The following is a 110,344-nucleotide window of genomic DNA, read 5'->3' as shown; positions in this document are numbered from 1 at the left end:
GCGCCGTCCACCGCCGCGGCGTCGTACAGGTCCTGCGGGATCTGCTTGAGGCCGGCCAGGAAGATGATCATCGGCGACCCGAACTGCCACACCGCCAGGCTGACCAGGGTGTAGAGCGCGGTATCCGGGTTGGAGATCCAGCTCGGCCCGTCGATGCCGAACCACAGCAGCACATGGTTGATCAGCCCGTCATAGCTGAAGATCTGCCGCCACATGATAGCGACGGCCACGCTGCCGCCCAGCAGCGAGGGCAGGTAGTAGACGGCGCGATAGATCCCGAGCCCGGCGATGCCCCGGTTCAGCATCACCGCCACGGCCAGGGCGAAGGCCAGCTTCAGCGGCACCGACAGGAACACGTAGCTGAAGGTGACCTTGACCGCCTGCAGGTACCGTGGGTCCTCGAACAGCAGCCGCTGGTAATTGTGCAGCCCGGCCCAGGCCGGCGGGTTGAACAGGTCGTAGCTGGTGAAGGACAGGTACAGCGACGCCAGGATCGGCCCCAGCGTCAGGCACAGGGCGCCGACGATCCACGGCGCCAGGAACAGGAAGGCGGCGCCGTTCTGCTCCGCCGTGGTGCCGACGCCCCGCCGCCTCACAGCCGCGCCTTGGCTTCGCCGATGAACTGGTCCGCGGCCTGCTGCGGCGTCATCTTGCCGAAGGCCACAGCCTCATTGGCGCGGCGCAGCATGCCCGACATCCCGGTCACACCCGGATAGCGCGGCGGCGCCGGGTTCTGCTGCAGCAGGTCGATATAGGCGAGGATCTTGCGGTCGGCGTCGGTGCCCTCCTTCGCCAGCGCGGCCCGCCCGGACTTCGAGGCCGGCACCATGCCGCTGCCGCGGTAGTACAGCTCGATCCCCGCCGGCTCGAAATGCATGAAGTGGATGATGTCGATCATCCGGTCCTTGTGCGGCGACTTCGACCAGAGGCCTGTGGAGTTGCCGGCATAGGTGTAGTGGCGCTGCTCCAGCGTCCCGCCCTGGAAGCCGTTCGGCAGCATGTGCAGCGCCAGTTCGTCCTCGGTCAGTGCCTGCAGCCCGGTGAAGTTGTCGGTCAGCGACGGGAACATCGCGGTGCGGCCGGAGATCAGGCCGGTCAGGGCCAGGTCGTCGCCGGTTGCCAGCGCCTGCACCTCGCCGGGCGGGACGCCGCCGGCCTCGCGCAGCCGGGCCCAATAGGCGAACCATTCGGCCATGTCCTCGCGGCCGAAGCCGAACTGCCGCTCCGGCGTGAACATCGACTTGCCGCGGCTGCGCAGGAAGATGTCGCAGGGGATGTAGTTCGCCCCCGCATCCTCCAGCCCCCAGAAGCGCGGGCCCTTCTCCTTGCTGATCGCGACCGCCGTCTCGGCCATCTGCTCCCAGGTCCACATCTGGTCGGGCAGGGGCACGCCCGACTCCTCGAACACGCCGGGCTTGAGCGTGATCGCCGGGGCGATGCAATCGTTCGGCACGGCGTAGAGCTGGCCCTTCAGCGTGCCGGCCTTGATTGCGCCGTCGACATAGTCGGACAGGTCGAGCGGCTTCGGGATCCACGGGTTCAGCGGCGTCAGCACCCCGCGCCGGGCATATTCGCCCAGAAGATCGACATTGACGCTGAACATGTCGGGCGCGTTGCCGCCTGCGGCCTCGGTCGCCAGCTTGTCGGTGAAGGCGCTGAAGCTGGTGAATTCCGGGACGATCTCGACCCCCGGATTGCGGTCGGTATAGGCCTGCAGCGTCGCCAGCGTCTGCTTCAGCTGCTCCTGCGACTCCACATAGCCGCCAAAGCGGATGCGGGCCGGGGCCTGGGCGAACGCGCGGGGGGCAAGGCCCGCCAGGGCCATTCCTCCCAGCAGCGCACCGCCGTGCCGCAGGGCGTCGCGTCGATTGAGTCTCCTGGACATGTCGGGTCCTCCCCTGAGCGGCGGGGCGCTTGCCGCGCCCTCGCCATGACCGGCTCGTTGATGCTCGGTTGGTGCAACGTAACACCAACATCGCCGAGTGAGTCAACACGGAGACTTTTCGCAGCTTTCACCTGATCCGCTGATCGGCCGTTTGACAGCGGCGCCGGGCCGGCGCTATTCGTGATAAAACGTTGTACTGAACGGGTAGGCTCAAGGGATCGTGGCGAGCATTCTCGACGTGGCGCGGGCGGCGGGCGTCTCGGCCAGCACGGTGTCGAACGTGCTGAACGGCCGGCACGACCGCATGCAGGCCGAGACAAAGGCACGGGTGCTGCGGGCGATCGAGGAGCTCGGCTACACCCCCAACGCGCTGGCCCAGCAGTTCAAGTCCGGCCGAAACCGGACCATCGGGCTGATCGTGCCCTCGGTCGCCAACCCGTTCTGGGGCGCGCTGGCGCACAAGGTCGAGCGCGCGGCCACCGCCCTCGGCTACAAGGTGCTGTTCTGCAATGCCGAGCGCGACCCGCAGCTCGAGGCCCGCTATGCCGAGACGCTGCTGGCCTCGGGCGTGCGCGGCGTCATCTTCAGCTCCTCGCCGCTGTCCTTCGACCACATCGCCCATCTGACCCGCCGCGGCCTGGTGGTCGCCGCCTTCGACCGCAAGGGCCAGGGGGCGGAGGAGGTGGTGGCCTGCAGCGTCAGCGTCGACAACGAGCTCGGCGCCCGGCTGGCCGGGCAGCACCTGATCGGCATCGGCCACCGCCGCATCGGCTTCCTCTCGGGTCCGATCCGGACCGCGAGCCGGGTGGGCCGGCTCGAGGGGCTGCGGGCGGCGATGGCGAAGGCGGGGCTCGCGCTCGACCCCGGCCTGGTCTGGCAGGGCGCCGGCATCGGCGGCTACGGCGACACCGAGGGGCCGGAGCTCGGCCGCATCGGCATCCGCGAGCTGCTCAGCCGCGACGACCCGCCGAGCGCGGTGCTGACGGTCAACGACATGTATGCGATGGGCGCCTATGCCGGCGCCCGAGACCTCGGCGCCTCGATCCCCGGCGACCTCTCGATCGTCGGCTTCGACGACATCGATCTGGCGGCGATCGCGCATCCGGCGCTGACCACGGTGCGCCAGCCGCTGGCCCCGATGGCGGAGGCGGCGGTCGGGGCGCTGATCCGGGTGCTTGAAGGCACCGATGCGGGGCAGGAGGCGCATGTCAGCGCCATGCCGCAGCTGATCGTGCGGGCCTCGACGGCGCCGCCGAAGCAAGGAGTCCGATGATGGCGGGTGTGCTTTCCGGCCGGACGATCCTGGTCGCCGGCGCCGGCAGCGGCATGGGCCGGGCGACGGCGCTGGCCACGGCGCGGGAGGGCGGCTCGCTGCTGCTGCTCGGCCGCGACCGGGCGCGGCTGGACGCCGTGGCGGCGGAGATCCGCAATATTGCGCCGGACCGACCGGCCGCCGTGGTCGCGGCGGATGCCACCGATGCGGCCGCGCTGGACGTGGCGTTAGCGCCGCATGCCGGGGCCATCGACATCGCGGTCAACTCGGTCGGCACCAACATCGTCCGCCGGGCCTTCGGCGAGCTGACGCCGGACATCTGGGCCGGCATGGTCGACGTCAACCTCAACGCCGCCTTCAACCTGACCCGTGCCGTCGTGCCCGGCATGCGCCGCCGCAAGCAGGGGCTGATCATCCACATCTCCTCGGTCGCGGCGCGCAAGCCCGACCGTTCCGGCGCCGCCTATCAGGCGGCCAAGGCCGGGGTGCTGGCGCTGTCCCATGCGGTGATGGAGGAGGAGCGGGAGAACGGCCTGCGCCTGACCGTGATCCTGCCCGGCATGACCGACACGCCGCTGCTCGACAAGCGCCCGGTGCCGGTGCCGCCGGAGGCGCGCCGGGCGGCGCTGCAGCCGGAGGATGTCGCCGCCGCCTGCCTGTTCGTCATGGCGCTGCCGCCGCGCGCCCATGTCGCCGAGATCGTGCTGCAGCCGAGCCGGAGCTGACGGCAGAGAAACAAACCGGAGGGAGCGGATCGCCGATGTCGACAGGACCGGGACAACAGCCGGTGGTGGCTCTGCTGCTGACGCCGGAGATGCGGGCGCAGATGATCCCGCCCGAGGCGGAGGAGAGGCTCGCGGCCGCCGCCACGGTACGGGCGCCAGGGCCGGGCGAGCTGACCGCGGACAATCTGCCCCGGCTGCTCGACGGCGCCGTCGCGGCGCTGACCGGCTGGGGCACGCCGCCGATCGGCGACGAAGTGCTGGCGGCCCGGCCGGGCCTCGCGCTGGTGGCCCATTCCGCCGGCAGCGTCCGCCGCCTGGTGCCCGCCGCGGCGATCGAGAGCGGCCGGATCCAGGTCTCTCATGCCGCGGTGAACATCGCGGAATCGGTGGCCGAGTTCGTGATCGCCCAATGCCTGTCGATCCTGCGCGAGCCGCACCGGCACGACTCCGGGATGAAGGCTGGTGAGGACTGGTTCGAGCTGCGCCGGCGCTGTCTCGGCCGGCTCTTGGGGGCGCAGACGGTCGGCATCGTCGGCGCCGGCTATGTCGGCCGGCTGGTGATCCGGCTGTTCAGGGCCTTCGGCGCCCGCATCCTGGTCTCCGACCCTTATCTTTCAGCCGAAAAGGCGGCGGAGCTCGGGGTCGAGCGCGCCGGCCTCGACGATCTGCTGGGCGCCTCGGACATCGTCTCGCTGCACGCGCCGGCGCTGCCGGAGACGCGGCACATGATCGGCGCGGCCCAGCTCGCCCGGCTGCGCGACGGCTGCCTGTTCATCAACACCGCCCGCTCGGCGCTGATCGACGAGGCGGCGCTGCTGGCCGCCCTGCGCACCGGCCGCTTCACCGCGGCGCTCGACGTCTTCGACCAGGAGCCGCTGCCAGCCGATAGCCCGTTCCGCGGCCTGCCGAATGTCGTGCTGTCGCCGCATGCCGCCGGCCACAGCGCGGATTCGCACCGGCGGCAGGGGGCGACCACGGTCGACGAGATCTGCCGCTTCCTGGCCGGAGAGCCGCTGCGCCACCGGGTAACGCCGGCGATGCTCGCGACGATGGCGTAACGCTGGCAGACCCATGAAAAGAGCCGTCATTGCGAGCGCAGCGAAGCAATCCAGGGCCGTTTGGCGTGGCCCCTGGATTGCTTCGTCGGCTTCGCCTCCTCGCAATGACGGTTCAGGCATGGACATGCCGTGTCTCGGCCTCACTGCCGCCCACCGAAAGGATCTTCCATGAGCTTCCAGGACAAGGTCGTGCTCGTCACCGGCGGTGCCTCCGGTATCGGCGGGGCGACGACCCGCGCCTTCGCCCAGGCCGGCGCCAGGGTCGCCTTCACCTACACCACCAGCCGGGACGAGGCGGCGGCACTGTCGGCGGAGCTGTCGAAGGACGGCACGAAGGCCCTGGCGCTGCAGGCCGACCTGACCCGGCCGGAGGAGGTGGCGGAGGTCTTCGCCCGGACGGAGCGGGAGCTCGGGCCGCTCGACGTCCTCTTCGCCAATGCCGGCGGCCTGCTGCAGCGCAGCCGCTGCGTCGACACGCCGCTCGACCTCTGGCACCGGGCGATCGCGGTCAACCTGACCAGCACCTTCCTGTGCTGCCAGGCGGCGCTGCGCTCGATGGAGCCGCGCCGCACAGGCGCTATCGTCACCATGTCGTCGCTGGCCGCCTCCGACGGCGGCGGCCCCGGCGCCTCGCACTACGCCGCGACCAAGGGGGCGGTTGCGACCTACACCCGCGCCCTGGCCAAGGAGGTCGGACCGCTCGGCATCCGGGTGAACGGTGTCGCCCCCGGGCTGATCGGCACCCGCTTCCACGACGTCTTCAATACCCCGCAGGGCCGGGCCGCAGTGGTGGAGCGGACGCCCCTGCGCCGCGAGGGCACGCCGGAGGATGTGGCCGAGGCGGTGCTGTACCTGGCCTCGGACCGAGCTTCCTTCCTCGCCGGCGAGATCCTGCAGATCAATGGCGGGCTCGGGTTCTGACGCGAAGATCAGCCGAGGCGCCGGGACAGCAGCCTCCGGCCGTCCCACGCGAAGCCGAAGCGGGAATAGAAGCGTTCCAGCCCGTGCCGGGCTTCGCCGTCCGGGGTGACCATCACGAAGACCTCCGAACAGCCCATCACCGTGCATTTGGCGGTGGCCGCGGCGATCAGGGCGGCCGCGATACCCTTTCGCCGCGCGGTCGGCAGGACATACAGATCGCCGATCTCGCCGAGGCGGCCGCCCTCCACATAGATCATGGTCGTGACGGTGACGACGCCGACCGCCGTCCCGTCGAGCCGGGCGAGCCCGACCCAGTGATGCGGGTCCACGATCATATCCCGGACGCTGCGGGCGATCACGGAGTCGGATGTGGCGAATCCCTCCTCGCGAAAGAAGCGCGCCAGCAGGGCGACGGCCAGATCGGCCGTGCCGCCGTCGACGTCGACGATCTGGAGCGGACGAGTCTTCATCGAACCATGATGCCGGTTCCGCCCGTCCGCCGGAAGCCAAGCGCCTCCGGGCAGCGTCTGGTTCGGCCTGCCTCGATGTGCGGACCGGATCCGGCCGATTGACCCGGGAGCGGGATGCCGCTATCGTTCCTGATAATACGTATTATCGCGGCGAGGCGATGTCGGGAGGAGGCGTGCGGCTGACGCAGCGGGATATCGCACGGCTGGCGGGGGTCAGCCAGGCGACGGTATCGCTGGTGCTGAACTGGCGCGGCGACGGTTCGGCGCGGATTCCGGATCAGACGCGAGAGCGGGTGATGCAGGTGATCCGCGCAACCGGCTATGTCGCCGATCCGGCGGCGCGGCAACTGGTCGGGCGGCGCAACCATCTGCTCGGCGTCTTCACCTACGAGCCGGTCTTCCCGACATTGCAGGCCGATTTCTACACCCCCTTCATGCTCGGCATCGAAGGGGCGGCGGAGCGGTTCGGCTACGACCTGCTGCTGTTCACCAGCGCGCCGGTGGCCGACGGGCGCCGCCGGATCTTCCACGAGAACAACCGGCTGCGCCTGGCCGATGGCTGCATCCTGCTGGGCCGCACGCTGGATCGGGACGAGCTGGCCCGGCTGGTCGCCGATCGTTACCCCTTCGTCGCCGTCGGCCGCCGCGACGATGCCGGCGGGCCGGTTCCCTATGTCGGCGCCGACTATGTCGCCGCCACCGCGGCGCTGGTGCGGCAGGCCGTGGCGTTCGGCCACCGCCGCCTGGCCTTCGTCGGCCCCGCCGGCGGCGCCGAATCCTCCGACGACCGCTGGGCCGGCTTCCGCTTTGCGGTCGAGGAGACGGAGGTGGACTGGGTACATGAGCCCGGCGAGGGCCGCGATCCCGGCGAGATCGTGGACGGGCTGCTGCATGCCGGTGCCACCTGCGCCCTGATCGAGGACCAGGCCGACGCCGTGGTGCTGGAGCGGACAGCCCGCGACCGCGGCGTGGCGGTGCCGGACGGCCTGTCGCTGATCGCGCTGGGCAACCCGACGCGGCCGGTCGCGACCGATGTCGACTTCACCTGCTTCCGCATCCCGCGCGAGGAGATGGGACGGCAGGCGGTCGAGATCCTGACCCTGGTGATGAACGGCGAGGAGGAGGGGCGGCAGCGGCTGCTGCCCTGCGAGCTGGCCGAGGGGCAGACCCTGGGCCCGGCACCCGGCAAGCGGAAGGGACGGCGGGCATGACCCTGGAATTCGATGCGGATGTACTGGTGGTGGGGGGCGGCCTGGGCGGCGTCGCTGCGGCAGCGGCGTCGCTCAGGTCCGGCTGCTCGGTGATCCTGACCGAGGAATACGATTGGCTGGGGGGCCAGCTGACCAGCCAGGCGGTGCCGCCCGACGAGCATTCCTGGGTCGAGCGCTTCGGCGTCACTGCCAGCTATCGGGCGCTGCGCGACGGCATCCGCGATTACTACCGCCGCCACTACCCGCTGACCGAGCGGTCGCGCGCCTGGCGCGACCTGAACCCGGGCGCCGGCTGGGTCAGCCGATTGTGCCACGAGCCGCGGGTGGGCCTGGCGGTGATCGAGGCGATGCTGGCGCCCTGGCGCGGCTCCGGCCGTCTCAAGGTGCTGCAGCCCTATCGGCCGGTGGCGGCCGATGTCGAGGGCGACCGGGTGCGCGCGGTCCGCCTGGCGCATCGTGACGGCGGGCCGGACATCGTCGCCCGCGGCCGCTATGTGCTGGACGCGACCGAGACCGGCGCCCTCCTGCCGCTGACCGGCACCGAATACGTCACCGGCTTCGAATCCCGGGCCGAGACGGGGGAGCCCAGCGCGCCGGAGACCGCCCAGCCGCTGAACATGCAGGCGGTGTCGATCTGCTTCGCCATCGACCATGTCGACGGCAGCCACGTCATCGACCGGCCGGCGAACTACGCCTTCTGGCGCGACTACCGGCCGTCTTTCTGGGGCGGGCCGCTGCTCGGCTGGCGGTCGCCGCATCCGCGCACGCTGGAGTTCGTCGAGCGCAGCTTCACCCCGAACCCGGGCGACGACCCGCTGGCGGTGAACGCCGACCAGCGGCTGAACCCGGGCGACGGCAACCTCTGGACCTTCCGGCGCATCGCTGCCCGCCGCAACTTCACCGACGGCGCCTATGCCAGCGACATCACCCTCGTGAACTGGCCGATGATCGACTATTTCGAGGGGCCGGTGTTCGAGGTGCCGCAGGAGGAGGCGCAGCGCCACCTCAAGGGTGCCGAGGAGCTGTCGCGCTGCGTCCTCTACTGGCTGCAGACCGAGGCGCCGCGGCCGGACGGCGGCGCCGGCTTCCCGGGCCTGCGGCTGCGCAGCGACGTCACCGGCACGCTCGACGGCCTGGCCCAGGCGCCCTACATCCGCGAATCCCGCCGCATCCGCGCCGAGACCACGGTGGTGGAGCAGGACCTGTCCCTGGCGGTTCGCGGCGCCCGGGGCGCGGTGCGCTACCCGGATTCCGTCGGCGTCGGCATGTACCGGATCGACCTGCATCCCTCGACCGGCGGCGACAACTACATCGATGTCGGCAGCTGCCCGTTCGAGATCCCGCTCGGCGCCCTGCTGCCGCGGCGGATGGAGAATCTGCTGCCGGCCGGCAAGGCGATCGGCACCACCCACATCACCAATGGCTGCTACCGCCTGCATCCGGTGGAATGGAACATCGGCGAGGTGGCGGGCCATCTCGCCGCCTGGTGCCTGCGGCACGACCTGCCGCCGCGCGCGGTGCGGGCACGACCGGACCGGCTGGCCGCCTTCCAGGCCCGGCTGGAAGGGCAGGGGGTGGAACTGCGCTGGCCGGAGGTCGCCGGCTACTGACCCGACCGAACGAAGACACAAGGGGAGGACGTTATGAGGCTCAGACAGCGCATCTTCGCCATGGCCGCGGCCGGCCTCCTCGCTGCCGCGGTCGGCGCCCCGGCCCAGGCGGAGGGCATCGCGCTCAGGATGACGGTCTGGACCGGCAACAAGGCGCATCTGCAGCTGCTGGACGACATCGCCGCCGCGTACCGCAAGGATCATCCGGAGGTGGCGTCGATCACCTTCGAGACGCTGCCCTTCGACGGCTACACCACGGCGCTGACCACGCAGATCGCCGGCGGCAACGCCCCGGACCTGGCCTGGATCTTCGAGAATTCGGCGCCGGACTTCGTCTCCTCCGGCGTCCTCCTACCGCTGCAGGACATCCTGCGCGCGACGCCCGGCTACGGCTATGACGACCTGCTGCCCAGCGCCACCGCGCTGTGGCGGCAGGACGACGTGCTCTACGCCTATCCGTTCTCGACCTCGCCCTTCGGCGTCTTCGTCAATCTCGACCTGCTGAAGCAGGCCGGGGTGAAGGCGCCGGCGGAGCGGATCGCGGCGGGGGAGTGGAGCTGGGACAGCGCCATCGCCGACGCGGCCGCCGTCCATGCCAAGACCGGCAAGGCCGGGCTGGTGGTCCGCGACTTCGACTACAAGCTGTGGGACAATCTGGCCACCGTCTGGAACGGCTGGGGCGCCGCACCCTGGAGCGCGGATGGCAAGGCCTGCGGCTTCGACCAGCCGCAGATGGCGGAGGCGATGCGCTTTCTGCACAAGGCGGTGTTCACCGATCAGGCGATGCCGGGTCCAGGCGCGCCGGCCGATTTCTTCGCCGGCGACGCCGCCATGACCATCACCCAGATCAGCCGGGCGGCGCTTTTGAAGGACGGCGCCTTCGCCTGGGACCTGGTGCCGCTGCCGAAGGGGCCGGCCGGCGAATATGCGGTGATCGGCCAGGCCGGCATCGGCGTGTTCAAGGCGGGGCCGAACGCGGAAACCGCCGCGGACTTCCTGGCTTTCCTGACCAATCCGGAGAATTCGGCGAAGCTGGCGCAGTTCTTCCCACCGCCGCGCAAGAGCCAGCTCGTCGTCGATCTCCTGGCCAAGGCCAATCCGATGCTGAAGCCGGGGCAGATCGAGGCGGTTGTGGTGCGCGGGATCGAGATCGGGGCGGTGAAGCCCAGCCACACCGGCAACGCCCAGATCGCCCAGGTGGTGCGGGCCGGGCTGGACGCCCTGTGGCAGCCCGACGCCGATGTCGACGCCGCGCTGAAGGCGGTCTGCGGCCGCATCCGGCCGCTGCTGGCGCGCTGACGATGGCGGCACGGACCTCCACGATGGCGGCCGGGACGGCCCAGCCGGTGGAGGCCGCCCCCCGGACGCCGTTCTGGACCCTGCGGCGCCGCGACGCCCTGGCCGGCTATCTCTTCGTCGCGCCGCAGCTCGCCGGCGTCGCGCTGTTCGTGCTGATGCCGCTGGCGCTGGTGGTCTGGTACAGCCTGCACGAGTGGAACGTGCTGGCCGGCAGCTTCGACTACACCGGCGACGCCAACTACCGGCTGCTGCTGGAGGATCCGGAGCTGCCGGGCGTTCTGCGCGCCACCGCCCTGTTCTCGGTCGGGCTGGTGGCGATGAATCTCAGCCTGGCGCTGCTGCTGGCGGTGCTGCTGAACCAGCGGCTGCGCGGCATGACATTGTTCCGGGCGCTGTTCTTCTCGCCGGTGGTGGTGTCGCTGGTGGCCTGGACCATCGTCTGGGGCTTCCTCCTGCAGCAGGACGGCGGCATCAACGGCATCCTGGCCGTGTTCGGCATCACCGGCCCCAACTGGCTGCGCGGCGAGACCACGGCGATGCTGTCGGTGATCGTGGTCCAGGTGTTCAAGAATGTCGGGCTGAACATGGTGCTGTTCCTGGCGGCGCTGCAGACCGTGCCGCAGGACCTGTACGAGGCGGCGCGGATCGAGGGTGCCGGCCGCTTCGCCCGGTTCCGCCGCATCACCTTGCCGCTCATCAGCCCGACCATCCTTCTGACCTCGATCATCACCATCGTCGGCTCGCTGCAGGTCTTCGCCCAGATCGCGGTGCTGACCCAGGGCGGGCCGGGCATCTCGACCACCGTGCTGGTCTATTACCTGTACCAGCAGGCCTTCCAGTTCCACGCCTTCGGCTACGGCTCGGCGCTCGCGGTGCTGCTGTTCCTGATCGTCGCGGTGCTGACCCTGGCGCAATGGCAGCTGCGCCGCCGGTGGGTGTTCCATGAGGGCTGAGCTCACCCCCCGCGCGCGCCTGGCCGTCTATGGCCTGATGTGCGTGCTGGCCATCCCCTTCGTCTTTCCGACCTGGTGGATGGTCACCTCGTCCTTCAAGCCGGTGCAGGAGATCTTCGCCTTCCCGCCGGCGCTGCTGCCGCGGCGCTTCGACCTCGAGGCCTACCGCCAGGTGTTCGAGCTGCAGCCTTTCGCCCTGCAGTACTGGAACAGCCTCTACATCGCCGCGGTGGTCACGCTCGGCACCATGGCGGTGGCCTCACTGGGCGGCTACGCCTTCGCCCGCATCCGCTTCCCGGGCCAGAACCTGGTGTTCATGGTCGTGCTGCTGGCCCTCCTGGTGCCCAGCGAGGTGACGATCGTGCCGCTGTTCCGCTTCTTCCTCTGGCTCGGCCTGGTCAACACCCACTGGCCCTTGATCCTGGTGCCGATCCTGGGCGCGCCCTGCGTGCTCGCGACCTTCATCATGCGCCAGTTCTTCATCACTTTGCCGCCGGAGCTGGAGGAGGCGGGGCGGATCGACGGGCTGGGCCGCTTCGGCCTGTTCTGGCGCATCGCGCTGCCGCTGGCCCGCCCGGCGCTCGGCGCCGTCGCCATCTTCACCTTCCTGCACAGCTGGAACCTGTATCTCGAGCCGATCGTCTTCCTCTCCTCGACCGAGAAGTTCACGCTGCCGCAGGCCCTGACCCAGTATGTCGACGCCTATGGCGGGCCGATGTGGAACGTGCAGCTGGCGGCGGTGACGTTGACGGCGGTGCCGGTGCTGATCGTCTTCATCCTCGCCCAGCGCCAGTTCATCGAGGGGTTGGCGCATACTGGCCTCAAGGGCTGAATCTCCACCCGGCGATCAGGACCCCGTCGCCATCAGATGCTCGGGCCGGATCGGCAGTTCGCGAATCCGTACGCCGGTGGCGTGTGACACGGCATTGGCGATCGCCGCGCCGATGCCGATGGCGCCCAGCTCGCCGATGCCGCGGGCGCCGAGCGGGCTGGCATGCGGGTCGGGCGCCTCGATGAAGGCGACGTCGATCTCGCCCACATCGGCGTTCACCGGGACGAGATAGCCGGCCAGGTTCTTCGACAGGAACCGCCCGAGGCGGGGATCCATCTCCGACCGCTCCAGCAGCGCCTGGCCGATCCCCCAGATGATGCCGCCGGTCATCTGGCTGCGCGCGGTCCTGGGATTGAGGATCCGGCCGGCGTCATAGACGCCGACGACGCGGCTGACTCTCGGGATCGGGATGTCGCGGTCGACCCGCACCTCGGCGAACACCGCGCCGAAGCTGAAGATCGGCGGCGTCGTCTCGTCATCGGCCGGCGACCACTCGCCCTCGGCCGACAGCCGCTCGACGCCGAGCCGCGCCAGCGCGCCGGCATAGCCCTCCGGTCCGTTGGCGCCGGCCTCGACCAGCTTCTCCTTCAGCGCCGCGGCGGCGGCCTGCACGGCGGAGCCGACGCTCATCGAGGTGGAGGAGCCGCCGGTGAAGGTGGTCCGCGGCAGCGTCGTGTCGGCGATCGCCAGATCCACCCGCTCGACCGCCACGCCGAGCGCGTCGGCGGCGATCTGGCGGAGGATCGTGCTCAGCCCCTGGCCGACATCGTGCGTGGCGGTCTCGACCAGCACCCGGCCGTCGCGGTCGATGCCGGTCCGGGCCGTGGCCGGGAAGCGGAACGCCCGCAGCACCGCGGTCGCCATGCCCCAGCCGACGAGATCCCGCCCGTCGCGCATCGACCGCGGCGTCGCCAACCGGCCGGACCAGCCGAACCGGCGCGCCCCTTCCGCGTAGCATTCCCTGAGCCGCTTGGAGGAGAAGGGGCGCCCATCGGCCGGATAGGCCTCGGCATAGTTCCGGAGCCGGAGCTCGAGCGGGTCGAGGCCGAGGCGGCCGGCGAGCTCGTCCATGGCGATCTCGACCGGGACCAAGCCGACGCCGCCGAAGGGCGAGCGCATGGCCGACGGGCTGGCGCGGTCCAGCCGCCGGCGGCGGTGGCTGATCCGGAAGCTCGGCGTGGCGTAGAGCGCGGGCGTGTCCCAGCCCGCCGCCTCGATGTAGTGGCCGATATGGGAGCCTGCAGCGACGACGTCGTGATGAAGGCCGGTCAAGGCGCCGTCGGTCCGGGCGCTCAAGGCCACCGTCTGGCGGGTCGCCGATTGGTAGCCCCAGGCGGTGTAGGACTGGGCCCGGGTCAGCACCAGCTTCACCGGGCGTCCCAGCTCCCGCGCCGCCATCGCCGCGAGCAGCTGGTGCGGCAGGCCCCAGAGCTTGGCGCCGAAGCTGCCGCCGATGAAGTCGTTCCGCACCCGCACGCGCTCCGGGTCGAGCCCGAGCGCCTGGGCCAGGGCCTCGCGCTCCTCCGCCACGCCCTGGGTCGAATCATGCACGGTGAGCTGCCCGTCCTGCCACACCGCCAGGATCGCCCCCGGCTCGATCGGGTTGTGGTGCCGGTCGGCCGTGACATAGACGGCCTCGATCGCGGCATCGGCCTCGCGCCGGGCGGCCGCCAGGTCGCCCCAGGCGGTGTCGAGCGGCAGGCCGAAGAACTCGGGGACCGGCTCGGCCCGATCCGGGTCCGCGAGGAAGTCCGCCTCGAACGGCTCCCCGTCATAGGAGACGTGGACGAGGCGCGCGGCTTCCGTCGCCTGCTCCGGCGTCCCGGCGACCACCAGCGCCACCGGCTGTCCCTCGTACAGGACGCGGTCGCCCTGCAGCGGCGGCAGGTTGTCCTCCGCCAGCACCGCGGTCACCTGGCCGAAGCGCGGCGCGTTCTCGTGGGTGAAGATGCGGATCACGCCGGCCGCAGCCGATGCCTGGTCGAGATCGATCTTCGCGATGCGCGCCTTCGGCCGCGTCGCCGGCACGATCACGGCGTGGACCGCGCCTGCGACCGGCATGTCGGCGGCGTAGCGCGCCGCGCCGGTGACCTTCGCCGGGCCGTCCCGGCGGCTGACCGCCTGCCCGATTCCGCCGATCATGCCATGCCTCCCGAGATCTGCAGCGCCCGGATGACGGCGCGTTTGGCCAGTTCCATCTTGAAGCCGTTGCTGCGCTGCGGCCGCGCCTCGGCGAAGCCGGCATCCAGGGCGCGCCGCAGCGCCGGCTCGTCCGCCAGAGCCACGCCCCGCAGCGCTGTCTCGGTCTCCCCGAGCCGCCACGGCTTTGCCGCGACACCGCCGAGCGCAGTCCGGGCCTCGCGGATCACGCCGCCGTCGAGGTCGAGCCCGACCGCCGCCGAGACCAGCGCGAATTCGTAGGACGCGCGCTCGCGCAGCTTGAGGTAATGCGACCGCCGCGCGGCGGCGGAGGCGGGGACCCCGATCGCGGTGATCAGCTCGCCGGGCTCCAGCGCGGTCTCGCGGACCGAGGCGTGGTCGGGCAGGCGGTGGAACTCCGCGACCGGAATGGCACGCGGCCCGTCGGGCCCGTCGACATGCACCACGGCGTCGAGCGCAGCCAGCGCCACCGCCACGTCCGACGGATGGGTCGCAATGCAGTGTTCGGTCCAGCCGAAGATCGCGGCCGACCGGTCCTCGCCCGCCAGCGCCGCGCAGCCGCTGCCCGGCCGGCGCCGGTTGCAGGGCAGCTCGACCTCGGCCCGGAAATAGGGGCAGCGGGTGCGCTGCATCAGGTTGCCGCCGATCGAGGCCATGGTGCGGATCTGGGCCGAGGCACTCTGCTGCAGCGCCTGCGAGACGGCCGGCCAGTCGCGCCGGATCGCCGGATGCTCGGCCACGTCGCTCATCCGGGCCAGCGCCCCGATCCTGAGGCCGCGATCGTCGGTTGTGACGCCATCGAGGCCGGGCAGGGCGTTCAGGTCGACCAGGCGCCGCGGCGCGGCGATGCCGTCCTTCATCCAGTTCAGCAGCTCGGTGCCGCCGGCGATCACCGCCGTATCCGGCGCGGCCGCGGCGCCGATGGCTTGCGCCAGGGTCGCCACGCGCTCATAGGCGAAGCTCTGCATCGGTCAGGCTCCGGTCGCGGCCGCCGCGGCCCGCACCGCGGCGACGATCTGCGGATAGGCGGCGCAGCGGCAGAGATTGCCACTCATGAACTCACGGATCTCGTCGTCCAAGCCGGCATGGCCCTCGCGGATGCAGGCGACCGCCGACATGATCTGCCCTGGTGTGCAGAAGCCGCACTGGAAGGCGTCTTGCTCGATGAAGGCCGCTTGCACCGGATGCAGCCGGTCGCCCTCGGCCAGCCCCTCGATCGTGGTGATCTCGCGGCCCTCGGCCATGACGGCGAGCGTCAGGCAGGACAGCGCCCGGCGGCCGTCGATATGCACGGTGCAGGCGCCGCATTCGCCGCGGTCGCAGCCCTTCTTGCTCCCGGTCAGGCCGAGACGGTCGCGGAGCGCGTCGAGCAGCGTGACCCGAGGATCGATCCGGAGGCGGCGGGTGCGGCCGTTGACCCGCAGGGTCACCTCCGTCGCCGCGTCCCTGGGAGATTCGATGGTGTTGGGTTCGGCGTCCATATGTCTCGCCCTTCCTGCTGCGCCCGAGGCCGGGTTCGGCTCGCTCGGTCGCTTTGAAGGTATGGGCTGCTTGATTTTCCTCAAGTACCTACTTAAAAGTCAGGTACTTACCCCATGGTAAGAATTGTGGAGTTCGTGATATGAGGGTGTCACACCAGCGGCCTTTGAGATCGACTCTTCGGTCTCTTCCCCGTCATGGCGAGGCGCGGAGCGCCGTGGCCATCCAGGGGCCTGTGCCGCTGGATGGCCGCGCCCCTTCGGGGCTCGCCATGACGGGTCAACGTTTCGGGCAGCTGGTATCATGAGAGGAGAGCAGCCCTACAGCTGCGGCCTTGGGCCCGCCCTGGAGGTCATCGGCGGCAAGTGGAAGGCGCTGATCCTGTGGGAGATCCAGGCCGAGCCCCGCCGGTTCGGGGAGCTGAAGCGCCTGGTGCCGGGCATCAGCGAGAAGATGCTGATCCAGCAGCTGCGCGAGATGGAGGCGGACGGCCTCGTCCATCGCGAGGTCTTCCACGAGGTGCCGCCACGGGTGGAGTATTCGGTAACCGCGCTCGGCACCTCGCTCAACCAGGCGCTGGGCCCGCTCGCCGATTGGGGCGAGAAGCACGCGGAGCGGGTCGCGGCCCGGCGGGAACCGCGCGGCGCCGCGCCGGAACCGGTGTCATAGCGACTTGGCCGGCCGCTAGTCCTTTGGGATCAGCGTTCGGCGGCCAGCCTTTCGCGGATGTGGTCCGGTCCGCCGGCCATCCTGCGGGCGAAGGGCCGGTCGGGATCGACGACGCGCCAGAAGGGCGCGCTGCCGTCCTGGCTGATGCGCACCAGGTGCCGCTGCGTGGTCACCGGGCAGCAGGCATCAGCGCCGTATCTCGCCGCGAGCGCGCGCCTCAGCTCGGCCAGGTCCGAAAGCTGGCCAGGCCGCGCGGCGCGGAGCGCGTCGGCAATCATGCTCTCGCTCGGGATCAGCATGTTCTGAGTCAGGTCCTTGCCTTTGCGACGTGTCTTGATCACCGGCCGTTCGTCCATGGCTCACCTCCAGACATGATCTCGTCTGAGGACGATTCGGACCGTCGCGACCCGACAAGCCCGGAACAATTTCTGCCACGGGGCGGTGGTCACGGGCCGAAGATCAGGTTCGGCACGAACAGCACCGCCGAGGGCAGGAAGATGAGCAGCAGCGTGACCAGCGACACGGCGGCGAACAACGGCAGGGATTCGCGCGCGTACTCGCCGATCGGGATCCTGAGGATCGAGCACACCGCGTACATCGCGGCGCCGACCGGCGGGGTGAAGTTGCCGATGGTGGCGGCGACGATGAAGACCAGACCGAAATGCACCGGGTCGCCGCCGAGATCGCGGATCAGCGGCAGGAAGATCGGCGTCAGCATGATGATCAGCACCGTGGCGTCGATGAAGAAGCCGGCCACCAGCAGCATCAGGACGATCAGGATCATCACGAGTTCGAGATCGTCGGTCAGGCCGAGGATCGCGGTCGACACCGTGTCCGGCACCCGCTCCAGCACGATGCCGTAGCTGAAGATCGCCGACAGCGCGATCAGGAACACCACCGCGCCGACATCGGCGAGGCTGCCCTCCAGCGCCTCGAGGAAGCTCTGCCGCCCCAGCTTGCGGTAGATCAGCAGGCCTACGACCATGGCGTAGACCACGGCGAAGGCGCCGATCTCCGACGGGGTGAAGATGCCGAGGCGCAGCCCCAGCAGCAGGAACACCGGGAACAGCAGCGCCCAGATGCCTCCGCGCAGGGCCGTCACGACTTCCGTGGCCGTGGGCCGCGCCGCGCGTTCCGGCGGATAGCCGCGCCGCCGTGCCGTCAGCGAGATCGTCGCCGCCAGCGCCGCCCACAGCAGGAAGGCGGGGACGAAGCCGGCGGCAAACAGGCGGCCGATCGAGACCTGGCCGATGGTGCCGTAGATGATCATGCCGATGCCGGGTGGGATGATCGGCGTCAGCAGCGACCCGAAGGACAGCACGCCGGCGGCGAAGCCCCGCGACAGGCCGCGCTTCAGCATCTCCCGCCCCAGCATGCGCGCCTGCATCGCGGCGTCGGCGATGGCCGAGCCGGAGACGCCGCCCATCAGCGCCGCCAGCGCGATCGACACCTGGGCCAGGCCGCCGCGCAGCCGGCCGGTCAGCACCGCGGCGAGGTTGAGCAGCTGTTCCGTGATCCCGGACTTGTTGAGGAAATTGCCGGCGACGATGAACAGCGGCACGGCCAGCAGCGCGAAGTTCTGCGTCTGCGAGACGGTGAGCTGGATCGGGATGGTGTAGGGCAGCTCCGGATGCTGCAGGAAGAACAGCGCGCCGGAGATGCCGATGGCAAACGCCATCGGCATGCCCATCAACATCAGGATCACGAAGGCGATGGCGACGATCAGCACGGCGCCGCCTCAAGCCGTCGGCGCCGGCTGCCGCTCGGCCGCCGGGGCGCCACGATGGAGCTGCTTCAGCTTGAGCACCGTGGTGAGGAGCAGCAGCATCGCCCCGACCGGCAGGCTCATCGTCACCCAGGAATAGCTGACCTCCGGAATGCCCTGGAAGCTGCGGAAGCGGCTGATCCAGGCCAGCCGCAGGCCGGCGCCGATCACATAGATCAGGAAGGCGGCGATGATGGCGAGGTTGGAATAGGCGAGGATCCGGCGGGCGGCCTCCGGCAGGCGCGCGGTCAGGATCTCGATCGACATCAGGTCGCCCTTGCGCCAGGCGATGTCGGCGCACAGGAAGCAGGCCCAGGCGAAGAGGCAGGTGGCGAGGTCGGTGGTCCAGTTCAGCGGGTGATGCGCCATGCGCGCGACGCCGCCGAGGAAGATCAGCCCGACCATCAGCACCAGGCAGGTCGCAGCGACCACGGCCTCCGCCCTGCACAGGATCGAATAGACCTTCGCCACGACCCGCCTCCGCCGGTTCACGCCGGCCGTCACTTCTTGCCGATCTCCTGGTGGACCTTCTGCTTCGCCTCGACCAGGCCGAGGGTCTGGTAGGCCTGCTCGCCGGCCTTGCGGAAGGCGGCCAGGTCGACATCCTCGACGATGGTCATGCCGCGCTCGCGCAGCTGCTGCTTGATCTGCTGTTCCTGGGCGATGATCTTCGCCGAGGTCTCCTGCCCGGCGCGCCGGCACTCCTCGACCAGCGCGGTCTGGTACTCCGGCGGCAGGCTGTCGAAGAACTCGGCGCTGACCACCTCGAAATTCACCAGCAGGATGTGCTTGGTCTCGCTGGCGGTGTTCAGCACCTCGTAGAAGCGGCCGCCCGGGATGTTGCTGTAGACCAGCTCGACCCCGTCGATCGCGCGCTGCTGCAGGCCGGGATACATGTCGCCGAACGCCATGGCGACCGGTGAGGCGCCGAGCGCGCGGATCGATTCCTGCCAGATCGGCGCCGGCGGCGTGCGGATGCGCTGCCCGCTCAGATCCTCCGGCTTCCGCACCGGCGCGTTGGTGAAGAAGTTGCGGTAGCCCTGCACCCAGTCGAAGCACACCACCTTCAGCCCGTGCTGCTTCGCCAGCTCCTCCTGCCAGTCGATGACGGTCGGGGCGGCGGCGAGCTTGCCGACCTCCTCCAGCGTCTCGACGAAATAGGGGCCGTTGATCACGGCGATGCCGGGGACATAGGTGCCCAGCCGGGCGGCGTCGGTGTTCTGGCCGACATTGGCGCCCTGGCGCATCTGCTCGATGATGTCCTCCTCGACGCCGAGCTGGGCGGAGTGGAAGACCTCGATCTTCAGGCCGCCCTTGGTGCGCTCCTCGACGCGCTGGGCCCAGGCCAGGAAGCCCTCGTGATAGGGCTCGCCCGGCGCCAGCACATGGTTGAAGCGCAGCGTATAGCTCTCCTGCGCGCCGGCCGGCGCCATGGCCAGCGCCACGAGGCCGAGCGTGACGCAGACCGGCCGGACCATCCTCCCCCAGATCGTCATCTGTCCCTCCTTTGCGTTTGTCTCCTTGCCGCTCACAGCGTCTGCCCGCCATCGACGACGAGGACGGTTCCGGTGGTGAAGGCGGACTCGTCGTTCGCCAGATAGACCGCGGCGGCGGCCATTTCCGCCGGATCGCCCAGCCGGCCCATCGGCTGGCGGGCGATGAATTGCCGGCGTGCCGCCTCCGGGTCGGGGGCGACGGCGATCCGCTCCTCCAGCGACGGCGTGTGCGTGGTGCCGGGGCACAGCGCATTGCAGCGCACGCCATGGGCGATGACGTCGCGCGCCACCGCCTTGGTCAGGCCGATCACCGCCGCCTTGCTGGCGCCATAGGCGGCGCGGCCGGGCACGCCGGACAGGCTGGAGGCGACCGAGGCGACGTTGATGATCGCACCGCGGCGCCGCTCCAGCATCGCCGGCAGCGCCGCCCGGATGGTGCGGAACATCGAAGTGATGTTCTGGTCCAGGCTCCGCGCCCAGTCGGCCTCGCTGCAGTCGAGGATGGTGCCGCTGTGCACCCAGCCGGCACCGTTGAACAGAATGTCGAAGGGGCCTTCCGCCGCGATCATCCGCTCGACCGCGGGACCGTCGGTCACGTCCAGCCCGACCGGCCTGATCGCAGGGGCGAGGACAGGGAGATCTTCCATCTTGGCCGGGGTGCGGCTCGCCGCCACCACCGCGGCGCCCTCGCGGGCGAAGGCCAGCGCCACCGCCCGGCCGATGCCCTGGCCCGCCCCGGTCACGAACGCACGCTTGCCGTCGAGCCGGCCCATGGCGCCTCCCTTCGTGCGAACGGACATGCCGCTCCGCTCTCGCTGCACCTGTCGTGTGTCTTGTGTATACTTTAGCCATGCGCAGACGGATGACAACCTCCGGCGTCGAACCGCGGCTGCACGAGCGCGCCTTCGCCGTCCTGGCGGCACGGATCGGCGAGGGCAGCCTGCCGCCCGGCACCCGGCTCCTGGAATCGCATCTCGCCGGCAGCTTCGGCATCAGCCGCGCCCCGGCGCGGCAGGCGCTGGCGCGGCTGGAGGCGGAGGGGCTGGTCGAACGGGCCGAGGGCCACGGCTATGTCGTCCGTGGCCGGGCCGGAACCGCGCCGGCCGGGCAGGGGGAGGCCAGGGCGATCGAGCCGCTGCGCCTGACCGCGGCGGCGAGCTGGGAGCGCATCTACCGCGAGGTCGAGGCCGCGGTGGTGGCGCGCACCCCCTTTGCCGGCTGGCGTGTGGTCGAGGCCGAGATGGCGCGGCATTACGGCGTCAGCCGTACGGTCGCACGCGACGTCATCGCCCGGCTGCATCAGCGCGGCGTGATCCGCAAGGACGACCGGTCGCGCTGGTATGCGCCGGCCCTGACCCGCGACTATGTGGCGGAGCTGTACGAGATGCGCTGGGTGCTGGAGCCGGCCGCGCTTCTGAACGCCATGCCGGCGGTGCCGCCGGGCTTCGTCGCCGTGATGCGCCGGCATCTGGAGGAGGCGATCGCCCGGGCCGAGGATCTCGACGGCGCGGCGCTCGACGCGCTGGAGGCCGAGATGCATGTGCAGCTCCTCGGCCATTGCGGCAACCGCACGATGATGGAGGCCCTGCGGCTCTACCAGTCGCTGCTGATCGCCCACAGCTTCCTCTACCGCTGGGGCCCGCGGCTCTACCCGACCGAACCCTTCCTGCCCGAGCACATGGCGGTGGTCGAGCGCCTCGAAGCCGGGCGCGTGGCCGAGGCGGCCAGGGCGCTCGAACACCACCTCCGGGCATCGCTCGACCGCGCCGTGGCGCGGATCGACGTCGTCTCGCGGCAGTTCAGGCCCGACCCACTGCCCTATCTGGAGCCGTACGGAGCGGGCGGGTGAGACTCGAGACAGCAGCCCGGAACACGTGGAATACCGGGCGCGTTGGCAACGGGGAGCGGTGGTGGCGATGGCGCGGATCTATCTGGATTGCGACGGCGTGCTGGCGGATTTCGACCGCGGCGCCGCGGCGGTCCTCGGCATGCCTCCTCGGGTCTATGAGAGGCGGTTCGGCTTGGCCCGGTTCTGGCAGGCGCTGGCGCGGGCTCCGGATTTCTTCGCCAATCTCGAGCTGATGCCGGATGCGATGGAGCTGTACGACGCCGTGCGGCACCTCGATCCCGTCATCCTGACCGGCCTGCCGCACGGGGCATGGGCGGAGCCGCAGAAGCGCCGCTGGGCCGCGCGATACTTCCCGGGCGTGAAGGTCATCACCACCACGGCGGCGCTGAAGTGCGAGCACTGCCATCCGGGCGATGCGCTGGTCGACGACCGGGACAAGTACCGGCATCTGTGGGAGCGGACCGGCGGCGTGTTCATCCACCACCGCAGCGCGGCGGACTCGATCGCGAAGCTGAGGCAGGCCGGCTTCCTGTAGGAACCGGGGGCCGGCCTGCCGCCGTTGACCGGGTATGGCGAAGGAACCCGACAAGAGCGCCGGCTGGACGGCGGAGCAGGCCTGGGACGCCCTCGGGCGGATCCGCGTGGTGGTCGAGGCCAGCATCCCGCCCCGCCTGATCGGCAGCGGCGACGGGCCGGAGCCGACCCTCGACCGCGAGGTGCTGGCCCTGGTCCAGGCGATCCGCCTGATGGGCGCGCATATGCCCGACCAGCTCGACGAGGCGGTGCTGGCGGAGGCCCGCGCCTGGGGCGCGGATTCCAACGAAAGCGGCACCGCCACGGTCGACGATAGCGCCGACCCCAGCCCCGGTACGCGCGGGCTGCCGTAGCGGCGTCAGCCCCGCTCCTCGAAAGGCGCGCGGAAGCTCGGCAGCCGGTCCGCGGCGGCGGGCAGGGGCGGGAAGGGCTTGTGCGGCTCGGCCTGATACCAGAAGGCGGTGCTTGTCACCTCGTCGTCGCGCCGGTTGGCGTGGCCGCGCTCGATGGTGACGCGGATCGAGCGCTTGAACACCACCGGATCTTCGATGTGGAAGCGGTACAGCGTCACCGGCTCCTGCCAGTTCGGGCCGCCGCCAGCGATGATGCCGTGATAGGGGGCCGAGTATTCCTGGTTCGGGCACCAGGCGGTGTTGAAGTAGTCCTCGGTGCCGGTGCCGTGCAGCGTCGGCGGCCAGGCGTCGTTGGCGCCCGGCGTGCTCTCCGGCCGGTCGGCGATCACCGGCTGCGGCGGCTCCGCCGCGATCTGCCGCTTGCGGCCGGCATCCGGGACCGAGATCCCCGGCTCGCCGTCGACGAAGATCATGTCGTCGCCCTCGCCGTACCAGTCCCAGTTCGGCGACCGGCGCAGCGAATAGACGCTCAGCAGGCAGCCGACATAATGGCCGTGGCCGGCGGCGTCGAGGATGACGTGGTTCTTCGCCCCGTCGGTGTTGACCCCGCCGAACAGCACCTCCTCGTTGCTGAGCCCGGCCTCGTCGAAGGGCTGCGGCACCGCCCGGCGCCACTCGGCGTGGAAGCGGCCGAGGCCGTCCTCCAGCGCATCGTGCAGCTCGAGGTCGATGTAGTAGTAGAACAGCAGCTCGTGCTCGGCCTCGTTGGTCACGGCGAAGCGCATATGGCTGGCGAAGGGCATCGGGAAGTAGCAGTTGAAGCCGCGGCCGTCCTGCGGGCTCATCTGCAGCGGCAGGCTGGCGAAGTTGCGGGTCTGGGCGTGGCCCATGCCGAAGAAGTCGCCGAGCGGGCATTCGATGCTGGGCGCGGCCTCGCCGTCCCACCAGGCGCGCAGCACGATCTTGCGCAGCGCGTGCCGGCTGGCGCAGTTGATGGTGACCCAGATGTGGGTGACGATGCCGGCGCCCGAGACCTCGGCGATCGTCACCGTCTCGCCCGGAGCGATGTGCAGCCGGTCGTCGTTGCCGCCGGTGCGGTCCCAGCTGGAGAAGCGGCGGGTCCTGGCCTGGCGCAGCTTGGCGAGGCCGCGCAGCGGCGACAATCCGGCATTGCTCTGCATGAGGCTTCCTCTCGTCTCGGTGGCTATTTCAGGCCGCCGGTCTTGATCGATTCCACGATCTGCCGCTGGAACAGCACGAACAGTAGCAGGGTCGGCAGCGCCACCACGGTGGAGGCGGCCATGATGTAGTTCCAGGAGGCCGAGTACTGGGCCTGGAAGCTGGCGACCGCGACCTGCACCACCCACAGCTTCGGGTCGGTGGTGATGGTCAGGGGCCACAGGAAGGCGTTCCAGTTGGCCAGGAAGAAGAAGATCGCCAGCGCCGCCAGGATCGGCCGCGACAGCGGCAGCACGATGCTCCAATAGACCCGCCAGTAGCCGGCGCCGTCGATGAAGGCGGCCTCTTCCAGCTCGCGCGGCACGTTCAGGTAGAATTGGCGCAGCAGGAATATGCCGAAGGCGTTGAAGATCGCCGGCACGATCAGCCCGGCATAGGAGTTCACGAGGCCGAGCTGCCGCACCAGGATGAACAGCGGCACGATGATCACCGGCAGCGAGATCAGGAAGGTCGAGAACATGCCGAGGAAGATCGCCTCCCGTCCCGGGAAGCGGAGCCGGGCGAGCGCATAGCCGGCCATGGAGTGGAACAGCAGCGCGATCACCGTCACCGACCCGGCGACCACCAGCGTGTTCAAGAGGAACCGCAGGAAATCGACCTCGACGAAGACATAGAGGAAGTTCTCCAGCGTCGGCCGCGACGGAATCAGCCCGGGGTCGAAGATCTCGTCCGGCCCCTTGAACGCGATCGAGACCATCCATAGCAGCGGCGCCACGGACGTCAGCGCCAGCAGGGCGGAGGCCAGGAACCAGATCGTCCCGGCCGGGCGGAAGGAGCGGGCAGGGAGGGCGGTGGCGTCAGTCATAGTCGAAGCGCCCGCCGCGCGTGACCAGGAACAGGAGAGCGGTGAAGCCCAGCAGGATCAGGACCAGCACCGAGGCCATCGCCGCGGCATAGCCGTATTCGCCGAACTGGAAGGCCTGCTCGTAGATGTAGTAGATCGCCAGCGAGGTGGAGTTGGCCGGGCCGCCCTTGGTCATGACATAGACCAGGTCGAAGGTCTGGGCCCCGGCGACGGCGGCGACCGTCGACACCAGCAGCACGAAGAAGCTGGTCGGCCGCAGCAGCGGCAGGGTGATGTAGAGGAAGGACGCGACCGGCCCGGCGCCGTCGATCCGTGCCGCCTCGTGATACTCGCGCGGGATGTCCTGCAGCCCGGACAGGAAGATCAGCATGTAATAGCCCATCAGGAACCAGACGCTGACGCCGACGATGGCGAACAGCGCCAGCTCCGGGTCGCCGAGCCAGGACAGGCCGCCGAGACCGAGCGCGGCGGAGAGGCGGCTGATCACGCCGATCTTGTCGATCAGCAGCACCTGCCAGATCAGCCCGACCACGACCAGGCTGACCATGTGCGGCAGGAAGAACATCGTCCGGAACAGGCCGGAGAAGCGGCTGCGCCGATGCACCAGCAGGGCGAGGCCGAGCCCGGTGACGTACAGGCTGGGCACCAGCAGCACGACATAGAGCAGGGTGACCTTCAGGCTCTCCAGGAACAGCGGGTCGGCCAGCATGCGCCGGTAGTTGGCGAAGCCGACGAAGCGGTAGCCGCCGAAGCCGGTGACGCCGAAGAAGCCGAGGCTGAGCGACAGCAGCATCGGCCCGCCGACGAAGACCAGCAGGCCGAGCGCATCGGGCAGCACGAAGAGATAGCCCGCGATCCACTCCCGATGCCGGGCGGACAGGCGGCGGCGCCTCGGCACCACAGCCGTCCGATCCTCGCGAACCGCTGTTCCCGGCGCCACGCTCATAGGATCGACGCGCCGTCGTAGCCGGCCAGGAAGCTGTCGATCTGCTGCGCCGCCATCTCGGCCCGCCTGCCCGGATCCTCGCCGTTCAGCTGGCACGCCTGGATGGCGTCGGAGATCGCCTTGTACACCTGCGGCGGCACGCGCGGCTCGCCGCGGGCGGTCGGGAACACCTGCTCGGCGAAGGTCTTCATCGCGCCGCTGCCATAGGCCTGGGCCGCCTCGGCCTGCTGGAAGGCGGATTTGCGCGGCGGCATGTCGCTCTTGGCCTTGGTGCACCAGTCGACGACGCGCCGTACCGACCCGGCGTCCATCGACCCCAGCGCCCAGGCGCAGAACTTGCCCGCCGCCTCGGGGTTGCGGCCATTGGCGTTGGCGACGAAGGCCCAGCCGCCGGCCACGGTGCGGTCCTGGCCGCCTGGCGGCACCGGCAGCTTGAACACGCCGTACTCGAAATTCGGGTCGGCGTTGCGCAGGGCGGCGATGCCCCAGATGCCGACATTCTGCATGGCGCAGTAGCCGGAGCCGAGATTGGCGGCGATGTCGTTGGCGCCGTAGCCCAGCGGCTTGCGCGGGGCGACGCTCTGGGCGATCGCGTCCTGCCAGAATTTGAGAGCGGCGCGGGCGGCGTCGGAGTTGAAGCCGCTCTTGCCGTCCTTCCCGACGATCTCGCCGCCCCCCTGCCACAGGAACGGATACCAGGTGAAGTTCTGGTAGTAGCCGGGGTTGGTCTCGAACAGGATGCCGAAGCGCCGGTCGGTGGTCAGCTTCTTCGCCACCTCCAGCAGCTGGTCCCAGGTCTTCGGGATGTCGGCCTCGCCGAGGCCGGCCTCCTTGAAGGCCTTGACGCTGTAGTAGATCGCCATCGGCTCGACCTCCATCGGCAGGCCGTACAGGCCCTTGTCGACCAGCCGGGTGGCGATGGCGGTGTCGTAATAGTCGGCGCGGGCCTCCGCCGCGACGTAGGGGGCGAGATTCAGAAGGGCGCCGCCATTGTGGTAGCGCAGGAAGTCGCCCGGGCTGATCAGGAAGATGTCGGGCCCCTCGCCGGCAGCGAAGGCGGTCTGCAGCTTGGTGCCGTTGATGTATTGCGAGGTCGGGATGTATTCCAGCTCGACCTTGACTTCCTGCAGGTCGTTCCAGGCCTTGACCGTGTCCTGGAACCACTGCACCTGGCCGGGCACCGGCCCGCCGGGTGCGTAGAACTGCCAGAACTTCAGCGGCCCCTCCTGCGCCCGCGCGCGGGAGAGGTAAGGCATCGGCAGCAGGCTGCCGCCGAGGACGGCGGTCCCGGCGGCCAGGATCGTCCGGCGGCCGAGCGGCGCGGGGCCCTCGCCGTGTCCGGACACACGGGTGCCGTTGCGGTTGGTCATGGCGGTCCTCCCCTTGTCGCGACGCGTCGTGGCGTCAGCCTGACCGGGCGGCTGAAACCTTTCAGCCAGCCTGGCGAATCTGATGATGTCGCAGCCAAGCGGAGCCGACCGGTGGCCCGGAATTCGGCTGCCGCCTTGTTGTTGAAACGTTTCAGAAAGGCTATCATCCGATCCGCGGCTTGGCAACGGCTTCGGGGATCATGGCGACATTGCGGGACGTGGCGAACCGGGCCGGGGTCTCAATCGGCTCGGTCTCCGCGGTGATCAACCGGACGGCGCCGGTTAGCACGGCGCTGCGCCAGCGGGTGATGGATGCGATCGAGGAGCTGGGCTATGCCCCGGATGGGGTGGCGCGCAGCCTGAAGACCGGCCGCACCCGCACCATCGGCCTCATCATCCCGGACATCACCAACCCGCTCTTCGCCGCGCTGGCCAGCGCGATCGAGCGGGCCTGCGACGCCGCCGGCTACGCGCTGGTGCTGTGCGCCACCGCCGACGACCCGGAGAAGGAGCTGCGGCATCTGCGGCTGATGCGCACCCAGCGCGCCGACGGGCTGATCCTGGTGCTGAGCGGGGTCGAGCCCGGCGATGCCGGGGCGATCCGGCGCCTCGTCGCCGTGCCGGCGGTGCTGGTCGACCGCACGCTGCGAGGGCTGGCCGATTTCGATTCGGTGACGCTCGACAACCGCGTCGCGGCGCGCATGGCGGTCGAATACCTGATCCGCAGCGGCCACCGCCGCATCGGCATCGTCACCGGCCGGCCGGGGATCTCGATCTCGACCGAGCGTTTCGAGGGTTATCGCGAGGCGCTGGCCGAGGCGGGGATCGGCTTCACCGAGGACCTCGCCGCCTGCGGCGACTTCCGCATCGAAGCCGCGATCGAAGCGACGGTGGCGCTGCTGCACCGCCGGCCGCGGCCGACCGCGATCTTCTCGACCAGCAACCTGACCACGATCGGGGTGATGCGGGCGATCGCCGAACAGGGTTTCCGCTGCCCGCAGGACGTCTCGGTCGCTGCCATCGACGATTTCGAATGGGCCACCGCCTTCTCGCCGCGGCTGACCGCGGTGGTGCAGCCGGTGCAGGCGATCGGCGCCCGGGCGGTGGACTGCCTCTTGGCCCGCCTCGGCGGCACGCCGCCGGCCGAGCCGGCGCATCATGTGTTCGCGCCGCAGCTCGTGGTGCGGGACTCCTGCCGGGTGATCGGCTGACCGGCGTTTCAGCGCCTGGGCATGGTGACGTCGGGCGCGAGGCGCGTCTGCGCGGCCAGGCGGATCGGCGCATTGGCGGCGCCGAAGCCGGCATAGTCCCGGCGCTGCACGATTTCGAAGAAGAAGCGGTCGGCGAAGCTGGTCGTGTAGAGCTGGAAGAATTCGCCGCCATTGTCGCGGTCGTACAGGATGCCGGTGCCGCGCAGCCGGCCGACCAGCTGCGGCTCCAGCCCGAAGCGGGCTTCGATGTCGTCGTAGTAATTGGCCGGGATCGGCAGGAACGTCACGCCGCCCTGCCGCATGCGAGCGGCGGCGGCGAAGATGTCGTCGGTCTCCAGCGCGATGTGCTGGATGCCGGAGCCGAAGAACTCCGACAGGAAGCGCGCCGACAGGGTGCGCTGGCTCTGCGAGGCGTTCAGCACGATCCGCAGCGTGCCCTCGGCGTTCTGCACCACCTGGCTGCGGACCAGCCCGGCCGGGTCCGGGATCTCCAGCTCCGGCGTCTTCGCAAGATCGAAGATCGAGCTGTAGAACAGCAGCCAGGAGAGCATCTCGTCATACTGCATCGACTGCGACAGGTGGTCGATGCGCGAGAGGCCGCCTTCCGGCGCCGCGCCGTCCTCGACCGGGAGGAAGTCGATCTCCCGCCATCGCGCCAGGTCGCTGCCGGGGTCGTCGAGATAGATCAGGCTGCCGCCGACGCCGCGGATCGCCGGGATCTCCAGCTCGCCCGGGCCCACCGCTTGGCGGAAGCCCGTCGCCAGCAGGGCCTGGGCCCGTGCGGTTGCTGCCCTGGCATCATCGACCCTGAGGCAGATGGCGCAGGCGGCGGGGCCGTGCATGATATAGGCGGCATGGGCATAGCCCTCCTTCTCGCGGTTGACGAGGAGGTTGATCCCACCCTGCGACCATAGGGTCACGTCCTTCGACCGGTGCCGGCCGCGCCGGGCGAAGCCGAGACCGGCGAACAGCGCCTCCAGCTCGATCGCGGCGGCCTCGTCGACGGCGAATTCGACGAACTCGACGCCCAGGCACCGGGCGCGCTCCGGCAGCAGCGGCCGGGTCCGCTCGGCGGCGGGCTTGCGCCGCTCCAGCGTGTCGGCCAGCTGCAGCAGCGAGCGGCGGCCGTCGATCGCGACCGACCGCGCCGACCCGGCCCGAAAATGGTCGTTGAAGATCTCCAGCGAGTAGACGCCGTCATAGCCGGTCGCCGCCACCGCCTCGGTGAAGGCGGTCACCGGCAGGTCGCCCTGGCCCGGCAGGTTGCGGAAATGCCGGCTCCAGGACAGAAGGTCCATCTCCAGCCGCGGCGCATCGGCCAGCTGCACCAGGAAGATCCTGTCGGCCGGGATGGCGCGGATGCTGTCCGGATCGATGCCGCGCGCGAGGGTGTGGAAGCTGTCGAGGATCAGCCCGATGTTCGGGTGGTCGGCGCGGCGCACGATCTCCCAGGCGTCGCGGTGGTCGTTGACGTGCCGGCCCCAGGCCAGCGCCTCGAAACCGACTTTGAGGCCGTGCTTCGCCGCCCGCTCGCCCAGCTCGCGGAAATCCGCCGCGGCGCGGTCGATGCCGCCCAGCGCCGCCGGCGAGATGTTGGAGCAGACGAGCAGCAGCTCGGCGCCCAGCTCGCCCATCAGGTCGAATTTCCGCTCGGCCCGGTCGAACACGCGGGTGCGCTGCGGCTCGGGCATGCCCTCGAAGTCGCGGAAGGGCTGGAAGGTGGTCACGACAAGGCCGGCGTCGCGCACCATGCGGCCGACCTCGCGTGGGGTCGCGTCGAAGGACAGGAAGTCGTTCTCGAAGATCTCGACGCCGTCGAAGCCGGCGGCGGCGATGGCCTCCAGCTTGTCGCGCAGGTCGCCGCTCAGGGATACGGTCGCGATCGACGTCTTCATCGGACAGACCTCCCGGCGCGGATCATTTCTTCCGCAGCTTGTCCAACTCGGCCTGCAGCAGCGCCACGGTGTCCGCGCCGATCTTGGGGCGGAACTCCTCGACCACCGGCGCGGTGGCGGCGCGCAGCTTCGCCACCTCCTCGGGCGGCAGCTCGGTGACCTCCATGCCGTTGGCGCGGATCTCGTCCAGCGCCTTGGAATCCGCCTCGCGCGACACCTGGCGCTGATAGTCCCGCGCCTCGGTCGCGGCCGACTGCAGCACCGCCCGCTCCTCGTCGTTCAGCTTGTCCCAGAACGTCTTGCTGACCAGGACGATCTGCGGGTTGTACTGGTGGCGGGTCAGGGTCAGGTATTTCTGCACCTCGTAGAACTTGGCGTTCAGGATGTTGGCCGACGGGTTCTCCTGGCCGTCGACGGTGCCGGTCTCCAGCGCGCCGTACAGCTCGGGATAGGGCATCGGCACGGCATTGGCGCCGAGCGCGTTGAACAGCGCGATCGGGATCGGCGACTGGATGGTGCGGATCTTCAGCCCCTTGATGTCCTCGACCTTCGCCACCGGGTGGCGGTTGTTGGTCAGGTTGCGGAACCCCAGCTCCCAATAGGCCAGGCCGACCAGCCCCTTCTCGGGCAGCAGCTGCAGCAGATGGTCGCCGAACGGGCCGTCCATCACCGCGTCGGCCTCCTGCGGCCTGTCGAACAGGAAGGGCAGGTCGACCGCGCCGAAGGCCGGGGCGTTTCCGGCCAGGATACCGGCATTCATCACCGTCATCTCGACGATGCCGCCCTGCAGCCCCGACAGGGTCTGCACGTCGCCGCCCAGCGTGCCGCCGGGGAACAGCTGCACCGTGATCTTGCCGCCGCTCTTCTCGGCGACGATGGCGGCGAACTTCTCCATGCCCGTGACCTGAGGATGGCCCTTGCTGTTCGCCGCCGCGAATTTGATGTGCTGCTCGCGGATCTCGGCCCGCGCCGCCGGGGCCAGCACCAGCGCGGCCGACAGCGCGGCGATCAGGCCGGTCAGGGTCCTGGACATGGTGATCCTCCCAATCTTTCTTTGGTTGTCTTCCGTCGGCCCGGTCATCGGGCCAGCCACTTGGCCGGAACCGTCACCAGCTCCGGGAACAGGATCAGCAGGGCCAGCACCGCCAGCTGGGCCAGGAGGAAGGGCCAGACGCCCTTCATCAGCTCCTCCATGGTCAGCTTCGACACGCCGCAGACGACGTTCAGCACGGTGCCGACCGGCGGGGTGATCAGGCCGATCGAGTTGTTGATGATGAACAGCACGCCGAAATAGACCGGGTCGATGCCCGCCTGCTTGATCACCGGCATCAAGACCGGCGTCAGGATCAGGATGGTCGGGGTCATGTCCATGGCGGTGCCGACGGCCACGACCAGCAGCATGATCACCGCCATCAGCAGTGTCGGGCTGTCCATGAACGGGTCGAGCATCGCGGCCAGCTGGCCCGGCAGGTCGGCGACGGTGATCAGCCAGGCGGAGACGCCGGCGGCGGCCACCAGGAACATCACCACGCTGGTGGTCTTGGCGGCCGAGACGAACACGTCGAACAGCTGTCCGGGCCCCAGCTCGCGATAGACCACCATGGCCACGAACAGGGAATAGACCGCGGCCACGACGCCCGCCTCGGTGGGCGTGAACACGCCGAATTTCAGCCCGACGACGATGATCACCGGCAGGAACAGCGCCCACAGGCTGTCGGCGAAGGCGCGCAGGCGCTCGCGCCCGCTGCGGCGGGGCGGCAGGGCGACGGGCTCGTGCCGGATCACCAGCAGCCAGGCGACGCAGAGGGCGAGGGCGATCATCAGGCCGGGCGCGATCCCGGCCAGGAACAGCTTGGTGATCGAGACGCCGCCGATGACGCCGAACAGCACGAAACCGATGCTGGGCGGGATAATCGGTCCGATGATCGCGGCCGAGGCGATCAGCCCGCCGGACCGGCCGGCGCCGTGGCCCGACTTCAGCATCATCGGCATCAGGAGGGCGCCGAGCGCCGCGGCGTCGGCGACGGCCGAGCCCGACAGGCTGGCGATCAGGCAGGCGGCCAGGATGACGACGAAGCCGAGCCCGCCGCGGATATGGCCGACCAGGGCCATGGCGAGGTCGACGATGCGGCGCGACAGGCCGCCGGCATTCATCACCTCGCCGGCCAGGAGGAAGAAGGGCACGGCCATCAGCGGGAAGCTGTCGGCGCCGTTGATGACGTTCTGGGCGACGATCTGGGAGTCAAACAGGCCGAGATGGATCATCAGCGCGACGCCGCTGAGGATCAGGGCAAAGGCGATCGGCATGCCGATCGCCATGGTGCCGAGCAGCGACGACAGGAAGACGGCGACGACCACGGCTCAGCCCTTCCGCGCGGCGTGCGGGGCGGGGGAGGGGGCATCGAGGGCGGCGAGCTCCTCGGAGTCGCGGACCAGGATCAGCTCTTCGGGCCCGGCCCGGCCGAGGATCAGGCGGGCGAGGTCGGCCAGGATGATCAGCGCGGCCGGCACCGCGAAGGCGATGCCGGCGCCGTACAGCAACGCCATCGGATAGCCCACGGCCGGCGAGGCGACGCCGAGGTTGATCGCCGCCTGCTCGATGCTGCCCTTCAGCAGCAGCCAGATCGCCAGCAGCGCCAGCGCGCCGGAGAGGGCGAGGCAGGCCTTGGCCGCCGGCCGTGGCAGGCGGCGCAGCAGCGTGTCGATGCCGATATGCCCGCGCTCGCGCAAGGTGACCACGGCGCCGAGGAAGATCAGCCAGACGAAGAACAGCCGCGACAGCTCCTCCGACGCGGTCAGCCCCAGGTTGAAGGCGTAGCGCAGCACGACGTTGCCGAAGACCAGCACCACCATCCCGGCGAGGAGAAGGGCGATCAGCAACCTCAGCAGGGCGAAGTAGGAGTCGACGACAAGACGCATCGGGCGCTCTCCCTGTGATGGCCGCCGGCCGCGGCTTCGTCGGTTCCGAATTCTTCTTTCTCAGAAATGTACGAACTGGTACGTATAGTCAAGCCTTCGGCTGTGCCCTGTCGTCATTGCGAGCGCAGCGAAGCAATCCAGGCCACTCGTACCGGCCTTGGATTGCTTCGTCGGCTTCGCCTCCTCGCAATGACGGGAGGGGAGGCGGTTTGAAACCGCTTGTTCGCGGCCATGAAGTTCCGGAGAAGTAGAGGCATGTCCGCCGATCGGGCGGCATCGGTGCGGGAGACGGGCCAGGCGATGGCGGGCAGGACCAGATCGGGCGCGGCGGAGCGGAAGACCACCCGCAAGAACGATCCCGAGCGCACTAGGCAGGACATTCTCGAGGTCGCGACCGAGGAGTTCGCGACCTACGGGCTCAGCGGGGCGCGCGTCGACGCGATCGCGGAGCGCACGCGCACCTCCAAGCGCATGATCTACTACTATTTCGGTGGCAAGGAGGGGCTGTACCTCGCGGTGCTGGAGAAGGCCTATGCCGATATTCGGGCGGCCGAGGCCGAGCTGCATCTTGAGGACCTGCCGCCGGAGGAGGCGATGCGGCGGCTGGCCGAGTTCACCTTCGACTATGACGAGGCGCATCCCGATTTCATCCGCCTAGTCAGCATCGAGAACATCCACCGGGCCGAGCACCTGCAGCGCACCGCCTCGATCCGCAGCGCCAATCTCGGCATCATCCAGACCATCGCCTCGATCCAGGAGCGTGGTCGGAAGGCGGGCGTGTTCCGGGCCGAGATCGACCCGGTCGACCTGCACATGCTGATCAGCGCCTTCTGCTTCTTCCGCATCTCCAACCGCCACACCTTCGGCACCATCTTCCGCCGCGACCTGTCGGAACCGGGGCTGCGGGAGACGCATCGGCGGATAATCGGCGACGCCGTCATCCGCCTGCTGCAGGGCGGGGCGGAGGCGGCGGAGGTCGCTCCGGCCGGAGAGGCCTCTAGCCCGGTCCGAGCGAAGCGAAGTGCCGGGTCATCCGCTCGGCGTCCGGCGTGATGCCGGTGAACAGCCGGAACGCCTCGACCGCCTGGAACACCGCCATGCCGCCGCCGTCCAGGGTCCGGCAGCCGCGGGCGCGGGCGACGCGCAGCAGCTCGGTCTCGAGCGGGAAGTAGACGATCTCGGCGACCCAGTGCCGGGGCTTGATCAGCTCGGCCGGCAGCGGCAGGCCGGGATATTTCGCCATCCCGGTCGGGGTGGCGTGGATCAGCCCGTCCGCTCTCGCCATGGCGGCGGCCAGGTCCGTGCCCGCCACGGCGCGGCCCGTCCCGAACCGGGCGGAAAGGCCGGCGGCCATGGCCTCGGCCCGGCCTTGGTCGACATCGAAGATCGCCAGTTCGCCGATCCCGAGGGTGAGTGCGGCGTGGGCCACCGCCGCCCCCGCACCGCCGGCGCCGAGCTGGACCGCACGGTCCTTGCGGACATCCGGCAGGCCGCGCCGGAAGCTCTCGGCGAAGCCCCACCAGTCGGTGTTGTGGCCGATCCGCCGGCCATCCGCGAACACGACCGTGTTGACGGCGCCCAGCGCCCGCGCGTCGTCGGACAGCGCGTGCAGCAGCGGGATCACCGCCTGCTTGCAGGGATGAGTGACGTTGAGCCCGGCGAAGCCGCGCCGCTCCGCCGCCGCGACCAGCTCGGGCAGGGCCTCGACCCCGCGGCCGATCACCTCCAGGTCGATCAGCTCGTACTCGTAGCGCAGCCCTTGTTCGGCGCCCTCGCGCATGTGCAGGGCCGGGGTCCGCGACGCCTGGATGCCGGCGCCGATCAGGCCGACGCGGATGGTGGCCGGGCGGATATGGGTCATGGGTGGGTGTCGGCGCCGAACCGCCCGAACATGATGACTCCGCAAGGACGCGCGGTGCGTCTCGGACGATCCATGGTTCCCGCCTGTGCCGGTGTCTTCCCAGTTTTTGAAAATGTACGAACTGGTACGTTCAAGTCAATCGTGAGATCGGCCGGGCCCGGATGGGATTTCTTTGTCATGCCGTCATCCCGGGCGCGGCGCAGCACGGAGTGATGCGCCGCAGAACCGGGATCTCTTCGATGACAGTGCGGAGATCCCGTGTCTGCACCGCGGCACTTCGCGCCGCGGCGCGCACGGGATGACGACCCTTCGGGGGTTCGTCGGTATCAGGTCACCGGCGCCGGATTGAACAGGGTCAGGGCGTTGAACAGGCCCCAGCGGTCGGACCAGGGCTTGGCCCGGCCGCTGGCGACGTCGAGGATCAGATGGAACAGGTCCCAGCCGACCTGCTCGATCGTCGCCTCGCCGCTGGCGATCCGCCCGGCGTCGAGGTCGATCAGGTCGGACCAGCGCTGCGCCAGGTCGGTCCGGGTCGACATCTTGATCACCGGCGCCGCGGCCAGGCCGTAGGGCGTGCCGCGGCCGGTGGTGAACACCTGCAGCGTCATGCCCGAAGCCAGCTGCAGCGTGCCGCAGACGAAGTCGCTGGCCGGGGTGGCGGCGAAGACCAGGCCTTTCTTCCGCACCCGCTCGCCGGGGGCCAGCACGTCGACGATCGCGCTCGTGCCCGACTTCACCACCGAGCCCAGCGCCTTCTCGACGACATTGGCCAGGCCGCCCTTCTTGTTGCCGGGCGAGGGGTTGGCGCTGCGGTCGGCCTGGCCGCGGGCGAGGTATTCGTCGTACCAGGCCATCTCGCGGATCAAAGCGCGGCCGACCTCCTCGGTCGCAGCCCGCGGCGTCAGCAGATGGATGGCGTCGCGCACCTCGGTGACCTCGGAGAACATCACCGTGGCGCCGGCGCGGACCAAGAGGTCGGCGGCGAAGCCGACTGCTGGATTGGCGGTGACGCCGGAGAAGGCGTCGCTGCCGCCGCACTGCACCCCGACCACGAGGTCGGAGACCGGGCAGGTCTCGCGGCGGCGACGGTTCAGGATCTCGAGCCGCGCCTCGGCCATCGCCAGGATCGAATCGACCATGGCGCCGAAGCCGGCCTCCTCCTGCAGCCGGACAATGCCCGGAGGCATGCCGTCGGGCATCAGCCGCTCGGGCTGCAGCTTCTCGCAGCCCAGGCCGACGATCATCACCTCGCCGCCGAAATTCGGGTTCAGCGCCAGGTTCTGCAGGGTGCGGATCGGCACCACCGCCTCGGGCGCGTTGATGGCGACGCCGCAGCCGTAGCTATGGTTCAGCGCCACCACGTCGTCGACGTTCGGGAAGCGGGGCAGCAGCTGCTCCTTGATCCGCTTCACCGCGAAATCCAGCGTCCCGGCCACGCATTGCACGCTGGTACTGATCGCCAGCACGTTCTTGGTGCCGACCGACCCGTCCGGATTGCGGAAGCCCTCGAAGGTGTAGCCTTCGAGCGGCGGCAGCGGCGCCGGCGGCCGGGTCGCCAGCTCCAGCCGGTCGAGCGCGGGCGCGGCCGGGACCAGCACCGCCGCTTCCTCGACCCAGTCGCCGGTCCGGAGCGGCCGGGCGGCGCGGCCGATCACCTCCCCGTAGCGCCGGATCTCGGCGCCCTCGGGAATGTCGGCCAGGGCCACCTTGTGGCCCTGCGGCACGAACTGCCGCAGGGTCGGGCCGTCCGGAAGGCGGGTGCCCTCCGGCAGGCCGAAGGAATTGACCACGATGGCGACGTTGTCGGCCTCGTGCAGCCGGATGGTGCGGGGTGTTTCGGCGTGGGCCGTTCCTGGCTCCGGCATCGGCGCCCTCCCGTCAGGCCGCGGCGGCGAAGCGGCTCTGCGCCAGGCCCTTGACCAGCGCAGCCAGCTGCTCGGTCTCGGCCTCGGTCAGGTCCACGAGCGGCGAGCGGACCGGGCCGGAATCCCGCCCGATCACCCGCATCCCGGCCTTGATGATCGACACCGCATAGCCCTTGCGGCGGTTGCGGATCGCGATCAGCGGCAGGATGAAGTCGCGCAGCCCCGCCTGCACCGTCTCGCGGTCACGGCGGCGCACAGCGGCGTAGAACTTGGTCGAGAACTCCGGCACGAAGTTGAAGACGGCCGAGGAATAGGTGGTGACGCCCATCTCCAGATAGGGCAGGGCGAAGGTCTCGGCCGTCGGCAGGCCGCCGATATAGGTCAGGCGATCGCCCATGCGGGAATAGACCCGCGTCATCAGCTCGATATCGCCGATCCCGTCCTTGTAGCCGACCAGGTTCGGGCGGCGCTCGCACAGCCGCGCCAGGGTCTCGTCGGTGACGATCGCGTTGTCGCGGTTGTAGACGATGACGCCGAGCTTGGTGGCGGCGCAGACCGCCTCGATATGGGCCGCCAGCCCTTCCTGCTCGGAATGGACGAGATAGGGCGGCAGCAGCAGGATGCCGTCGGCGCCGGCCCGTTCGGCCGCGGCCGCCATTTCCCGTGCGATCGCGGTGCCGTAGCCCGCGCCGGCGATCACCGGCACCCGGCCGCGGGTCTCCGCCACCGCCGTGGCGACCACGGTCTCGACCTCGGACGGGGTCAAAGAGAAGAACTCCCCGGTGCCGCCGGCGGCGAACAGCCCGGCGACATCGTAACCGCACAGCCAGTCGAGGTTCGAGCGGTAGCGCTCGGCGTCGAAGGCGTTGTTGCGGTCGAAGGGGGTGACCGGGAAGGACAGCAGGCCGGAGCCGAGGCGCTGCGCCATCTCGTTCGGGGTCATCTTGGCCATGAATCATCCTCCCGGCGTCGATATTGAATTCGATGTCGTTCTAGCGTCCGGATCAATTCCCTTCCAACCCAATTGCTGGATCGATCGATGCGGATTGAGTATCGGATGCCGGACGTCTGAAGGTCCGACGCGCGCGCTCGACCTCGACCCGGATCACGCAGTCGGCGGCGTGATCGTTGATCAGCCCCATCGCCTGCATGAAGGCGTAGACCGTGGTCGGGCCGACGAAGGCCCAGCCCCGCTTCTTCAGATCCTTCGAGAGGGCGATGGACTCCGCTGAGGTGGAGGCGGTCTGCGGCTCCGCGGAGCGCTTCGGGTCCGGCTCGTAGCGCCAGAGGAAGGCGGCCAGCGAGCCCTCCCGCTCGACCAACTCGCGGGCCCGCCGTGCGTTGTTGATCACCGCCTCGATCTTGCCGCGATGGCGGACGATTCCGTCGTCCCGGAGCAGGCGCTCGACATCGCGTTCGGTGAAGCGCGCCACCCTGTCGAAATCGAAGCCGTGGAAGGCTGCCCGGAAATTCTCGCGCTTGGCCAGGATGGTGCGCCAGCTCAGCCCGGACTGAAAGCCCTCCAGGCACAGCTTCTCGAACAGGCGATGGTCGTCCGCGACCGGAAAGCCCCATTCGGTGTCGTGATAGGCCAGGAACTCCGGCGCGGCGCCGCACCATCGGCAGCGCGGCCTCCCGTCCGGCCCGGCGATCGTCATGCTCATCGTTCAGCCCCTCCGGACAGGAAAGCGCTCAGGCGAGCAGAAAATCCAGCCGCGCATCGGCCCTGGAGGGGGAGAGCTCCAGGATCTCGGCTGTCACCACGCCCTCGGCCACGAACGGATCGGCATCCACCCGGTCCTGCAACTCCGGCCGGCTCGTGCTGTGCGCCAGGATGCCGCCGCCCAGCCGCGGCTGCAGGCTGCCCGCCAGCAGGAACACGCCGTCGTCGAAGCCGCGCTGCAGCCACTCATTGTGGCCCTGCATGAACTGGCCGGCCTTGTCCCTGTTGTCCGAAAACCTGAGAAGGACCACGAACATCGGTTTTTGCCCCTGTTGATATCCCGGGTCGGATCTTGGCCGTTCGGGGCCGCGTTCCCACTCGAAATTCCTGCACAGGGTGCTGAAAGAATTTTTGATCGGCCTATCCTTCGCCCGACAGCAGAGGCGCCGCTGCCTTCAACCTGCGGGCGAGGGCGTCGCACGCGGCCCGCACCCGGGGAACCCGGGCGATCTCCGGATGGACCAGCAGCCACAGGCCCTGGTCCAGGGCCGGAATCGGCCGCTCCACTTGCGCCAGCTCCGGAATGCTGCCGCCGACAAAGCAGGGCAGGACGCCGAAGCCGATGCCGGAGCGGACGGCCCGGGCGGCGCCGAGCAGCGTGTTGGCGCGGAAGCGGATGCCGCCGTCGGGCGCATGCGCCGCGACCCAGGTGCCGAGCTTGGTGCAGGCCAGCGCGGCGTCGAAGCCGACCCACGGCCGATCGTCGGCCCGGTGATAGGCCTCGGCCAGCGACATTTCGGCATAAACGGCCGCGGCCACGGTCCCCACGCGCCGCCCGCGCAGCGCCGGATCCGGGGAATCGGTGACGCGCAGGGCGATGTCGGCGGAGCGCTGCGCCAGCGACAGCACCTGGTTGGAGACCACGAGCTCCAGGGTCAGTTCCGGCGCATCCCGGCAGATGTCGGCCAACATCCCGGGCAGGAGATAGTCCGCCACGGCGTCGGGCGCCGTCAGCCGCACCGGGCCGCTCGTGCTCCGGTCCCGTCCGGCGATCCGCCCCTCCAGCGCCGCGATATCCTCCCGCAGCCGGCTGGCCAGAGCTCTCATCTCCTCGCCCGCCTCGGTCGGCCGGCACAGCGAGGGCGTGCGCTCGAACAGGCGTGCGCCGAGCCGCTGTTCGATGTGCCGCAGCCGCCGCGACAGCGTGGGGTGGCTGATGCGCAGGACGGCCGCGGCGCCGGAGATGGTGCCGCTCTCGGCGACCGCCAGCACGAGGCGAAGATCGTCCCAGTTCAGAAGGGCCGGCTGCGAAGCCATGGGAGGGCGGTCTGGCCGAGGTCGTGGCGAAAAGTGATCGAGGATACAGCGGGCCGCGCCGGCGCGGGAGGCTTCAGCCCTCGACCTCGCTTTCCTTGGGTTCGGCCAGCCGGTGCTGCTCCGCCATCTCGCGGGCGATATCGAGGATGATGGGCAGCAGCGGATTGTCGTTGTCCTGCCGCCAGGCGATATAGAGCTCCGCCGGCCGCGGCGCCGCGAGGTTGAGCGGGCGCAGCGTCACCCCGCGGATCTGCAGTTGCAGCGCCGCCTCCGGCACGATCGAGAGGCCGAGGCCGGAGCGCACCAGCGCCAGGATCGAATGGATCTGGCTGAGATGCTGGACGTAGTCGGGCAGCAGGCCGGACCGGGCGAACAGCTCGATCACCAGGTCGTGGAAATAGCGCGCCTCATGCGGCGCATACATGATGAAGGGCTCGCCGGCGAAGTCGCGGAGCGACAGGCTGGGGGCGGCGGCGAGCGGATGGTCCTCCGGCACCGCCGCCATCAGCCGCTCCTCGGCGATGCGGAAGCTGTCGGTGCCGGCCTGCACCACCGGCGGCCGCAGCAGCCCGGCGTCGATCTGGCCGGAGGCGAGCGCCTCGCTCTGGTCGGTCGAAACCATCTCCCGCAGCACCAGCGTGGCGTCGGGCAGCCGGCGGCGGCAGGCGGCGACCAGGTCGGGCAGGCAGCTATAGGCCGAGGTGGCAGTGAAGCCGATGCCGATCGCGCCGGCCTGTCCGGCAGCGACGCGGCGGGCCAGGAGGGCCGCGCCCTCCGCTTGCTTCAGCAGGCGCCGCGCCTCGACCAGGAAGCTCTGCCCGGCCGGGGTCAGCCGCACCGACCGGCTGGTGCGCTCGAACAGGGCGACGTCGAGGATGCGCTCCAGGATCTGCACCTGCCGGCTCAGCGGCGGCTGGGTCATGTTCAGCCGGGCGGCGGCGCGGCCGAAATGCAGCTCCTCGGCGACGGCGACGAAGCAGCGCAGCTGGTTGAGGTCGAACATGAGGGGGCGTTCCGCAGCGGTTGCTGGCGGATACTGCCCCGGCCGGTGCGGCCGACGGAAGGGAAGAGGCCGGTTCAGCCCTCTCACCGCTTCAGCTCGACCCGCTTGATCTCCCCGACCACGAAGAGATAGGCGGCCATGGCGATGAAGGCGTTGAGGCCGACGAACAGCAGCGCGCCGTTGAAGGAGCCGGTGGCGTGCAGGATGTAGCCGATGATGATCGGCGTGGTGATGCCGGCGGTGTTGCCGAACATGTTGAACAGTCCGCCGCTCAGCCCCGCGATCTCCTTCGGCGAGGTGTCGGAGACGACGGCCCAGCCCAGCGCGCCGATGCCCTTGCCGAAGAAGGCCAGCGCCATCAGCCCGACCACCAGCACCGGGTCGTCGACGTAGTTGCAGCCGATGATCGTCATCGACAGCAGCATGCCGCAGACGATCGGCAGCTTCCGCGCCAGGGTCAGCGAGCCGGTGCGCTTGTACAGATGGTCGGAAATGACGCCGCCCAGAACGCCGCCGATGAAGCCGCACAGGGCGGGCAGCGAGGCGACGAAGCCGGCCTTCAGGATCGACATGCCGCGGTCGTTGACCAGGTAGATCGGGAACCAGGTCAGGAAGAAATAGGTGATCACATTGATGCAGTGCTGCGCGATGTAGATGCCGAGCAGCATGCGGTTGCCCAGAAGCTGCTTGACGTCGCTCCACCGCCCGGCGGAGGCGCCCGGCTTGGTGCCGCCGACCGACATCAGCGCGCCGCCCTGCTCGATATGCTCCAGCTCCGCCCGGGTGACCGAGGGGTGCTCCTTCGGCCCGTGGATGGTCCGGTTCCACAGGACCACGAGGACGATGCCGAGCGCGCCCATGACGAAGAAGGCCCAGCGCCAGCCGTATTCCTGCACGATCCAGCTGGTCAGCGGGGCGAAGATCACCGGCGCGAAGTACTGGGCCGAGTTGAAGATCGCCGACGCCGTGCCGCGCTCGGCGCTCGGGAACCAGGCGGCGACGATCCGGGCGTTGCCCGGGAAGGACGGCGCCTCGGACAGGCCGACGGCGAGGCGGAACAGAAACAGGAGGGCGACCGCGGCGCCGGCGCCGAAGAACCCGGCCCAGCCCTGCAGGAAGGTGAATAGCGACCAGAACATGATGCCGAGGGCGTAGACCCGCTTGGTCTCGTAGCGGTCGAGCAGCCATCCGCCAGGGACCTGCACCGCGACATAGGACCAGCTGAAGGCCGAGAAGATGTACCCCATCGCCACCGGGTCGATCCCGAACTCATTGGACAGCGGGGTGCCGGCGACGGAGATGATGGCGCGGTCGGCGTAGTTGAGCACCGTCACCGCGAACAGCATCAGAAGAATCTGATAGCGGACGCGACTCCTGGCGACGCGGTCGACGGCGGTGGCGACGGCCATCGGGTTCCTCCCGGATTCGGCTGTGAAAGCCCTGTTCTCGGGGCGAACCCTAGGAGCCGGTTCGATCCACTTCTATTTCCGAATGGGCATCGATCCATTCAGGAATGGCATTGAAGGTCGTCGGGTTTGACCCTCCTCGTCATGGCGAGGAGGCGAAGCCGACGTGGCCATCCAGGGGGCCGTCCACATATGGATGGCCACGCCCCTTCGGGGCTCGCCATGACGGGCTGCTGTTTCGAGATGTCAGCTTCAATCCCACACCGCCAGCATCTCTTTCTGGACATAGTCGAGATGCGCCGCCATCGCCGCCCGGGCCCGGTCCGGATCGCCGGCGGCGATGGCGGCGGCGATGCCGTCATGGTCGGCCATGATGTGGTCCAAGAGGGCGGGCTGCCGCGCCAGATGCTGGTGAAAGGCGGCGCTCAGCCCCTCCTCGCGGCCGCGCCACAGGGTCTGGGCGATCTCTTTCAGCGCCTGGTTGCCGCAATGCTCGGCGATCAGCAGGTGCAGGGCCCGGTCGGACTCCTGCGACCATTCCCGCCGCGCCGTCTGGCCGCGCATGGCGGCGACGATCCCGGCCAGCTCGACCCGTCCTTCCTCGGTCATGTGGCGGGCCGCCAGCGCCGCCAGTTCCGGCTCCACCACCGCCCGCGCCTGCATGATCTCCAGCGCCGAATGGTCGGCCTCGGGCAGGGGGCGGCCGGGTTTGGCGGCGGCGCGGACGAAGGCGCCGACCCCGATCTTGACCTCGACCAGCCCCGCCACCTCCAGCGCGATCAGCGCCTCGCGCACCGTCGGGCGGCTGACGCCCAGCTGCTGCGCCAGGTCGCGCTCGGAGGGCAGCTGCTGCCCCGGCCTGAACTCGCCGGACTCGATCAGCGCCGTGATCTGCTCGGCGATCTGGATGTAGAGCTTGCGATTGACGACCGCTTGTAGGGGCATCGCGCCCTGCCGTTGCAAAGGACCTGTCTTCGGTCCGGCCGGCATCCCAATCGGATTCTAAATCCCATCTGAACTGGCCTGACCACTTGACAGCCTAGCCGCAGCGGAGCCCTAATGCCAAGGCTGCCGTCGCCCGGCAGGACAGCCGCCGGAAGAAGCGGTCGTGGAACGTCGCTCGGCGCCGCCGTCATGGCGCGCCGCTCTGGGACGGAGATACTCGTGAAGATCGACCGGATCAGCGTCCTCGACATCCGTTTCCCGACCGCGCGGCGGCGGGACGGGTCGGACGCGATGAATCCCGACCCCGACTATTCCGCCGCCTATGTGATCCTTTCGACCGATGGCGGGCTCGAAGGCCACGGCCTGACCTTCACCATCGGCCGCGGCAACGACATCGTCTGCGCCGCGATCGAGGCGCTGAAGCCGGCGGTGCTGGGCCGCGACCTGGCCGGGTTCACCCGCGACATGGGTGCCACCTACCGCCACCTGACCGGCGACAGTCAGCTGCGCTGGCTGGGGCCGGAGAAGGGGGTGATGCAGCTCGCCACCGCGGCGATGCTGAACGCGATCTGGGACCTCTGGGCCAAGGCCGAGGGCAAGCCGCTGTGGCGCGTCCTGGCCGACATGACGCCCGAGGAGACGGTGCGCTGCATCGACTTCCGCTACATCACCGATGCCCTGACGCCGGCCGAGGCGGTGGAGCTGCTGCGCCAGCAGGAAGCCGGCAAGGCGGCGCGGATCGAGCGGCTGCTGGCCGAGGGCTATCCCGCCTACACCACCAGCGCCGGCTGGCTCGGCTACAGCGACGACAAGATCCGTCGCCTGGTGCGCGAGGCGCTGGCCCAGGGTTTCAAGGCGTTCAAGATCAAGGTCGGCGCCGACCGCGAGGCCGACCTGGCCCGCGCCGCTTTGGTGCGCGGCGAGATCGGTGACGACCTGACCTTCATGGTCGACGCCAACCAGGTCTGGGATGTCGGCCAGGCGATCGAATGGTCGACCGCGCTGCTGCCGTTCAAGCCGCTGTGGGTGGAGGAGCCGACCAGCCCCGACGACATCCTCGGCCATGCCGCGATCGACCGGGTGCTGCGCCGCTACGGCACAAGGGTCGCGACCGGGGAGCATGTGCACAACCGGGTGATGTTCAAGCAGTACCTGCAGGCCGCGGCCCTCGGCTTCTGCCAGATCGACGCGGCCAGGGTCGGCGGCGTGAACGAGAACCTGGCCATCATCCTGATGGCGGCCAAGTTCGGCGTGCCGGTCTGTCCCCATGCCGGCGGCATCGGCCTGTGCGAATACGTGCAGCACCTGTCGATGTGGGACTTTGTCGCCGTCAGCGGCAGCAAGGACCGCCGCTTCATCGAATATGTCGACCATCTGCACGAGCATTTCGTCGACCCGGTGCGGATCGAGAACGGCTGCTACAGGGCGCCGACCGCGCCCGGCTACTCCATCACCATGAAGCCCGCCTCGCTCCAGGCCCATCGCTTCCCCGACGGCAGCGCCTGGCGCGACGACCAGGAGGCCCGCCCATGAGCGCCCCCTTCCTGCCGGAGGAGAAGAAGGCCTGGTTCGTCCATGACCGCTTCGGCATGTTCATCCACTGGGGCCTCTACGCCCTGCCGGCCCGCCATGAATGGGTGAAGAGCCGGGAGGAGATCGGCGACGAGGTCTACCGGGCCTATTTCGAGCATTTCGACCCCGACCTCTACGACCCGCGCGACTGGGCGGCCCGGGCGAAGAGGGCCGGCATGAGATACGTGGTGCTGACCGCCAAGCACCATGAGGGCTTCTGCCTGTGGGACAGCAAGGTCACCGACTACAAGGCGACCAACACCCCTTACGGCAAGGATCTGATCAAGCCCTTCGTCGAGGCGTTCCGGGCCGAGGGGCTGAAGGTCGGCTTCTACTACTCGCTGATCGACTGGCACCACCCGGACTTCACCATCGATGTCCACCACCCGCAGCGCAACCACCCCGAGGCGGCGGCGCTGAACCAGGGCCGCGACATGCGCCGCTACGCCGCCTATATGCGCGACCAGGTGCGCGAGCTGCTGACCGGCTACGGGAAGATCGACATCCTGTGGTTCGACTTCTCCTACCCGAACCGGACCTACAAGGGCCTGCCGGGCAAGGGCCATCAGGACTGGGAGAGCGAGAAGCTGCTGGCGCTGGTGCGCGAGCTGCAGCCGGACGCGTTGGTGAACAACCGGCTCGATCTGCTGGATGTGCTGGGCGTGCCGCCCGACATCACCACGCCGGAGCAGTTCCTGCCGCGGGAGGCGCCGCGGGTGCTGGGCCAGGCGGTGACCTGGGAATCCTGCCACACCTTCTCGGGTTCCTGGGGCTATCACCGCGACGAGACCAGCTGGAAGAGCCCGGAGCAGCTGATTCAGCTGCTGGTCGACAACGTCGCCATGGGCGGCAACCTCTTGATGAATGTCGGCCCGACCGGCCGCGGCACCTTCGACGACCGCGCCAAGGCGGCGCTCGAGGTCTATGGAAGCTGGCTCGATCTGCACGGCCGCAGCATCTATGGCTGCGGCCCGGCCGGGGCTGAGTTCCCGGTGCCACGCGACTGCCGGCTGACCCGCAACGGCAACCGCCTCTACGTCCATCTCTTCGCCTGGCCGTTCCGGCACCTGCATCTCGACGGGCTCGGCGGCAAGGTCGCCTATGCTCAGCTGCTGCACGACGCCAGCGAGGTGAAGCGGCTGGAGCCGAAGGATCTCGCGCTCGGCGGCAACACCCATGTGCCGCTGACCGCCGGCACCCTGACGCTGGAGCTGCCGGTGCGCCGCCCCGACGTGACCGTGCCGGTGATCGAGCTGTTCCTGAAGGACGGCTGAGCCCGTCCGGACTCGCCCATCAAGCGCCCGCCCGGCAGAAGGCGGCCGCAGCAGGAGGATGAACGCCATGAAGACGCTGAGCACCATCCTGGCCGCGGCGACGGTGGCCGTGTCGCTGTCCGCCGCCCCGGCCCGGGCCGAGCCGGTGACCCTGACCTGGCAGATGTGGGCCGGCACCGATGCCGAGATCGAGGCCTGGAAGCATGTCGCCGGGCTGGTCAACGCCCAGTATCCCGACATCAAGGTCGAGCTGCAGACCTCCCCCTGGCGCGACTACTGGACCAAGCTGCCGACCCTCGCGGCGTCGAACACGCTGCCGGACATCGTCAGCATCCAATCGCTGCGCCTGTCCAATTTCAGCACCCTGTTCGAGCCGCTCGACGACTATGTGAAGGAGGGCTTCGACCTCGGCCAGTTCGACCGCTCGATCCTCGACGGCCTCAGCTATGGCGGGCATCTCTATGCGCTGCCCTACGACTTCGGGCCGCTGGTCGTCTACTACAACCGCGACCTGTTCACGAAATACGGGGTCGAGCCGCCAAAATCCGGCTGGACGCGGGCGGATTTCCTGGCCGCGGCGAAGGCGCTGACCCGCGACGGCAATTACGGCTTCGCCGTCACCGCCAGCGACTGGCTGGAATTCGCCCTGTCCGACGGGGCCAGGTACCTGACCGAGGAGGGCGGGCTGAACTTCGCCGATCCCGAGCTGCAGGCCGCCTTCCAGTCCTATGTCGACCTGGTGACCAAGGAGAAGGTCGCGCCGGTGATCGCGGCCAGCGGCCAGCCGTCCGGCGACATCGCCCGCGGCCGCTTCCTGGCCGGCACCGTCGCCATGTACGTCACCGGCCCGTGGGAGATGATCAACATCCGCAAATCCTCCAACTTCCCGGTCGGGCTGGCGCCGTTGCCTGCCGGCAAGGCCGGCAGCATCACCTTCAGCGCCGGCTCGGGCTTCGGCATCAACAAGGCCGGCCCGCACAAGGACCTGGCCTGGAAGGCGATCCAGGTGCTGACCGGTCCGGAGGCGGAGCAGTACCTGGCCTCGCAGGGCCGCGCCTTCCCGGCCCGGACCGCGCAGCAGGGCTACTGGTACGACGTCGCGGCGCAGGACGTGGCCAATGCCCGCGAGACCATCGACTTCGCGCTGAAGAACGCGCAGCCCTATCGCACCACCGCCAACTGGAACACGGTGTACGAGCTGCTGGAGCAGTATGCGCCGCTGGCCTATAGCGGGTCGCAGAGCGGCGCCGAGGTGCTGGACATCGTGCAGGGCCTGGCCGCCGAATGACCGTGCAGGCCCAGGATCTCGCGGCGCGGGTGGCGCCCACTCCCAGGGCACGGCGGCGCCGCGCCTTCCGGGCGGAGGGGCGGGCCGCCTTCTGGTTCCTGCTGCCCAGCCTGCTCGGCTTCCTGGCCTTCCTCCTGTTCCCGCTGGTCGCGTCGCTGGCGCTCAGCTTCACCAACTGGCAACTGCTGACCGAGCCGAAATTCGTCGGCCTGGCCAACTACATCCGCCTGTTCAAGGTCGATCCCAGCTTCTGGCGGGCGCTGGCCAACACTGCCTTCTACACCGCCGAGTATCTGGTGCTGAACATCGTGCTGGCGGTCGGCATGGCGGTCTGGATCTCCAGCCTGCGCTGGGGCAAGCGGCTGTTCCGGCTGATCTTCTTCCTGCCGACCTTCACGCCGATGATCGGCGCCTCGGTGGTCTGGTTGCTGATCTTCACCCCGGGCGGGCTGATGGACTGGCTGGTCCAGTCCCTCGGCCTGCCGATCCCGAACCTCCTGGTTGATCCGAACTGGGCGATGCAGGCGATCGTCATCGTCTCGCTGTGGTCGGGCTTCGGCTATAACCTGCTGCTGTTCGGCGCGGCGCTGGAATCGATCCCGCAGACCTATCTCGACGCCGCCCAGATCGACGGCGCCAACGCCTGGCAGCGCTTCTGGCGGATCAAGCTGCCGCTGATCTCGCCGACCCTGTTCTTCGGCACGGTGATGACCGCGATCACCGCGCTGCAGGTGTTCGACCAGGTCTATTCCATGACCCGCGGCGGACCCGGCGCCGCCACCGCGACGCTCGGCTTCTTCATCTACCAGAACGGCTTCACGACCTACCGGATGGGCTACGCCTCCTCGATCGCCTGGGTGATGTTCGTCATCATCATGGCGCTGACGGCGCTCCAGTTCCGGCTGCAGCGGAAATGGGTGCATTATGACGACTAGGCCCAAGGCGGCCGGCGCTGTCACCGCCGGCACTCTGGTCTCGCAGGGGGCGATGGCGCTGGTGGCGCTGGCCTTCCTGTTCCCGTTCTTCTGGATGCTGACCAACGCGATCCGACCAAACGGCGAAGTGCTGGCCGTGCCGCCGCGCCTGCTGCCCAGCGACTGGCAATGGGGCAACTTCCTCGACGCCTGGGTCTACCTGCCCTTCGGCCGGTTCTTCCTGAACAGCGCGCTGGTCTCCGCCGCCGTCACCGTGATCGTGCTGACCGTCTCCAGCCTCGCCGCCTACGCCTTCGCCCGGCTGCGCTTCGTCGGCCGCGACACGCTGTTCCTGACCTATCTCTCGACGCTGATGATCCCGCAGGCGGTGCTGGTGATCCCGCTGTTCCTGCTGATCAGCAGGCTCGACTGGGTCAACACCTTCCAGGCGCTGATCCTGCCGGTCGCCTTCGGCTCCTTCGGCACCTTCATGCTGCGCCAGTTCTTCAAGACCATCCCGCGCGAGCTGGAGGAGGCGGCCTTGTGCGACGGCGCTTCGCGGCTGCGCATCCTGGTCAGCATCATCCTGCCGATGTCGCTGCCGGTCCTGGGCCTCCTGGCCCTGTTCACCTTCACGGCGCAGTGGAACAGCTTCCTGTGGCCGCTGATCATCGTGAACGGCACCGAGCACGCGACCATCCCGCTCGGCCTCACCATGTTCCAGACCCAGCAGGGCACGCAGTGGAACTACCTGATGGCCGGCGCCGCGATCTCGATGATCCCCGGCCTGTGCCTGACCATCCTGCTGCAACGCTACATCTTCAGCGGCATCGCCATGAATTCGGGATTTGGCGGGCGATAAGGGCTCTAGGTGGGATCTAGACTTGATAAATCCCACTTAGAGTTGCATCATCGAACGAGCCACAAGAAGGGGCGGGAAGGGGAGCGACCATGGACATGCATGTTCCGGCGCAGGCCGAGGCGCCGCGGCTTCTCACCGACGCGCAGATCCGACAGTTCCTGGCGAACGGCTATCTGGTGCTGCAGACGGCGCTGCCGAAGTCGTTCCACGACCAGATCTTCCAGCGCTTCGACGAGCTGATCGGCGGAGACCGGCACGAGAACCCCGGCAACAACCTCCTGCCGCTGGTGCCGGAGATCAACGCCGTGTTCGAGGACCCGGTGGTGAAGGGCGCGCTGACCAGCGTGCTGGGGCCGGACTACATCATGCATCCGCACCGGGCCCTGCATAAGAACCCGCCAGGATCGCCGATCCAGAACTGGCACAAGGACAGCTACTGGGGCTACATGCGCCGGGTGCGGAACCACCGGCCGCGCTGGGTCATGATCATGTACTACCCGCAGGACACGCCGGCCGAGCTGGGGCCGACCGGGGTGGTGCCGGGCAGCCACCTGCTCGCCGCCGGGATCAAGGACCCGGACGCGCTGGAGCGCAACGGCTCCGGCCCGGCCGGCTCGGTGCTGATGATCCACTACGACATCTGGCACCGGAAGATGAAGAACCTGACCGCGGACAAGCGGTTCATGATGAAGTTCGAGTTCATCCGCATGGCGCCGGTCGGCGCGCCGGCCTGGCCGCACAGCGACCCGGCCTGGCGGGCGCCTTCGCCGCTGCCGTCCTTCCCGATGGAGGCTGCCTGGAAGGCACAGTGGCGCTGGCTGACCGGCGGCACCGCGGCCGGCGGCGCGGCGGATCTCGATGCTCTGCGCACCGCGCTGGCCGGCACGCCGGCGAAGGCTGCGGCGGCGATGTCGACGATATCCGATCTCGGTCCCTCGCCCGCGGCGCTGGTGCCGGCACTGCTGCCCTGGCTCGACGGCGACGACGAGGCGCTGCAGCTCGACGCCGCCTATGCGCTGGGCGCGATCGGCGAGGCGGCGCTGCCCGCCCTGCTGCAGCGGGTCGAGGCCGACACAAGCCACGATCCGGAGGACGGCACGGTCAAGAGCGACGCCGGCCGGCTGACGGCGAAGGACTGCGTCGCCCTCTCCGCCACCTACGGCCTGATCGAGATCGGGGCGCCGGCGGTGCCGGGGCTGCTGCGCCTGCTGCGGGACGGCGCCGGCCGGGCGCGCAAGCTCGCCGCCTTCGCCCTCGGCGAGATCGCCGGCTCCGGGCCGGAGGTGCGCGACGCGCTGATCGCCGCGACGAGCGACACCGACCCCCATCTCCGCATCGCCGCGGTCGAGGCGCTCGGGCTGAAGCCGGCGGACGACGCGACCGTCGCCGCGCTGGTCCGCGCTCTGGACGACGCCGACGAGGAGGTGCGCTTCGACGCCGTGCTCGGCCTGGCGCGGATGGGGCAGGCGGCGGCCGCGGCGGTGCCGGCGCTGGGCCGGGTGCTGACGCAGGATCCGAACCGCTATGTCCGCGGCTATGCGGTCGAGGCGCTGTCCCGCATCGGGGATGACGCAGCGCACCGGGTGCTGATACCTTATCTCAAGCTCTCCCGATGGTGTCCGATGACGACGTCGGCGAGCATTTTCTGACCTGTTTTCACGGCGCGGCCTTGGCGGATCGGCGGCTCTCTCTCTCCAACGGAACCGAATCAGGGGCCCAGGATCCGGAGGCGCTGGCCGCGATCCTGGAGCGCGCCCTTTCCACCGATCCCCGCCGCTCGCTCGCCGGCGGGGCGGTGCGCCAGACGGTGCAGGCGCTGGGCCGTGCCATCGTCGCCGGCCGCTATGCCGAGGACGGGCCGCTGCCGACCGAGACCGAGCTCGCCGCCGAATACGCGGTCGGCCGCAACGCGATGCGCGAGGCGATCAAGGTCCTGGCCGGCAAGGGCCTGATCCGCACCGCCCGGCGCTACGGCTCGCGCATCCGGCCGCGCGAGGAATGGTCGATCCTCGACCCCGACGTGCTGGCCTGGCATCTGCGCGAGCCGGACGGGATCGGCCGCTTCCTGGTCGAGATCTCCGAGCTGCGCGAGATCGTCGAGCCGCGGGCGGCGGAGCTTGCGGCCCAGCGCGCGACGGCGGAGGAGGCGGAGGCGATCGTGGCCCTGGCCGCGCGGCTGGCGGTGGAGGCCATGCCCCAGGTGCTGGACACCGACGTGGCCTTCCATCTGGCGGTGCTGAACGCCTCGCACAACCGGCTGCTCTCCGGCTTCGCCCGGCCGCTCGAGGTGCTGCTGCGGGTGCAGTTCCTGGTCTCGGCGCACGGCATCGCCGCGGAATACGCCTACAGCCCCTCGGCCGACTACCATATGGCGATTGCCGAGGGCATCCGCGGCCGCGACCCGCAGAAGGCGCGGGACGCGGTGATGGCGATGCTGACCCGCAACCGCGGCATCGCCGAGAAGGTGGCGGGACCGGGCTGAGCCACGGCCCGCGAGGGCAGGGAGGTCGGTATGGCGCGCGATCCGGGGCTGGAGGAGCTGGTGCGGGAGGCGCTGGGCGCGGAGCCCGGCCTGGACGAGAAGCGGATGTTCGGCGGCCTGGCCTGGCTGCTGCACGGCAACCTGCTGTGCGGCGCCCGCGTCGACAGCATGCTGGTCCGCCTCGGCAAGGGCAACGACGGCTGGGCGCTGGAGCAGCCGGACGTCGCGCCGATGATCATGCAGGGCCGGCGCATGGATGGCTGGGTGCGGGCGGGTTCGGCGGCCTATGGCGACGACGCGTTGCGCCGGCGGCTGCTCGACGCCGCGCTGGCCTTCGTCCGCACTCTGCCGCCGAAATAGCTATTCCGCCAACAGACCCAGGACGAAATCGGCCCGCTCGGCCACGCCCGTCTTCGGCAGGACCATAACCTCGTAACCCAGCGCCGGATAAACGGCCAGCAGCCGCTCGTACTCGGCCATGGCCGCGTCGAAGCCGTGGCGCCGCTCCGGATCGGTGCCGTAGATCTCCGGCCAGGGCGGGGTCAGGAACACCTGCCAGTGACAGGGATGGTGGCGGGCGATCGTCTCCAGCGCCGGCTCGCCGGTCATGTGCTGCAGCGCGGCCGCGGCGTCGACCAGGCCGCGGTCGAAGAACACCCAGCCGGGGAGGGCTCCGGCCGCGGCACGGTCGGCCAGCGCCATGGCGATAGCGCGGCGGGCGAAGGCCGGCCCGTCGACCCAGGGCAGCGCCCGGCCGCCGCTCTCCAGCTCCTCCTTGACGATCCGCCGCCCCGGCTCCTCCACCACCGCATGCCCACGCCGGGCGAGCTCCGCCAGCAGCGTCGACTTGCCGCCGCCCGAGCAGCCGGAGATGACGACGAAACGGTTCATTTGGGTTCCTCCAATGTCCGGTCGAGATTTGACATGTGCATCACATGTGCTCATGTTCTACGCATGACCGCGATGATCCAGATCCGCAACGTGCCGGATGCGCTGCACCGCCGGCTCAAGTCGCGCGCAGCGCTCGCCGGCATGTCGCTATCCGACTATCTGCTCCAGGAGATCCGTCGGCTGGCCGAGCGGCCGACGCTCGACGAGTTGCGGGCGCGCCTGGAGCAGCGGCCGAAGGTGGCGCCGTCCGAAGCGCCGGCGCAGGCGGTGCGGACCGAACGCGACCAGCGATGATCGTCGTCGACGCGTCGGCCGTGCTCGAAGTGCTCCTGCGCACGCCGGCGGCCAAGGCCGTGGAGGCGAGGCTGTTCGACTCCGGCCTGACGCTGCACGCGCCGCATCTGCTGGACGTCGAGGTCGCGCAGGTGATCCGCCGCTATGCGGCGAAGGGGGAGATCGACGACGCGCGCGGGCGCGCCGCCCTCGCCGACCTGGCGGACTTGCCGCTGCACCGCTACCCGCACGACATCCTCCTGCCGCGCATCTGGGACCTGCGGGCCAACGTCACGGCTTACGACGCCGCCTACATGGCCCTGGCCGAAGCGCTCGACGCCCCGCTGCTGACCCGCGACCAGCGCCTCGCCGCCGCGGCCGGGCACAAGGCGCGGATCGAGGTGGTGTGAATGGCTGGCCCGCGTCTCGGTGACACGGGGATTGCCCTTCTGAGTACGTCGAAGCGACGGTATCCTCGGTGTGACATTCAGGGATGACTGTTCCATCGGAGTCGCCAATTGGCGGTCGATCTCAACCACCTGATCCTGTTCTCGCGCGTGGTGCGGGCGGGCAGCTTCTCCGGTGCCGCGCGGATGCTGGGCCTGCCGAAGGCGACCGTCAGCCGGAACATCGCGCGGCTGGAGGAGGAGATCGGGGCGCGCCTGCTGCACCGCACGACGCGTAAGATCGAGCTGACCTCGCTCGGCCGGGCCTATCTCGACGAGGTCGATCTCGGCCTCGGGCATCTGGAGGCGGCGTCCGAGCGGGTCGCGGCGGCGCAGCGGGTGCCCAGCGGCACGCTGCGGCTGACGGCGCCCGTCTATTTCGGGGTGCGCTACCTGATCGAATGGGTGGCCGAGTTCTGCGCCCGGTTCGCAAATGTCAAGGTAGAGTTGCACCTCAGCGACGACTATGTCGACCTCATCGAGGGTCGCATCGACATCGCCATCCGCACCGGCCGGCTCTCCAGCTCGAGCCTCGTTGCCCGCAAGCTCGGCCCCGCGAAGCGGATCGTGGTGGCCAGCCCCGATTATCTGGCGCGCCGGGGCACACCGCGATCGGTCGGCGACCTGCCCGCGCATGACGCCGTCGTGCTGGGACCGTCGGTCGACAACGCCGTCTGGCGGCTCGACGGTCCGCAGGGGCCGGAGGAGGTCCACATGCAGGGCCGCATCGCCGTCAACAGCGCGCAGGCCGCGCTTCGCGCCGCGGTGGCCGGCCTTGGGCTCGCCCTGCTGCCCACCGGCGTCGTCCAGGGTGACCTCGATGCCGGCAGGCTCCGGCAGGTCCTGAAGCGGCACAGCGTCGACAGCGGCGGCCTGTATGCGGTCTATGCGAGCGGCCGCCATCCGACCGCCGCGCATAGGGCCCTGCTGGATTTCCTTGCCGCCAAGCTTCGCGCCCGGGCGGCCTGACGGCGCGCACGAGCCGACGCCGCTGTTAGCGCATGTGAGACGGTGTTTCCAAATTGTCGCTCCTACCGCGACGCCTCCCCGCCATGTGATCCTGCCCGCCGTCGATGATCACGGGAGGGCGTGCGATGACCGTGGATGACGAAGGCCGGCTGCAGGCCGGAACCAGCCGTCGGGTGCTGCTGCAGGCCGGCATGGCGGCAGGGCTGATGGCGATGGCCCGCCCCCTCTGGGCGCAGGCGGCGCAGCCTCCGGTGGTTGTGATCACCGGCACCAGCTCCGGCTTCGGCCGCCTGATGGCGGAAGGCTTCGCCCGGCAGGGGGCCCGGGTCTTCGCGACCATGCGCGATCCCGGCGGCCGCAACGCGTCGGCGGCCCGCGAGCTCGCCGCACTCGCCGAGGACGGCCTGAGCCTGGAGGTGGTCGAGATCGACGTGCTGAGCGACGAGTCGGTCGCCGCCGGCATCTCCCGCGTGATCGCCGCCGCAGGCCGGATCGACGTGCTGGTCAGCAATGCCGGCATCGTCGTCCCCGGCCCGGTGGAGGTGCAGACGCCGGCCTGGTTCGGCGCCAATCTGGAGACCAACCTGAACGGGGCGCTGCGCCTGTATCGCGCGGTGCTGCCGCAGATGCGCGCCCAGCGGGGCGGGACGATCATCCAGATGTCGAGTGCGCTCGGCCGCGCCATCGACCCGATGCTGGGCGGCTATTGCGCGTCGAAGCTGGCCGTCGAGGCCGCCGCCGACGCGCTCGCCTACGAAGCCGCCGCCTCCAACATCGAGGTGATCGTGGTGCAGCCCGCCGGCGCCTATCCGACGCAGCTGCAGGCCAATGCGGTGCGCCACTGGGAGCGGATGCTGGGCGAGCTTCCGGACGCCGAGCGCGCGCGGACGGAACCCTATGCGCGCCATATCGAGGCAATGCTCGCCGATCTCGTTCCCGATCCGGAACTCGACCCGAAGGAGGTGTCGAACGCGGTCGTCGCGCTGGCCGCCACGGAGTTCGGCGCGCGGCCGTCGCGGCTGACGGTTGGCCCCTACAGGGACGGCATCGATCCGGTCAACGCCGCCCACGAGCAGCTGCAGGCGGAGATGATCTCGCACAACCGGATCGCGGACCTCCTGACGCTGCGGCCACAGCCGCGCTGACCGGCGCCGGACGCATCTCGTCCGTGCGCATCGCCCCGTCGCCGTCTCCCCGCACAGGGAAGGCGAGGCGGGCGCCGCGGCCGTACTGCCTTGGCGAGCAGCCCATCACCCGCTTGAAGGCGGTGCTGAAGGCGCTCTCGGATTCATAGCCGAGCGACAGGGCGATGGCGGAGACGGGATCGCCGGAATTCGCCAGCCTGTCCACCGCCAGCAGCATCCGCCAGCGCGTCAGGTATTCCATCGGCGTCTCCCCGACCGTCTCCCTGAACTTCAGGGCGAAGCTCGATCGCGACATGCCGGCATGCGCCGCCAGCGCCTGCAATGTCCAGCGATGCGCGGGATCGGCATGCATGGCACCGATCGCCGCTCCCATCTGCCTGTCCGCCAGGGCGAAGAACCAGCCGACGCCGCCTCCCGACCCTTCCTCCAGGTGCAGCCGCAGGGCCTGGACCAGCATCATATGGGCGAGATGCTGAGCGATCAGAAAGCCGCCGGGCTGGCGCTCGTGCAGCTCCTGCATCATCCGCTCGACGGACCAGCGCAGCGCCGCCTGGTCCGATTCCTTCCGGATGTGCACGATGGGCGGCAGCATCCGCAGCAGGATGCCGGCATGATCGCCGCTGACGGCGAAGCGGCTGCCGACCAGAAAGAAGTCCCCGCCGCCGTTGAAGGTGACGACGCCGCCATCCCGCGCCGGCGGGAAGACGGTGCCGGCGTCGACAGGCGCCAAGGCCAGGTCGCTGGCCAGGCGGAAAGGCCGCCCGCTCGGCAGCACGAAGCAGTCCCCGGTCTTCAGGCGTACCGGGTCGGGAACGCCCTCCACGGACAGCCAGCACGCGCCGGACACCACGGCGTAGCATTTGATCCGGTCGTGCTGGTGGTCGAACTGGATCGACCAGTCTCCGCCGGCATCGAAGCCGGCCGACACATAGCTGCGCGGCTTCAGCAGCGACAGCACGTCTGAGAGCGGATCCATCGGCCGTCCTGGACGATCGCAAAAATAAAACGGACTTTCCAGCATAGCTCGTCTGTTGGCGGACTCCTATCGTTGGGCCATCCAGCGGAGGTGATCCAGGGGCAGCGCCTCCGAAAGCCTGTAACCGGGTGGAGAGAGCAGCCTTCATGACAGCGTTCACGATCAACGGGCGCGCGATGAACGTCGCCGCCGGGCCCGACACGCCGCTGCTGTGGGTAATCCGGGAGCATCTGAAGCTCACCGGCACCAAATTCGGCTGCGGCATCGCGCAGTGCGGCGCCTGCACCGTGCATGTCGACGGCGAGCCGGCACGCTCCTGCGTCACCCCGCTCGAGAGCGTGGCCGGCCGGGCGGTGACGACGATCGAAGGCCTGTCGCCGGATGCCAGCCATCCGCTGCAGAAGGCCTGGATCGCGGAGCAGGTGCCGCAATGCGGCTACTGCCAGTCCGGGCAGATCATGCAGGCCGCAGCCCTCCTCGCGAGCAACCCCAGTCCCACCCGCGAGCAGATCATTGAACACATGGACGGCAACATCTGCCGCTGCGGGACTTATCTTCGGATCATCAGCGCCATCCAGCGCGCGGCACGGGAGGCCTGAGCCGTGTTGAAGCTCCACAGCCGCGCGCTCTCGCGACGCAGCTTCCTCGTCACCGCCGGCGGCTTCGGCATTGCGGTCGTGTTCGGCGGTCTGCCCCAGCATGCCCTGGGCGCCACCGTGGCGCCGGCGGCTGAGCGCTATTATCGGCCGAATGCCTGGGTGGCCATTGCGGCCGATGGCACCGTGACCGTGATGTCACCGGCTTCCGAGATGGGGCAGGGCATCATGACGACGCTGCCTCTGCTCATCGCGGAGGACATGGATGCCGATTGGGGCAAGGTGCGCGTCGTCCAGGCTCCGTCCGATGCGGAGACATACGGTAACCCAGGCTTCTACGGTATCCAGCTCACCGGCGGCAGCGAATCCACGCGGGGCTACTACGAGATGCTGCGCCTGGTCGGCGCCCAGACGCGCAAGGTCCTGATCGCGGGTGCTGCCGGCATGCTGAACGTGCCGGCGGGCGAGCTCACGACCGAGCCCAATCGGGTCGTGCACGCGCCATCGGGCCGCTCGCTCGACTACGGCGAGATCGCCGCGGCCGGCGAGCTTCCCGACCCGCTGCCGCAGGCGACCGCTGCCGATCTGAAGCCGCGCGAGCGGTGGCGCTATATCGGCAATCCGACGCTGACTCGCGTCGACGTGCCCTCGAAGGTCGACGGCAGCGCGATATTCGGCATCGACGTGCAGCTTCCGGGCATGCTGTACGGGGCGGTGCTGCGGGCACCCGTTCAGGACGAGACGCCGGAAGTTGTCGATGATGCCGCGGCCAGGGCCGTGCCGGGCATCAGGCAGATCGTCCCGCTGCCCTACGGCGTCGGCGTCATCGGCGAAACCATCGAGGCGACGATGCGGGCCAAGGACCTGCTCGACGTGACCTGGAGCACATCGTCGCGGGTCCGTCGCTACACCAGCGATCGGCTGCTGGATCAGTACCGCAGCGTCGGCCGCGACCTTTCCCGGACGGGCGTCGATGCTCTCGCCGAAGGCGATGCATCGGCGGCGATCGCGGGGGCCGCGACGGTCATCGAGGTCGACTACATAAGCGACCATGTCTGCCATGCGACCATGGAACCGATGAACGCCACGGCGCTGGTGACCGGCGATACGGTCGAAATCTGGGCACCGACACAGGGCCCGACGGGCACTCAGGGCTTCGCCGCGGAGGTGGTTGGCACCACTCCCGACAAGGTCAAGGTGAACACGACACTGCTCGGCGGCGGCTTCGGCCGCAAGGCGGAGGCCGACTTCATCATCGACGCGGTGTCGCTGGCCAAGGCGGTGCCAGGCCGCCCGGTCAAGGTCGTATGGAGCCGTGAAGACGATGTCCAGCACGACAAGTTCCGACCGCTCGCAGCGCAGCACATCCAGGTCGGGCTCGACGGCGGCGGGGCCATCGTCGGCTGGCGGCACCGCATCGTGGCGGATTCCATTTTCGCCCGGACCATGCCCAGGCTGCTCGAGAGCGCGGGAGGCCACGACGATGTCGTGACCGAGGGCGCGGAGTTCAACTACGCCGTCCCGGCGCATCGGGTCGAGTATATCCGCCAGGACAACGGGCTGGATGTCGGCTTCTGGTTCGCGGTCGGGGTCGGCTACACCAGGTTCGCCATCGAATGCGTGGTCGACGAGATCGCGGCGGCCAGGGGCGCCGATCCCCTGGCGCTTCGGCTGGAGCTGCTGCAGGACCAGCCGCGGGCGCGGAGGGTCGTCGAGACCGTCGCGCAGATGGCGGAATGGGACCGCCCGCGCCACGGGCGGGCGCTCGGCCTCGCCTATTCCGATGCGTTCGGCTCCCACTGCGCGCAGATCGCCGAGGTGTCGCTCGACCGGCAGAGCGGCGGGATCCGCGTGCACTCGGTGTGGTGCGCGGTCGATCCGGGGGTGGCGGTCCAGCCGCGCCACATCGAAGCGCTGATGATGACCGGGATCACGAACGGCATCAGCCACGCGCTGTTCGAACGGATCAACATCGTCGACGGCCGGGTGCAGGAGTCGAACTTCGACACCTATCGGGTCATACGCATGTCCGAGGTGCCCGATATCGAGGTCGCCGTGATTCCGACGCCCGAGAGCCCGATCGGGGGCATCGGCCAGGTCGGCCTCCCACCGGTCGGTCCTGCGATCGCCAATGCGGTGGCGCGGCTCGCCGGCGGCGTGCGGCTGCGGCACTATCCGTTCCTGCCGCGGCGGGTGAAGGCGGCGCTCGGTGCCTGACTTCGGTGATCACGCCGGCGCGGCGCTCTGCGACCCGATGAGGGACCTGATCCGCTCGGCATCTTCCGGCGTCGCCGGATTGTAGATCACCATGCCGAGATCGGGCCGGCCGTCGATGCCGAAGGCCGAGAATTCAAAGGCGAGCGGCCCGGCGATCGGGTGCCGCAGACGCTTCACGCCTTCGCCGTAGCTGCGGACGTCGTTATCGCGCCACATCGCCTCGAAGTCGGGGCTGAGCCGGCAAAGCTCGTCCACCAGCGCTTCCACCTTCGCCGCGGCGCCGGCACGCGCCGCATCGGCTCTGAATGCCGCCACCACGAAATGGGCGACGCCTTCCCAATCGAACTGCGCGGCGCGGACGCGGGGATCCAGAAAGATCAGGCGCAGGATGTTGCGCTGCTCCGGCGGCAGCGACCCGTAATCGGTCAGCACCGCGGCCGCGGCGCGGTTCCAGGCGACGACGTCCCAGGTGGCGGTCTTCACCAGCGCCGGGCTGAGCTCCAACGCGTCGAGCACGCGCTGCAGCCGCGGCGTGACCCCCTCGGCCGCAGCCTGCTGGTAGCGGATCCCGGGCGGACGGCCGAGGCCGAGCAGAAAGAGGTGTTCGCGCTCGACATCCGTCAGCATCAGGGCGCGGGCGATGCGGTCGAGCACATCGGCCGAGGGCGCGCCGCCCCGCCCCTGTTCGAGCCATGTGTACCAGGTGGCGCTGATATTGGCGCGCTGGGCCACCTCTTCCCGGCGCAGGCCGGGCGTGCGCCGGCGCGATCCGGACAGGCCGAAGGCCGCCGGATCGAGCTTGGCGCGGCGGTCCTTCAGATAGGTTCCCAGCGGGTTGGCCTTCGCGAGCGGCATGTCGATCCTGCTAGGTATTATACCTGTATAACGCCACCTATTTACCAGGATAGCATGCAGGGAGACAGTCGCCTCCGTCCTCAAACGGAGATGTTCTCATGCGTGTCTTCGTCACCGGCGCTACTGGTTTCGTCGGTTCCGCCATCGTCCGGGAGCTCATTGGCGCGGGCCATCAGGTGCTCGGCCTGACCCGCTCCGACGCGAGCGCCGAATCCCTTCTTGCCGCGGGCGCCCAGCCGCACCGGGGCGACCTCGATGATCTGGACAGCCTGCGCAGTGGCGCCGCGCAGTCGGACGGCGTGATCCACACCGCCTTCATCCACGACTTCTCGAAATTCCGGGAGAATTGCGAGATCGATCGGCGCGCCATCGAAGCGCTCGGTGACGTGCTCGCGGGCTCCGACCGCCCGCTGCTCGTCACCTCCGGGGCCGCGATCCAGGCGCGGGGCCCGATCGCGACCGAGGAGGATGCGCCCGTTCCCGGCTCCGACTCCTATCCCCGCATGTCCGAAGCGGCCGCCGCCGCAGTGGCGGCGCAGGGCGTGCGTGCGGCGGTGGTGCGCCTGCCGCCCTCGGTCCATGGCGACGGCGATCACGGCTTCGTCCCGATCCTGAGCCGCCTGGCCCGAGAGAAGGGCGTATCGGCCTATGTGGGTGAGGGGCTCAACCGCTGGCCCGCCGTGCACCGACTGGACGCTGCCGGAGTCTACCGGCTGGCACTGGAGCGCGGCTCCGCCGCCGGGACCCGGTATCACGCGATCGCCGAGGAGGGCGTGCCGTTCCGCGACATCGCCGCGGTGATCGGCCGCCGCCTCGGCGTGCCGGTGGTCGCCAAATCCGCCGAGGAGGCAGCGGCCCATTTCGGCTGGTTCGCCATGTTCGCGGGGATGGACGTCCCGACCTCGAGCGAGCGGACCCGCGCCCTGCTGGGCTGGGAGCCGAAGCAGCCGGGCCTGATCGCCGATATCGACCGGCCGGCCTATTTCGAGGGCTGAACCGACGGACGGGCCGGTCCCTCATCCTCCCGCGTCCAGGCGGCCGGGTTTGGTCATCTGACCTTCCTCGGCCCTGGCGCAGGCCTTGTTGGCGGCGCGCTCGATAGCGACGGCGTGCGGCCCCTCCTCGGGTCCGTCAGTCCAGGTGATCTGGACGACGCCGCGGCTGTTCGTCTTATAGCTGCCGCGATAGGGGCCGCAGCTCACCGACCCGGCCCCCAGGCCGGAGGGAAGGACGGTCCAATCCTGCGGATCACGACACTTCGCCATGCTCGGAGAACTGCATGCGCCGGGCGTGGGTTCCGGAAGGCTCTCGCGCCAAGGCGAGTTGTGGCGAGCAATGTCTGGGATGGGATGGCGGAGAGGGAGGGATTCGAACCCTCGGTGCCCTTGCGGACACAACGGTTTTCGAGACCGTCCTATTCAACCACTCTAGCACCTCTCCGCGAGGCGCGGCGGGTGGTGTCGAGACCCCCTCCGCGTGGCCGGCGCGGACCATAGTCGAGAGTGTGCGGCCATGCAAGCATCGATCGTGGGCGGATTCACCCGGCCCGCTCCATTCCGGCGTTGACAGCCGGGCGCGCCTGACTATAGTGCCGCGTTCACGGACACGGGTGCTGGTTCCGGCTGGCACCCGTGCCTGTTTTTGATCACCTGAGGACTGGCCGGCTACGGGTCGTCCTCCTAGTCGACGGCAGCTTGACCATGTTCGCAGTCATCCGCACGGGCGGGAAGCAGTACCGGGTTGCTCCGGACCAACTTGTCACGGTTGAGCGTCTCGACGCCGAGCCCGGCGCGTCCGTCACCCTGGACGAGGTGCTGATGGTCGGCGGCGACGGCGCCATCAAGATCGGCACGCCCGTGCTGGCCGGCGCCTCGGTCACCGCCGAGGTGGTCGAGCAGACCCGTGGCCCGAAGATCATCGTCTTCAAGAAGAAGCGCCGCCAGAACTACCGGCGGAAGAAGGGCCACCGCCAGGACCTGACGGTGCTCAAGATCACCGCCATCGCCGGCGCGTAAAGAGGAGATCGAGAGATGGCTCATAAGAAGGCCGGTGGTTCGTCGCGCAATGGCCGCGATTCGGCGGGTCAGCGCCTCGGCGTGAAGAAGTTCGGCGGCCAAGTCGTCGTCCCGGGCAACATCATCGTCCGCCAGCGCGGCACCAAGTTCCATCCCGGCGTCAATGTTGGCATGGGCAAGGACCACACCCTGTTCGCGCTCGTTCCCGGCAACGTCCAGTTCAAGACCGCCGGCGGCCGGACCACGGTGTCGATCGCCCAGGCGGACGCCGCCGAGTAACGCCTCGCCCCCGCGGGGGCTTGCAGGCTTGGGATTTGGTGAAGCGGGGGAATGGGCGACCATTCCCCCGCTTCCTATTTTGATGCGACAAGATCGGGGCCGGCCGGCGGGCCGGCGGCACAGAGCGATTCGGCCATGAAGTTCCTCGACGAAGCCAAGATCTTCCTGAAGAGCGGCGACGGCGGGAATGGCTGCGTCGCCTTCCGGCGCGAGAAGTTCATCGAGTTCGGCGGCCCGAACGGCGGCGACGGCGGCCGCGGCGGCGACGTCTGGGTCGAGGCGGTGGACGGGCTCAACACCCTGATCGACTACCGCTACCAGCAGCATTTCAAGGCCGAGCGCGGCCATCACGGCATGGGCTCGGACCGCTCCGGCGCCAAGGGCCAGGACGCGGTGCTGCGCGTGCCGGTCGGCACCCAGGTGCTGGACGACGACAAGGAGACGGTGCTGGCCGACCTGACCGAGGTCGGGCAGCGCATCCGGCTGCTCAAGGGCGGCGACGGCGGTTTCGGCAACGCCCATTTCAAGACCTCGACCAACCGCGCTCCGCGCCGGGCTGATCCCGGCTGGCCGGGGGAGGAACGCTGGGTCTGGCTGCGGCTGAAGCTGATCGCCGATGCCGGCCTCGTCGGCCTGCCCAATGCCGGCAAGTCGACCTTCCTGGCCGCCACCAGCGCCGCCAGGCCCAAGATCGCCGACTATCCCTTCACCACGCTGCATCCGAATCTCGGCGTGGTCCGGGTCGACGACCACGAATTCGTGCTGGCCGACATCCCCGGCCTGATCGAGGGCGCGCATGAGGGCGCCGGGCTCGGCGACCGCTTCCTCGGCCATGTCGAGCGCTGCGGCGTGCTGCTGCATCTGGTCGACGGCACCCAGGAGGACGTGGCCGAGGCCTATCGCGTGGTCCGCGGCGAGCTTGCGGCCTATGGCGCCGGCCTGGCCGGGAAACCCGAGATCGTCGGCCTGAACAAGACCGACGCGCTGGACCCTGGGACGCTGGCGGCGCGGCTGAAGACGCTGAAGGCGGCGGCCGGCCGCAAGGCCAAGGTGATGGCCCTCTCCGGCGCCACCGGCGGCGGCGTGCAGGAGGTGCTGCGCCTGCTCTGGACCCGCATCGCCGAAAGCCGCCCGGCCCCGGCGGCCGAGGAGCAGCCGGCACCGGCCGACATCACCCCATGGGCGCCGTCCGACTCCGACTGAGCGGTCCGGCCGACCAGGAGGCGGTGGCTGCGTTCCTGACGGCGCATTGGGGTGCGCCGCTGATGGCATTGCATGGCCGGCTGATCGATCTCCGGGACCTGCCCGCGATCGTCACAGAGCCTTTCGGGCGGGGCCTCGCCACCTTCGACCCGGAGGCCGGCGAGCTGATGTCGCTCGACGCCGATCCGCCAGGGCAGGGCGTCGGCACCGCGCTGGTCGAGGCGGTGGCGGCTGAACTCAAGGTCTGCGGCCATCGGGTGATGCGGGTGACCACGACCAATGACAATCTCGACGCGCTTCGCTTCTACCAGCGCCGCGGCTTTCGCCTGGTCGCGCTCCGCCGCGGCGCGATAGAGGCGGCCCGCCGACTCAAGCCGTCGATTCCGCTGGTCGGCGCCCATGGCATCCCGATCCGCGACGAGATCGATCTGGAGCGACCGCTCTGACTTTATTGTCATTGCCGGGCTTGACCCGGCTATCCAGCGGATGTCGACAGTCTCTGGATGCCCGGGTCAAGCCCGGGCATGACAGTTTGAAGAATTGGGCGACCCGAGACTCGGTCTTCAACGACCTTATCGTCTGATGAAGACGTGCCGAAGGCTGACTCAACGCCGCACATAGACCCACGCCTCCAGCCCGGATTTCAGCCGGACCAGGATCCGCTTGTAGTCGGAGACCTCATAAGCGTCGGCGGCGTGGAGCTCGGTCTCCGTGATGCGGAACACCGTGCCCGCCACCTCGTCCGCCGCATCACCGCTGGGCTCGACGATCGGATGGAAGCGCTTGCCGCTGGTCCGCACCACCTCCGGGTCGGTGATCTCGATCTCGCCGCGGCGCCAGCCGGGAATCGTGTCCAGCGTCCCCTCCAGCCGGCGGCCGAAGGAGGCGAGCTGGACATTCTCCTGCTGCAGCGTGCCATAGGAGAACAGGAGGACGGTCGCGGCCTTGGTCATGCGTCTGGCTCCGGATCGGATGCAGCAAGCGGATCATAGCGGCCGTGCCGCGGGGCGGGGAGGGTGCGGAACGGCTTGGCTGGGATGCGGTCGGGAGGCTAGGAAGGGGGCCTTGCCTTTCGTCCGTCGAATGCCGTCATGACCGCTTCCCTTGCCCAGGCCCGCCGCATCGTCGTCAAGGTCGGATCCGCCCTGCTGGTCGACCCGCGCACCGGGCAGCTGCGTCGCGCCTGGCTCGACGCCCTGGCGGACGACGTCGCCCGCTGCCGCGCGCGCGGGCAGGAGGTGATCATCGTCTCCTCCGGCTCGATCGCGGCGGGGCGCGAGCATCTCGGCCTCAAGGGCCGGCCGCTCAGGCTCGAGGAGAAGCAGGCCGCCGCGGCCACCGGCCAGATCCGCCTGGCCCACGCCTATCAGGAGACGCTGGCCCGGCACGACATCACCGTAGCCCAGATTCTGCTGACGCTGCAGGACACCGAGGACCGCCGCCGCCACCTGAACGGCCGCGCCACGATCGAGACGCTGCTCAGGCTCGGCGCCGTGCCGGTGATCAACGAGAACGACACGGTGGCCACGGCCGAGATCCGCTTCGGCGACAACGACCGGCTGGCGGCGCGGGTGTCGCAGATGATCTCGGCCGACACGCTGGTGCTGCTGTCCGACATCGACGGCCTCTACACCGCCGACCCGAAGCGCGACCCCTCGGCGACGCTGATCCCGGTGGTCAGCGAGCTGACGCCGGAGATCGAGGCCATGGCCGGCGAGGCGCTGCCCGGCTATTCCTCCGGCGGCATGGTGACCAAGCTGGTCGCCGCCCGGATCGCCATGGGCGCCGGCTGCCGCATGGTCATCGCCATGGGCAAGGAGGCGGCGCCGCTCAAGCGCATCGAATCCGGCGCGCCCTGCACCTGGTTCGTGCCGGGAGCGGAGCCGCGAACCGCGCGCAAGCGCTGGATCGCCGGGTCGCTGAAGCCGGTCGGGGCGGTGGTGATCGACGCCGGCGCCGCGAGGGCGCTGGCCGACGGGCGCAGCCTGCTGCCGGCCGGGGTGACAGCGGTCGAGGGCAGCTTCCGCCGCGGTGACCCGATCGCGGTCAAGGACGGGGAAGGCAGGGTGCTGGCGCGCGGCCTTTCGGCCTATGATTCCGACGATGCCGACCGTATCCGCGGCCACAAGAGCCGCGAGATCGAGGCCATCCTCGGCTATCGCGGCCGGGACGAGATGATCCACCGCGACGACCTCGTTCTCGGCTAGGCGGCGCCCAGGCAGATCGCGCCGAGGGCCACGACGGCGCAGGCCGCGAGCCGGCGGGGCGTCAGCGCCTCGCCGAGGAAGATCCGGCCGATCACCGCCGCGAAGACGACGCTGGTCTCGCGCAGGGCGGAGATCGGGCCGGCCGGGCCCAGCGAGAAGGCGACGACCACGGCGCCATAGGCCAGCAGCGACATCACTCCGCCGGCCAGCGCCTTCAGCGTCTCCGGCGATCGCAGGTCGACCGTGATCCGTCCGCGCAGGGCGATGAAGGCGGCCGGCATCAGCAGCCCGTAGATCAGGAAGATCCAGGCGGCGTAGGCCTGCGCATTCCCGGCCTGCCGGACGCCGATCGCGTCGGTCGTGGTGTAGCCGGCGATGAACAGGCCGGTGACGAGCGCCAGCACGATCGAGACCGGCGTCGCCCGTCTGCGGCCGATGGCGAGGCTGATGATGCCGAGGCAGACCAGGACGATGCCGAGCAGGGCCGGGTCCGGCGGCCGCTGCCCCGTCGCCAGGAAGGCGCCCAGCGTCACCAGCAGGGGCACGCTGCCGCGGACCACGGGATAGACCTGGCCCAGCTCGCCATGGCGGTAGGCGAAGACCAGGAAGACGCTGTAGCCGACCTGCAGGGCGGAGGAGAGCAGGAGATACGGCCAGCTCGCGGGCGCGGGCAGCGGCAGCAGGGCGGCCCAGGGAATCGCGACGGCCGTGGCCGCGACGTTCATGACCATCATGGACCACAGCCGGTCGGCGCCGGCGCGCAGCACGGCGTTCCAGGTCGCGTGCAGCACGGCCGCGAACAGCGCCAGCCCGATGACAGCGGGGCTCATCCCCGTGTCCGAGCGGCGGAAGAAGCGATGATGAATCGGCCGCGCATGCTGTCCCCCATCCCTACGCCGGCATGACCCGGATCAGGTTCAGGGGTCGTCCCGCTGTGCGGGACCTCTCAGCCAGGCTCGGCTCCCCCTGGTGGCCGGGAGAGTATGGGCGGGATCTTCGGACCGGGCAATGGCCGCCGGGCTATGGCGCGGCCCGGCTCACCAGATGGTCCCGGTACCGCTTGCGCAGCTCGGTCTTCTGCAGCTTGCCGGTGGCGGTGTGCGGCAGCTCGTCGACGAAGACCACGTCGTCCGGCAGCCACCATGTCGCGACCTTGCCCTCGAACCAGGCCAGGATCTCCTCCTTGGTCGGGCTCTGGCCCGCCGCCGGCACCGCGACCAGCACCGGCCGCTCGTCCCATTTCGGGTGGCGGGCGCCGATCACCGCCGCCTCGCGCAGCTTCGGATGGCCGACGGCGATGTTCTCCAGCGCGATCGAGCTGATCCATTCGCCGCCCGATTTGATCACGTCCTTGGCGCGGTCGACGATCTCGACATAGCCGCTCTCGTCCATGGTCGCGACGTCGCCGGTGCGGAACCAGCCGTCCAGGGTGAAGGCGGGGTCGTCGTCGCGGCCGAAATAGGCGGCGGCCACCCAGGGCCCGCGTACCAGGATCTCGCCGAAGGCGACCCCGTCCGCCGGCACGTCGCGGCCCTCGGCGTCGACGATGCGCAGCGCGATCCCGGGGATCGGCCGGCCCTGCTTGCGCTTCAGCGCCAGCCGCTCGGCCTCGTCCCGGCCGACGGTCTCCGGCTTCGGCGCGTTGAACAGGCCGATCGGGCTGGTCTCGGTCATTCCCCAGGCATGGCCGATCTCGACGCCGTAATCGCGCTCGAACGCCTCGATCAGCGGCAGCGGGCAGGCCGAGCCGCCGATCACCAGCCGCGGCGGCCGGGTGAAGTGTTGGCCGCTCTCGCGCAGATGGGCGAGGAGGCCGAGCCAGATCGTCGGCACGCCGGCCGAGAAGGTCACCCCAGCCTGCTCGATCAGCCGGAACAGCGAGGCGCCGTCCAGCCGCGGCCCGGGCAGCACCAGCGACGCCCCGGCCAGCGGCGCGACGAAGGGGATGCCCCAGGCGTTGACGTGGAACATCGGCACCACCGGCATGGCGACGTCGGTCGCGCGCAGGCCGAAGGCGTCGGGCTGGTTCGCGGCATAGGCGTGCAGCACGGTCGAGCGGTGCGAGGACAGAACGCCCTTCGGCTCGCCGGTGGTGCCGGAGGAATAGCAGAGGAAGGCGGCCGTGTTCTCGTCGAAGACCGGCCAGTCGAACGTGTCCGGATGGCCGGCGATCAGCGCCTCGTACTCGAGGATCTCGAACCGGGCGGCGAGGGCAGTGGGCACCGGCTCGGCCGGCGGCTCCAGCAGCACCAGGGTCTTGAGATCCGGCGGCAGCCGGTCGCCGATCCCGGCCAGGATCGGCAGGAACATCGGGTCGAGGAACAGATGCGTGTCGCCGGCATCGGTCAGGATGTAGGCGATCTGGTCCGGGAACAGCCGCGGATTGACCGTGTGGCACACCGCGCCGATGCCGCTGACGCCGTAATAGAGCTCGAGATGCCGGTGGTCGTTCCAGGCCAGCGTCGCCAGCCGCTCGCCCCGGGCGACGCTGCGCCCGGCCAGGGCGTGGGCCAGCCGGGCGGTGCGGGCGGCGATCTCGGGATAGGAATGGACGACGGTGCTGCCGTCGCGGCGCTGGGTGGTCACCCGGGAGTGGCGGTGGAAGCGTGCCGCATGCTCCAGCAGCGATCCGATCAGCAAGGGTCCGTGCTGCATCCGACCGAGCATCGCCTCCTCCCCTTCTGTCGCGGCGGGCGTGCCGCCTTTCACAGAGAGTAGGGGGAAAGCAGGTCGAAGCTACAGAGAAACTGGGAAAAGCCGCCCGCCAGGAGAGCTTCAGAGCGGCGCGAGCAGGTACTCACGGTCGACGGAAGAGGCATGCACGCGGTGGTCGAAGCCGTAGATGTGCAGGGAGATCGCGACCGAGTCGCCGTCATTGACCATCTGATGGATGTTGGGATGCGTGGTCGCCAGGCTCGCGATGTCGCCCGGCTGGTGCACGGCTTCCCAGGTCTTCGCCGCCCGCATCTCGTCGATGGCCCGGAAGCGGATCTCGGTCAGGCTGCCAATGACGATGCCGAAGGCGCAGGAACAGTGGTGGTCATGGATTGCCGTCCGGGCGCCCTTGTCCCACACCATCGCCCAGACGCTCGTCTCGGAATCGCCCCACAGCAGGTTGCGGGCGTAGCTGCCGGGCCGGTGCTCCAGGTCGAGATCGCAGATGAGCTCGGGATGTGCCGTGAAATGCTCTAGCATCGCCCGTGGCGATCCACCGAAGTCCGGCAGGGTCCTCAGCATCGTGCCCGCCAGCCTCGCGGTGGACCGGAAGGCATCTGATATGGCTGCGTGATTCATGGTGCGACCTGCCTCTCGATGCATGAGAGACAGGGTATGCCCGACCCATGGGAATCAGCTTGCGTTGTTGGCGGAAGCGAGCTTGTTTGTGGAAATTGATTTTCAAGTTTCGCGAATTCGATAGAATCTGTTTCTATGATTGGCATTCTGGGTGATGCCGTCTGCCCAAAGCGGAGGCGTCGCCGCCACAGAAGGGAACCCATGCCGTGGCCCCGCCGACGCGGCTCAAGCTCGATGAGATCGATCTCAGGATCCTGAAGGCGCTGCAGGCGGACGCGACGATCGCGCTTGCCGACCTCGCGGCAAAGGCCGGCATCTCCGCCACGCCGTGCTGGCGCCGGGTGCAGAAGCTGGAGCAGGCGGGCATTGTCCGCAGACGCGTGGCGTTGCTCGACAAGGCGGCCCTCAATGTCGGCGTGACGGTGTTCATCGCCGTGCGGACGAACCAGCACACGGTCGAATGGCTCGAGCGCTTCAGCCGCGCCGTGCGCGACCTCCCGGAGATTGTCGACGTCTATCGCATGAGCGGTGAGATCGATTATCTGCTCAAGGCCTATGTCGCCGACATCGGCAGCTATGATGCGCTCTACAAAAAGATCATCGCGCGGATCGAGCTGGCGGACGTCACCTCGATGTTCGCCATGGAGGAGATCAAGTCGACGACCGAGATCCCGCTCACCTTCGTCTCCCCTTGAGCTCGGCGGACCGGGTTCCCGGCGGCTTTCGCCTCGCCGGCAGCGTCGATGATTCATGCGCACAAAAACAAGCCGCGGGGGACCGCGGCTTGGTTGAGGTCGTTAGGAAGCGGAAGGGTGCAGAAGGTACTGCACGTGTAACTATACCATAAACGCGACGAGGGTGGAGTGTTTTTCTAAAGGACCGGCGCGAGGCGATTGATCGGACAAAGAAAAATTGACATACAAATCGTCTTGTATTTCGGCGTCAGTACTATAGGGGGCGAAGTTTACGTTACGCTGTGAAGTTTCTTCCTAGAGTTCTGATTCGGAACGCTTTTGGGCGGTATCCTTGGGCAGCGGCACGGTCAGGGTCGTCCGCGTGCCGCCGTTCCGGTCGATGGTCAGGCTGCCGTCCAGCCGGCGGACCATGGCCTCGACCAGGGTCATGCCGAAGCCGCGCCGGCTGCCGTCGTCCGGCCTTCCGTCATCGACGATGGTCAGGGTCAGGCTGTCGGTGCCGGTGCGGTGCAGCGACACGGCGATATGGCCGCCGCGGCCGTCGCGGAAGCCATGCTTCAGGCTGTTGGTGACCAGTTCGTTGACGATCAGGCCGAGATGGATGGCGCTGTCCAGCGGGATCTGCTGGCGCGGCGCCTCGACCGTCAGCCCCACCGGGCCGGTGGTGGCGGCGAAGGTCGACTGCAGATGGGCGCACAGTTCCTGGACGTAGCTGCCGGCGTCGATATGCGACAGGTCGTCCGACCGGTACAGCTTCTGATGCACCAGGCTCAGCGACTGGATGCGGTTGCCGACCACCGCCAGCTCCTCCCGCACCGCCGGCTCGGTGGCGCGCGAGGCCTGCAGGTTCAAGAGGCTGGAGATGATCTGCAGGTTGTTGTTGACGCGGTGATGCACCTCGCGCATCAGCACGTCCTTCTCCTCCAGGCTGGCGCGCAGCGCCCGCTCCACCTCGCGCAGCTGGGCGTTGGCGGCGATCAGCTGCTCCTCGCGCTGGCGCAGCTCGGTCAGGCTGGCGATCTGCTCGATCGTCTGCCGGTGCACCTCCTCGAACGGGTCGACGCCGGTCTCGTCCGCCAGCGCCGCCATGGTCCGGTGCGCCAGCGCCGTCGGCTCGCGGCCGGCGGCGGCGGGCAGCTCCTTGCGCATCAAGAGGCGGACCACGCCGCGGGCGTGGCGCAGCTCGACCCAATCCATCAGCGCCCGCACCGCCGCGGTGTCGAGGCGCGGCCGCTGCTGTCCCTGGCCCGGCGGCCGGCGTGGCGCGGCCAGCACGATCTCCAGCGCCATCGGCGGGCCGGCGGTGACCAGCAGCGACACATTGGCCTGCTCGTAGCGCGCCAGGAAGCTGCGCGTCATGGCCGAGGCGGCGGCGACGATCCGCACCCGGTCACGGCCGTCGAAGCCCAGCTCGGTCGCCACCAGCCGCACGCGCTGCCGGGCGGCGATCACGTCGCGTTCCTCGCGGGTGTCGATGGCGGTGATCAGCGCACTGGTCATGGGAGAGCCGCCACCCGACCCGGTCGCCATCCCGGCGTCAGGCCGGCGCGAGCGGCGGATGCATCGCCAGGGCCTGGCCGATCACCGAGATCAGCGCCTCGGGGCGGAACGGCTTGGTGACGACGAAGGTCGGCTCCAGCCGCTCGCCGGTTAGCAGCCGCTCGGGAAAGCCGGTGACGAAGACCACCGGCACCGAGATGCCGTTCAGGATCTCCTGCACCGCCTCGATGCCGCTGTCGCCGCCCTTGAGCTGGATGTCGGCCAGGACGATGTGCGGCGAGGTGCGCTTCGACAGGGCCACCGCCTCGGCATGGTCGGCGGCGGTGCCGCAGACGGTGTGGCCCATCTCCTCGACGATGCGGGCGATGTCCATGGCGATCAGCGGCTCGTCCTCGACGATCAGGATTCGGGCCGGGTGCTGGCGCTGCATCTCCTTCCGGGCGGCGTCGAGCTGGTCGCGCACCTCCGCCTCCGGCAGGTGCAGGATGAAGCCTACATCGGCGAAGGAGAAGCCTTCGAGCGAGACCAGCAGCAGGACCTGGCGCTGCGTCGGGGTCAGCTGCGACAGCCGGGTCTCGACCGGCACCAGCCCCTCCAGCGGCGCCGCCGCGGTCTCCTCCTCGTCGGCGGCGTGCAGGAGGGTGCAGACGTCGTGGAATACGGCGAAGAGCTGGACCCGCAGGTCGCCGTCGGGCGAGATCCGCTGCGGGTCGGCCAGGATCGCCTCCAGGAACACCCGCATGTACTGGTCGCCCCGCTCCTGCGACCCGACCAGGGCCCGGGCATAGCGCCGCAGGTAGGGCAGGTGCTTCAGGATCTCCTGGGAAGTGCCGGTCATTGCGTCCACCTTGACGAATGCGGTAAGGGCAGCTCGTCGAGCGCTATGCTTAGCGGCCGTCGGCCGTGATCGCAATCCGTATCCAATGCTGCAGAAACTGTTCGACGGGCAAGGGGTGGCACAGGAACTTCCATACGGATCGGGGATTGGTATTGTAGCGCGCGCCACTATCGGCCGAAGCAGAGCGGGATCGAGTGTTGATGAACCGACGGCGAGGCGAGCGGACGCGGAGGCGGGAACCCGGGGCGCGGCCGGCCGACTCCGGCCGTCCGGCACCGGACCGCCTGAAGCGGCCGCCGCAATTCGACAACTGGCTCTCGCAGCAGCTCCGATCGTTGTACGATCCGGTGCTGGAGGAACCGTTGCCGGACGATCTGGTGCGGATGCTCGAGGAAAGCGCCAAGCGCGCGGACAAGCCGAAGGAGGATAAGGATCGCTGACCGAAACCGGCGCGGCGGGTTGCGGACGGGCCGAATTTCTGCCTCATTCGGTGCCGAGAGTCGCGATCGTACCGCCATGAATCCCGCGTGGGCGGCACGGCCGTCGGCGTCAACAAGGAGGGGAATGTGCCATTCGACTTTCACGCCGAGCTGACCAAGGCGATCCCGCATCTGCGGGCCTTCGCCCGTTCGCTCAGCGGTGATGCGGATCGCGCCGATGATCTGGTCCAGGACGCGATCCTTCGCGCGCTCCGGGCCGAGAACCAGTTCACGCCGGGCACCAACTTCCGGGCCTGGATCTTCACGATCCTGCGCAACCAGTATGTCAACCAGCTGCGGCGTCGGAAATTCGTGGCCGAGCCGAAGGACGGGGTCGATCTCGATCTCCTCTGGGTGCCGCCGTCGCAGGATTCGAAGCTGGAGTTCCAGGATTTCCGCCGGGCGCTGATGATGCTGACGCCCGATCAGCGCGAGATCCTGCTGATGGTCGGCGCCTCGGGCTTCAGCTACGAGGAGGCGGCGGAGATCTGCAACTGCGCCGTCGGCACGGTGAAGAGCCGCCTGTCCCGGGCCCGGCGCGAGCTGGCGAGGCTGCTCAGCGCGGGGCGAGGATTGGCGAGACGAGGCGACTTCGCAGGCGAGCGGCGCGGACGCGGAGCCGCCGCGGCGCCGGCGAAAGTGATGCGGCCTCGTCTCGCCCTGCAGCCCGCGTCGAGGCGGACGGCGTAGCGGCCGTCGCTTGGTCCCGTTTCAGCGAAGCGGGCGGCCTTCGGGCCGCCCGTTTCGTTTCAGCCCTGTTTCCCCGGATCCCGCGGCGCCGTCAGCTCGCTGACGATCGGGCTGGTCGCCGGGCGGTTGACGAAGGGCTCGCGCTCCTCCGCCGGGCGGGCCTGGCGGCGGGTCATGCGCCAGGCGGTGAAGAGGGCGGTGACCGCCGCCACCGCGGCGCCGTAGAGGAACAGGCCGTTCGGCCCGATCCGGTCGATCACGGCCGAGGCGACCAGCGGCCCGGCGCAGGCGCCGACCCCCCAGGACAGCAGCAGGCTGCTGGACAGCGCCACTGCCGTGCCGCGCGGCGCCAGGTCGTTGGCATGGGCGACGCAGATGCCGTAGGTCGAGATCGAGGCCGCGCCCCACAGGCCGAACAGCACTGCCAGCAGCCAGTCCGACTCCGGCCGCACCAGGGCGAGCGTCAGCGACACCAGCATGGTGACGATGCTGGCGCCGAGCATCACGCCGCGCCGGTCGATCCGGTCCGACAGCCGGCCCAGCGGCCATTGCGCCAAAAGGTTGCCGACCTGGGCCATGGCCGGGATAGCGCCGGCCAGGCCGGCGCTGAGCCCGACCGCGAGGCCCCAGATCGGGCCGATCGAGGCGACGGCGTTGTTGATCAGCCCGCTGGCGACGCAGCCGATCAGCGCCGCAGGCGCGATCCGGTACAGCTCGCGCAGCGGTAGGGTGCGAAGCGCCGCGATCGACGGGGTGCCGGCCCGGTTCAGCGCCACCGGGATCAGCGACATCGAGTAGAACGCCGAGGCGATCATGAACAGCCCCAGCACCACCGGCCCGCCAGTGAGCAGCAGCACGAACTGGCCGCCGACCAGGGCGACCTTCTGGACGATGGTGTAGACCGAGAACACCCGGCCGCGATGGGCGTTCGGCGTCATCTCGTTCAGCCAGCTCTCGGCCACGGTGAACAGCCCGGCAGAGCAGAAGCCGGTGACCAGGCGCAACGCCATCCACAGCGCCGGGTCGGGGGCGACGGCGAAGCTCAGCGCCGTCACCGAGCTGGCGGCGGCATAGGCGGCGAAGGCGCGGATATGGCCGACCGCGCCGATGATCCGGACCGACAGCACGCAGCCGGCGAGAAAGCTCAGCGAATGCGCCGTCGCCACGGCGCTGTAGGCCTGGATCGAATAGCCGGCCTCGGTCAGCGAGATCGGCAGGATCGTGATCAAGATGCCGTTGGCGATCTGCAGGACGGAGATGCCGAGGATGATGGCGGCGACGGGCAGGTAGAGGGCGGGCATGGTCCGGGCGGCGCGGGGCGTTCCTTCGCAGGCAAGCGCGGCCCGGCGAGGCGTGTCAAACGGCGTGATCGAAGGGCAGCCCCGATCTGTCTGGCATGGCCCGATCGGGGAGGTTCCGGCCGGCGCATCGTCGGGCTAGGGTGGCGAGCACAACCCTGGGAGGGGGCATGCGGGGCTTGGTTGCAACCGGGCTCGGGCCGTGGAAGCTGCAGGCCGTGGTGGCGGCGGTGTTCGCCGTCATCGTCCTGGCGATCGCCGGCGGCCTGATCTGGTACAACAATGGCGAGGTGACGAAGCTCGTCCGCGCCGATGCCAGCGCCCGCTTCGATCGGGTGGTCGAACGGGTGCGGGGCGAGTTCCAGGACGGGCTACATCTGGCCCAGGTGGTGCTGGACACCTCCACGCTGACGATCGAGACCGATGTGCCCGAGGACCATCTGGGTGTGGTGGCGGGCGGCACGCTGCGCGACCTCGAGAAGGTGCTGCCGGCAGCCACCTCCTTCTTCGTCGCCTGGAACGATGGCCGCTTCGTCCTGGCGGAGTCGCTGGCGACGGCGCGATTGCCGGAGATGAAGGCTACGGCGCTGCCTGGGGCGACCTATGTGCTCGAGTTCGTCGACCGCCGCTCGAACGGTGCGACCGCGCGCTGGGTGATAACCGACGCCCAGGGGCGTCCGCTCGGCGAGCCGCGGACGGCGCCGACCGACTTCGACCCCCGCACCCGGCCCTGGTACGAACAGGCATTCGCCACCGCCGGGGCGATCGTCACCGAGCCCTATCGCTTCGCCAACATGAACCAGGTGGGCCTCACCCTGGCGCGGAAGTCCCGCCTGGCCGGCGACGTGGTGTTCGGGATCGACATCGGCCTCGCGAGCGTCGACAGCACCCTGGCCGATCTGCGCAGGCAACACGGTCTCGATCTGGTGGTGTTCAGCCGGTCCGGAGAGCTGATCGCCCATCCCGACGGTGTCCGCTTCCGCACCGAGTTCCGGGAGGCGCGGGCGGAACATCTGCCGCGGATGACCGAGCTGGGATCGCCGATCCTGGCCGAGATGTACCGCAGCTTCCAAGCTGTCGGCACCGGCCGGAACTTCATGGGCCAGCTCGGGGACGAACCCTATCTCGAACGCTTCGAGCTCATTGCCTCCAACATGCCCGATATCGTGCTCGGCATCGCTTATCCCTACGACCTGGTGGTCGGGCCGGCCGATCGCATCCGGTTCACCTCGCTGCTGATCGGCGTCGGCGCCACCCTGCTCGCGCTCGGCATCGTCATGGCCGCGGCGCGCGCGCTGGCGCGGCCGCTGCGCCGGGTGACGGCGGAGCTCGGGCAGATCATGCGGTTCGACTTTCATGGCGGCGGCTCGACGCGGTCGCGGATCGAGGAGATCCGGTCATTGGCCTCCGCCATCGGGGTGCTCGGCCTGACGCTGCGGACCTTCGCCGCCTATGTTCCCGGGCAGATCGTCCGCGGCATCGTCGCCCAGAAGCTGGTCCCGGCGCTGGGCGGCCGGCGCCAGCCGATCACCGTGCTGTTCTCCGATGTCGAAGGCTTCACCGCCCTGGCCGAGGGGCTGGCGCCGGAGGAGCTGATGGAGCGCACCTCGCGCTACTTCAGCGCTCTGGGGGAGGAGCTGATCGCCAGCGGCGCCACCATCGACAAGTATATCGGCGACAGCGTCATGGCGTTCTGGAACGCGCCGGAGCCCCAGCCCGACCATGTCCGCCGCGCCTGCATCGGCGCCCTGAACGCGGCCGCGCGGATCGACAAGCTGAATGCCGAGTTCGAAGTGGAGGGCAGCCGGCCGATGCTGACCCGCTTCGGCCTGCACACGGGCGACGCGGTGGTCGGCAATGTCGGCTCGGTCGACCGCATGAACTACACGGCGCTCGGCCACACGGTGAACGTCGCGGCGCGGCTGGAGGCGCTGAACAAGATCCACGGCACCACGATCCTGGCCAGCGAGGCGGTGCGGCAGGAGGCGGGGGAGGAGTTCGAGTTCCGCTTCGTCGGCAACGAGGTTCCCCGCGGCGCACGCGAGCCGGTGCCGATCTATGCCCTGGTCGGGTTGCGCGGGGGGGCGGAGCCTCAGGGTTGAGGGCCGACATAGCGGGCCCTGGGGCGGATCAGCCGGGCCGCGGCGTACTGCTCCATCACATGCGCCATCCAGCCGACGCTGCGGCCGAGGGCGAAGACCGCCAGCGGCGCCTCGGGCGGCAGGCCGATCACCCGGGCCGCAAGCACCAGGGCGAAGTCCAGCGTCGGCTTCTCGCCGGTCAGGTCGGCCATGGTTTCGGCCAGGGTGCGCGCCACGGCCAGTTCCGGCGCTTCCGGCCAGCCGGCGGCGAGGCGGTCGAGCAGGTGCTGGCCGCGCGGGTCGCCTTCGGGATAGAGGGTGTGGCCGAAGCCGGGCAGGTCTTCGCCACGCTGCAGCCGCTCCACCACCGTCCGGCGGGCATCGTCGGCGGCCAGCACCGTCTCCAGGAAGGCCCCGGTGCGGGCGCTCAGGCCGCCGTGCAGCGGGCCGTTCAGCGCCGCCAGGCCGGCGGCGACCGCGGCATGCGGCGAGGCCCCGGTCGAGGCGGTGATGCGGGCGGCGAAGGTCGAGGCGGTCAGCTCGTGGTCGGCGCACAGCACCAGGGCCCGGCGCAGCAGGTCGGCGCCCTGGGGCGCGCCCCAGGTCTCCGCCAGGGCCTCATGCGCCGGCGCCGCCGAGGCCGGGCGCCGCAGCATCACCGCGGTCAACCAGCGCAGCAGGCGCGCGCCGGTGCGCTGCAGCCCGGCCGCAGAGCGGGCGAGGGCGCGGTCGTCCTCGACGCCGAGGGCCGGCAGCACGGCCATGGCCCGCTCCAGCGGCGGCAGGCCGGTGGCCCCGGCAGCGATGCGCGCGGCGGTCGGCGGCAGCGGCGCGGCCGGGGCGGCGAAGGGGTCGTCGGCGTCGACGGACCACAGCAGCCCGGCGACGCTCTCCAGCGTCGCGCTCTCGGCCAGCCGCACCGCGTCCCGGCCGCGGTAGTAGAGCCGCCCGCCGGCCACAAGGGTGATTCCTGACTCCAGTACCGGCTGGCCCCAGTAGAGGGGCGGCGGAGCGGATTCGGGCTCGGATTTACGGGCCAGGCGGCGGATGTCGGCGGCGGCGTAGCGGCGCTGGCGGCGGCCGGGCTCGGCGATCGAGCGGATCATGCCGCGGCTGACATAGGCATAGAGCGTCGCCACGCTGACCCCCAGCTCCGCCGCCGCCTCGCTCGCCGACAGGGTCGGTTCCTGGATCATGGGCGGCGGGGGAGGGGCCGGGACGAGACGACGGGCCTGCGCCGCTCCCTCACCCGAAATCGCTGCGCGATTTCGACCTCTCCCCGGGGGAGAGGTGAACCTTCCCTCTCCTCGGGGAGAGGGAGGGGCCCGACCCGCAAGGGTCGGGAGGGTGAGGGGGCATGCACGCTGTCGATCATCCAGATACATTGATCGCATCTATCAAGATTGACAACCTATTCCATTCGCTCGACCTGTTGTGCATCTGCGAAGAGGAGGTCGAGATGACGACAGGACTGGATGGTGTCGTCGCCGCCGAGACGGTGATGAGCCTGGTGGATGGGCAGCGCGGTGTGCTGGTGATCCGCGGCCTGCCGGTCGAGGAGGCGGTGCGGACGCTCGATTTCGAAGGCGTGCTGGCGCTGCTGTGGGACGGCTTCGCCGACACCGGCGACCTCAAGGCCCGGCTGGGCGCCGCCCGCGCCGCCGCCTTCCGCCACGTGCCCCGGCTGCTGCCGGCCGCGGCCGGGCTGCCGCCGGTCGACGGGCTGCGGGCAATGATCGCCGGCCTGGCGGACGACGAAGACGGCACGCCGCTCGGTCTGGTCGCGGCCATGCCGGTGTTCCTGGCGGCGCTGGTGCGGCAGGGGCAGGGCAAGCGTCCGGTCGCTCCCGACCCGAAGGCCGGCCACGCGGCCGACCTGCTGCGCATGCTGGCGGACAAGCCGGCCGATCCCAAGCTGGCGCGGGCGCTCGACGCCTATCTCGTCACCGTGTCCGACCACGGGCTGAACGCCTCCACCTTCGCCGCCCGGGTGGTGGCCTCGACCCTCGCCGGCGCGGTGGCCTCGGTCACCGCCGCGCTCTGCGCGCTCAAGGGGCCGCTGCATGGTGGCGCGCCGGGGCCGGTCCTCGACATGCTCGACGCGATCGGCATCGGTGCGGCCGCACCCGGCTGGATCAAGGCGGAACTCGCGGCCGGCCGCCGGCTGATGGGCTTCGGCCACCGCATCTACCGCACCCGCGACCCGCGCGCCGACGTGCTGAAATCGGTGCTGGCGGGCCTGTCCAGCCCGCGCATCGCCATGGCCGAGACGGTGGAGAAGGCAGCGCTCGTCGCCCTGCGCCGGCACAGGCCGGACCGGCCGCTCGACACCAATGTCGAGTTCTACACCGCGCTGCTGCTCGACGCGGTCGGGCTCGACCGGTCGCTGTTCACGCCGGCCTTCGCCGTCGGCCGCGTCGCCGGCTGGACAGCCCATATCCTGGAGCAGGAGCAGACCGGCCGGCTGCTGCGGCCCGACAGCCGCTATGTCGGCCCGCAGCCCAGCCTGGCGGCGTAAAGATCGGTTCAGACGCGTCCCTCTGCCGTCATTGCGAGCGTAGCGAAGCAATCCAGGACGGCTCGCACCGGCCCCTGGATTGCTTCGTCGGCTTCGCCTCCTCGCAATAACGAAAGGCTTTCGCCTGGCGGCTAGACGAACGCGAAGTCGTCCGCCTGCAGCGAGGACCGGTCGACCCCGAGCAGGATGATCTTGTTCTCGGCGTCGGCCGTGATCACGGTGCCGTCCGTGCCGTAGTCGCGGGCATGGGCCATGACCTCGGCGAAGCTGGCGAAGACGTCACGGTCGAACAGGATGACGTCCCCGGCCGCGCCGTCGAAGTCCTGGACCACGTCGCGGCCGAAGCCGGGCTGGACAACGACGACATCCGCCGCGATGCCGCCGGCGATCCGGTCGTCTCCGGCACCGCCGTAGATCCGGTCCCGGCCGCTGCCGCCGGCGATGACGTCATTGCCGTCGCCGCCGACCAGGCGGTCGTCGCCGCCCAGCCCGCCGATCCGGTCGTCCCCGGCCCCACCGCGCAGGGCGTTGGCGCCGGCGTCACCCTCCAGCCGGTCGGCGAAGGCGCTGCCGAGCAGGTTCTCGATGCCGGAGTAGGTGTCTCCGGCGGCGGCGCCGGTGTTGCCGGCCGGCCGGTCGAGGCTGGCCTGCACCCCGGCGAGGCTGGTGGCGTAGCCCGCTGCGTCGATGCCGTCGCCGCCGTCGAGGCTGTCCGCCCCGGTACCGCCTTCCAGCAGGTCGTCGCCGGCGCCGCCGCTCAGGGAATCGTCGCCCAGGCCGCCGGCCAGGTAGTCCTTGCCGGCGGCGCCGCTCGCGATGTCGTTCGCCACGCCCAGCAGCAGGACGTCCGGCCCGTCGGTCCCGTCATGGGTGGGGGTGCCGTTCTCCTGCAGATAGACGTCCGAGGCGTTGTTGGTGTCGCCGGGCGCCAGCGCGTCGTCGCTGGCGATGACGGTGGTGCCATCGTCGGCCGTGGTGTCGGTGGCCAGCGGTCCGCTGACCGACTGCTCTCCGGTGGTGTCGTCGTCGACCACGAGCTGGCCGTCCACGAAATGCACGTGGTAGCGCGGGCCGTCATATTCGGCGTCATCGCCGAGAAAGGTGCTGGTTCCGGCCTCGAAATCGCGCAGATACCAGCCGTCGGGCCCCGGCTCCCAGTCGCTGTCCTGCCGGTAGACGGCGTAGCGTGCATCGTCGGTGACGGTGACGTCGTAGGCGTCCCCGATGACGATCTTCTCGCCGGCCTCTACCCGATAGATGGTGGCCGGGTGAAGTAAGCCGGCCATCCCGAAGTACTCTTCGTAGAAATAGGCTGCGGCGCCGTTCGCCAGCAGGACCGGGGGGCCGTCGTACTCATAGGCGTCGCGGGCGTTGCCGATGTGGAAGGTGGTCCCGTCTTCGAGATTCCTCAGCACCACGTCGTCGGCATAGCCGTTGTAGGTCTCGGCCCAGAGCACGAGGCTACCGTCGCCCGAGATCCGCGGGCTTTCCCGCGTGATGGCCGGGTCCCACGGATCACCGGAGACGCGGCTGTAATACTCATCCGCCCCGACCACGAGGTTCAGGGTGGTGCGCTCGTCCGGCACCCCCGGGGCGGCGGCGCGGATGGCGATAGTGCCGGCCGCGGGACCGGCATAGTCGTGCGACAGATGGATCGAGTTGCTCCCCGGCTCCACGGTGTAAGTCTGCAGCGGGGAGCCGTCGCCCCAGCTGACCACGATCCGCGTGGCGCCGTTCAGGGCGAGGTCGAGGCCCAGCGCCTGACCGTCGGTCGGGTCGGGCGAGTAGGCGACATTGGTGATGAGCGGCATCTGAACCCTCCGAGATGGGAATTGGGTTCACGTCCTCGCAGGCGGGCGAGCCTCCGGCTATTCCGTTTTTGGGAAAGTTATCAGATCACGGCGGGATCGGACATCCGGGCCGGAGATTTCGTTCGAAAAAGAAGGTTTCGTTCGCTTGAGCCGAAGGGCGGATGGACGATTCGCTGAGGATTCCGTTGCGCCGCCGGATGTGAAGCCTGATTGCGCCTGGATGCCCGCGGCCGGGCCGGGAAAGGGCAGGGCCAGCTGGCGGGCGCGGTGCTCGGGCGCCGGTCGGATGCGGCCGCGGCTCGGGCACAGGTTCCGCACCGGGCAGTCGCCGCAGCGGGGCCGCCGGTCGGTGCAGTGGTCGTGGCCCAGCCGCTTGACCAGCCAGTGGTGCCGCTCGATCCGATCGTTGTCCCAGTCCGGCGGCAGCATCGCCAGCAGCGGTTCGTGCGCCGCCTCGGCGCCGGCGCGGCGGGAGACCAGCCCAAGCCGCTTCGCGGTGCGGAGATGGCCGGTCGAGACCGGCAGGGCGCGCATGCGCAGTCGGCTGAACAGCAGCACCGAGGCTGCTGTCTTCGGCCCGACGCCGGGCAGCTGTCGCAGCCAGGCGGCCGCCTGCGATACCGGCCACCCGGCCAGGAAGTCCAACTCCAGCCGGCCGCGAGCGGCCTGCAGCACCCGCAGCGCCTCCTGCAGGGTCTGCGCCTTCCTGTCCGGCCAAGTGGTGCGGCCGATCAGCCGCTCGATCACCGCCGGATCGGCGTCGAGCAGATCCTGCCAGCGCGGGAAGCGCACCCGCAGGATGCGGTGGGCGGCCATCGCCACCGCATCCTCGGTGCGCGCGGACAAGAGCGCCAGCACCAGCACCTCGACCGGGGCCGGATACAGCCAGCGCGGCGGCGGCCCGAAGGCGGCGGCCAGGGCAGCGTCGATCCGGACCAGGCGGGCGGTGGCGGGCATGGCGTCGACCATGCCGCAGGTTAGAACATAAAGGGAACAAGCGCGACTCGAATCGGAGAGGCACATCCGGGATTGATGAGCCTTCCAAATTCTCAAACCGTCATGGCGAGCCCCGAAGGGGCGTGGCCATCCAGGCCGCTCGCGCCGGCCCCTGGATGGCCACGGCGCTGCGCGCCTCGCCATGACGGATTCTAATGCGTCGCGAGCCGTCCTTCACCGGGCCTGATCACCAGGCCGTATACCCGCCGTCCGGGCCCAGGATCGCGCCGGTGAAGAAGCCCGAGGCGTCGGCCGCCAGGAACAGGGCGGTGGCGGCGATCTCCCAGGGCTCGCCGCAGCGGGCCATCGGCGTCATCTCGATCCAGGTGTCGTACCATTCCTTCTTGGTGCGGCCGGCCAGGGTCATGTCGGTGGCGATGTAGCCCGGGGCGATCGCGTTGACCCGCACTCCGTGCGGCGCCCATTCGCAGGCCAGCGACTTGGTCAACAGATGCACCGCGGCCTTGCTGGCGTTGTAATGCGCCTGGCCTTGCGGCTTGTTGACGATGATGCCGGACATCGACCCGATGTTGATCACGCTGCCGCGCTTGGCCGCCACCATGTGCCTGCCGAAGGCGCGGGCGCACCAGAACACGGCGTTGACGTTCAGGTCCATGACCTTGCGCCATTCCTCGTCGCTGGTCTCCAGCGCGTCGCTGTTGCGCGCCATGCCGGCGTTGTTGACCAGGACGTCGACCCGGCCGTGCCGGGCCTGGATGTCGTCGGCGGCCTTGGTCACCGCGGCGGGGTCGGTGACGTCCAACCGGATGAACTCGCCGCCCACCGCCTTGGCGGTTTCGGCGCCGATATCGGCCAGGATCTCGGCCACCACCACCTTGGCGCCGGCCTCGGCCAGCGCCTCGCAGGTCGCCCGGCCGATGCCGCGGCCGCCGCCGGTCACCACCGCCACGCGGCCGGATAGGTCGAATTTCTCGCGGTACATGGTCCTCTCCATCACATCGGGATCAGGTCGACCGCCCGGTCGGCGACCGCCAGAACCGGGGCGTTGGTGTTGCCGCTGGTCACCCGCGGCATGATCGAGGCGTCGATGACGCGCAGGCCCTCCACCCCGCGCACGCGCAGCGTGCGGTCGACGACGGCCATCGGATCGCCGTCCGGCCCCATGCGGCAGGTGCCGACCGGGTGGTAGTTGGTCTTGACCGTGCGCCGGCAATGCGCGGCCAGCTCCTCATCGCTGGTGGTGGCGTCGCCGGGGAAGATCTCGCCGGTCACCATTCGCCGCACCGGGTCGGCCGCCAACACCCGGCGGGCATAGCGCAGACCGGCGACCGACAGGCGCAGATCCTCCGGGTCGCCGAAGAAGGCGCAGTCGATCAGCGGCGGGTCGGCGGGGTTGGCGGAGCGCAGCGACACCGATCCGCGCGCCTTCGGCCGCATCAGGCAGGCGTTCAGCGTCACCCCGTCGGTCGGCTTGACGCCGGTGACGTCGCGGTCGAGATAGACGGTCGGCACGCAGTACAGCTGCAGCGTCGGGTCGCTCTGGTCCTCGCCATCCGGGTCGATGAAGGCGCAGGCCTCGACCCCGGTCGTGGTCACCGGGCCGGTCTTGAACAGCAGGTACTGCAGCCCGGCCAGGATCATCGGCAGGCCGCGGTCGCGGCCGAAATAGCCGTAGGCGCCGTTGGTGGCGGCGATCACCGGCACCTCATGGTGGTCCTGCAGGTTGGCGCCGACGCCGGGCAGGTCCGCCGTCACCGGGATGCCGTGCCGGGCCAGCGCCTCGGCCGGGCCGATGCCGCTCAGCATCAGCAGCTTGGGCGAGGCATAGGCGCCGGCGGCCAGGATCACCTCGCCGGCCGTGGCCCGGCGGGTCTGCCCGTCCTTGACGTAGTCGACGCCGGTGGCGCGGCCGCGCTCGATCCGGATGCGGGTGACCAGCGCCCCGGTCTCGACCGTCAGCTTCGGGTCGCCCAGCACCGGGGCCAGGAAGGCGGTCACGGCGCTGCAGCGGGTGCGGGTCCGGGCATCGATCGTGTGCTGCATGAAGCCGACACCGGCCTGGACGCCGCCGTTGAAGTCGGGCCGGTACGGCACGCCCATGCCCTGCAGCGCCTGGACGAAGGCGCGGCTCATGGCGCAGTGCTGGCCGAGATGCGAGACCTTCAGCGGCCCGTCCGTGCCGTGGAAGGGGGCGCCGAGATGGTCGTTGCCCTCCTGCTTGATGAAATAGGGCAGCAGTTCGGCCCAGCCCCAGCCGGAGCCGCCGCCGAGCTCCGCGTCCCAGCCGTCATAGTCCTGCGGCCGGCCGCGCATATAGACCATGGCGTTGACCGCGCTGCCGCCGCCCAGCAGCTTGCCGGTCGGGATGATCGGGGCGCGGCCGCCCAGCTGTTCCTGCGGCACGGTCTGGTTCAGGGTCAGATAGGTGTCCCGGTTCAGGAACTTCATGTAGCCGGCCGGCATGTCCAGCAGCCGGCTGCCGCGCCGTCCGCCGGCCTCCAGCAGCAGCACCCGCGCCCGCCGCTCGGTCACCAGCCGGCTGGCGACGACGCATCCGGCGCTGCCGCCGCCGACGATGATGTAGTCGTAGCCGTCAGCCATGGCGGGTGACGCTCACTTCACCGCACCGAAGGTCAGGCCGCGCACGAGCTGGCGCTGCGACAGCCAGCCCAGCACCAGGATCGGGGCGATGGCCAGGGTCGAGGCGGCGGACAGCTTGGCCCAGAACAGCCCCTCGGGGCTGGAGAAGGAGGCGATGAAGGCGGTCAGCGGCCCGGAATCCGGCCCGGTCAGGTTGATGCTCCAGAACGCCTCGTTCCAGCTCAGGATGATGGTGAGGAGTGAGGTCGAGACGATGCCGGGCAGGGTGGTGGGCAGCAGGATGTACACCATCTCCGCCCAGGATCCCGCGCCGTCCACCCGCGCCGCCTCCAGGATCTCGCGCGGATAGTCGCGGAAATAGGTGTACAGCATCCATACCACGATCGGCAGGTTGACCAGCGTCATCAGCAAGACCATGCCGATGACCGTGTTCAAGAGGCCGAGGTCGCGGAAGCCCAGATACATCGGCACCAGCACGCCGACCGCGGGCATCATCTTGGTCGACAGCATCCACAACAGCGTGCCGTCGGTGCGCTTGGTCGGGAAGAAGGCCATGGAATAGGCCGCCATCCCGCCGATCACCAGGCACAGGAAGGTCGAGCCGAAGGCGATGTAGACCGAGTTCAAGGCGTAGTGGAAATAGTCGATCCGGGATTCGACGGCGGCGTAGTTCTCCAGGGTCGGGGTGAAGAAGATCGATGGCGGCGTGGCGAAGGCCTCGACCTCGGTCTTGAAGCTGGTCAGCACCATCCAGCCGATCGGGAAGAACAGCGCCAGCCCGACCGCCCAGCCCAGGACGGTGACGCCGAGAGTCTGCCGCGCGGAGCGTTTCACGGCCATGGCTCAGCCTCCCTTGCGCAGGGTGCGGGCCAGCGCGCGCACCAGGAAGAAGGCGACGATGTTGGCCAGGATCACCGCGATCACCCCGCCGGCCGAGGCGGCGCCGACGTTGAACTGCTGCAGGCCGTTCCGGTAGACGAGATAGGTCAGGTTGGTGCTGGCCGTGCCCGGCCCGCCATTGGTGGTGACCAGGATCTCGGCGAAGATCGCCAGCAGGAAGATCGTCTGCACCATGATGACCACGCCGATGGCGTGCATCAGATGCGGCAGCACGATGTAGAAGAACATCGAGATCGGCCCGGCGCCGTCGATCCGCGCCGCCTCGCGCTGCTCATGGTCCAGCGACTGCAGCGCGGTCAGGAGGATCAGCACGGCGAAGGGCAGCCACTGCCAGGCGACCATGATGATGATCGCGGCCAGCGGCGCCTGGCTCAGCCAGTCGATCGGCTCGAGCCCGACCGTCCGCGCCGCCCAGGTCAGGACGCCGGAGACCGGGTGCAGCAGCAGGTTCTTCCAGACCAGGGCGCTGACCGTCGGCATCACGAAGAAGGGCGCGATGACGAGCACGCGGACGATGCCGCGGCCGGGGAAGGGCTGGTCCAGCAGGATCGCGATCAGGGTGCCCAGCACCACGGTGATCGCCAGCACCGCCCCGACCAGGATCAGCGTGTTCTGGATCGCGTCCCAGAAGGCGGGGTCGTTGACAAGGTAGATGTAGTTGTTCAGCCCCGCGAAGCCGCGCCGCAGCGGGTTCATCAGGTTGTAGCGCAGGGTCGAGAAGTAGATCGTCGCCGCCAGCGGCACGAAGGTCCACAGCAGGAGGACCGTGACCGATGGGGCGAGGAGCAGCGTCGCCCTGCGCCGGGTCGAGGCAATGGCGGCCATGGCGTGCATCCTTTCCTGACTGCGCGACGGGCGCGTTTCCGCTGTCCCCCTCCCGCAAGAGGAGGGGGAAGCGTCATAGGCCGGGGCCGGTCCGGATCAGGCTGTCACTTGTATCCGCCCTGGACCATGGCCCGGTCGGCGGCCTCCTGCGAGGCCTTCAGCGCCTGGTCGACCGAGACCGTGCCGGCGAGGGCGGCGGCGAGCTGCTGGCCGACCTCGGTGCCGATCGCCTGGAACTCGGGGATGCCGACGAACTGGATGCCGGTGTAGGGCACCTTCTCCACCGTGGCGTCGTTCGGGTCCGCGGTCTCGATCGCCTTCAGCACGAAGTCGGCGAAGGGCGCGGCCTTCTTGTACTCCGGGTTGGCGTAGGTCGAGGCGCGCGTGCCGGGCGGCACCACGGTCCAGCCGTCGCTCTTGGCGACCTTCTCGATATAGGCCTTGGACGTGGCCCAGGTGATGAACTTCTTGGCCGCGTCCGGCGCCTTGGTCGACTTCGGCACCGCCAGCGCCCAGGACCACAGCCAGTGGTTGCCCTTCGGCGACTTGGCGACCGGCGCCTGGGCGAAGGCGACCTTGTCGGCGACCGTGGAGTCCTTCGGGTTGTACAGGTAGCCGGCGGCCGAGGTGGCGTCGATCCACATCGCGCATTTGCCGCTGGCGAACAGCGCCCGGTTCTCGTTGTGGCCGTTCGACGGCGCGCCCGGGGGGCCGTAGCTCTTCAGCAGGTCGACATAGAAGGTGATGGCCTCCTTCCACTCCGGCGTGTCGATGGTCGGGTTCCAGTCCATGTCGAACCAGCGCCCGCCATAGGTGTTCACCAGCGGGTCGATGAAGGCCATGTTCTCGCCCCAGCCCGGCTTGCCGCGCAGGCAGATGCCGTAGATCTCGTGCGAGGGGTCGTGCAGCTTCGACGCGAACTCCTTGATCTGCTCATAGGTCGGCTGGTCGGGCATCTTCAGGCCCGCCTTGTCGAACAGGTCCTTCCGGTAGAAGGTCATCGAGCTTTCGGCATAGAAGGGCAGGGCGTACAGCTTGCCCTCATGCGACAGCCCGTCCCGCACCGGCTTCAGCACGTCCTCGATGTCGTAGTCGGCCGGCAGGTCGTCCATCGGCACCAGCCAGTCCTGCGCGCCCCAGATCGGCACCTCATAGGTGCCGATGGTCAGCACGTCGAACTGCCCGCCACTGGTGGCGATGTCAGTGGTGACGCGCTGGCGCAGCACGTTCTCCTCCAGCACCACCCAGTTCAGCGCGATGCCGCTCTCCTTCTCGAAGTCCTTCGACAGGCGCTGCATGATGATCATGTCGGCGTTGTTGACCGTGGCGATGGTCAGCTTCTGCTGCGCCATCGCCGATCCGGACGCGAGCAGCAGCGCCAGCGCGCCCGCTCCGGCCAGGGCCTTGCACATCTTCCAGGACATGGTGGGCCTCCTCGGGGTTGTTCCTCCAAAGCCGCGTCTCTCGCGGTCTCGCTCTCTTCCGGCGGGAAGCCTACGCCGATTTGGGCGACGGCGCCTGACGGTCGATCAATCGAGCATTGTGATTATGCTCAATTGATGAACAGATGTTCAATCAGCAGCCGAACGGAGTCAAGCGCGGAGGTGCAGCCCGGCCCGCTTCGTGAGAGCCTGTGCGCCTCGCGACTCCAGAACGGATTCGGCTCCCATGGCGAAATGGCTGCCCGCCGCCCTCGACTACATCCCGCGCTGGCTCGACTTCCAGATGCGGCTGACCGAGCAGCCCGGTTGCGTCGTCGCCGTCGCCGAGAACGGCAGGATCGTGCTGGAGCAGGCCTTCGGCACGGTCGAGCTCGGCCGCAAGGAGCCCTTGACGCCACGCCACCGCTTCCGCGTCGCCTCGCATTCCAAGACCTTCACCGCCGTCGGGATTCTCAGGCTGCGCGAGCAGGGCAGGCTCGGCCTCGACGACCCGGCCGGCCGCCATGTCGACGGGCTGCATCCTGCGACAGCATCCGCCACCATCGGCCAGCTGCTGTCGCATGCGGCCGGCCTCAGCCGCGACGGCGCCGACACCGACCACTGGATGGACCGCCGGCCGTTCCCGTCCGAGACCGAGCTGCGCCAGGCCCTCTCCGGCCCGGCGCCGGTCCCGGCCGCCGCCCGGTTCAAATACTCCAACCACGGCTTCGGTCTGCTCGGCCTGGTGATCGAGGCGGTGACCGGCGAGGCCTATGGCGACTGGATCCACCGTGAGGTCGTGGCCCCGGCCGGGCTGGAGGAGACCGCGCCCGACCTGCCGTCGCCCGGCGCCGGGCCGCTCGCCACCGGGCACAGCGGCAAGTGGCCGCTCGGCCGGCGGGTGCCGATTCCGGGCGGCACCCCGACCAACGCGCTGGCATCCGCCACCGGCTTCGTCTCCACCGCCCGCGACCTGGCCCTGTTCTTCGGCCGGCTCGACCCCGAGGCGAAGCACGGCATCCTGTCCCCGGCCAGCCGGCGCGAGCTGGTGCGGCCGCAATGGCGCAACCCGGACGCGGAGGTGGAGCGGCATTACGGCCTCGGCACCATGATCGGCCGCACCGGCGATTTCGGCTGGTTCGGCCATGGCGGCGCCTTCCTCGGCTATATCAGCCGCACCGTGGTGCTGCCGGGGCAGGGCATCGCCGCCTCGGTGGTGACCAATGCGGTGGACGGTCCGGCCAACCCCTGGGCCGAGGGCATCGTCCACATCCTCTCCGCCTTCGCCAGGCACGGCGCGCCCGCGGCGAAGACCGGCGATTGGGCCGGCCGGTGGTGGAGCACCTGGCGCGCCGTCGACCTGGTGCCGGCCGGCGGCAAGATGCTGGTCGCCGACCCGGCGCTGGCCACGCCCTTCCTCGACGCGCCCGAGATCACGCCGGACGGTCCGGACCGCGGCCGCATCACCCGCGCCCAGGGCTACAACAGCTACGGCGAGGAGGTGACTCTCAAGCGCGACCGCAAGGGCGCCGCGGCCGAGCTGCTCTACGCCGGCAGCCGCCTGCTGCCCGAGGCGAAGCTGGCGGCGGAGCTGAAGGGGCGTTACGAGGCCGGCTAGGCCGGGCGGAGGTCTTTCCCTCTCCTCGGGGAGAGGCAGGGGGCCCGTTCGCGGCAGCGAAAGCGAGGGTGAGGGGGACTCCGCCGGCGCGCTCCCCCTGACCGCGGCGGCGGTTTGCGCTATTCTCAGCCGCATGACGACCGACCGGACCGTGCTGAACCGGATCGAGAAGCTGGTGGCGGAGGAGGAGCGGCTGTGGGCTCGCGGCCGCCCGACCGACGCCGAGCTGAAGCGGCTGCGCGAGATCGAGAGAGAGCTCGACCGCGCCTGGGACCTGCTGCGCCAGCGCCGGGCCCTGCGCGAATACGGCCAGGACCCCGACGGCGCCCATATCCGCCCCGCCGGCATGGTGCGCGCCTACCGCGACGAGTGAGCGGGACCGGCCGCCGCGGCCGAAGCAGGATTGATCCAGGTTAATCGATGCGCGGGTCCGGCGGGTGTAGGATGGCGGGCGGCGGCCCGGCCCCTGGGGGTGTCGGCCATGAGCCGTCTCCCCACGCGCGCGTCCGGCGGTTTCACGCGGCGCAGCGCCTGATCTGAGCACATCGTGGGCCGGCCCCCGGGACGCGGGTGCAAACCCGCGTCAGCGACGACATCGGCAATCACTTCGATTCAGGAGGTAGCGAACGATGTCTAGCATCAGAGTGGAATTCGGCACGGACGGTCCCGACACCTTCACCGCGAACGCCGGGGAGATGCTGATCGCCTTCGGTCGCGGCGGCGACGACACCCTCACGGGCGCCGAGCTGTCGGACCTCTTGTCCGGCGGCGCCGGCGACGACACCCTCGCCGGCGGTGCCGGCGAGGATCTTCTCAGGGGCGGGGCCGGGAAGGACGACATCAACACCGGCGCCGACGATGATCTCGTCTTCGCCGGCAGCGGCGACGACAGCGTCGGCGGCATGGCGGGCAGCGACGTCGTCTTCGCCGGCGCGGGCGACGATCTGGTCGCCTGGAACGACCCGACGGGCGACCGCGTCTTCGGCGGCGAGGGCAACGACATCCTCCGCGGCGGCGACGTCGCGGCCGACACCATCTTCGGGGGCGCCGGCGACGACCTGATCCGCGCCGTCGCCAATCAGGAGCTCGCGACCCACGCGGCGGACGACCTGTTCGGCGGCAGGGGCAACGACACCGTCTTCGGCGGCAATGCCGACGACACGATCGAGGGCGGCAGGGGCAACGATATCCTCGCCGGCTTCGGCGGCGCCGACACCTTCGTCTTCCGCGCCGACGAGCCGGGCAACGACACGATCACCGATTTCACGACCGAGGATGTGGTCGAGCTGGCCGGCTTCGCGGGCAATTTCGATCCGCTGGCGAATCTGAGCCAGGAGACCTCCGGCACGGTCCTCGACCTCGGCGCGGCCGGGGAGGTTCTCTTCCTCGGCCGCCTGGTCAACGAGTTCGAGGCCGACGACTTCGTCCTCGTCTGACCGGGCTTGGCGGGTGGGACCGCCCGCGGGACCACCCGCCGTCTCCTCGTGCGGCGCCGGGCCGGCGCGACCGTCGCCCGGCGCCGCGCCCTTGCCTATTGCCGGCCCTTGTAGTCGACCTGCGGCGCCGCCCGCAGCTGGTCCTTGGTCGCGTCCAGCGTCACCCGCCAGCCGTCGCCCTCGCGCTGGAGGTCGAGGGCGGTGGGATCGATCGCGACATAGTGCTCGTCCATGCCGAGGAACCCGCCGACCGACACGATGACGCCGCGGACGGTGGATTTGTTGGCGATGATCACGTCCTCGATCTCGCCGATGGTCTCGCCGCCGCGGTTGCGGACATCGGCGCCGACGAGGCTCGATCCCATCAGGTCATTGGACTGGGGCGTGACGAAGTTCGGCTTGTCCTGCGCCACGGCCGTGCCCGCGACGGCCGAGAGGATGACGAGGCTGAGAGCCAGACGACGCATACCGGACCTCCTCATGAAGAAATGGCGGCGGGCCGGCCGGCGCCGTGCCGCCGCGGTCCGGCGGTGTCGTCTCGCCATGGCGCATGACCGTCTCCGCGCGCTTTGCTGCAGGTCCAACGGGAACATCCGGCCTTCCGGTTCCACTCCGGATCGCGCGAATCCGGCCCCGCGCGATGCGCCTCGCGGCGCCGGGCCGGGCTCCTTCCCGGAGGCTGGAAAATTCCCTCTCCTCGGGGAGAGGGAGGGGCCCATTCGCGACGGCGAATGGGAGGGTGAGGGGGAGGGCGCCGGCGCTGGGACCTTGGCCCCGATCGTCATGGCGAGCCCCGCAGGGGCGTGGCCATCCAGCAGCGCCGGCGCCTGGAATGCGCTGGCGTGAGTCGGATGGCGGTGGCGTCGAGAACCGGAGCGCAGCGGACTTCAAGGTCCGTGAGCACCGGAAGCGCAGACGCCGCCGTCAGCCGGCCGCGCCAGTAGCATTCCAGATCTCATGCCCGCCATCCCACATCATCTTCAGCGACACATAGAAGATGATCAGCAGCCCGACATAGGCGATCCAGCGGTGGCGGTGCAGCAGCCGGGCGACGAAGTTGGCGGCCAGGCCCATCAGCGCGACGGAGAGGGCGAGGCCGACGATCAGCACCTCGATGTGGTCGCGCGCGGTGCCGGCCACGGCCAGCACATTGTCCAGCGACATCGACACGTCGGCCACCACGATCTGGGTGACGGCCTGGCGGAAGGTCTTGGCGGGGGCGGCCGCCGCCATCGAGTCCAGGGGAAGGGGGTTCCCTCCGCCCGTCGCCATCGAGTCCCCCCTCCCCTCGCGGGAGGGGGATAGGGGGAGGGGGTTCTCTCCACCGGAACCGTTCTCGCCCTCGGCCGCCTCCACCTCCTGCAGCGCCGCGGCCTCGGCGGCGCGGTCGGCGCGCAGCTCGCGCCACAGCTTCCAGCACACCCACAGCAGCAGGATGCCGCCGGCGAACAGCAGGCCGACGATCTGCAGCAGCTGGGTGGTGAACAGGGCAAAGACGATTCGCAGCACGGTGGCGGCGACGATGCCCCAGACGATGGCGCGCCGCCGCTCGTCGGCCGCCAGCCCGGCCGCGGCCATGCCGACGACGATGGCGTTGTCGCCCGCCAGCGCCACGTCGATGATCACGACCTGGACCAGAGCGGTGAGCTCGGCGAGCGAGAACCAGTCGGGCATGGCGGGGCCGGTGTGGCGGGAGGATGGCCCCGATGTAGCGCAAGCGTGCGGTCTGGGGAACCCGGAGCGAGGACCGGCACTGTTCGGCCATCAGCAGCGAGGCTGAGACGGCGCGAACAGGAATGCGTGACCCGGACGGCCGCCGCCACTTCCAACCTGGCGATTGCATGCTCCTGATCTGATGCATGCGGCCACGAATACATTCAGTTGGCACCCAGAAGCTGCATGCAGGTATAGAAGATCGTCCCTAGATATCAGCCTTCCTTCTCAAATTTCTAGGCGTATCTACGAATCTCTACAACATCCTCATAATACACCTTGTTTGCCTTGTATATCGTTGAGCGTGTGTTGACATGCGCCATGTGCGTTTTGACTTTTTCACGGGCGGCTATCCCTGCTTTGAGTCCCAAACCCTCAGCTGCCTGAACATAGATATCACCAAGCGGGATCTCAATGTCCTTAAAATAGGAGCTCTGAACCACGACGAGAGCGCCCGCCCCAGGTTTAAGGATGCGCTTTATCTCCTGGAGAGAAGCATCCATGTCCATGAAGTACTGAACTATGTTTTTCCAATAGTAGGACGCCGCCGCCTTGGTGGGGTGAGATCTCACTGCATTCAGAATCTCATTGCAAAGAGGTCCCCACTTCGCGTTCTGTGCGCGCTCGACCTTGGTGATCACTGGGGCACCCATCGTTTTATGGCGGATGGACTCCAGAAGAACGTCATCTCCGAAGGTCAGCATCTCCGGAAGGGTGGACACCGCGTAGTCGATGCGGGTTAAGTACGGCGGTGATGTAATAACTGCATCGACGCTGGCATTCTTGAGCGGCAGGGCTCGTGCATCTCCGCAAAGAGCATTAAGCGTGCCGCCGCCGACTGTTCCGCCATAGACCTCACAAAGCTGTCTCAACATGGTTTCAGCGTTGACCCGTAGAGCCGCCAGGAGATCGCGCTCCGACACGTGAACTTCTGCAGCCTCGGTCCGCAACCACGTCGGGTTCTGCAGCTTCTGGGTCCCAGACAGCTTTCTAAGAGTCACGAAGACTACGGCCCGACAGAACGCATAGCACGGATCAAGTACAGTGCGCGCTGCGTCGTTCTTCAGCACGGACGTCGATGGGCTGAGATACTCGCCAAAAGGAATGGCTCGAAGGACTCTCCTCAAATGCGCCGCTGTTACTGCGTCGAAGATTCCTGCGAGCGGCTCTGGATCAACTGGCCATGCACTATTCGACGGGCGCGAAGGTAAGGCGCGCAGCCAAGCTTCGATCTCACTACGAACCTTCAGAATTGAGTTCGACTTAGCGGCTGCGAAGGTAGCCATGACGGGATTGATATCGAGGCAAACGCTGTCGACTCCTGCTCGGCTAGCAACAAATCCCGTGGTGCCGCTGCCCGCCCACGGATCAGCAACGACGCTCCCCAGCCCACAGTTAAGGTACGCTAGCGCACTTTCGACAAATTGCTCTGAATATCCAGCATAGTAGGGATGCCACGCGTGTACCCCCTTGCGTTCGGTTACACTTCGTTTAGCGCTCGCCAACTGGATGTCTAGCTCCTTGAAGAGTGCAAAGGTGTTCATTCTTCGGTATCCTGCACTCCAAAACCAAGGTAACCCATTAATAGGTCAACTGCATGCTTGATTGAGGATCTAGTTTCGCCAGCAAAATAGATCTGGTCTATATCCGGATGTTGTAGGCGGTTACCCGCATTCGCATGTTGTTGAGGGAAGGGGTAATATACGATAGCGAAAAATCGTCCTTCTGGATGTGTTTGCTTAAATTTGTTTGCCTTGTTTATGATTTCATCTGCGCGTTTGTGGATGTCTCGTTGGGATTCGATGCGTTTGACGTCAATCGCAACTTTGATTGGGCCACCGCTTGCGGGGTACGCGGCATCAATCTCAAAGATCTCACCATTGCAATTGAACTTGCGCTTACGGAAGCGCCGATTGGAGTCGGTGTTGATGATTTCCGTTACAGTTTGTTCCCAAGCGCCCTTTCGCTGACGCATCTGCTTGTCAGTCCAAGCATAACGATCCAGCTCAAGAAGGGCAGGAACCGCCAAGGATTTAGGAAGGAAGGGCTTCACGTAGCCGGCAATCTGCGCGGCGACCCGCTCTGGCACAGAGAGGGAATAGGTATCAAACGCTAGATCGAGGTCACGTTTTAGGGCTCGCTGCGCGACATTCACGCTCGTAAGAATCGGTTTGATAATGATCGGATACCGGTGAAAAGCCGTGGTGAGCTCATCTACGCTGAGATCGCCAAACATGATCACCGGAATCTCGCGTAGCTCGATGAAACCCTTGAACGCGGACAAGAGCGCCGCCTCCAGTTCAGCCAAGCGGGACTCCGGCGGCCGGCTCTCCTCGAGCTGGCTCTTATGGTTCGAATACTCCTCCTCGTGGAGTTGGGTGGGGGCGTCATCGGTCTGGTTCAAGCGCGAATCGTCCCGGCTGCCTACGTGGTGGGGGGCCATCTTACACATTCGTGATCGCGGTGAAGAACGTCGCGTTCAAACTATCCGAAGCCTCCAGGGTTACGAGATAAAATTTGGGATCACACAACCCTATCGTGTCGGAGGGCGTGGAGTTTCGGCCAGGAGAGTTTTTGGGTGGTTCGGCCGCACATGCTTGCCTCACTTCATCAGTTTCTCGGCCAGCCTGGGCCGATCTGTAGCCTCGGCTTCCGGGCCCCGCAGTGCTCGCAGCGTAGCTGGCCGGCGATCTCCTGCAGCGTGAGATTGCCCCACCGGCGCCGGTCGAGATCCACCCAACTCGTGTGCCGACACCGCACCCCGGTGCAGGTGGCGCGCACCCGTTCGCCTCGGGTCAGGTCGCGGAGCCGGAGCTGGCGCGGCGATTCGGCAAATCGGCGCTTGGCCTCGTCGGGCCCGCACATGACCAAGTCCGCAACTTCAAGTTGGGATAGCCCATGGGGCGCGCCCGAAACCGGATGTCCTGCGGTCGGGTCCGCTGCTGTGCCGCGACTGAACCGACCAGGATCGCGGGCTATGCGGAGATCCCCGCTGAAGGGGTAGCCGTGCTTCATCGTTCGACATCCAGAGCGTCCAGATGGCGCTCGGCCACCGTGACGCCCTGGGCCAATAGGGCGGCGATCTCGGCCTCGCGAAGGCCAAGCTTCAGGCCGCGCCAGCGCAGCTCATTGCGGTGGACATCTTCCTCGATCTCGACATCGAGCAGCTTTATCGCCAGATCGCGGGGCATGTCAGACCTTACCAACCTGCCGGCGCAGCTTGGTGACGTGGACGATTGGCTCCAGATCGGAAACGACCAGGCACATGCCGCGGTGGTCCGCGACATAGACGTAAGGATCAAGGTCGAGGAGGAAGCCGATCGTCGGTAGGCGGTCCATATCCGGCCCGTGCTCGGTCTCGGCGAGCAGCCGCTCCAGCAGCGCGCTCAACGCCTCGACCGTCTCGGCCTTCGGATTCCAGTGGCCGATGACGCGGCCGGTGATCTGTTCGTAGATCTCCGTGTGGTCACGAGGGTCAGGCGACGGCTCGTCCGGCGGGATAATCAGGTCGGGGTAAAGCCAGAGGCTGCGTGCACCCATGACAGACTCCTCAGTCTGAGGCCTCGTTCTCTATATGTTCTAAAATCGACGAGAAGTCGAATCGATTCGCAAAATGCCAACGAACCGGCTGGCGCAGCGAGCGCCGGCACCTCGATTCCGGAACCCGTGCCCGACCAACATCCAACCCAGTGGCCGGGGATTGAACATTAATAGACATGCTGGTAGCATTAGTTTGGCCTGCTCGATCATTTGCGCAAGACGTGCGATCAATCAGTATTGGTTCCGCCACAAACATTTTCACAGAAGCCTCGTACGCGTAGAATCGAGCTGTTGGCTTTGCCCTTTGAGGATTAGATTTTAGCCTGAGAGTAGAGATGACCAAATACCGCAATTTTCCTTGGAAACGGAACATTCGGCGAGTTCCGACCCCTCTCTCCGCGAAACTGCAGCAAATCCCCAGGGGAGCAGGGATCGTTGCTGTCTGCACGAAGCGGATTACCGCCGATGAGCTTAATGACGGCGCTTATCGCCACCTTAAGATGAAATTAGTTGATGGCGAGCCGACCTTTCCGCCGACGGTGCTGCCACGTGAGGATGCTGGCCCATACTCTTACAAAAACCGCAACGGCTGGGAAGTTAAGCGCCATGACCTACCCATGATTCTGAAGACAATCTATCTCGGCGAACGGCCAGTCTACGGAGATTGGACTAATGGATCATTTCCGCTGTGGCAAGAGCGGCAGGTTTACCAAGTCGATGAATACGCATCAACTGACTACTCGATAGCTATTGATCTTCTAACGACAAAAGATGGAAACTTCATTTTTAAATTCAATCTAGATTGTGTCCTAGATATAAGAGACTCCGATTTTGAAGAAGATCTCCTGTTCTGTCTGAATATCCTGCAGGAGAACACGGGCGTATGCGACATCGACCGTAGCGACAAGACCCGCCAAGAGTATGTCGAGACCACTCTCGTGGACTGGGAAATCTTCCCGCCCGGATCGATTGACCGTTTTCTCGCCAAGGCCAAGGCAGAGCTTGGGAAGGCCAATGGCCAAACCAATCAAGTGATCGACGAAAGAGTGGCGGAGTTTCGCCGGCTGTCGCCCGAGCGCTACATTCTCGGCAAGGGGGGATTCAACCGTTACATCGGTGCTGTGCTGCCGCACGATGTAGTTGTGTTTGAAAATGTTCGATATGGCAATGCGCTCTATGTGCTCCATGAGAATTGGGAGGAGGTGTCACAACGCTCACGAACCAATTTGCTCAAAGGCACAAGTGCCGATTACGACCGCATTCCGCATGTGGAAGGGTGGCAAGAACAGTTCCGTGAAGCCGTCAGGCGACGTTCTGCGCACCGGCGTCGCTAGCAAGGTCCAACTGCGATGTCGCGCGAAGCGGATAATAGAGCTGTTATCAACGAACGTCCGCAATGGGACGAAGCGCCCCTTTGGCCGCGCTGAGTCGAACTTCCGCCTCGGATCCACCTCGATTACGGTGATACTGCACCTTTAGCGGGCTTTCGCCCTCGCTTGGCGGGAGCGAGGGCGGAAAACGACGTGTGAGAGTCCTGGGCTTATCGGACATTCTCTTTCTGATCGCCTATCTCACCCTAATCCTTCTGTCTCACAACAGGGGGCAGTCCACGGAGGCCGACCTCGGGCCGACTATTCGTCCAATGACACGTCGTCGGCCGGCGGCATCGGCGGCTGCTCGGGCAGGAACTCGACCCCACGCAGCCGATCGATCTCAGCGAAGACCGCCTGGATATTCTTGGTGGTCTCCTGCTCTATCGGCTCCGGCAGCACGCCGCGGCCGTAGCGGCGCACCCGGACCTCCTTGCCGGGCAGGCGGAGCTCCTCAGGCAGGCGCACGGCCTGGCTGCGGCCGATCCGGAACAACTGGGCGATCGCGGTATCGCTCATGGGGGGCCTCGACCGCTGACGAACGATGAAGATCCATCATATCCGCCGTGGCGATTCGGCGACAACCGGCCGGCCGGCGTTTCCGTAGGCGGGGAAACACAATGTTGAGTTGCGTTAACTCACAGCTTTGTTCATGATATGTTCCATGGAGATGGCGCAGACCGATGGCGAGGCGGGCGAGGCCCGGCCGTCCGATCCCGACCTGAACTGGACGGGGTGGGCGCTGGACAAGCTGCGCGAGGTGGTCGAGATCGACATCCGCTGCAAGCGGCTGACCGAGCGGCAGCAGCAGGCGACCCCGGCGGGGCCGGAGACGCCGCCCGATTTCCCGCTGATGCAGTCGCGCCTGTCCCGCTCGATCCGGCTGTCGATCGCCATGGCCGAGCGGATCCGCGCCGACTATCTGCACCGCAAGGCCGAGGGCGAGGAATCGGGAGCGCGGGAGCGGCGCCGCCGGCGGCGGGAGCAGGCCGTCCAGGCCGTGGTCGAGGCGGTCGCTGTGGCCGAGGCCGCGGACCTCGCCGCGACTGGCGAGGCTGTCGATCCCGAGGAGACCGAACGCCTGCGGGAGCAGGTCTGGGAGCGGCTGACCGAGGACGAGGTGCTGGACGTGCAGCTCGACACCCTGCCGGCCGATGAATTCGTGCGGGAGGTCTGCCGTTGGCTCGGCCGCCGGCTGGACCCGAGCCGGCTGCCGCCGGGCTGGGACGATGTCCTCGAAGCCAACGACAACGCCTCCGGCGGTCCGCCTGGCGAGGGAACGGACTGCCTCATTGCGGACGTCGAAGCCGGGGACGGCTGGCCTGGGCCGGACGAGGCCGAAGACGGCCTCGCGCTGTTCACGCTCCCGAAGCCGGACAGCAGCTGAGCGCTGTCCGGTGTCGAGCGTTCCCTCACATAGGACAGATCCGATGGCTTCGCCTTTCCCGTGGCGCGGGAGAGGGCGGGGGCGCTTGCGGTTCCGGGCGAGGGGAGGGGCCGGTGCCGGCCCTCACCCGGCCTCGCTGCGCGAAGCCGACCTCTCCCGCGCCGCGGGAGAGGCACACAGGAATGCCTTCTGCGAGCGCCCGGGCTTGCGGCCCGGGCGGCGCCTAGAAGCTCGGCGGCGTGCAGGCCGAGACGATCTCCACCGGCTCCTCGCCGACCACGCGGAAGCGGTGCGGCAGGCGGCTCTGGAAGTAATAGGCGTCGCCGGGGCCCAGGATGCGGCGGCGGGGGCCCACCGTCAGCTCCACCCGGCCGCGGATCACCACGCCGCCCTCCTCGCCGGTATGGGAGAGCGGCGTCGGGCCGGTGTCGGCGCCGGGGGCCAGGCGCTCGTGCAGGATCTGCAGCGCCCGGCCCGGGTGGCAGCCCACCTGGCGGTAGGAGATCAGCCCGGCCCCCTCGGGCCCGGAGGCGTGGCCCGCGGCCCGGCCGGCGATCTCCACCAGCTCCGCCGCCGCGAAGAACACCGGGTCCTCCGGCCCCTCGGGCAGGGCGAAGAACTCGGCCAGGCTCAGCGGCAGCCCGTCCAGCACCCGCTTCAGCGAGCCGATCGAGGGGCTGGCGCGGTTCTGCTCGATCAGCGAGACGGTGGCGTTGGAGACGCCGGCCCGCCGCGCCAGCTCGCGCTGGCTCAGGCCGTGCTCCTCGCGCAGCCGCCGCAGCCGGCCGCCGATGTCGATGCCCGGGTCTTGGGGGCCCGGATCATCCGCCGCCGGCGCCAACCCCTCACCCTCCCGCCGCCCTGCGGGCGCCGGGCCCCTCCCTCTCCCCGGGGAGAGGGGATCCGCGCGCCGCTTCTCCGCCTCGTCCTGGGGGGCGATTCCGAGCGGGGGAGCGTCGGCCATGGGTGTTTTCCTGTTCGAGATCCCGAACGCCGGCATCGGGGCGGCCTCCGCCGGCGCTTTTCCCATCCTCCGGCGCGCGCGCCCGCTTGTCCAGCGATCCGGGCGGTCCTAGGCTCCCCTCCGGCCCTTCATGACCTGGGGGCGGGCCGGCGCCGGGTGTCCGGCATGTTCGGTTCCCTCCACAGCCGACCGGAGTTGCAACTGATGGACGATGCCCTGCCCCGCGGCGATGTCCGCGCCCCGAACAACCTCGAATCCTTCTGGATGCCGTTCACCGCGAACCGGTCGTTCAAGGCGGCGCCGCGGCTCTACGCCTCGGCCAAGGGCATGTACTACACCACGGTCGACGGCCGCCAGGTGCTGGACGGCACCGCCGGCCTGTGGTGCGTCAACGCCGGCCACTGCCACCCGAAGATCGTCCAGGCGATCCAGGACCAGGCGGCGGAGATGGACTACGCCCCGTCCTTCCAGATGGGCCACCCCAAGGCGTTCGAGCTGGCCTCCCGCGTCGCCCAGCTGCTGCCGGGCGACCTCGACCACGTCTTCTTCGCCGCCGGCGGCGGGTCCGAGGCGGTGGACACCGCGCTGAAGATCGCGCTGGCCTATCAGCGCCAGATCGGCCAGGGCACCCGCACCCGCCTGATCGGGCGCGAGCGCGGCTATCACGGCGTCGGCTTCGGCGGCATCTCGGTCGGCGGCATGGTCGCCAACCGCCGCACCTTCGGCACCATGCTGACCGGCGTCGACCATCTGCGCCACACCCACGACCTGGCGCGCAACGCCTTCAGCCGCGGCCTGCCGCAGCACGGGGCCGAGCTGGCCGACGACCTGGAGCGGATCGTGGCGCTGCACGACGCCTCCACCATCGCCGCGGTGATCGTCGAGCCGGTGGCCGGCTCCACCGGCGTGCTGCTGCCGCCCCAGGGCTATCTGCAGCGGCTGCGCGAGATCTGCGACAGGCACGGCATCCTTTTGATCTTCGACGAGGTCATCACCGGCTTCGGCCGCCTCGGCGCCAATTTCGCCGCCGACTGGTTCGGGGTGCAGCCGGACATGGTGACCATGGCCAAGGGCCTGACCAACGCCGCCGTCCCGGCCGGCGCCGTCGGCGTGCGCAAGCACATCTACGACGCCTTCATGACCGGGCCGGAGCACATGATCGAGCTGTTCCACGGCTACACCTACTCGGCCCATCCGCTGGCCTGCGCCGCCGGCCTCGCCACCCTCGACGTCTACCGCGAGGAGGCGCTGTTCGAGCGCGTCGCCGACCTGGCGCCGTATTGGGAGCAGGCGCTGCACAGCCTGAAGGGCACCCGCCACGTCATCGACATCCGCAACCTCGGCCTGATCGGCGCGGTGGAGCTGGAGCCGATTGCGGGCCGCCCCACCGCCCGGGCCTACGACCTGTTCGTCAAATGCTTCCAGAAGGGGGTGGGCATCCGCACCACCGGCGACATCGTCGCCCTGTCGCCGCCCTTCATCATCGAGAAGACGGAGATCGACCGCCTCGTCGACACCCTGCGCGAGACCCTGCAGTCGCTGGACTGAGGCGGGCAGCACAGCTACTCGCCCTTCACCGTCATGGCGAGCCCCGCAGGGGCGTGGCCATCCAGCGGCACCAGCCCCTGGATGGCCACGTCGGCTTCGCCTCCTCGCCATGACGGTTTAGGTTCACTATGAGCCTCCTGCGGCAGGACTTGGTATAAGACCTCCTCATGGACACCCAGCCAGGCTTCCAGCTTCCGCCGCTGTCCGCGGTCCGGGTGTTCGAGGCCGCGGCCCGGCATCTCAGCTTCACCCGCGCGGCGGCGGAGCTGGGCATGACCCAGGCGGCGGTCAGCTACCAGATCCGCCTGCTGGAGGACCGGGTCGGCACGCCGCTGTTCCGGCGCCTCACCCGCCGGGTGGCGCTGACCGAGGCCGGGGCGCGCCTGGCGCCGGTGCTGACCGAGGCGATGTCGCGCATGGCCGGGGCCTTCGCCGCGCTGCGCGACGACGCCGGCGGGCTGCTCTCGGTCACCACCGTGCTGACCATGGCCTCGAACTGGCTGGTGCCGCGGCTCGGCCGGTTCCGGGCGGCCCATCCCGGCTATACGGTGCGGGTCGACACCGGCGCCGGGCTGGTCGACTTCACCCGCGGCGAGCACGATCTCGGCATCCGCGTCGGCAAGGGCGTGTGGCCGGGACTGGCCGCGCATTGGCTGATGCCGGTCGACTTCGCGCCGATGTGCAGCCCGGCGCTGGTCGAGCGCGCCGGCGGCCTGCGCCATCCGCGCGACTTCTTGCGCCTGCCGCTGCTGTGGGACGTTGCCGACGCCTGGCAGCGCTGGTTCGCCGCGGTGGGCGAGGTGGTGCCGGCCTCGGTCGCCGATGAGGGGCTGCGGCTCGACACCCAGCAGATGATGGGCCAGGTGGCGAAGGCGGGGCAGGGGGTGGCGCTGCTCAACCCGCTGCTCTTCGCCGAGGAGCTCGCCGCCGGCCAGCTGGTCCAGCCCTTCCCGACGCTGCTGCGCGAGGACAGCGCCTACTACGTCGTCTATCTCGAGACCCGCCGCGACGTGCCGAAGATCGCCCTGTTTCGCGACTGGCTGCTGGCCGAGGCGGCGGAAGCCATGGCGGCGCGGGAGGCCAGCGCCGCGTGATCGCAGCCTCATGTCCCGTAACCGTCATGGCGAGCCCCGAAGGGGCGCGGCCATCCAGCGGCACCGCCCTCTGGGATGGCCACGGCGCTGCGCGCCTCGCCATGACAAATCTGGACACGCCGGCGTCAGCTCCTGTCGAAGCCCAGGTCCCGCCGCATCTGGTCGGACAGGGCCCTCGGGTCGAGCACGCGGCCGGCGGCCGGGCGCAGCAGCCGCCGGGCGGCGGCGCCCAGAGCGCGGCGCAAGCTGGACATCAGGCCTCGACGAGGGCGAAGCCGGGGGATCGGGCGCGCGGGCGCCCGCTGGACGATGCTGGTCATCTCGGTCTCCGGATGGCCCGGATGCATCAGCCCTGCTGATGCATGTCGACGGGCCGGTCGTTCTGTTCGAGAGGAATATCGCTGGTCCGCGGGCGCCTGACCAACGCGTTCTCGATAAGCAACGGATAAGCCGTCTTTATGGATGAACGATCAGCCTCGCATCTGGCGCGCGGTCTTGATTCAAATGTTCTCTTTATGTTCTAATCGAACCATCGTCATTGCGAGGAGGCGAAGCCGACGAAGCAATCCAGGGATCGCGCCGCCGCGGCTCGCCGGTGTCAGAGCTCGTTCGAGACTGCGCTGGCGTGAGTCGGCTGGCGGTGGTTTCGAGAACCGGAGCGCAGCGGACGTGAAAGTCCGTGAGCACCGGAAGCGGAGAAACCGCCGTCAGACGGCCGCGCCAGTAGCGGTATCGGACGGGCTCAGGGCGGCGTGACCCCGTCATAGGTGAGGATCGCGCCGTACAGCTCCGGCCGGCGGTCGCGGAACACGCCCCAGCTGGCGCGCTGGGCCCGGATGGCGTCGAGGTCGAAGCTCGCCACCAGCACCTCCTCCTCGGTGCGGCCGGCCTGGGCCACCAGCTCGCCGGTCGGGCCGGCGATGAAGGAGGAGCCGTAGAAGGTCTGGCTGAAGCGCTCGCCTTCCTCGGTGCCGATGCGGTTGGAGGCGACCAGCGGGATCAGGTTGGCCCCGGCATGGCCCTGCATCACCCGGGTCCAGTGCGCCTGGCTGTCGAGGCCGTCATCCTGCGGCTCGCTGCCGATCGCGGTCGGGTACAGCAGCACGTCGGCGCCCATCAGCGCCATGCAGCGCGCCGCCTCCGGGTACCACTGGTCCCAGCAGATGCCGCAGCCGACGTTGCCGTAGCGGGTCTTCCAGACCTTGAAGCCGGTGTCGCCGGGGTTGAAGTAGAACTTCTCCTCGTATCCCGGCCCGTCCGGGATGTGCGACTTGCGGTAGACGCCCAGCACGCTGCCGTCGGCGTCGACCATGGCGATCGAGTTGTAATAGGCGTTGTTGGCGCGCTCGAACACGCTGACCGGCATCGCCACCTTGAGCTCCGCCGCCAGCCGGCGGAACCGCTCCACCACCGGGTGGCCGTCGATCGGCTTGGCCAGGGCGAAGTGCTTCTGCAGCTCGTCGCGGCAGAAATAGGGCGCGGCGAACAGCTCCTGCGGCAGCACGATCTGCGCGCCCTGGGCCGCGGCCCTTCGCACCAGCGCCTCGACCCGGTCCAGGGTCTCGGCCTCGTTCCAGCTGCAGAAGGTCTGGGTGGCGGCGACGGTGACGGTGGTCATGGAGGGTCCTCAGGCGGTCTGGGGCTGGCGCCGGCGCGGCCGGCTGTCGGCGGCGCTGGTGCGGCCGCGGGCGCGCCGCCGCTCGCGCAGCCGCTGCAGTGTCGCGAGGCGCCAGGCGTTGTCGGCGTCGCGCCAGGCCGCGATCTCGTCGGTCGTCCGCAGGCAGCCGGCGCACAGGCCGGTGTCGGCCTCGAGCGTGCAGACGCCGATGCAGGGCGAGACGATGGGGGGCAGGTCGGCGGCCATGATGCCCTCCAGGTAACCCGGCCGCGGGCCGGGTTCAAGGCGGCGCGTACGGGCCGGGCGGGTGGTGTCGTGGGCGGGCGAGGCCGGGTCGCAGGCGCGATGGTCGGGATGGCCTCGCGGCGTAGCATCGGCCCATTGCGAGGAGGAAGCGCATGACCGAGCCTGCCCCGATTCCCACGGATCCGTCCGCCGCCGGCGAGACCCAGGAGGGCGGCGGCCGGGCCGGCCGGCGCGGCCGCGGCGGCGCCGAGGCCCGGCGGGCGCTGCGCCGCGGCGGCGGGCTGCAGCAGCTGAAATACATCTCGCGCAAGATCCCGCTCTACGAGGTGCTGAAGACCGACGGGCTGGAGCTGATCGAGCACAACGCCGACACGGTGCTGGAGGAGATCGGCCTCGAGTTCCGCGATGACGCGGAGACGCTGGAGCTGTGGAAGGCCGCCGGCGCCGACGTCAAGGGCACCCGCATCCGCTTCCCGCGCGGCCTGTGCCGGCAGCTGGTGCAGGCGACCGCGCCGCGCCAGTTCACCCAGCACGCCCGCAACCCGGAGCGCTCGGTGCAGATCGGCGGCGACGCCACCGTCTTCGCCCCGGTCTACGGTCCGCCCTTCATCCGCACCCTCGACGAGGGCCGCCGCTACGCCCGGATCGAGGATTTCCGCAACTTCGTGAAGCTCGCCTACATGACGCCGGCCATGCACCATTCCGGCGGCACGGTGTGCGAGCCGGTCGACCTGCCGGTGAACAAGCGGCATCTCGACATGGTCTACGCCCATATCCGCTATTCGGATAAGCCCTTCATGGGCTCGGTCACGGCGCCGGAGCGGGCGGAGGACACGGTCGCCATGGCGCGCCTCGTGTTCGGCGAACAGTTCGTCGACGAGAACTGCGTGCTGATCAGCCTGATCAACGCCAACTCGCCGATGGTGTGGGACGGCACCATGCTCGGCGCCTTGAAGACCTATGCCCGCGCCAACCAGGCGGTGATCGTCACCCCCTTCATTCTGGCCGGCGCCATGGCGCCGGTGACCAGCGCCGGGGTGCTGACCCAGACCCTGGCCGAGAGCCTGGCCGGCATGGCCACGGCGCAGCTCTGCCGCCCCGGCGCGCCGGTGGTGTTCGGCTCCTTCGCCAGTTCGATCTCGATGCAGTCGGGCGCGCCGACCTTCGGCACGCCGGAGCCGGCGCTGGTGCTGTACGGCGCCGCCGCCCTGGCCCGGCGCCTCGGCGTGCCGTTCCGCTCCGGCGGGTCGCTCTGCGGCTCCAAGGCCCCGGACGCCCAGGCGGCGTTCGAGAGCGCGCAGACCCTGCTGCCGACCATGCTGGGCGGGGTGAACTTCGTGCTGCACGCCGCCGGCTGGCTCGAAGGCGGCCTCGTCAGCTCCTACGAGAAGTTCATCCTCGACGCCGACCAGCTCGGCATGATGCAGGTGATGGCTGAGGGCATCGACCTCAGCGAGAATGGCCAGGCCATGGACGCGATCCGCCAGGTCGGGCCCGGCAGCCACTATCTCGGCTGCGACCACACCCAGCGCAACTTCGAGACCGCCTTCTACCGCTCGACCGTCGCCGACAACAACTCCTTCGAGCAGTGGGAGGCCGAGGGCCGGCAGGATGCGGCCCAGCGCGCCAACAAGCTGTGGAAGCGCATGCTGGAGGAGTACGAGGCGCCGGCGATCGACCCCGCGGTCGACGAGGCGCTGCAGGACTTCATGCGGCGCAAGAAGGAGAGCATGCCCGACGCCTTCACCTGAGCGCCCGTCAACCGGATAGCGTCTGCGCCTTCCGCAACTCCGGGAACAGCCGCATCCACGCCAGCGCGATCACGATGGTGCCGACGCCGCCGAGGATGCCGGCGGGCACGGCGCCGAGCAGCCCGGCCGCCATGCCGGATTCGAACTCGCCGAGCTGGTTCGAGGTACCGATGAACAGCGCGTTCACGGCGTTGACCCGGCCGCGCATCTCGTCCGGCGTCAGCAGCTGCACCAGCGAGCTGCGGATCACCACGCTGACATTGTCCGCCGCGCCGAGCACCGCGAGCGCCACCAGCGACAGGGCGAGGCTGGTGGAGGCGGCGAAGACCACGGTGGCGGCGCCGAACACGATCACCGCCGCGAACATCTTGCGGCCGACGGCGCGGCGCAGCGGCACCCGGGTCAGCACCGCCGACATGGCCAGCGCCCCGACCGCCGGGGCGGCGCGCAGCAGGCCCAGGCCCCAGGGCCCGGTCTGCAGGATGTCATGGGCATAGATCGGCAGCAGCGCCGTCGCCCCGCCCAGCAGCACCGCGAACATGTCGAGCGAGATGGCGCCGAGGATCATCGGCTGGCTGCGGATGAAGGCGATGCCGGAGAACACCGAGCGCAGCGTCGCCGGCTCGCGCCGCGGCGCCGGCCGCTCCAGCCGCATCAGGACCATCAGCGCGCAGGCGCACAGGAAGCAGCCGGCCGCCACGGCGAACGGGACGGTGACGCCGACGGCATAGAGCAGCCCGCCCACCGACGGGCCGACGATCGTCGCGGTCTGCATGGCGGAGGAGGAGACGGCGAGGGCGCGGGGCAGGATCCCGGCCGGCACCACCGCCGGCAGCAGCGCCGCCATGGTCGGCATCTCGAAGGCGCGGGCCGCGCCCAGCACCAGCACCGCGGCGTAGATGCCCGGCACGGTCAGCCAGTCGCCGAGGATGGCCAGCGCCAGCACCGCCAGCGTCACGCCCTCGATCAGAAGGCAGATCTGGACGATGCGCCGGCGGTCGTAGCGGTCGGCGACATGCCCGACCAGCAGCGTCAGCGCGACCATCGGCAGGAACTGGACCAGCCCGACGAGGCCCAGGCTGTAGGCGCTGCCGGTGCGGGCATAGACCAGCCAGCCGACGGCGACGGCCGACATCTGGAAGGCGATGGCGGACAGCACCCGCGCGCCCCAGAACACCGGGAAAGACGGGTGGTCGAGCAGGCGGTCGCTGCCCGGGGCGGTCGTGGTCACGGTCGACGGTCTCACTCGGGATCCCAGGCGAACAGCTCCAGCGGCTTGGCGAAGCCCTTCAGCGGATGCGGGCCGATGCTCCGGCTGCCCGGCCGGTCGAGCAACGCAGCGAAGCGTTGTGACATCAGCAGCGGATGCCCGGTGGCGGCGCAAGCGGTCTGGATCCGGCTGACCAGGTTGACGTCGCGGCCGATCACGGTGAAGTCCAGGCGTCCGCCGGAACCGATATTGCCGTAGGCGACCTCGCCGTGATGCAGCGCCACGCCGGCGGAGAGCGGCGTGCCGGCCTGGGAGACGGAGTGGATGCGGGCCAGGGCCTCGCGGGCCGCCTCGAAGGCCGCGGCGCAGCTGGCCACCGGTCCGTCCGGATGATGGAAGAAGGCCAGCACCGCGTCGCCCATGAACTTCAGCACCTCGCCGCCGCCGGCGGCGATCGCCGGCACCAGCTGGTCGAAGTAGAGATTCAGCCGATCCAGCATCTGCTCCGGCGGCAGCCGGTTCGACAGCACGGTGAAATCGCGCAGGTCGCACAGCAGCAGCGCCGCCTCCATCGTCTCGACATCGCCGCGCCGGATGTGCCCGTCCAGGATGCGCCGGCCGGTGATCGGGCCGACATAGGTGTCGAGCAGCGTCGCCTCGGTTAGCCGCAGCAGGCGGATCTCGCAGGCGCTGCGCAGGGCTGGGGTGATGCGCCGCAGCACCGCATGGCCGTCCGGCCCGAATCCCGCCGCCCGCCGGGTGGCGAAGACGGCGGCGCTGGCCGGGCCCTGGCCCATCACCAGCGGCACGATCTCCGCCACCGCCAGGCCGCGGCCCTGGTAGAAATCCGTCTGCTCCAGGGGCGCCATGTCCTCCGGCGTCGCCAGGGTCAGCCAGTGTCGCGTCTCGATCGCCCGTCGGATCGGAAAGGTGGCGAAGAAGGGCAGGCGCTCGACCGAGTTGTCACGGTCGCGTTGCTCCACCGGCTCGCCCTCGCTCCAGGCCAGGGTTCGGGCCAGGATCTCCGGGTGCAGCGTGCGCAGATGCAAGCCCAGCCGGTCGACCGGCAGGCCGAGCGCCCGCAGCCGCCGGCCGAGCCCCTCCAGCATCGCGGTGTCGGCGGCGGCGTGGCATTCGTCGCCCGACAGCCATTCGATCAGGTCGGAGACGCGGGACGGATCGGGATCAGGGGTGGTCATCTGGGCCGGCGCAAGATCATGTCGCGCGACTATAGGATCGGCGGCGTCCCGGGGACCATGGCTCCGTCGGCATGGCTGCGATTGCCTGCCGGCCGGAAGCAGCCGATAACCATGCGTTATCAAACAGCCGTTTCGGAGGCCGGATGGTCATCCGCCAGCTCGAATACCTCGTCGCCCTGGCCCGCGAGAAGCACTTCGCCCGCGCGGCGGAAGCCTGCCGCGTGTCGCAGCCGGCCCTGTCCACCGCGCTGCGCCAGCTGGAGGAGGAGCTGCAGGTGCCGATCGTCGAGCGCGGCCACCGCTTCCAGGGCTTCACCCGCGAAGGCACATTGGTGCTCGAATGGGCCAAGAAGATCCTGGCCGACCGCGACGGCCTGTCGCAGGAGCTGGCGATGCTGCAGCAGGGCCTGGCCGGCAGGCTCCGGATCGGCGCCGTGCCCTCGGCCCTGCCGGTCGTGTCGCTGATCACCGCGCCCTTCGCCCAGACCCATCCGGCGGTCACCGTCTCGGTGCTGTCGCAGACCTCGATCCAGATCGAATCCGGCCTCGAGAACTTCGAGATCGATGTCGGCGTCACCTATCTCGACAACGAACCGCTGCGCCATGTCCGCAGCCTGCCGCTGTACCAGGAGGACTATATCCTGCTGATGCCGGCGGAACAGGTGCCGGCATCGCGCCGGACCATCCGCTGGGCCGAGGCGGCGGAGCTGCCGCTGTGCCTCCTGACCCCGACCATGCAGAACCGGCGGATCATCGACGGCATCTTCCGCTCGGTCGGCTGCGCGCCGCGCGCGGCGGTGGAGACCGACAGCATCATCAACCTGTGCTCGCATGTCCGTTCCGGCTTCTGGTCCAGCGTCATGCCGCGGGCGCTCTTGCACCTGTTCGGCGTGCCGGCCGGCACCCGCGCGCTGCGGCTGGTCGACCCCGAAGCGACCCGCACCATGGGGCTGGTGATGACCGACCGCGACCCGCCGTCGCCGCTGGCCCGCGGCCTGTTCGACACCGCCCGCACCCTGGACCTCGACGCCGAGCTGCAGGCCACGCCGCTCGATCCGGCGAAGTGACGCAGGCTCCGGCTGCCGTGTCCGGACTCGACCCATTGCTGTCATCAGAGAATGAGCTATCCTGCGATCATGCTGGCCACGTCTCCCGCTCTTGTTCTTCGGGGAAGAAAAGACCGGCTGTGGCTCCGCAAGAGGTTTTGCGAGCGCTCCGGCCTGAGACTGACCCCGATATGCCTGCCCACGGCTCGCTTCGGAGCTGCGGCTTACAGAATTGAAATCCCAGACGATCTCTCAGGTAGCCGAGCCTTTCAGATTGCTCGAAGGATCAGAGCTTCGCGCAAGTTGCTCAGGCTTGGACATTTGGCGAACCGCCTTCTTGCGCACGCTGGTAGAGAAGATCGATGGCGATATAGGGGCCCGACGCTGAAGGTCCGCTAACCGCCCGTTGCGGACGACCGGGCGCCTGCCGGGGCATCCGCCTGGGCATAGAAAGATGCCGATGTGGTCCGCCCCGTGGTGCGGCGGCAAGTGCCGCTCCCTGGGGCGGGGCAACGCAATGTCCAGTTGCGTTAACGCGCGAGTATGTTCATGATATGTTCCATGGGCATGGCGCAAACCGATCGCGACGCAGGCGAGACCCGCGATCCCGACCTGAACTGGACGGGATGGGCGCTGGAGAAGCTGCGCGAGGTGGTCGACATCGACATCCGCTGCAAGCGGCTGACCGAGCGGCAGCAGCAGGCCACTCTGGCGGGGCCGGAGGAGCCGCCCGATTTCCCGCTGATGCAGTCGCGCCTGTCCCGCTCGATCCGGCTGTCGATCGCCATGGCCGAGCGGATCCGCGGCGACTACCTGCACCGCCGGGCCGAGGGCGAGGAATCGAGGGCGCTGGAGCGCCGCAGCCGGCGGCGGGAGCAGGCCGTCAAGGCCGTGGTCGAGGCGGTCGCGGCCGCAGAAGCCTCGGACCTCGCCGCGGCCGGCGAGGCCGTCGATCCCGAGGAGGCCGAACGCCTGCGGTCCGAGGTCTGGGAGAGGCTGACCGAGGACGAGGTGCTGGACGTCCAGCTCGACACCCTGTCGGCCGATGAATTCGTGCGGGAGGTCTGCCGCTGGCTCGGCCGCCGGCTGGACCCGAGCCGGCTGCCGCAGGGCTGGGACGATGTCGCCGGGGCCAACGACAACGCCGGCTCGGCCGGTGACGGCACGACCGTCGCCGCTGATCTCAAGGCAGGACACGGCTGGCCTGAACAGCCGGACGCGCCCGAAGACGGCCGCCCGCCATCC

110 protein-coding genes, 1 tRNA gene and 1 riboswitch (1 of these 112 cut by a window edge) are annotated in these 110,344 nt (G+C 69.3%); of the genes, 50 read left to right on the top strand and 61 right to left on the bottom strand.

Going from position 1 to position 110,344, the window contains the following annotated elements; translation table 11 throughout:
* Both KXR53_RS21610 and KXR53_RS21605 read right to left on the bottom strand, forming a co-directional pair.
* Nucleotides 1–596, bottom strand: the 5' portion of a protein-coding gene (locus KXR53_RS21610) for a carbohydrate ABC transporter permease (RefSeq protein WP_437377338.1). It extends 313 nt beyond the left edge of the window; only the first 596 of its 909 coding nucleotides appear in the window; its start codon is at nt 594–596; its stop codon lies off the left edge, out of view.
* A complete protein-coding gene (locus KXR53_RS21605; RefSeq protein ID WP_437377337.1) occupies nt 593–1,885 on the bottom strand; it encodes an ABC transporter substrate-binding protein in 1,293 nt (430 codons plus the stop codon). The genes KXR53_RS21610 and KXR53_RS21605 overlap by 4 nt, the downstream gene beginning before the upstream one ends.
* Before the next feature lie 220 nt (nt 1,886–2,105).
* On the opposite strand from KXR53_RS21605, the gene KXR53_RS21600 reads away from it, so the two are divergent.
* The 4 genes from KXR53_RS21600 (at nt 2,106) to KXR53_RS21585 (ending at nt 5,862) form a co-directional block, all read left to right on the top strand.
* Complete coding sequence (locus KXR53_RS21600) at nt 2,106–3,158, top strand: LacI family DNA-binding transcriptional regulator (protein WP_437377336.1); 1,053 nt, start codon at nt 2,106–2,108, stop codon at nt 3,156–3,158.
* Nucleotides 3,158–3,883: an SDR family oxidoreductase gene (locus KXR53_RS21595; protein WP_437377335.1), complete on the top strand. Its 726-nt coding sequence runs from the start codon at nt 3,158–3,160 to the stop codon at nt 3,881–3,883. Before KXR53_RS21600 ends, KXR53_RS21595 begins: the two co-directional genes overlap by 1 nt.
* A gap of 35 nt (nt 3,884–3,918) precedes the next feature.
* Entirely contained in the window at nt 3,919–4,941 is a 1,023-nt protein-coding gene (locus KXR53_RS21590; protein WP_437377334.1) for a hydroxyacid dehydrogenase, read from the top strand.
* A 168-nt stretch (nt 4,942–5,109) separates the two neighbouring features.
* Nucleotides 5,110–5,862: an SDR family NAD(P)-dependent oxidoreductase gene (locus KXR53_RS21585; RefSeq protein WP_437377333.1), complete on the top strand. Its 753-nt coding sequence runs from the start codon at nt 5,110–5,112 to the stop codon at nt 5,860–5,862.
* An 8-nt stretch (nt 5,863–5,870) separates the two neighbouring features.
* Here the strand turns inward: KXR53_RS21585 and KXR53_RS21580 are convergent, their stop codons facing one another.
* Nucleotides 5,871–6,332, bottom strand: coding sequence for a GNAT family N-acetyltransferase (locus KXR53_RS21580; RefSeq protein ID WP_437377332.1), 462 nt, complete (start codon nt 6,330–6,332; stop codon nt 5,871–5,873).
* A gap of 173 nt (nt 6,333–6,505) precedes the next feature.
* Between KXR53_RS21580 and KXR53_RS21575 the strand changes: the two genes are divergently transcribed.
* Genes KXR53_RS21575 through KXR53_RS21555 form a run of 5 tightly spaced genes read left to right on the top strand, consistent with a single transcriptional unit; the run spans nt 6,506 to nt 12,237 of the window.
* Entirely contained in the window at nt 6,506–7,543 is a 1,038-nt protein-coding gene (locus tag KXR53_RS21575; RefSeq protein WP_437377331.1) for a LacI family DNA-binding transcriptional regulator, read from the top strand.
* Nucleotides 7,540–9,153, top strand: coding sequence for an FAD-dependent oxidoreductase (locus KXR53_RS21570; protein WP_437377330.1), 1,614 nt, complete (start codon nt 7,540–7,542; stop codon nt 9,151–9,153). The genes KXR53_RS21575 and KXR53_RS21570 overlap by 4 nt, the downstream gene beginning before the upstream one ends.
* A 33-nt stretch (nt 9,154–9,186) precedes the next feature.
* Complete coding sequence (locus tag KXR53_RS21565) at nt 9,187–10,452, top strand: ABC transporter substrate-binding protein (protein ID WP_437377329.1); 1,266 nt, start codon at nt 9,187–9,189, stop codon at nt 10,450–10,452.
* A 23-nt stretch (nt 10,453–10,475) separates the two neighbouring features.
* Nucleotides 10,476–11,405 (top strand): carbohydrate ABC transporter permease, encoded by a 930-nt coding sequence (locus KXR53_RS21560; protein ID WP_437377328.1) that lies wholly within the window; start codon nt 10,476–10,478, stop codon nt 11,403–11,405.
* The gene (locus tag KXR53_RS21555; protein ID WP_437377327.1) at nt 11,395–12,237 is read left to right on the top strand and encodes a carbohydrate ABC transporter permease; all 843 of its coding nucleotides are present in this window, start codon (nt 11,395–11,397) and stop codon (nt 12,235–12,237) included. The genes KXR53_RS21560 and KXR53_RS21555 overlap by 11 nt, the downstream gene beginning before the upstream one ends.
* Before the next feature lie 15 nt (nt 12,238–12,252).
* Here KXR53_RS21555 and KXR53_RS21550 read toward each other — a convergent pair whose 3' ends face one another.
* From KXR53_RS21550 to KXR53_RS21540, 3 genes are read right to left on the bottom strand one after another with little or no spacing between them, the layout of a single operon-like run.
* Complete coding sequence (locus tag KXR53_RS21550; RefSeq protein WP_437377326.1) at nt 12,253–14,379, bottom strand: xanthine dehydrogenase family protein molybdopterin-binding subunit; 2,127 nt, start codon at nt 14,377–14,379, stop codon at nt 12,253–12,255.
* Nucleotides 14,376–15,365 (bottom strand): FAD binding domain-containing protein, encoded by a 990-nt coding sequence (locus tag KXR53_RS21545; RefSeq protein WP_437377325.1) that lies wholly within the window; start codon nt 15,363–15,365, stop codon nt 14,376–14,378. Before KXR53_RS21545 ends, KXR53_RS21550 begins: the two co-directional genes overlap by 4 nt.
* Before the next feature lie 3 nt (nt 15,366–15,368).
* Complete coding sequence (locus KXR53_RS21540) at nt 15,369–15,878, bottom strand: (2Fe-2S)-binding protein (protein WP_437377324.1); 510 nt, start codon at nt 15,876–15,878, stop codon at nt 15,369–15,371.
* 301 nt (nt 15,879–16,179) lie between these two features.
* Here KXR53_RS21540 and KXR53_RS21535 point away from each other — a divergent pair, with 301 nt between their 5' ends.
* Nucleotides 16,180–16,545 (top strand): winged helix-turn-helix transcriptional regulator, encoded by a 366-nt coding sequence (locus KXR53_RS21535; RefSeq protein ID WP_437377323.1) that lies wholly within the window; start codon nt 16,180–16,182, stop codon nt 16,543–16,545.
* 29 nt (nt 16,546–16,574) lie between these two features.
* On the opposite strand, the gene KXR53_RS21530 is transcribed toward KXR53_RS21535, so the two are convergent.
* The 5 genes from KXR53_RS21530 to KXR53_RS21510 all read right to left on the bottom strand — a co-directional run bounded on the left by KXR53_RS21530 (nt 16,575) and on the right by KXR53_RS21510 (nt 20,606).
* Nucleotides 16,575–16,901 carry a hypothetical protein gene (locus KXR53_RS21530; protein ID WP_437377322.1) on the bottom strand — a complete coding sequence of 109 codons (327 nt, stop codon included), beginning with the start codon at nt 16,899–16,901 and terminating at the stop codon, nt 16,575–16,577.
* Between the two features lie 89 nt (nt 16,902–16,990).
* A complete protein-coding gene (locus KXR53_RS21525; RefSeq protein WP_437377321.1) occupies nt 16,991–18,274 on the bottom strand; it encodes a TRAP transporter large permease in 1,284 nt (427 codons plus the stop codon).
* A 9-nt stretch (nt 18,275–18,283) separates the two neighbouring features.
* Nucleotides 18,284–18,781: a TRAP transporter small permease gene (locus KXR53_RS21520; protein ID WP_437377320.1), complete on the bottom strand. Its 498-nt coding sequence runs from the start codon at nt 18,779–18,781 to the stop codon at nt 18,284–18,286.
* 29 nt (nt 18,782–18,810) lie between these two features.
* Complete coding sequence (locus KXR53_RS21515) at nt 18,811–19,806, bottom strand: C4-dicarboxylate TRAP transporter substrate-binding protein (RefSeq protein ID WP_437377319.1); 996 nt, start codon at nt 19,804–19,806, stop codon at nt 18,811–18,813.
* A 32-nt stretch (nt 19,807–19,838) separates the two neighbouring features.
* Nucleotides 19,839–20,606 (bottom strand): SDR family oxidoreductase, encoded by a 768-nt coding sequence (locus KXR53_RS21510; protein WP_437377318.1) that lies wholly within the window; start codon nt 20,604–20,606, stop codon nt 19,839–19,841.
* A 62-nt stretch (nt 20,607–20,668) separates the two neighbouring features.
* Between KXR53_RS21510 and KXR53_RS21505 the strand changes: the two genes are divergently transcribed.
* From KXR53_RS21505 to KXR53_RS21495, 3 genes are all read left to right on the top strand, one after another.
* Complete coding sequence (locus KXR53_RS21505; protein WP_437377316.1) at nt 20,669–21,655, top strand: GntR family transcriptional regulator; 987 nt, start codon at nt 20,669–20,671, stop codon at nt 21,653–21,655.
* 67 nt (nt 21,656–21,722) lie between these two features.
* On the top strand, nt 21,723–22,190 hold the full coding sequence (locus KXR53_RS21500) for a hypothetical protein (protein ID WP_437377315.1): 468 nt from the start codon (nt 21,723–21,725) through the stop codon (nt 22,188–22,190).
* A 34-nt stretch (nt 22,191–22,224) separates the two neighbouring features.
* The gene (locus tag KXR53_RS21495; RefSeq protein WP_437377314.1) at nt 22,225–22,542 is read left to right on the top strand and encodes a hypothetical protein; all 318 of its coding nucleotides are present in this window, start codon (nt 22,225–22,227) and stop codon (nt 22,540–22,542) included.
* Nucleotides 22,543–22,547: 5 nt separating this feature from the next.
* On the opposite strand, the gene KXR53_RS21490 is transcribed toward KXR53_RS21495, so the two are convergent.
* Genes KXR53_RS21490 through KXR53_RS21475 form a run of 4 tightly spaced genes read right to left on the bottom strand, consistent with a single transcriptional unit; the run spans nt 22,548 to nt 26,902 of the window.
* The gene (locus tag KXR53_RS21490; protein ID WP_437377313.1) at nt 22,548–23,723 is read right to left on the bottom strand and encodes a glycoside hydrolase family 172 protein; all 1,176 of its coding nucleotides are present in this window, start codon (nt 23,721–23,723) and stop codon (nt 22,548–22,550) included.
* 23 nt (nt 23,724–23,746) lie between these two features.
* Nucleotides 23,747–24,586 carry a carbohydrate ABC transporter permease gene (locus KXR53_RS21485; protein ID WP_437377312.1) on the bottom strand — a complete coding sequence of 280 codons (840 nt, stop codon included), beginning with the start codon at nt 24,584–24,586 and terminating at the stop codon, nt 23,747–23,749.
* Nucleotides 24,579–25,484, bottom strand: a complete 906-nt coding sequence (locus KXR53_RS21480) for a carbohydrate ABC transporter permease (RefSeq protein ID WP_437377311.1) — start codon at nt 25,482–25,484, stop codon at nt 24,579–24,581. The genes KXR53_RS21485 and KXR53_RS21480 overlap by 8 nt, the downstream gene beginning before the upstream one ends.
* 44 nt (nt 25,485–25,528) lie before the next feature.
* Entirely contained in the window at nt 25,529–26,902 is a 1,374-nt protein-coding gene (locus KXR53_RS21475; protein ID WP_437377310.1) for an ABC transporter substrate-binding protein, read from the bottom strand.
* Between the two features lie 200 nt (nt 26,903–27,102).
* On the opposite strand from KXR53_RS21475, the gene KXR53_RS21470 reads away from it, so the two are divergent.
* Entirely contained in the window at nt 27,103–28,113 is a 1,011-nt protein-coding gene (locus tag KXR53_RS21470; RefSeq protein ID WP_437377309.1) for a LacI family DNA-binding transcriptional regulator, read from the top strand.
* 8 nt (nt 28,114–28,121) lie between these two features.
* On the opposite strand, the gene KXR53_RS21465 is transcribed toward KXR53_RS21470, so the two are convergent.
* Genes KXR53_RS21465 through KXR53_RS21450 form a run of 4 tightly spaced genes read right to left on the bottom strand, consistent with a single transcriptional unit; the run spans nt 28,122 to nt 32,927 of the window.
* Complete coding sequence (locus KXR53_RS21465) at nt 28,122–30,008, bottom strand: bifunctional sugar phosphate isomerase/epimerase/4-hydroxyphenylpyruvate dioxygenase family protein (RefSeq protein ID WP_437377308.1); 1,887 nt, start codon at nt 30,006–30,008, stop codon at nt 28,122–28,124.
* Between the two features lie 22 nt (nt 30,009–30,030).
* Nucleotides 30,031–31,041 carry a TRAP transporter substrate-binding protein gene (locus KXR53_RS21460; RefSeq protein ID WP_437377307.1) on the bottom strand — a complete coding sequence of 337 codons (1,011 nt, stop codon included), beginning with the start codon at nt 31,039–31,041 and terminating at the stop codon, nt 30,031–30,033.
* A 44-nt stretch (nt 31,042–31,085) separates the two neighbouring features.
* Nucleotides 31,086–32,366 carry a TRAP transporter large permease subunit gene (locus KXR53_RS21455; protein ID WP_437377306.1) on the bottom strand — a complete coding sequence of 427 codons (1,281 nt, stop codon included), beginning with the start codon at nt 32,364–32,366 and terminating at the stop codon, nt 31,086–31,088.
* Between the two features lie 3 nt (nt 32,367–32,369).
* Complete coding sequence (locus KXR53_RS21450) at nt 32,370–32,927, bottom strand: TRAP transporter small permease (RefSeq protein ID WP_437377305.1); 558 nt, start codon at nt 32,925–32,927, stop codon at nt 32,370–32,372.
* A 255-nt stretch (nt 32,928–33,182) separates the two neighbouring features.
* On the opposite strand from KXR53_RS21450, the gene KXR53_RS21445 reads away from it, so the two are divergent.
* Nucleotides 33,183–33,980 carry a TetR/AcrR family transcriptional regulator gene (locus KXR53_RS21445; RefSeq protein WP_437377304.1) on the top strand — a complete coding sequence of 266 codons (798 nt, stop codon included), beginning with the start codon at nt 33,183–33,185 and terminating at the stop codon, nt 33,978–33,980.
* Here KXR53_RS21445 and KXR53_RS21440 read toward each other — a convergent pair.
* The 9 genes from KXR53_RS21440 to KXR53_RS21400 all read right to left on the bottom strand — a co-directional run bounded on the left by KXR53_RS21440 (nt 33,925) and on the right by KXR53_RS21400 (nt 42,987).
* Nucleotides 33,925–34,788 (bottom strand): shikimate dehydrogenase, encoded by an 864-nt coding sequence (locus tag KXR53_RS21440; protein ID WP_437377303.1) that lies wholly within the window; start codon nt 34,786–34,788, stop codon nt 33,925–33,927. The two genes, KXR53_RS21445 and KXR53_RS21440, sit on opposite strands and share 56 nt — an antisense overlap.
* 326 nt (nt 34,789–35,114) lie before the next feature.
* Nucleotides 35,115–36,653 (bottom strand): galactarate dehydratase, encoded by a 1,539-nt coding sequence (gene garD / locus KXR53_RS21435; RefSeq protein WP_437377302.1) that lies wholly within the window; start codon nt 36,651–36,653, stop codon nt 35,115–35,117.
* 13 nt (nt 36,654–36,666) lie between these two features.
* Nucleotides 36,667–37,605, bottom strand: coding sequence for a 5-dehydro-4-deoxyglucarate dehydratase (kdgD, locus tag KXR53_RS21430; RefSeq protein ID WP_437377301.1), 939 nt, complete (start codon nt 37,603–37,605; stop codon nt 36,667–36,669).
* Nucleotides 37,606–37,657: 52 nt separating this feature from the next.
* Complete coding sequence (locus KXR53_RS21425) at nt 37,658–38,317, bottom strand: DNA-3-methyladenine glycosylase I (protein WP_437377300.1); 660 nt, start codon at nt 38,315–38,317, stop codon at nt 37,658–37,660.
* Between the two features lie 28 nt (nt 38,318–38,345).
* A complete protein-coding gene (locus tag KXR53_RS21420) occupies nt 38,346–38,633 on the bottom strand; it encodes a YciI family protein (RefSeq protein ID WP_437377299.1) in 288 nt (95 codons plus the stop codon).
* A gap of 103 nt (nt 38,634–38,736) precedes the next feature.
* Nucleotides 38,737–39,633 (bottom strand): LysR family transcriptional regulator, encoded by an 897-nt coding sequence (locus KXR53_RS21415; RefSeq protein ID WP_437377298.1) that lies wholly within the window; start codon nt 39,631–39,633, stop codon nt 38,737–38,739.
* A gap of 73 nt (nt 39,634–39,706) precedes the next feature.
* Nucleotides 39,707–40,636 carry a LysR substrate-binding domain-containing protein gene (locus KXR53_RS21410; protein ID WP_437377297.1) on the bottom strand — a complete coding sequence of 310 codons (930 nt, stop codon included), beginning with the start codon at nt 40,634–40,636 and terminating at the stop codon, nt 39,707–39,709.
* Nucleotides 40,637–40,719: 83 nt separating this feature from the next.
* On the bottom strand, nt 40,720–42,045 hold the full coding sequence (locus KXR53_RS21405; protein WP_437377296.1) for an MFS transporter: 1,326 nt from the start codon (nt 42,043–42,045) through the stop codon (nt 40,720–40,722).
* 249 nt (nt 42,046–42,294) lie between these two features.
* Nucleotides 42,295–42,987, bottom strand: a complete 693-nt coding sequence (locus KXR53_RS21400; RefSeq protein WP_437377295.1) for a FadR/GntR family transcriptional regulator — start codon at nt 42,985–42,987, stop codon at nt 42,295–42,297.
* A 219-nt stretch (nt 42,988–43,206) separates the two neighbouring features.
* Here KXR53_RS21400 and KXR53_RS21395 point away from each other — a divergent pair, with 219 nt between their 5' ends.
* The 8 genes from KXR53_RS21395 to KXR53_RS21360 all read left to right on the top strand — a co-directional run bounded on the left by KXR53_RS21395 (nt 43,207) and on the right by KXR53_RS21360 (nt 51,739).
* Nucleotides 43,207–44,520 (top strand): L-fuconate dehydratase, encoded by a 1,314-nt coding sequence (locus tag KXR53_RS21395; protein ID WP_437377294.1) that lies wholly within the window; start codon nt 43,207–43,209, stop codon nt 44,518–44,520.
* Nucleotides 44,517–45,833, top strand: coding sequence for an alpha-L-fucosidase (locus KXR53_RS21390; protein ID WP_437377293.1), 1,317 nt, complete (start codon nt 44,517–44,519; stop codon nt 45,831–45,833). Before KXR53_RS21395 ends, KXR53_RS21390 begins: the two co-directional genes overlap by 4 nt.
* A 67-nt stretch (nt 45,834–45,900) precedes the next feature.
* Nucleotides 45,901–47,121 carry an ABC transporter substrate-binding protein gene (locus tag KXR53_RS21385; RefSeq protein WP_437377292.1) on the top strand — a complete coding sequence of 407 codons (1,221 nt, stop codon included), beginning with the start codon at nt 45,901–45,903 and terminating at the stop codon, nt 47,119–47,121.
* Entirely contained in the window at nt 47,118–48,056 is a 939-nt protein-coding gene (locus KXR53_RS21380) for a carbohydrate ABC transporter permease (protein WP_437377291.1), read from the top strand. Before KXR53_RS21385 ends, KXR53_RS21380 begins: the two co-directional genes overlap by 4 nt.
* Nucleotides 48,046–48,897, top strand: a complete 852-nt coding sequence (locus tag KXR53_RS21375) for a carbohydrate ABC transporter permease (protein WP_437377290.1) — start codon at nt 48,046–48,048, stop codon at nt 48,895–48,897. Before KXR53_RS21380 ends, KXR53_RS21375 begins: the two co-directional genes overlap by 11 nt.
* Before the next feature lie 89 nt (nt 48,898–48,986).
* Nucleotides 48,987–50,546: a HEAT repeat domain-containing protein gene (locus tag KXR53_RS21370; RefSeq protein ID WP_437377289.1), complete on the top strand. Its 1,560-nt coding sequence runs from the start codon at nt 48,987–48,989 to the stop codon at nt 50,544–50,546.
* Complete coding sequence (locus KXR53_RS21365; RefSeq protein WP_437377288.1) at nt 50,510–51,379, top strand: FadR/GntR family transcriptional regulator; 870 nt, start codon at nt 50,510–50,512, stop codon at nt 51,377–51,379. The genes KXR53_RS21370 and KXR53_RS21365 overlap by 37 nt, the downstream gene beginning before the upstream one ends.
* A gap of 30 nt (nt 51,380–51,409) precedes the next feature.
* On the top strand, nt 51,410–51,739 hold the full coding sequence (locus KXR53_RS21360; RefSeq protein WP_437377287.1) for a TfoX/Sxy family protein: 330 nt from the start codon (nt 51,410–51,412) through the stop codon (nt 51,737–51,739).
* Here the strand turns inward: KXR53_RS21360 and KXR53_RS21355 are convergent, their stop codons facing one another.
* Nucleotides 51,740–52,270, bottom strand: a complete 531-nt coding sequence (locus KXR53_RS21355) for an AAA family ATPase (RefSeq protein ID WP_437377286.1) — start codon at nt 52,268–52,270, stop codon at nt 51,740–51,742.
* A gap of 63 nt (nt 52,271–52,333) precedes the next feature.
* Here KXR53_RS21355 and KXR53_RS21350 point away from each other — a divergent pair, with 63 nt between their 5' ends.
* The 4 genes from KXR53_RS21350 (at nt 52,334) to KXR53_RS21335 (ending at nt 55,103) form a co-directional block, all read left to right on the top strand.
* Nucleotides 52,334–52,564 (top strand): FitA-like ribbon-helix-helix domain-containing protein, encoded by a 231-nt coding sequence (locus KXR53_RS21350; protein ID WP_437377285.1) that lies wholly within the window; start codon nt 52,334–52,336, stop codon nt 52,562–52,564.
* Nucleotides 52,561–52,953, top strand: a complete 393-nt coding sequence (locus KXR53_RS21345) for a type II toxin-antitoxin system VapC family toxin (protein WP_437377284.1) — start codon at nt 52,561–52,563, stop codon at nt 52,951–52,953. The genes KXR53_RS21350 and KXR53_RS21345 overlap by 4 nt, the downstream gene beginning before the upstream one ends.
* 108 nt (nt 52,954–53,061) lie before the next feature.
* Nucleotides 53,062–53,958, top strand: coding sequence for a LysR family transcriptional regulator (locus KXR53_RS21340; protein ID WP_437377283.1), 897 nt, complete (start codon nt 53,062–53,064; stop codon nt 53,956–53,958).
* A gap of 125 nt (nt 53,959–54,083) precedes the next feature.
* The gene (locus KXR53_RS21335; protein ID WP_437377282.1) at nt 54,084–55,103 is read left to right on the top strand and encodes an SDR family NAD(P)-dependent oxidoreductase; all 1,020 of its coding nucleotides are present in this window, start codon (nt 54,084–54,086) and stop codon (nt 55,101–55,103) included.
* On the opposite strand, the gene KXR53_RS21330 is transcribed toward KXR53_RS21335, so the two are convergent.
* Complete coding sequence (locus tag KXR53_RS21330) at nt 55,015–56,079, bottom strand: AraC family transcriptional regulator (RefSeq protein WP_437377281.1); 1,065 nt, start codon at nt 56,077–56,079, stop codon at nt 55,015–55,017. The genes KXR53_RS21335 and KXR53_RS21330 overlap by 89 nt on opposite strands.
* Before the next feature lie 146 nt (nt 56,080–56,225).
* Here KXR53_RS21330 and KXR53_RS21325 point away from each other — a divergent pair, with 146 nt between their 5' ends.
* Nucleotides 56,226–56,678, top strand: a complete 453-nt coding sequence (locus KXR53_RS21325) for a (2Fe-2S)-binding protein (RefSeq protein WP_437377280.1) — start codon at nt 56,226–56,228, stop codon at nt 56,676–56,678.
* 3 nt (nt 56,679–56,681) lie between these two features.
* A complete protein-coding gene (locus KXR53_RS21320; protein WP_437377279.1) occupies nt 56,682–58,892 on the top strand; it encodes a molybdopterin cofactor-binding domain-containing protein in 2,211 nt (736 codons plus the stop codon).
* Nucleotides 58,893–58,901: 9 nt separating this feature from the next.
* Here KXR53_RS21320 and KXR53_RS21315 read toward each other — a convergent pair whose 3' ends face one another.
* Nucleotides 58,902–59,747, bottom strand: a complete 846-nt coding sequence (locus KXR53_RS21315) for a helix-turn-helix transcriptional regulator (protein WP_437377278.1) — start codon at nt 59,745–59,747, stop codon at nt 58,902–58,904.
* Between the two features lie 98 nt (nt 59,748–59,845).
* Between KXR53_RS21315 and KXR53_RS21310 the strand changes: the two genes are divergently transcribed.
* On the top strand, nt 59,846–60,742 hold the full coding sequence (locus KXR53_RS21310; protein ID WP_437377277.1) for an SDR family oxidoreductase: 897 nt from the start codon (nt 59,846–59,848) through the stop codon (nt 60,740–60,742).
* 21 nt (nt 60,743–60,763) lie between these two features.
* Here KXR53_RS21310 and KXR53_RS21305 read toward each other — a convergent pair whose 3' ends face one another.
* Complete coding sequence (locus KXR53_RS21305) at nt 60,764–61,012, bottom strand: hypothetical protein (RefSeq protein WP_437377276.1); 249 nt, start codon at nt 61,010–61,012, stop codon at nt 60,764–60,766.
* A gap of 85 nt (nt 61,013–61,097) precedes the next feature.
* Nucleotides 61,098–61,187: transfer RNA gene (locus KXR53_RS21300), tRNA-Ser, on the bottom strand.
* A gap of 260 nt (nt 61,188–61,447) precedes the next feature.
* Between KXR53_RS21300 and rplU the strand changes: the two genes are divergently transcribed.
* The 4 genes from rplU to KXR53_RS21280 all read left to right on the top strand — a co-directional run bounded on the left by rplU (nt 61,448) and on the right by KXR53_RS21280 (nt 63,690).
* Entirely contained in the window at nt 61,448–61,762 is a 315-nt protein-coding gene (gene rplU, locus KXR53_RS21295) for a 50S ribosomal protein L21 (RefSeq protein WP_437377275.1), read from the top strand.
* Nucleotides 61,763–61,777: 15 nt separating this feature from the next.
* The gene (rpmA, locus tag KXR53_RS21290; protein ID WP_026871056.1) at nt 61,778–62,041 is read left to right on the top strand and encodes a 50S ribosomal protein L27; all 264 of its coding nucleotides are present in this window, start codon (nt 61,778–61,780) and stop codon (nt 62,039–62,041) included.
* Between the two features lie 135 nt (nt 62,042–62,176).
* Nucleotides 62,177–63,244 carry a GTPase ObgE gene (gene obgE, locus KXR53_RS21285; protein WP_437377274.1) on the top strand — a complete coding sequence of 356 codons (1,068 nt, stop codon included), beginning with the start codon at nt 62,177–62,179 and terminating at the stop codon, nt 63,242–63,244.
* Nucleotides 63,245–63,267: 23 nt separating this feature from the next.
* The gene (locus KXR53_RS21280) at nt 63,268–63,690 is read left to right on the top strand and encodes a GNAT family N-acetyltransferase (protein WP_437377273.1); all 423 of its coding nucleotides are present in this window, start codon (nt 63,268–63,270) and stop codon (nt 63,688–63,690) included.
* A 159-nt stretch (nt 63,691–63,849) separates the two neighbouring features.
* Here KXR53_RS21280 and KXR53_RS21275 read toward each other — a convergent pair whose 3' ends face one another.
* The gene (locus KXR53_RS21275; RefSeq protein ID WP_437377272.1) at nt 63,850–64,197 is read right to left on the bottom strand and encodes a gamma-glutamylcyclotransferase family protein; all 348 of its coding nucleotides are present in this window, start codon (nt 64,195–64,197) and stop codon (nt 63,850–63,852) included.
* A 138-nt stretch (nt 64,198–64,335) separates the two neighbouring features.
* Between KXR53_RS21275 and proB the strand changes: the two genes are divergently transcribed.
* Complete coding sequence (gene proB / locus KXR53_RS21270; RefSeq protein WP_437377271.1) at nt 64,336–65,451, top strand: glutamate 5-kinase; 1,116 nt, start codon at nt 64,336–64,338, stop codon at nt 65,449–65,451.
* Here the strand turns inward: proB and KXR53_RS21265 are convergent.
* The 3 genes from KXR53_RS21265 to KXR53_RS21255 all read right to left on the bottom strand — a co-directional run bounded on the left by KXR53_RS21265 (nt 65,448) and on the right by KXR53_RS21255 (nt 68,688).
* Complete coding sequence (locus KXR53_RS21265) at nt 65,448–66,281, bottom strand: EamA family transporter (RefSeq protein ID WP_437377270.1); 834 nt, start codon at nt 66,279–66,281, stop codon at nt 65,448–65,450. The two genes, proB and KXR53_RS21265, sit on opposite strands and share 4 nt — an antisense overlap.
* Nucleotides 66,282–66,322: 41 nt before the next feature.
* A riboswitch (TPP riboswitch) is annotated at nt 66,323–66,428 on the bottom strand.
* A 43-nt stretch (nt 66,429–66,471) separates the two neighbouring features.
* Complete coding sequence (locus KXR53_RS21260) at nt 66,472–68,118, bottom strand: long-chain-fatty-acid--CoA ligase (protein WP_437377269.1); 1,647 nt, start codon at nt 68,116–68,118, stop codon at nt 66,472–66,474.
* 108 nt (nt 68,119–68,226) lie between these two features.
* The gene (locus tag KXR53_RS21255) at nt 68,227–68,688 is read right to left on the bottom strand and encodes a cysteine dioxygenase (RefSeq protein WP_437377268.1); all 462 of its coding nucleotides are present in this window, start codon (nt 68,686–68,688) and stop codon (nt 68,227–68,229) included.
* A gap of 263 nt (nt 68,689–68,951) precedes the next feature.
* On the opposite strand from KXR53_RS21255, the gene KXR53_RS21250 reads away from it, so the two are divergent.
* Complete coding sequence (locus KXR53_RS21250) at nt 68,952–69,440, top strand: Lrp/AsnC family transcriptional regulator (protein WP_437377267.1); 489 nt, start codon at nt 68,952–68,954, stop codon at nt 69,438–69,440.
* Between the two features lie 294 nt (nt 69,441–69,734).
* Here KXR53_RS21250 and KXR53_RS21245 read toward each other — a convergent pair whose 3' ends face one another.
* Nucleotides 69,735–70,940, bottom strand: a complete 1,206-nt coding sequence (locus KXR53_RS21245) for a sensor histidine kinase (protein WP_437377266.1) — start codon at nt 70,938–70,940, stop codon at nt 69,735–69,737.
* Between the two features lie 37 nt (nt 70,941–70,977).
* The gene (locus tag KXR53_RS21240; RefSeq protein ID WP_437359074.1) at nt 70,978–71,778 is read right to left on the bottom strand and encodes a response regulator; all 801 of its coding nucleotides are present in this window, start codon (nt 71,776–71,778) and stop codon (nt 70,978–70,980) included.
* Between the two features lie 200 nt (nt 71,779–71,978).
* Between KXR53_RS21240 and KXR53_RS21235 the strand changes: the two genes are divergently transcribed.
* Together KXR53_RS21235 and KXR53_RS21230 are read left to right on the top strand one after the other, a co-directional pair.
* Nucleotides 71,979–72,218 carry a NepR family anti-sigma factor gene (locus KXR53_RS21235; RefSeq protein WP_437359193.1) on the top strand — a complete coding sequence of 80 codons (240 nt, stop codon included), beginning with the start codon at nt 71,979–71,981 and terminating at the stop codon, nt 72,216–72,218.
* Between the two features lie 126 nt (nt 72,219–72,344).
* Nucleotides 72,345–72,947: a sigma-70 family RNA polymerase sigma factor gene (locus KXR53_RS21230; protein WP_437377265.1), complete on the top strand. Its 603-nt coding sequence runs from the start codon at nt 72,345–72,347 to the stop codon at nt 72,945–72,947.
* 59 nt (nt 72,948–73,006) lie between these two features.
* Here the strand turns inward: KXR53_RS21230 and KXR53_RS21225 are convergent, their stop codons facing one another.
* Entirely contained in the window at nt 73,007–74,248 is a 1,242-nt protein-coding gene (locus tag KXR53_RS21225; protein WP_437377264.1) for an MFS transporter, read from the bottom strand.
* A 167-nt stretch (nt 74,249–74,415) separates the two neighbouring features.
* On the opposite strand from KXR53_RS21225, the gene KXR53_RS21220 reads away from it, so the two are divergent.
* The gene (locus KXR53_RS21220) at nt 74,416–76,347 is read left to right on the top strand and encodes an adenylate/guanylate cyclase domain-containing protein (protein WP_437377263.1); all 1,932 of its coding nucleotides are present in this window, start codon (nt 74,416–74,418) and stop codon (nt 76,345–76,347) included.
* On the opposite strand, the gene KXR53_RS21215 is transcribed toward KXR53_RS21220, so the two are convergent.
* Nucleotides 76,338–77,522, bottom strand: a complete 1,185-nt coding sequence (locus tag KXR53_RS21215) for a citrate/2-methylcitrate synthase (protein WP_437377262.1) — start codon at nt 77,520–77,522, stop codon at nt 76,338–76,340. The genes KXR53_RS21220 and KXR53_RS21215 overlap by 10 nt on opposite strands.
* A 263-nt stretch (nt 77,523–77,785) precedes the next feature.
* Between KXR53_RS21215 and KXR53_RS21210 the strand changes: the two genes are divergently transcribed.
* A complete protein-coding gene (locus KXR53_RS21210) occupies nt 77,786–78,844 on the top strand; it encodes a citrate synthase/methylcitrate synthase (protein ID WP_437377261.1) in 1,059 nt (352 codons plus the stop codon).
* A 131-nt stretch (nt 78,845–78,975) separates the two neighbouring features.
* On the opposite strand, the gene KXR53_RS21205 is transcribed toward KXR53_RS21210, so the two are convergent.
* The 7 genes from KXR53_RS21205 to KXR53_RS21175 form a co-directional block, all read right to left on the bottom strand.
* Nucleotides 78,976–80,655 carry a calcium-binding protein gene (locus KXR53_RS21205; protein WP_437377260.1) on the bottom strand — a complete coding sequence of 560 codons (1,680 nt, stop codon included), beginning with the start codon at nt 80,653–80,655 and terminating at the stop codon, nt 78,976–78,978.
* A gap of 57 nt (nt 80,656–80,712) precedes the next feature.
* On the bottom strand, nt 80,713–81,612 hold the full coding sequence (locus KXR53_RS21200) for an endonuclease III domain-containing protein (protein ID WP_437377259.1): 900 nt from the start codon (nt 81,610–81,612) through the stop codon (nt 80,713–80,715).
* Between the two features lie 226 nt (nt 81,613–81,838).
* On the bottom strand, nt 81,839–82,594 hold the full coding sequence (locus KXR53_RS21195) for an SDR family NAD(P)-dependent oxidoreductase (protein WP_437377258.1): 756 nt from the start codon (nt 82,592–82,594) through the stop codon (nt 81,839–81,841).
* 11 nt (nt 82,595–82,605) lie between these two features.
* On the bottom strand, nt 82,606–84,213 hold the full coding sequence (locus KXR53_RS21190) for a GMC family oxidoreductase (RefSeq protein WP_437377257.1): 1,608 nt from the start codon (nt 84,211–84,213) through the stop codon (nt 82,606–82,608).
* Between the two features lie 12 nt (nt 84,214–84,225).
* Entirely contained in the window at nt 84,226–85,053 is an 828-nt protein-coding gene (locus KXR53_RS21185; RefSeq protein ID WP_437377256.1) for a carbohydrate ABC transporter permease, read from the bottom strand.
* Between the two features lie 3 nt (nt 85,054–85,056).
* Entirely contained in the window at nt 85,057–85,938 is an 882-nt protein-coding gene (locus KXR53_RS21180; RefSeq protein ID WP_437377255.1) for a carbohydrate ABC transporter permease, read from the bottom strand.
* 104 nt (nt 85,939–86,042) lie between these two features.
* Nucleotides 86,043–87,362, bottom strand: coding sequence for an ABC transporter substrate-binding protein (locus tag KXR53_RS21175; RefSeq protein ID WP_437377254.1), 1,320 nt, complete (start codon nt 87,360–87,362; stop codon nt 86,043–86,045).
* Between the two features lie 244 nt (nt 87,363–87,606).
* On the opposite strand from KXR53_RS21175, the gene KXR53_RS21170 reads away from it, so the two are divergent.
* The 3 genes from KXR53_RS21170 to KXR53_RS21160 all read left to right on the top strand — a co-directional run bounded on the left by KXR53_RS21170 (nt 87,607) and on the right by KXR53_RS21160 (nt 90,413).
* Entirely contained in the window at nt 87,607–88,977 is a 1,371-nt protein-coding gene (locus KXR53_RS21170) for a serine hydrolase domain-containing protein (protein WP_437377253.1), read from the top strand.
* A 133-nt stretch (nt 88,978–89,110) separates the two neighbouring features.
* Nucleotides 89,111–89,350, top strand: coding sequence for a DUF2630 family protein (locus KXR53_RS21165; protein WP_437377252.1), 240 nt, complete (start codon nt 89,111–89,113; stop codon nt 89,348–89,350).
* 256 nt (nt 89,351–89,606) lie between these two features.
* Nucleotides 89,607–90,413, top strand: coding sequence for a calcium-binding protein (locus KXR53_RS21160; RefSeq protein WP_437377251.1), 807 nt, complete (start codon nt 89,607–89,609; stop codon nt 90,411–90,413).
* Nucleotides 90,414–90,508: 95 nt separating this feature from the next.
* Here the strand turns inward: KXR53_RS21160 and KXR53_RS21155 are convergent, their stop codons facing one another.
* The 6 genes from KXR53_RS21155 to KXR53_RS21130 form a co-directional block, all read right to left on the bottom strand.
* The gene (locus KXR53_RS21155; RefSeq protein WP_437377250.1) at nt 90,509–90,880 is read right to left on the bottom strand and encodes a PRC-barrel domain-containing protein; all 372 of its coding nucleotides are present in this window, start codon (nt 90,878–90,880) and stop codon (nt 90,509–90,511) included.
* 457 nt (nt 90,881–91,337) lie between these two features.
* Entirely contained in the window at nt 91,338–92,087 is a 750-nt protein-coding gene (locus KXR53_RS21150) for a TerC family protein (RefSeq protein WP_437377249.1), read from the bottom strand.
* A gap of 275 nt (nt 92,088–92,362) precedes the next feature.
* On the bottom strand, nt 92,363–93,670 hold the full coding sequence (locus KXR53_RS21145) for a hypothetical protein (RefSeq protein ID WP_437377248.1): 1,308 nt from the start codon (nt 93,668–93,670) through the stop codon (nt 92,363–92,365).
* Nucleotides 93,667–94,530 (bottom strand): hypothetical protein, encoded by an 864-nt coding sequence (locus tag KXR53_RS21140; protein ID WP_437377247.1) that lies wholly within the window; start codon nt 94,528–94,530, stop codon nt 93,667–93,669. The genes KXR53_RS21145 and KXR53_RS21140 overlap by 4 nt, the downstream gene beginning before the upstream one ends.
* A gap of 607 nt (nt 94,531–95,137) precedes the next feature.
* Nucleotides 95,138–95,317 (bottom strand): hypothetical protein, encoded by a 180-nt coding sequence (locus KXR53_RS21135; RefSeq protein WP_437377246.1) that lies wholly within the window; start codon nt 95,315–95,317, stop codon nt 95,138–95,140.
* A gap of 1 nt (nt 95,318) precedes the next feature.
* A complete protein-coding gene (locus tag KXR53_RS21130; RefSeq protein WP_437377245.1) occupies nt 95,319–95,666 on the bottom strand; it encodes a hypothetical protein in 348 nt (115 codons plus the stop codon).
* 335 nt (nt 95,667–96,001) lie between these two features.
* Here KXR53_RS21130 and KXR53_RS21125 point away from each other — a divergent pair, with 335 nt between their 5' ends.
* The gene (locus KXR53_RS21125; protein ID WP_437377244.1) at nt 96,002–97,000 is read left to right on the top strand and encodes a hypothetical protein; all 999 of its coding nucleotides are present in this window, start codon (nt 96,002–96,004) and stop codon (nt 96,998–97,000) included.
* A gap of 297 nt (nt 97,001–97,297) precedes the next feature.
* Here the strand turns inward: KXR53_RS21125 and KXR53_RS21120 are convergent, their stop codons facing one another.
* The gene (locus KXR53_RS21120) at nt 97,298–97,555 is read right to left on the bottom strand and encodes an antitoxin (RefSeq protein WP_437377243.1); all 258 of its coding nucleotides are present in this window, start codon (nt 97,553–97,555) and stop codon (nt 97,298–97,300) included.
* 145 nt (nt 97,556–97,700) lie between these two features.
* Between KXR53_RS21120 and KXR53_RS21115 the strand changes: the two genes are divergently transcribed.
* A complete protein-coding gene (locus KXR53_RS21115) occupies nt 97,701–98,423 on the top strand; it encodes a hypothetical protein (RefSeq protein ID WP_437377242.1) in 723 nt (240 codons plus the stop codon).
* Between the two features lie 223 nt (nt 98,424–98,646).
* On the opposite strand, the gene KXR53_RS21110 is transcribed toward KXR53_RS21115, so the two are convergent.
* Nucleotides 98,647–99,387, bottom strand: a complete 741-nt coding sequence (locus KXR53_RS21110; protein WP_437377241.1) for a cupin domain-containing protein — start codon at nt 99,385–99,387, stop codon at nt 98,647–98,649.
* Between the two features lie 204 nt (nt 99,388–99,591).
* Between KXR53_RS21110 and KXR53_RS21105 the strand changes: the two genes are divergently transcribed.
* Nucleotides 99,592–100,935, top strand: a complete 1,344-nt coding sequence (locus tag KXR53_RS21105) for an aspartate aminotransferase family protein (protein ID WP_437377240.1) — start codon at nt 99,592–99,594, stop codon at nt 100,933–100,935.
* A 167-nt stretch (nt 100,936–101,102) separates the two neighbouring features.
* Nucleotides 101,103–102,029 carry a LysR substrate-binding domain-containing protein gene (locus KXR53_RS21100; protein WP_437377239.1) on the top strand — a complete coding sequence of 309 codons (927 nt, stop codon included), beginning with the start codon at nt 101,103–101,105 and terminating at the stop codon, nt 102,027–102,029.
* A 125-nt stretch (nt 102,030–102,154) separates the two neighbouring features.
* Here KXR53_RS21100 and KXR53_RS21095 read toward each other — a convergent pair whose 3' ends face one another.
* The 3 genes from KXR53_RS21095 to KXR53_RS21085 form a co-directional block, all read right to left on the bottom strand.
* Complete coding sequence (locus tag KXR53_RS21095) at nt 102,155–102,283, bottom strand: hypothetical protein (protein ID WP_437377238.1); 129 nt, start codon at nt 102,281–102,283, stop codon at nt 102,155–102,157.
* A 488-nt stretch (nt 102,284–102,771) separates the two neighbouring features.
* Nucleotides 102,772–103,647, bottom strand: coding sequence for an N-carbamoylputrescine amidase (aguB, locus tag KXR53_RS21090; RefSeq protein ID WP_437377237.1), 876 nt, complete (start codon nt 103,645–103,647; stop codon nt 102,772–102,774).
* A gap of 9 nt (nt 103,648–103,656) precedes the next feature.
* On the bottom strand, nt 103,657–103,893 hold the full coding sequence (locus KXR53_RS21085) for a DUF1289 domain-containing protein (protein WP_437377236.1): 237 nt from the start codon (nt 103,891–103,893) through the stop codon (nt 103,657–103,659).
* A 152-nt stretch (nt 103,894–104,045) separates the two neighbouring features.
* Here KXR53_RS21085 and KXR53_RS21080 point away from each other — a divergent pair, with 152 nt between their 5' ends.
* Entirely contained in the window at nt 104,046–105,644 is a 1,599-nt protein-coding gene (locus KXR53_RS21080) for a trimethylamine methyltransferase family protein (RefSeq protein ID WP_437377235.1), read from the top strand.
* A 7-nt stretch (nt 105,645–105,651) separates the two neighbouring features.
* Here KXR53_RS21080 and KXR53_RS21075 read toward each other — a convergent pair whose 3' ends face one another.
* Both KXR53_RS21075 and KXR53_RS21070 read right to left on the bottom strand, forming a co-directional pair.
* Nucleotides 105,652–106,875, bottom strand: a complete 1,224-nt coding sequence (locus KXR53_RS21075) for an MFS transporter (RefSeq protein WP_437377234.1) — start codon at nt 106,873–106,875, stop codon at nt 105,652–105,654.
* A gap of 11 nt (nt 106,876–106,886) precedes the next feature.
* Complete coding sequence (locus KXR53_RS21070) at nt 106,887–108,053, bottom strand: adenylate/guanylate cyclase domain-containing protein (protein WP_437377233.1); 1,167 nt, start codon at nt 108,051–108,053, stop codon at nt 106,887–106,889.
* Nucleotides 108,054–108,196: 143 nt separating this feature from the next.
* Here KXR53_RS21070 and KXR53_RS21065 point away from each other — a divergent pair, with 143 nt between their 5' ends.
* Both KXR53_RS21065 and KXR53_RS21060 read left to right on the top strand, forming a co-directional pair.
* Nucleotides 108,197–109,120, top strand: coding sequence for a LysR family transcriptional regulator (locus KXR53_RS21065; protein ID WP_437377232.1), 924 nt, complete (start codon nt 108,197–108,199; stop codon nt 109,118–109,120).
* Nucleotides 109,121–109,660: 540 nt separating this feature from the next.
* Nucleotides 109,661–110,344: hypothetical protein (locus tag KXR53_RS21060; protein ID WP_437377231.1), on the top strand; the 684-nt coding region annotated here is incomplete at its 3' end.

Origin of the sequence: Inquilinus limosus, from assembly GCF_051487185.1 — a bacterium.
GTDB lineage: Bacteria > Pseudomonadota > Alphaproteobacteria > DSM-16000 > Inquilinaceae > Inquilinus > Inquilinus limosus_F.
This window is presented reverse-complemented; position numbering and strand designations above follow the sequence as displayed.

Excerpts from the sequence above, each read along its gene's own strand:
- KXR53_RS21605 (WP_437377337.1), bottom strand. The coding sequence starts at position 1,885 with ATGTCCAGGAGACTCAATCGACGCGACGCCCTGCGGCACGGCGGTGCG.
- KXR53_RS21595 (WP_437377335.1), top strand. The coding sequence starts at position 3,158 with ATGGCGGGTGTGCTTTCCGGCCGGACGATCCTGGTCGCCGGCGCCGGC.
- KXR53_RS21590 (WP_437377334.1), top strand. The coding sequence starts at position 3,919 with ATGTCGACAGGACCGGGACAACAGCCGGTGGTGGCTCTGCTGCTGACG.
- KXR53_RS21585 (WP_437377333.1), top strand. The coding sequence starts at position 5,110 with ATGAGCTTCCAGGACAAGGTCGTGCTCGTCACCGGCGGTGCCTCCGGT.
- KXR53_RS21580 (WP_437377332.1), bottom strand. The coding sequence starts at position 6,332 with ATGAAGACTCGTCCGCTCCAGATCGTCGACGTCGACGGCGGCACGGCC.
- KXR53_RS21570 (WP_437377330.1), top strand. The coding sequence starts at position 7,540 with ATGACCCTGGAATTCGATGCGGATGTACTGGTGGTGGGGGGCGGCCTG.
- KXR53_RS21565 (WP_437377329.1), top strand. The coding sequence starts at position 9,187 with ATGAGGCTCAGACAGCGCATCTTCGCCATGGCCGCGGCCGGCCTCCTC.
- KXR53_RS21560 (WP_437377328.1), top strand. The coding sequence starts at position 10,476 with ATGGCGGCCGGGACGGCCCAGCCGGTGGAGGCCGCCCCCCGGACGCCG.
- KXR53_RS21555 (WP_437377327.1), top strand. The coding sequence starts at position 11,395 with ATGAGGGCTGAGCTCACCCCCCGCGCGCGCCTGGCCGTCTATGGCCTG.
- KXR53_RS21550 (WP_437377326.1), bottom strand. The coding sequence starts at position 14,379 with ATGATCGGCGGAATCGGGCAGGCGGTCAGCCGCCGGGACGGCCCGGCG.
- KXR53_RS21545 (WP_437377325.1), bottom strand. The coding sequence starts at position 15,365 with ATGCAGAGCTTCGCCTATGAGCGCGTGGCGACCCTGGCGCAAGCCATC.
- KXR53_RS21540 (WP_437377324.1), bottom strand. The coding sequence starts at position 15,878 with ATGGACGCCGAACCCAACACCATCGAATCTCCCAGGGACGCGGCGACG.
- KXR53_RS21535 (WP_437377323.1), top strand. The coding sequence starts at position 16,180 with ATGAGAGGAGAGCAGCCCTACAGCTGCGGCCTTGGGCCCGCCCTGGAG.
- KXR53_RS21530 (WP_437377322.1), bottom strand. The coding sequence starts at position 16,901 with ATGGACGAACGGCCGGTGATCAAGACACGTCGCAAAGGCAAGGACCTG.
- KXR53_RS21515 (WP_437377319.1), bottom strand. The coding sequence starts at position 19,806 with ATGACGATCTGGGGGAGGATGGTCCGGCCGGTCTGCGTCACGCTCGGC.
- KXR53_RS21510 (WP_437377318.1), bottom strand. The coding sequence starts at position 20,606 with ATGTCCGTTCGCACGAAGGGAGGCGCCATGGGCCGGCTCGACGGCAAG.
- KXR53_RS21505 (WP_437377316.1), top strand. The coding sequence starts at position 20,669 with ATGACAACCTCCGGCGTCGAACCGCGGCTGCACGAGCGCGCCTTCGCC.
- KXR53_RS21500 (WP_437377315.1), top strand. The coding sequence starts at position 21,723 with ATGGCGCGGATCTATCTGGATTGCGACGGCGTGCTGGCGGATTTCGAC.
- KXR53_RS21495 (WP_437377314.1), top strand. The coding sequence starts at position 22,225 with ATGGCGAAGGAACCCGACAAGAGCGCCGGCTGGACGGCGGAGCAGGCC.
- KXR53_RS21490 (WP_437377313.1), bottom strand. The coding sequence starts at position 23,723 with ATGCAGAGCAATGCCGGATTGTCGCCGCTGCGCGGCCTCGCCAAGCTG.
- KXR53_RS21485 (WP_437377312.1), bottom strand. The coding sequence starts at position 24,586 with ATGACTGACGCCACCGCCCTCCCTGCCCGCTCCTTCCGCCCGGCCGGG.
- KXR53_RS21475 (WP_437377310.1), bottom strand. The coding sequence starts at position 26,902 with ATGACCAACCGCAACGGCACCCGTGTGTCCGGACACGGCGAGGGCCCC.
- KXR53_RS21470 (WP_437377309.1), top strand. The coding sequence starts at position 27,103 with ATGGCGACATTGCGGGACGTGGCGAACCGGGCCGGGGTCTCAATCGGC.
- KXR53_RS21465 (WP_437377308.1), bottom strand. The coding sequence starts at position 30,008 with ATGAAGACGTCGATCGCGACCGTATCCCTGAGCGGCGACCTGCGCGAC.
- KXR53_RS21460 (WP_437377307.1), bottom strand. The coding sequence starts at position 31,041 with ATGTCCAGGACCCTGACCGGCCTGATCGCCGCGCTGTCGGCCGCGCTG.
- KXR53_RS21450 (WP_437377305.1), bottom strand. The coding sequence starts at position 32,927 with ATGCGTCTTGTCGTCGACTCCTACTTCGCCCTGCTGAGGTTGCTGATC.
- KXR53_RS21445 (WP_437377304.1), top strand. The coding sequence starts at position 33,183 with ATGTCCGCCGATCGGGCGGCATCGGTGCGGGAGACGGGCCAGGCGATG.
- KXR53_RS21440 (WP_437377303.1), bottom strand. The coding sequence starts at position 34,788 with ATGACCCATATCCGCCCGGCCACCATCCGCGTCGGCCTGATCGGCGCC.
- garD (WP_437377302.1), bottom strand. The coding sequence starts at position 36,653 with ATGCCGGAGCCAGGAACGGCCCACGCCGAAACACCCCGCACCATCCGG.
- kdgD (WP_437377301.1), bottom strand. The coding sequence starts at position 37,605 with ATGGCCAAGATGACCCCGAACGAGATGGCGCAGCGCCTCGGCTCCGGC.
- KXR53_RS21425 (WP_437377300.1), bottom strand. The coding sequence starts at position 38,317 with ATGAGCATGACGATCGCCGGGCCGGACGGGAGGCCGCGCTGCCGATGG.
- KXR53_RS21420 (WP_437377299.1), bottom strand. The coding sequence starts at position 38,633 with ATGTTCGTGGTCCTTCTCAGGTTTTCGGACAACAGGGACAAGGCCGGC.
- KXR53_RS21415 (WP_437377298.1), bottom strand. The coding sequence starts at position 39,633 with ATGGCTTCGCAGCCGGCCCTTCTGAACTGGGACGATCTTCGCCTCGTG.
- KXR53_RS21410 (WP_437377297.1), bottom strand. The coding sequence starts at position 40,636 with ATGTTCGACCTCAACCAGCTGCGCTGCTTCGTCGCCGTCGCCGAGGAG.
- KXR53_RS21405 (WP_437377296.1), bottom strand. The coding sequence starts at position 42,045 with ATGGCCGTCGCCACCGCCGTCGACCGCGTCGCCAGGAGTCGCGTCCGC.
- KXR53_RS21400 (WP_437377295.1), bottom strand. The coding sequence starts at position 42,987 with ATGCCCCTACAAGCGGTCGTCAATCGCAAGCTCTACATCCAGATCGCC.
- KXR53_RS21390 (WP_437377293.1), top strand. The coding sequence starts at position 44,517 with ATGAGCGCCCCCTTCCTGCCGGAGGAGAAGAAGGCCTGGTTCGTCCAT.
- KXR53_RS21385 (WP_437377292.1), top strand. The coding sequence starts at position 45,901 with ATGAAGACGCTGAGCACCATCCTGGCCGCGGCGACGGTGGCCGTGTCG.
- KXR53_RS21380 (WP_437377291.1), top strand. The coding sequence starts at position 47,118 with ATGACCGTGCAGGCCCAGGATCTCGCGGCGCGGGTGGCGCCCACTCCC.
- KXR53_RS21375 (WP_437377290.1), top strand. The coding sequence starts at position 48,046 with ATGACGACTAGGCCCAAGGCGGCCGGCGCTGTCACCGCCGGCACTCTG.
- KXR53_RS21370 (WP_437377289.1), top strand. The coding sequence starts at position 48,987 with ATGGACATGCATGTTCCGGCGCAGGCCGAGGCGCCGCGGCTTCTCACC.
- KXR53_RS21365 (WP_437377288.1), top strand. The coding sequence starts at position 50,510 with ATGGTGTCCGATGACGACGTCGGCGAGCATTTTCTGACCTGTTTTCAC.
- KXR53_RS21360 (WP_437377287.1), top strand. The coding sequence starts at position 51,410 with ATGGCGCGCGATCCGGGGCTGGAGGAGCTGGTGCGGGAGGCGCTGGGC.
- KXR53_RS21355 (WP_437377286.1), bottom strand. The coding sequence starts at position 52,270 with ATGAACCGTTTCGTCGTCATCTCCGGCTGCTCGGGCGGCGGCAAGTCG.
- KXR53_RS21350 (WP_437377285.1), top strand. The coding sequence starts at position 52,334 with ATGACCGCGATGATCCAGATCCGCAACGTGCCGGATGCGCTGCACCGC.
- KXR53_RS21345 (WP_437377284.1), top strand. The coding sequence starts at position 52,561 with ATGATCGTCGTCGACGCGTCGGCCGTGCTCGAAGTGCTCCTGCGCACG.
- KXR53_RS21335 (WP_437377282.1), top strand. The coding sequence starts at position 54,084 with ATGACCGTGGATGACGAAGGCCGGCTGCAGGCCGGAACCAGCCGTCGG.
- KXR53_RS21330 (WP_437377281.1), bottom strand. The coding sequence starts at position 56,079 with ATGGATCCGCTCTCAGACGTGCTGTCGCTGCTGAAGCCGCGCAGCTAT.
- KXR53_RS21325 (WP_437377280.1), top strand. The coding sequence starts at position 56,226 with ATGACAGCGTTCACGATCAACGGGCGCGCGATGAACGTCGCCGCCGGG.
- KXR53_RS21315 (WP_437377278.1), bottom strand. The coding sequence starts at position 59,747 with ATGCCGCTCGCGAAGGCCAACCCGCTGGGAACCTATCTGAAGGACCGC.
- KXR53_RS21310 (WP_437377277.1), top strand. The coding sequence starts at position 59,846 with ATGCGTGTCTTCGTCACCGGCGCTACTGGTTTCGTCGGTTCCGCCATC.
- KXR53_RS21305 (WP_437377276.1), bottom strand. The coding sequence starts at position 61,012 with ATGGCGAAGTGTCGTGATCCGCAGGATTGGACCGTCCTTCCCTCCGGC.
- rplU (WP_437377275.1), top strand. The coding sequence starts at position 61,448 with ATGTTCGCAGTCATCCGCACGGGCGGGAAGCAGTACCGGGTTGCTCCG.
- rpmA (WP_026871056.1), top strand. The coding sequence starts at position 61,778 with ATGGCTCATAAGAAGGCCGGTGGTTCGTCGCGCAATGGCCGCGATTCG.
- obgE (WP_437377274.1), top strand. The coding sequence starts at position 62,177 with ATGAAGTTCCTCGACGAAGCCAAGATCTTCCTGAAGAGCGGCGACGGC.
- KXR53_RS21275 (WP_437377272.1), bottom strand. The coding sequence starts at position 64,197 with ATGACCAAGGCCGCGACCGTCCTCCTGTTCTCCTATGGCACGCTGCAG.
- proB (WP_437377271.1), top strand. The coding sequence starts at position 64,336 with ATGACCGCTTCCCTTGCCCAGGCCCGCCGCATCGTCGTCAAGGTCGGA.
- KXR53_RS21265 (WP_437377270.1), bottom strand. The coding sequence starts at position 66,281 with ATGAGCCCCGCTGTCATCGGGCTGGCGCTGTTCGCGGCCGTGCTGCAC.
- KXR53_RS21260 (WP_437377269.1), bottom strand. The coding sequence starts at position 68,118 with ATGCTCGGTCGGATGCAGCACGGACCCTTGCTGATCGGATCGCTGCTG.
- KXR53_RS21255 (WP_437377268.1), bottom strand. The coding sequence starts at position 68,688 with ATGCTGAGGACCCTGCCGGACTTCGGTGGATCGCCACGGGCGATGCTA.
- KXR53_RS21245 (WP_437377266.1), bottom strand. The coding sequence starts at position 70,940 with ATGACCAGTGCGCTGATCACCGCCATCGACACCCGCGAGGAACGCGAC.
- KXR53_RS21240 (WP_437359074.1), bottom strand. The coding sequence starts at position 71,778 with ATGACCGGCACTTCCCAGGAGATCCTGAAGCACCTGCCCTACCTGCGG.
- KXR53_RS21235 (WP_437359193.1), top strand. The coding sequence starts at position 71,979 with ATGAACCGACGGCGAGGCGAGCGGACGCGGAGGCGGGAACCCGGGGCG.
- KXR53_RS21225 (WP_437377264.1), bottom strand. The coding sequence starts at position 74,248 with ATGCCCGCCCTCTACCTGCCCGTCGCCGCCATCATCCTCGGCATCTCC.
- KXR53_RS21220 (WP_437377263.1), top strand. The coding sequence starts at position 74,416 with ATGCGGGGCTTGGTTGCAACCGGGCTCGGGCCGTGGAAGCTGCAGGCC.
- KXR53_RS21215 (WP_437377262.1), bottom strand. The coding sequence starts at position 77,522 with ATGATCCAGGAACCGACCCTGTCGGCGAGCGAGGCGGCGGCGGAGCTG.
- KXR53_RS21210 (WP_437377261.1), top strand. The coding sequence starts at position 77,786 with ATGACGACAGGACTGGATGGTGTCGTCGCCGCCGAGACGGTGATGAGC.
- KXR53_RS21205 (WP_437377260.1), bottom strand. The coding sequence starts at position 80,655 with ATGCCGCTCATCACCAATGTCGCCTACTCGCCCGACCCGACCGACGGT.
- KXR53_RS21200 (WP_437377259.1), bottom strand. The coding sequence starts at position 81,612 with ATGCCCGCCACCGCCCGCCTGGTCCGGATCGACGCTGCCCTGGCCGCC.
- KXR53_RS21195 (WP_437377258.1), bottom strand. The coding sequence starts at position 82,594 with ATGTACCGCGAGAAATTCGACCTATCCGGCCGCGTGGCGGTGGTGACC.
- KXR53_RS21190 (WP_437377257.1), bottom strand. The coding sequence starts at position 84,213 with ATGGCTGACGGCTACGACTACATCATCGTCGGCGGCGGCAGCGCCGGA.
- KXR53_RS21185 (WP_437377256.1), bottom strand. The coding sequence starts at position 85,053 with ATGGCCGTGAAACGCTCCGCGCGGCAGACTCTCGGCGTCACCGTCCTG.
- KXR53_RS21180 (WP_437377255.1), bottom strand. The coding sequence starts at position 85,938 with ATGGCCGCCATTGCCTCGACCCGGCGCAGGGCGACGCTGCTCCTCGCC.
- KXR53_RS21175 (WP_437377254.1), bottom strand. The coding sequence starts at position 87,362 with ATGTCCTGGAAGATGTGCAAGGCCCTGGCCGGAGCGGGCGCGCTGGCG.
- KXR53_RS21170 (WP_437377253.1), top strand. The coding sequence starts at position 87,607 with ATGGCGAAATGGCTGCCCGCCGCCCTCGACTACATCCCGCGCTGGCTC.
- KXR53_RS21165 (WP_437377252.1), top strand. The coding sequence starts at position 89,111 with ATGACGACCGACCGGACCGTGCTGAACCGGATCGAGAAGCTGGTGGCG.
- KXR53_RS21160 (WP_437377251.1), top strand. The coding sequence starts at position 89,607 with ATGTCTAGCATCAGAGTGGAATTCGGCACGGACGGTCCCGACACCTTC.
- KXR53_RS21155 (WP_437377250.1), bottom strand. The coding sequence starts at position 90,880 with ATGCGTCGTCTGGCTCTCAGCCTCGTCATCCTCTCGGCCGTCGCGGGC.
- KXR53_RS21150 (WP_437377249.1), bottom strand. The coding sequence starts at position 92,087 with ATGCCCGACTGGTTCTCGCTCGCCGAGCTCACCGCTCTGGTCCAGGTC.
- KXR53_RS21145 (WP_437377248.1), bottom strand. The coding sequence starts at position 93,670 with ATGAACACCTTTGCACTCTTCAAGGAGCTAGACATCCAGTTGGCGAGC.
- KXR53_RS21135 (WP_437377246.1), bottom strand. The coding sequence starts at position 95,317 with ATGCCCCGCGATCTGGCGATAAAGCTGCTCGATGTCGAGATCGAGGAA.
- KXR53_RS21130 (WP_437377245.1), bottom strand. The coding sequence starts at position 95,666 with ATGGGTGCACGCAGCCTCTGGCTTTACCCCGACCTGATTATCCCGCCG.
- KXR53_RS21125 (WP_437377244.1), top strand. The coding sequence starts at position 96,002 with ATGACCAAATACCGCAATTTTCCTTGGAAACGGAACATTCGGCGAGTT.
- KXR53_RS21120 (WP_437377243.1), bottom strand. The coding sequence starts at position 97,555 with ATGAGCGATACCGCGATCGCCCAGTTGTTCCGGATCGGCCGCAGCCAG.
- KXR53_RS21115 (WP_437377242.1), top strand. The coding sequence starts at position 97,701 with ATGGAGATGGCGCAGACCGATGGCGAGGCGGGCGAGGCCCGGCCGTCC.
- KXR53_RS21110 (WP_437377241.1), bottom strand. The coding sequence starts at position 99,387 with ATGGCCGACGCTCCCCCGCTCGGAATCGCCCCCCAGGACGAGGCGGAG.
- KXR53_RS21105 (WP_437377240.1), top strand. The coding sequence starts at position 99,592 with ATGGACGATGCCCTGCCCCGCGGCGATGTCCGCGCCCCGAACAACCTC.
- KXR53_RS21100 (WP_437377239.1), top strand. The coding sequence starts at position 101,103 with ATGGACACCCAGCCAGGCTTCCAGCTTCCGCCGCTGTCCGCGGTCCGG.
- KXR53_RS21095 (WP_437377238.1), bottom strand. The coding sequence starts at position 102,283 with ATGTCCAGCTTGCGCCGCGCTCTGGGCGCCGCCGCCCGGCGGCTGCTG.
- aguB (WP_437377237.1), bottom strand. The coding sequence starts at position 103,647 with ATGACCACCGTCACCGTCGCCGCCACCCAGACCTTCTGCAGCTGGAAC.
- KXR53_RS21085 (WP_437377236.1), bottom strand. The coding sequence starts at position 103,893 with ATGGCCGCCGACCTGCCCCCCATCGTCTCGCCCTGCATCGGCGTCTGC.
- KXR53_RS21080 (WP_437377235.1), top strand. The coding sequence starts at position 104,046 with ATGACCGAGCCTGCCCCGATTCCCACGGATCCGTCCGCCGCCGGCGAG.
- KXR53_RS21070 (WP_437377233.1), bottom strand. The coding sequence starts at position 108,053 with ATGACCACCCCTGATCCCGATCCGTCCCGCGTCTCCGACCTGATCGAA.
- KXR53_RS21065 (WP_437377232.1), top strand. The coding sequence starts at position 108,197 with ATGGTCATCCGCCAGCTCGAATACCTCGTCGCCCTGGCCCGCGAGAAG.